Source organism: Saprospiraceae bacterium (assembly GCA_016714025.1).
In the GTDB taxonomy this organism is placed as follows: Bacteria; Bacteroidota; Bacteroidia; order Chitinophagales; family Saprospiraceae; genus Vicinibacter.
In genome coordinates, this window is the sequence record JADJOB010000002.1 from 1,498,358 (window position 1) to 1,613,700 (window position 115,343).

A 115,343-nucleotide genomic window follows, 5' to 3' on the forward strand; every position below is an offset into this window, starting at 1 on the left:
ATTCTCCAATTCAATTTATTGTTGTTCTATGGAGGCTTTTTATACTATTGATTGGCAAACAGGGCAAACGGTTAAAAATTTTCATTTAAAGTCGCAACGTGATCTTTTTGGTAATGTTTATGGAGGGTATGTATTTGATAATATGGCTTTCCCAATAGGAAGATTTACAGATCCTGGTGAGACAAGAATTTACAACTCCCAAATTTATTCTTTAAATTTAGAAAATCTATCCCTGTTTCCGATCATTAAATTTCAGGTAGATAGTTTTGGGGACCCTTTATTGATAGCACCTGAAATTTACAAAAATAGGGATGGGCATATTTTATTAATTGGCAGATGCTGGCGACGTGAAACCAAAAGTTATTGGATTAGCAGAATAAATATCTTCTGTTATAACTACACTCTTAATAAGTATGAGTGGCAACTGGATTCAATCGAAGATGTAAAGCACGATCGTACGACCAAAACAATAGACGACAGAATTTATTACCAGGTTGCGTATGGGGTTTATTGTCTGGATTTGAAGACTGGAGCGATAATTTGGAAGTATCTTTTTAATGACAAGGCATTTGTTAGATCAGATCTATTAATAGCTGATTCAAAAATATTTTTAAGTTCTTCAAGTTCTGGTCATGTATTTGCATTGGATCAATATACTGGAAAGTTAATTTGGTCCAATACCAAGAATGAAGAAACCGGTGCGGGATCAAATGGAAAATTGACCTATTATAAAAACAGGTTATATTATTCAGATGGAAGGATCTTTATTTTAGATGCATCAACCGGAAAACTGTTACATAAGTACAGTTCACCAAATTATAATAAATTGTATGACGATCCGCTGATATCAGATATCACAATTGATGAGCAGACGGATTTGATGTATTTTGCAGATGGTTACTTTATGATGTGCGCAGAGTTGCCAAAGTAAGAATAATCCAAGCCAAGTACAATTTAATTATTCCTTATAAAACAGTGATTTTGTTCCGTTGCTACTGGTAATCAGCATTGCGCCATTTTCTATATAATATTTTCCGAGATGGACAGTATTGGTTTTGCCATCTTCGATAGAAACCAGATACAGTTGATTGGAAACATTGTACCAAAATACATTGGGCAATGCCTGAAATCCACCTTCACTTTGTCCTAAATAATTGGATCCACTCAAATTTGTTTGCGATCCTCCATCGGCTACTGCGCCGTTGCTGTAAAGGATTAATTTTTGACTTGAACTTGCACCCATATAAGTATCTCCAAATCCGGAATTGTATTGTTCTTCTTTTCTCCAAATTCCGCTTAGTTCAGGATGATGTTGAGCATCTTTTGGAAATTTAAAATTTATGGACTGGTTGCCTTGGCTTGAATTTGAATGAGCAGGTGGCTTAGCATCAGATGCTTGTTGATCTCGTATCAAGTTAAATACCAGAGGTTCTGTCATTCCAATTTCTGCTAAAAATAAAGAGACGATTAATTGATGTGATTCCAACTTTGCGCTAAATTGAAAATCAAGTCCCATGGATACCTCAGTTGCGAATCCTACTAATTGAGATTCTTTTAATTCAGCTTTGATGTTGAATTTTTGTTGGCTGTCTTCCATAGCTCCTTGATACTGATTGGCAGAAACAAGTTGCAAATTGAGCTTAACCTGATCTCCATTGACCTGTCCTGAATACATTCCATTATAGGATGTTTGAGAAAAAACATTCACAAAATAGCAGGTGGTTAATAGTAAAAAGCAAGTTGTTTTTTTCATGTGAACGAAGTACTTAATCAAAGTTAAACAATTAAATCTGAATTAAGAATTTGAGCAATTGTAAATGCTAGGGTATTGTATTATTATAACTTCAAGGGGTTTTAGGTCCGGATTTTATAAATGATCCATTCATTGATTACTTTTGAATAAAATTGATGGCATGAATTCAAAATCCAGAGTAACGGAAATTGTGGATCAGATGTATTTTAATGATCCTTTTAGTTTGTGGTTGGGGATTGAGCGAATTGAAGAGGGCTTGGGGTATGCAAAAGTTCGGATGAAGGTTCGCAAAGAAATGTTGAACGGATTTGGGGTCGCACACGGCGGGATTAGTTTTTCATTAGCAGACAGTGCTTTTGCATTTGCCTGCAACAGCCATGGTAAGCATGCGGTATCGATAGAGTGTTCGGTAAATCATGTTCGGCCTATTTTTGAAGGAGACGAATTAACTGCAGAAGCCAAGGAAGTATCGAGAACCAAAACTTTGGGAAATTACGATGTAGTAGTTCGCAATCAAAAGGAGGTCATAGTGGCTTTATTTAAAGGACTAGTTTTTGTAAAGGATACCGAATGGAAATAAAAAAACCGTTGAAGCGAACTCCAACGGTTTATAAAAAATGTGATTATTCAATTAAGATCTTCCCAACCACCAGCCGACAAGTCCGGCAGAAATGGCCCACATGATGGTAGAAATCATGACATCTAAAAGGGCTCCGCTCATTTGCATGCAATTGGTTGTACCGTACATCAGCATGTCCCAACCAAATGAAAAAAGAAAGCCAATAATAGCTCCCGCTTTAGCTCCTCCCATAAAGGTGGTGATGCCTGCCCAACTGCTCCACATAAAAGCAACCAGGTAGCCAATGACTAGATTACCTACAATCAATGCCCACCAAACCATTTCACTGTCTGCTCGCATTACATTGGTTGCTGAACCAGCCATTCCAGCCAAGGCTTCTTTAAATAGGATTCCATAAAATAGCCATCCTAAAAGGAAAGACGATAAACCGCCAATAACTGCGGCAATTATAATTTTTGAATTCATAATCGTTTGTTTGTAATTAAAAAATTAAGAAATTAAGATCTGCCAAGCCACCAACCAATTACAGCACCGGCAGACGCAGACATAAAAATTGAAATTGGAACATCCATAAAGATGCCATTGAGCTCCATCATATTGCTGGTTGCATACATAATCAGGTCGTATCCAATTGCAAACAAAGCTCCAACCGTAGCTGCAGCTTTGGCACCACCTGCCCAGCTGGTTACACCTGCCCAGTTACCAAGAATGTAAGCCATTCCTAAACCCGTTGCAATATTGCCTAAGGCAATTGCCCAAAGAAGCATATCATCATGCCCTCTCATGACACCGGTGGCGGAACCCATAGAGCTGTTCATAGCATCTTTCAGTAAGACCCCATAAATCAACCATCCCAGGAGGAAATAACATACCCCGCCCAGTAGGCCAGAAATCAATGTTTTTGTGTTCATAAATTTTTTGTTTTGTTTGAAAAAAACGTTTTGTCATTTCAAATATACGAAATGTTTGATATGAAGGTCAAGTATGAACATAAAAAAACCGCTGCAAATAATTGCAGCGGTTTATATATTATAAAATAATTTAATTTGTTATTTCTTGGTAACAAGCTTTACATTGATATCAAATTCATCAAAAATGGTTTTGTCCCCCAGGTTTTCAAAAAAGGATCCTGAACCATATTTTACGTTGTAATCAGCACGGTCAATTTTTATTTCTGCATTCGCAATTTTGCTGCCATTTTCTTCTTTAACTGTTGCAGAAAATTTAATAGGTTTTGCAGTTCCTTTAATGGTTAAATCACCAGATATTTTATAAAGATCTTTCCCTTGGTGAATTGCTTGAGTAATTACAAATTTTGCAGTTGGATGATTCGCAGTACCAAAAAAGTCATCGCTTTTTAAATGTCCGACTAATTTATCTGCATATTCTCCAGTTAAATCCGAACAGGTAATACTGGTCATGTCAATTTCAAAATTTCCACCAACAAGTTTGGTATTATCAAATTTCAATTCACCAGATTTCATTTGAATGGATCCCTGGTGTTTTCCTGAAACTTTATAACCTGTCCAGGATACAGAAGATTGTTGTAAATCCACTTTATGTGATACAACGGCCGGTTTAAAACCAGATTGAACCAAAAATAGGGTTCCTAAAAAGCATAGTAAAGTCATTTGTTTCATTGCAATTAATTTAAGTTTTTTATTTAATGTAAGTAAATGTATTTTTCATTCAAATTGTTTCAACGATTTAATAAGCTAATTTCATTTTAACACCATTTTAACTAGTACACAATTAACATGATCTGCATGCTAACTCAGCTATAATGGGTATGCAATTAAAATGTTCTATGTATTATGTTAAAAGCTTCATTGTCCTGCTTGAAACAGGAATTTTAAAGGATGAATTGGTTAGTTTAATTTTTATTTTGGATCCTTGTATGAGATCTCAATTTTTAAAATGGTAACGATTCCAGTACAACATCCGGCAGGTTTTATTAATTTAACTAAGTCGATTGATTTTAAAGGCTGTATTCATTAATTGTTCCCTTATAAATATAGTGCAGGATTCAATTATATTTGCAGCAAATTAATTAAAATGAGCAATCACTATTACAACGCAGCTGATTTATCCAAATTTGGAAATATAGGAGAATTTAAAAAGGATCTTGCTGACAAATTTTTTTCCTGGTATGGAGATGTATTTAATGAAGGGGCTTTAACGGTTCGTGAAAAATCATTGATTGCATTGGCAGTAGCTCATGCGGTCCAATGTCCGTATTGTATCGATGCATATAGTACAGATGCCTATGAAAAAGGATATAGTGAAGCACAAATGATGGAGGCCGTGCATGTTGCAGCCGCTATCCGTGGAGGTGCTTCTTTGGTTCACGGAGTTCAGATGATGAATAAAGTGAAAGAAATCAGTATGTAATTAGTAGGGCATTCAAAGTATGAAAAGTTTAAAAGCAATGCATCATGCATTGGCAGATTCAGGGTATCAGATTAATTTATTAGAACATGAAGCGAATTTAATTCCCTTCACTCAAAAATTGATTGAGTCTAATCTCTATCCATTGCGTCCAAAAAATCTGGAAATCTTTCAGATTAATATTGGTAAAATGTGTAATCAAACCTGTAAACATTGTCACGTAGATGCAGGTCCGGATCGTAAGGAGATCATGACGCAGAGCACCATGGAAGCTTGTTTGAAAATTTTGCAAGCAAATAAGCTGTTTACTACAGTTGATTTAACCGGTGGGGCTCCGGAAATGAATCCGCACTTCCGTTGGTTTGTAGAACAAATCAAAGCACTTGGGATTCATGTGATGGTTCGATGTAATTTAACCATTCTTCGCGCCAATAAGAAGTATCATGATTTACCTGATTTTTATAAATCAAATCAGGTGGAAGTGATTTCTTCATTGCCTTTTTATTCTAAGGATCGTACCGACAAACAACGGGGAGATGGAGTTTTTGAAGATTCCATTGCAGCTTTACAAATGTTAAATAATGTTGGTTATGGACTGCCAGACAGTGGACTGATTTTAAATTTAGTTTATAATCCTTCCGGAGCATTTTTACCAGCTGATCAATCCATTCTTGAAAAAGAATTTAAACAAAGTTTACAACGGGATTTTAATATAGTTTTCAATCAGTTGTATACAATTACCAACATGCCTATCAGCAGGTATCTGGATTATTTATTGGTAAGTGGAAATTATGAAAACTATATGAATAAACTCATTCAATCATACAATCCGGTTGCAGCATCAAATGTCATGTGCAGAAATACCTTGAGTATTGGATGGGATGGATACATTTATGATTGTGATTTTAACCAAATGCTGGATTTGAAAGTACTGGGAACTTCTCAACACATCAATGATTTTAATGCTGAAGAGCTGTTGCACCGTGAGATTGTAGTCAACCAACATTGTTTTGGATGCACTGCAGGTTCCGGCAGCAGCTGTGGCGGAACCCTTGCTTAATCTAAGCTGGGATTTGACCTGCATAAACCTTCTCACGAGCATATTGTTTTGCTGTCTGTATGGACAATCCGGTTAGTATAAATTCGCTAATTTTGTCTAACAATTGCTCCGATTTTTTATAATATATTATATAATTATTTAATATGAACGAATGTTACCTTGTCAATGGCATCCGCACACCCATTGGTAAATTTGGCGGAAGTTTGGCAAACATTCGTACAGATGATTTAGCAGCACTTCCCCTTAAATGGTTGCTAGAATTGAATCCAACTTTGGATCCAATGCTCGTTGATGATGTATTAATGGGTTGCGCCAACCAGGCGGGTGAAGATAACCGCAACATTGCCCGGATGGCCTTATTACTGGCTGGTTTACCCTGGAGCGTTCCTGGAGAAACTGTCAATCGATTGTGTGCTTCAGGTTTGGCAGCTGCGGTTAATGGCTTTCATGCAATACGGTCTCATGAAGCAGAGTTGATTATTGCCGGGGGAGTCGAAAACATGACACGGGGTCCATGGGTTATTTCAAAAACATCCACTCCTTTTGGAAGAGATGCTGAAATGGCAGACAGCAGCTTTGGGTGGCGGTTTATTAATTCCAAAATGAAAGCCCTTTATGGTACAGAAGCGATGGGGGAAACTGCAGAAAATCTGGCAAAAAAGTATTTAATATCGAGAGAGGCTCAAGATACGTTTGCATTTCACAGTCAGCAAAAAGCGTTTGCGTCACAACAGTCCGGTCGTTTAGAAAAAGAAATTCATCCAATTGAGTTGCATTCCAAAAATGGTAATGTTTCGATATTCGACAAAGATGAATTTATAAAAGGATCAACAAGTATAGAAACACTCTCTAATTTAAAACCTGCATTCGATAAATTGAATGGAACGGTAACTGCCGGTAATGCATCCGGCTTGAATGATGGTGCAGCAGCCATCTTGCTGGCATCCGAAAAAGCAATACAACAAAATCAACTGAAACCATTAGCTCGCATTGTTTCTTCTGGTGTCAGCGGAGTCGAACCATCTATTATGGGCATCGGACCGGTACCTGCAAGTGCAATCGCACTAAAAAGGGCAGGATTAAGATTGGATGACATGGATCTTATTGAATTAAATGAAGCCTTTGCAGCACAAGTTTTATCTTGTCTAAAAGAATGGAACATGGAATGGAATGATCCTCGCTTAAATCCGAATGGGGGCGCAATAGCCCTTGGACATCCTTTGGGTATGTCGGGTGCGCGTTTGTTGTATTCAGCAGCCATTGAATTGCATGTGCAGCAAAAGAAATTTGCATTGGTTACCATGTGTATTGGAGTTGGACAGGGATATGCTTGTGTGTTGGAAAGAGTTTGATCAATTACGAATTGCGAATTACGAATTATGAATTACGAATTACAAATTACGAATTGCGAATTTTTAGTTCAGTGTATAATGATTTGTTTATGAAATTCTAATTTTTTTTTTTTTTTAATACTTAGTTTTTGTTTTAAGACTTGACATGAAAGAAAATTTTCTTAAAAATGAATACCTTCCTTTGATCCGGAGTTTAAATCCAAACAGCAATCGGAAATGGGGAAAAATGAATGTGCATCAAATGATCGAACATATGACCCAGGCATTTCGAATGGGAAATGGAAGGGATATTTATACCAGCATACTTACTCCGGATGAACGAATTTTAAAAGCGCAGGCTTTTGTTATTTCGGATCTGCCTTTTAAAGAAAATACAAAAAACATTTTACTTCCAGATGAACCACTCCCAGTTGAAAAGCAAGTATTGGAGGAAAGTATTGCTGAACTAGAAACAGAAGTAAATCATTTTTTTGAAACCTGGTCAAAGAATCCTCAAGGTATTATTAGAAATCCATTTTTTGGAGATCTTGATTACGAACATTGGGTAGGACTACTTTACAAACATGCTTGGCATCACTTAAATCAATTTGGCATTACACAATAACTAAATAATCTATGAGTAAACTACAAAGTTTTGCATTAGGATCCTGGATTGAAGGCGATGGAGATGGTCAAATTTTATTAAATGCAATCAATGGCGAACCCATTGCATCGGTATCGAGTAAAGGACTTGATTTTTCAGCCATGCTTCATTATGCCAGATCTCAAGGCGGTCCAGCATTGCGAGCCATGAGCTTTCAGGAAAGAGGCAGAATGTTAAAGGCATTGGCTTTATATCTTTCTGAACGGAAATTAAATTATTATCCGCTTAGTTATAAAACAGGTGCAACCAAAACAGATAGTTGGATAGATATCGATGGAGGAATCGGTACTTTATTTGCATATTCAAGTCTTCGAAGAAAATTTCCCAACCAATCTTTTTATGTAGATGGTGAAATGGCTGGTTTATCTAAAAACGGCAGCTTTATTGGGCAACACATTATGGTACCCAAGGAAGGGGTTGCAATTCATATCAATGCATTCAACTTTCCTGTCTGGGGTATGCTGGAAAAAATTTCTGTCAATTTGTTAGCAGGAGTTCCGGCAGTTGTAAAACCAGCAACCATCACAACATTTTTAGCAGAAGCAGTTGTTAAAGATATCATAGCATCCGGCATCTTACCTGCTGGTGCTTTGCAATTGATTTGTGGATCCGCGCATTCAATTTTAGATTCAGTTTCCAATCAGGATGTAGTAACCTTTACAGGTTCGGCGAGTACAGGACGTATGCTTAAATCGCATCCACAAATTCTAAATGAATCGGTCCCTTTTAATATGGAAGCGGATTCATTGAATGCGTGTGTTTTAGGTTTGGATGCAGCACCTGGTTCCGCAAATTTTGATTTATTTATCAAGGAAGTCCATCGGGAAATGACTGCAAAGTGTGGTCAGAAATGTACCGCCATTCGACGAATTATTGTACCTCAACAATGGATTGCGGAAGTTCAAACTGCCTTGTCACAACGATTGCAAAAAACCATCATTGGAAATCCGGAATCAGAAGAAGTACGCATGGGTTCATTGGCAGGAATTGCCCAATTGAATGAAGTAAAAGAACGGGTAGCTCAGTTAAGTGAATTTTCTAAAATAGTATACGGAACTTTAGATTTTCCAGAAATTATTGGAACAGATTCTAAAGCCGGTGCATTTATGTCTCCCATCCTTTTATTAAATGAATATCCATTTAAAAATTTAATATCTCATGAACTGGAAGCATTTGGACCAGTGAGTACGATATTAGGATATAATACAACAGAAGAGGCAGTAGCAATTTCTAAGTTGGGTAAGGGTTCATTAGTTTCATCCATTGTTACAAACGATCCTAAAATTGCAAGTGAATATGCACTTCATGCAGGAAGCCATCATGGCAGGATTTTAATTCTTAACGAACGATGTGCAAAAGAGAGTACAGGTCACGGTTCCCCAATGCCTTTGTTAATGCATGGCGGACCGGGCCGCGCTGGAGGTGGTGAAGAAATGGGTGGTATTCGCGGAGTAAAGCATTACATGCAACGTGTGGCTTTGCAAGGTTCACCAGAAATGTTGACAGCGATTACTCAAGTATATCAACAAGGTGCCATTGCAAATCAAACTCCAATCCATCTTTTTAGAAAATATTTTGAAGAATTGCAAGTTGGAGATCAACTGATTACTGCAAATCATACCGTTTCGGAAGCTGATATTACCAATTTCGCAAACGTTAGTGGGGATAACTTTTATGCACACATGGATGCAACTTCTTTGGAAGGAACTTTATTTACGGGCAGAGTAGCACACGGGTATTTTATTTTATCCAAAGCAGCTGGTTTGTTTGTCGATGCAAAAAAAGGTCCGGTATTATTGAATTACGGAATTGATGAATGTCGATTTACAAAACCGGTTTATCCGGGCATGACCATCGGTGTAAAGTTGACCGTAAAAGAAAAAGTAGATCAGGATAATACAATTAAAATTCCTGCGAAAAACGAATCAGATATTCAGGAAGAAGTGAAGTGCGGAATTGTCCGTTGGTTAGTTGAAGTGATCGATCAGTCAAATGAAACGGTAGCGATTGCTACTATTTTAACAATGGTTAAGAAACAACAACAAGGAATTTAGATTTCAGGAATTACTGCTTAGCTTTTTTGGTGTCACTCCAAATTGTTTTTTAAATGCTTCTATAAAATGGCTGGTATTGCTATACCCAATTTCAAAAGCTGCTTCTTGAACCTGGTAATTGCCGGAGCTTAATAATTGTTTAGCTAATTCTAATTTATGAGCCATCAGAAAATGATAGGGACCTTGTCCATAAATTTCTTTAAATCCGGTTTTTAATTGAAATTCATTTAGCTGAACTTGCTTAGCAAGTTCAGGAATTGTAGGTGGTTTACGATAATTTTTTATTAAAATTTCTTTCGCAGCTTTAATTTTTCGCACAGTGGTCTCATTTTTTAGAAACGGACAATTTTCAGTAGTTTGTGTTTTTTCAGAATAGAGTAAACTGAATATTTCCAGTATTTTAGCTTGAAAAAATAAGCGACTGTAATTTTGCAACTTACTTTTTTGTAACACCTGGTTAAGTACAACCATTAATTCTGCCGGTGCGTCTTTTTCTTCATAGGATTTAGAATGAGTAAAGGAAGGATTAAAAATAGGGGCTGCCTGAGTTTCCGGACTGTAGAGCTGGTGTAACTTTTGAAGGCTTAAATGCAACCAAATGATTGATGAAGGGGATAAACATTCAAAACTGCATTCTAATTCTTTATCAGGATTGTAAATGATAAATATCTTTTCTGGCTCAAGTTTGCGGCTATAAAATGGACTAAATCTAAAATTAATCGGAATATTCAAGCTGAAAAAAAAATGAACCCGGAGTTTACTTAATTGATGCGATTCAATTTGAAATTCAGGACTTAAATCTATTACGGCTAGTTGCAAATCGGGTTCGTCAAAACAAGGTTGTGTATTTCCGATCTGGGTATTTTTTTTATGGGGCATGACAGGATATTTAACAAGCAAATCGTTAAAATAAAGCTGTTTGGCCATATTTTAGGTTCAAATTGACAAAATAATGACCGAATTAATGCTCTAAGATATAACGTTTTGGGGTAGGCTTTATTCTGAAAGGGGTATTTTTAATTTCGTTCCTGTATGACTTTTGTGGTCCGAATGAGATTCTTGACCATTTTAAGCCTGATTTTCCTATTACATAAGCTAAGCGCACAATCGGATAGCATTCAGCTCAATGAGGTGATAATTACGGCTACCAAAACCGAGCGGAGCATTGGTACAGTCCCGATGCCGGTTTCTGTTATTAAAGCAAAATCGATCAGCTTGAGTGGATCAAGCCGCCTGCAAGATATTCTCAACGAGCAAAGTGGATTAAATGTAGTTGCTCAAATCAATGGTTTTGGGAATGGCATTCAAATGCAAGGTCTGAATCCTGATTACACCATGATTTTGTTGGATGGTGAACCGATTATCGGCAGACTTACTGGTAATCTTGAATTAAATCGGATCACTTTGGCCAATGTAAAAAAAATTGAAATTATCAAGGGTCCAAGCTCAAGCTTATATGGCTCAGAAGCCTTGGGAGGTGTTATCAATATTATTACTAAATCACCCTTGCAGAGTCAATTGGAATTGGGTTTGAAGTATGCCACAAACAATACGATCGATGCATCAATAAATACCAATTGGAATCATTCCAATTTAAATGTCAGTTTATTTGGAAACCATTATCGAACTGCTGGATTTGATTTTCACCCTGATATATATGGACAAACTGTGTCGCCTTATTCTAATTCCACCTTACAGTTTCAGATTAAACAGGACTGGAATGGGAAACATCTTTTATTGCTGAATACAAAAGCTTTTAGAGAAAATCAGGAAAACAACTACCAGGTTGTCAATGCTTCAGATTCAATCCGGGTCTTTGGGAAAACGCAAATCAATGACTACAGCATTTCACCACAATACAAATTGAAAATTGGAGAACGTGCATTTGTAAACCTTACAAGCTATGGTAGCATTTATCAAGCATACACTTATTTAAATCAAAATGTTAGTGGACTTGCATACTACACAGATAGTTTTGAACAACGATTGTTTAAACCGGAAATTCAGGCAAGTTGTTTTTTTAATGCTGCTCATAAATATACCATAGGCGCTGGTCTAGCTTATGAAGGAGTAAAAACCAACCGATATGATGACGATAAATTCCGGACTCAATTAACCAATTATTTATACATACAGCATGAATTCAGTTGGCGAAATAAAGTCGAATGGGTAAATGGAATTCGTTATGATATGAATCCTGTTTATGGGAATCAATGGAGTCCGAAAACAGCCATTCAATGGACAGTGTTTCCGGAATTAAAACTTAAAACTTCTTTTGGAACCGGATTTAAATCACCTGATTTTAGATATTTATATCTGAACTTCAGAAATGCTGCTGCAGGATATTTTGTATACGGCACCAGTGAGTTAAAATCTGAATTGGAATTATTAGACCAAAAAGGTGAAATTCAACAATACCTCTATGATGTCAATTTAATAGGTAAGCTCTTTCCTGAAAAATCAATTGCAGTTAATCTGGGAGCACAATATGATTTTCATTCTAAAGCTCAATTTGAAATAAATTTATTCAGAAATGATTTAAAGAATTTGATTGAAACACAAGCAGTGGCGATAACAAAAGATCTTAAGACAATTTACTCGTACTCAAACATTAAAAAAGCATATACGCAAGGAATTGAAGCCAGTATTCGATTTAAACTTAAAGATTGTATCCAGACTGAAGTAAATTCTCAGATTTTATTTGCGAAAGACAAAGAAGTTTTAAAAGCGATTGAGGACGGTCTTGTTTTTGGTAGGGATCCTGTAACAAAAGTAAGTTATCTAATTTCAAAATCTGATTATTTCGGTTTGTATAATCGATCCAGACATACAGAGTCGATTAAATTATTTTACGAAAATTCTAAATCAAACTGGAATGCTTCATTTAGGCTTATTTATAAAAGTAAATTTGGAATTTCAAATACCGCTGGGAGCGTTCAGGGAAATGTAAGACCTTCTTCAGATGCAAATTCAAATGCGATATTAGATCGCTTCGACCATTTTGTTTCTGGTTATTTTCTCTGCAATATTTCCATTTCAAAACTTCTTTATTCTAAATTGAAATTCCAGCTTGGTGCTGACAATTTATTTAATTATAAAGATCCAGACCGAATTCCAAATTTATTTGGACGCAATTTGTATATCACTATTAATTATAAACTTATAAAAAAATGAAATTATGAAAACATGGTATTTATTACTAGGAATTGGAATCATAAGCAGCCTGCTTTCATGCAGTGATGATGATCCAATTACAGGAGTTAACATTAAAACTGTAAATATTAACAATCTGGCTGCAGATCCGGTAATCTATGATCCAATTACCGGCAAAACATCCCCTGGAACGGATCAATTTACCTTATTTCGATTTTCTGATAGTTCGATAGTGTCTCATGCTGATAGTGCCACTACGAAATGGGATATTGGTTTTAAATCTACTACGATTATTGTCAATAGTAAAATAAGTGGACCAGGATCTGCAAGTGCTTTTATTGCAAATGGACTATTTAATGAATTAAAAGAAGTACCAAAGGACAGTATTTTTAAGGAGGATGTATCAGCAACTGAATTAGCAATTGGAAAAGCCTGGCAAAGCTATGATCCCATCAATTTTATAGTCTCTCCGATTCCAGGTAAAATTATAGTAATTAAAACCAATGATAATAAATTTGTAAAGATGGAAATATTGAGTTTCTATAAAGATGCACCAGCTGTACCAAATTATCAAAGAGACCCGGCTCGTTATTATTCCTTTAGGTATGTCATACAAAAGGATGGCAGTAAAAAATTTGAATAGATCGAAATCTGGTTATATAGAAAGCCCGAAACTAGTTTTCGGGCTTTTTTATTTAATTACCTGTTTTAATAAATTTGAGAATTTGAATGAAAGGTCCGCCAGCTATGCCAAAATTCCTGGTATGCAGGCAAGGATATTAGATTTTTGAAGGTATCAGTTTCCGGACAATCGATGCAATTTCCATTTAAACTATAGCGAAACTGATCCAGAAAGATGGTGTCTTGTTTAAGGCTGATATTTTTAAATTCGAACGGGACTTCAAAAGCAAAATAATCTGTATTTGATGTTGTCAATGTGATAAAGCAATTTTGCCCACCTAAATTAAACACAATTTGTTTTTCGTGTTGCAGGCGATTCCAATCAATTGCCAGGTGTTCATTATTTTTTGAGATACCAATGACCCAGGATTTTTCTCCCCAGGAGCTTGTATCCGTCTTGGTTAAAGAACCTTTTGACTTTCCTTGTTCAAATAAAGCCAGACTATCATAGCTTGAATTAAAAGCAGGATCCGCTTGCATGATTTTACTGTCAGGATATAATGTCAACCATTGAGCTAAACTGAGTTGGGTACTCGGAAAAAGATCCAGCATTTGTCCTTTCAATGGCCCGGTAATTGCTTCGCCATTTTCTTGTCGCCACCAGCTGCCGGTTTTTGAATCTTCAAACATTGCATTAAACTGATCCATTCCAACCAGCCGAAAGGTTTCCGTTTGCCCATTAACTTTTGGTATAAAAACTCTCCCGGAGCGACATACGGAACAATAACTAATTAATACATCCTGTCCATTAATTTGATCACGAACCTGATGATGATATGCTAAAAATGAAATCGGATATGCTTTAGCTTCTTGACCTTGTTGGATTCCAATAATTTGACGAGTTAATGGAATTTTATTTTCTGAAGAATTTTTTAAGATGAGTTGATTTGGTTGGTAAAACATGGTATCAGCCATCATTTGTGTTTGTATGAAAGCGATTGAAAAAATCACCAACATAAGAAATAGCATGCTTTTTATTTTGGCCTGTTGATATGCATAATGCAGATTTAGTAAAATTAACAAGCAACAAATACTTCGAATTAGCCATCTATTTTGATGTAATCCATAAGCAATATCAACGGTTTGAAATTTCTGACTACCAGGAAGTGGCATTATAAAATAGACTCGCAAGAATTCAAACAGAAGGAGGGCTAGCAAACTAAAGTAATACCACTTTAACGATTTCATATTGAATTGAAGCACTGGAAATTTTTAAAATAGATATTGGTTTCCATCTGGAAGCTCAAATCCTAGGAGTCCCTGAGCTGAATAAAAGATTTTGTATTTTTCATTGATCTCATAATTTGAATAAACATGTTGTAAATTTTTACCTGCAACGATCAATTCAGTATCAAATGCAAAATTCGATTTAAATAAATTGGAAATTCCCCGGTCTAAAACTGGAAACTTTAAAGTATGCACATTTTCTCCAGGCAGCGTGCCATTATTTATTACCAGACTAATTTCTAAAATGTCGGCCATTTTGAGTTGCTCTAATTGGCTGTTTTTTTCATCTAAGAAGACATATAATGTAATGTGTATTTCACGAATCGCTAACCATGCTGTCTGGTTGATTAATTTGCATTGATATACCTTGCTTGAATAAAATACCTGGTTGGTTTTTAAAGAATCTTCGTAACAAGGGATTTCAAAGAATGAGCGTTCACTTTTGGAAATTATTGGGAAACTATCTACTTTAAAAGTACAGCTTGGTCCGGTTTGGGAACTGGCAAGCAAAATTTGACCGGTATGATAAGGGATCCATTGGGTGCTAACTTCTGCTGGTTCCAGCGACTCCAATTCATAATGCCGGGAGCAGGGTTCAAATTCAGTTTCTGGAGCATTGCAGTTTGTTATAATCAATATGCTAAGGCCAAGAAAAAGCAAATTGATCAGGCCTATTGAACAATCCAGTCTGTAGAATTGAATTTTCAAAAAATAAAATTTATTTAAATGGTTGATTTACATTGAATTAGAATATAAAAACGGGTTTTGTTAACGGCTCTCAAAGAAAAGAATGAAATTAATAAAACTTAGGAATTTTGTGATCTTAAATAAAAGTCTAATGAAATTCAATACAGTTTTAGTTTTAATGGTATTTGGAAGTCTGTTTTATTTACTGGGTTGTAAATCTGAACCGAAAGCATTGCCAGAGCAAGCACAAGCAGCCCAGGCTATTCCAGACGAAAATCTTTCCGGATCAACCTATGCAGTAACCCTGGATGGAAAACCTTTAAAGGAATTGCCGGAACCAGATTCTATTAAAGCACAGAACAAAGCGAAATTGGATGCAAGCCGAAATTTTTATCTGGGCCATTTGGATGATGTGAAGTCTTATGTTTCTTATGGCGCCCAAAATTTAAAATGCGGTTATGTTGAAAATGCCATTCAGGTTTTGAGTAAAGGCATCGAACAGTTTTCAAATACAGCGGATCTGTATTTATATCGAGGCATTGCTTTTGTTCAAGGAAGGCAATTTGGTTCTGCTGTAAATGATTTTTGGAAAGCAGGAAAAGCGGTTGAAGGACAAAAAGATGTGAAAGGGATGCTCGAAAAAACTGAGATTGAGAAAAAAATTAATGCAGGCATGCATTATGAAATATATAAGTGGATGGGATTGGCATTTCAATGCCAAAATGATTTTCCAAATGCTGAAAAAATGTTTGAAGTCTGTGGCGATTTTTCAAATAATTCGGATTTGTATTGCATGGCTTATTACTGGCAATATCAGGCCTATAGCCGATCTGGCAGAGCACAGGATGCAAAAAATATATTGGAATCAGCAGATCCAAAGATGTTTATTATGCCTGTTACCAAGCCCTATTTAGATGCATTGTTATATCTTAAAGGAAGCATCAAAGAGTCGGAATTAGTAAATCTTGACCAACTTCCAACAACTTCTGAAGAAGCAATGGCCTGGACTGTTAAAGCCTATGCAATCGCACTTAAAGCGGAATTGGCAGGAACTCAGGATAAACAAATTCGCGTCCTTGAAAAAATTGAAAGCAGTCCGTTTTGGAATCAAATGGCTTACATAGCGGCAGAAGCCGATTTACATCGTTTAAAAGGCTTTAAATATGAAGAAATGAAAGCCAAAGAACTTAAATCAAACGGTAAAAGGAACCAATAATTCTATTGGTGTGTTAAATAATATACTGGCCAACATGCCAGAATGTATTTGTTTAACTATTTATTGACCGTTTAATACAAAAACACATGGATGAAAAAGTGTTTAAACCAATTTCAGGTTGGTTTATATTAATGTTATCATTGGTAATTGTAATATTAATTGTTCTGGTAGAAGATCCGATTTTTAAAATTATTTCAGGATTTGTCCTTGCTCTGGTTTTACTTGGTTTTATTATAGTAAATCCAAACAATTCCAAAGTGATGACCCTTTTTGGAAAATATGTTGGTTCTATCAAGCAAGATGGATTTTATTGGGCCAATCCGTTTTTTCTAAAAAGAAATCTATCACTTCGCGCACGAAATTTTGAAAGTGATCGCTTAAAAGTGAATGATAAACGCGGGAATCCCATTCAAATTGGGGTTATCTTGGTTTGGAAAGTAAGGAATACATTTAAAGCGCAATTTGAAGTTGAAGATTATCTGCATTTCGTAAAAGTGCAAACAGATGCAGCGGTTCGGAAACTTGCAGGAAGTTTTTCCTACGATCATGTGGATGACCATAAGGAAATTACCCTGCGATCAGAAGAAAGTGAAGTAAATAGAGTTTTGGAAAAAGAACTTCATGAAAGGCTGGAAATAGCTGGCATTGAAGTTTTGGAAGCTAGAATTGGCTATCTGGCTTATGCTCCGGAAATTGCAGCCGCAATGCTTAAAAGACAACAAGCAGAGGCAATCGTATCAGCCCGATACAAAATAGTTGAAGGTGCTATTGGGATGGTAGATGGAGCTTTAAAGCAATTGTCGGATAAAGGAATTGTCAAAATGGACGACCATGAAAAAGTGAAACTGGTCAGTAATCTCATGGTGGTGTTGTGCTCAGATAAAGAAACCGTTCCGATCGTTGAGGCAACTGCCTAATTAAGTTATTAAGGATCAAGATATTCAAAGCTTCTAAAGCCTGCAGTTTTGGATTATTTTTGCATTCGTGACTTTAGATGACTTTAAATTGATTCTTGATATCATTCCCAAAGATCCCGGGGTTTATCGCTTTATGGGAGCTAAAGAGGAAATCCTTTATGTAGGGAAAGCAAAGAATCTAAGAAATCGTCTCAATTCCTATTTTGGCGAAAAGAAATACATACTGGCAAAAACCAAGGCATTGGTTCGCAAAGCCAAATCAATTGAATTTACAATTACAGACTCAGAACAAGATGCTCTATTATTAGAAAATTCTTTAATCAAAACCCACCAGCCCCGGTATAACGTAATGCTGAAGGATGGGAAAACCTACACCTACATTTGTATAAAAAAGGAAGATTTTCCAAGAGTATTTTTTACACGAAGATTGATAAAAGATGGTTCGGTTTATTTTGGACCCTATGCGTCTAAATATAAAGCTGAGATTATTTTGGATTTGATCAAAACGCTTTTTCCACTTAGAACCTGTAATTTAAATTTAAGTCCTGTTGCCTTATCCAAAAATCAATATAAAGTTTGTTTGGAATACCATATTAAAAACTGCCTTGGCCCTTGCCAACATTTTGAATCTGTTGAGGATTACAAGCTTAAAATTGACCAGATTAAAAATATACTCAAGGGACACTTGAAAAAAGTTAAAGAATTTTTACTCTCCCAGATGAATGGATTTGCAGAGAATATGGAATTTGAAAAAGCACATCAATGTAAAATTAAATTAAATGCATTTGAAGATTATCAGGGAAAGTCAACCGTTGTAAGTACTTCCATTAAAGATGTAGATGTGTTTTCTATTGCATATGATGATCAGGAGGCTTATATCCATTTTTTAAAAGTAATTGATGGTGCAGTAATCCATACGTATACACTTGAGGCAACTAAAAATTGTGATGAGGACCCTGCTCAGATTTTAGCCTTGGCTATACCGGAGCTGCGGGATAAATTTGATAGCCAGGCTCCGGAAATTATTGTTCCGTTTCATGTATACATCCCTGATGACAAAACTGAAATTACTGTACCTAAATCAGGTGATAAGAAAAAATTATTGGAATTATCGATTAGTAATATTCAATATTACCAACTTCAAAAGAAAAAGGAACGGATGAACCATGGAACCAAAATGCTACCTCATGAGCGCATTTTGAAGACCTTGCAGGAAGAATTGCAATTAAAAGAACTTCCGATCCATATAGAATGTTTTGATAATTCCAATATTCAGGGATCAAATCCTGTGGCTGCATGTGTTGTGTTTAGAAATGCCAAACCTCACAAAAAGGATTACAGGCATTTTAATATCAAAAGTGTCGTTGGACCAAATGATTTTGCATCCATGGAGGAGGTTGTTTACCGTCGGTACAAACGATTGCAGGATGAAGGACAAAGTTTTCCGCAGTTAATCATTATTGATGGTGGGAAAGGTCAGTTATCTTCAGCTATGAAATCCATTGAGGCATTGGGATTGCAAAAACAACTGGCCATTATCGGTATTGCAAAAAAATTGGAAGAGATTTATTTCCCAAATGACCCAATACCATTGCACATCAATAAAAAAAGTGAATCACTCAAGTTAATCCAGCAATTGCGAAATGAAGCGCATCGTTTTGGTTTGAATTTCCATAGAAATCAACGATCAAAGAATTTTATAAAAACTGAGTTGCTAAATATTAAAGGGGTTGGGACCAAAACAGCGCAAAAGATATTGACAAAGTTTGGCTCGATTCAAGGTTTGAAGGATGCAGAGAAAGATGAATTACTTAATTTGGTTGGCCCCGAGATCACAAAGAAAGTTTTAGATTATTTTGATCAGTCTGTTTTGGAATTTAAAAATGAGGAATGAGCACTAAAGTAAAAATAGCAGTTACGGGTGGATGTGGGTATATCGGAAGTCATGCAATCATTGATCTGTTGAATTCCGGATATGATGTAATTTCAGTTGACTCATTGTTAAATAGTTCGGAATCTGTTTTGGATGGAATTCAAAAAATTACAGGTAAACGTATTATTAATTACAGAATAGACCTGTCTGTTGAAGATTCCTGGCTCGAGTTAGCTTCTAAAGAGAAAAACATTCAGGGAATTATTCATTTTGCTGCATTAAAGGCAGTGGGTGAATCGGTTCAACATCCATTGACTTATTATAAAAACAATGTAGGTGGATTGATAGAAGTTTTAAAATGGATGAAATTTGCAGGCATCCCATATCTAATTTATTCGTCATCATGCACGGTGTACGGTCAAACAAACGATTTACCTGTTACTGAATCAACTGTTTTCGGTGAAGCAACTTCACCTTATGGAAGGACTAAACAAATTGGTGAATGGATGTTACAGGATTTGTTTACTGGTCCTGATCAAAAAGCGATTTCACTTAGGTATTTCAATCCAGCTGGGGCACATGAATCCGCTTTAATTGGAGAAGCACCTACAAATCCGGCATTAAATCTGGTTCCGGTAATTACAGAAACCGCTATTGGAAAGCGTGATCAATTAATAGTTCATGGAACAAATTATGATACACCGGATGGAACTTGTATCCGGGATTATATTCATGTAATGGATTTGGCAAATGCACATACTAAAGCGTTAAATTATTTAATGAATCATTCAGATAGTTTGCCTTTTAATGCATTTAATCTTGGGATTGGGAAAGGTCATAGCGTGCTGGAAATGATCCATTCCTTTGAATTGTTGAGTGGTGTTAAATTAAATTATAAGATTGGCCCAAGAAGACCTGGGGATGCTGAAAGTATTTATGCAGATAACACAAAAGCAATTCAGTTATTGGATTGGAAACCTACAAGAAACCTTGAAATGATTCTTGAATCTGCCTGGAATTGGGAAAAAAACAGAATATCCTGATATTATTTATTATAAAAGTATTTCCTCCAATAGTATCCGGAAAGTAAAACCAATCCTGAAACGAAGCCTATAAATTTCATTTCTTGCTTAAAAATGGAAAATCCAAAACTCGTAAAAAATGTTTCAATATGCATGGATGAAACGGGTATTGGTCTAATTGGAAAGAAAAATCGTTCGTTGTTTACTGGAATAAAAAAACCTAATCCCAATCCTCCATCTGTCATCGCATCTAATAGACCATGACTTAAGGTAATTATAAAAAAGAAAAAACTAATTAAAAAGCGGTCGGTTTTAGTTTCACACTCCTCGTTAAAAAATAGATAACTGACTGCTATTCCCGTGATAAGTGAAAAGAGAATAGAATGTGAAAATCCCCGGTGACCCCACACCGAACCATAACGAATGCCAGCTTCAAACCCAATTACATCCAGATCCGGTATTGTCGAACAAACCATGGCTAAAATTAGACTGAGTAATAATTTGTTATTATAAGGCCTGAATGGGCTCAAACTAAGTGCGAAAATAGCATGTCCGATTGCTGATGGCATTTAATTTTAATTACGAATTTATAATTACGAATTACGAAATAGTACTTTGTGAATAAGACCTACATAAAGTTACATAATAAAATTATAGTAATTATTTATCTCTAACTACAAACAAATCTGAACTTACAGAATCTGCAATCGTTTTTCCTTGACGGGTTAATTGATACCGACCATTAAGGAATTGGATATTTTTTAATTTAAGCTGCTTTTGCAATGCGGATTCCGCATATGTTAAAAACTGAGGAAAATGATCTGCTATATATTCTAAATTAAGCCCTTCTATTCGGCGGAGTTGCAACATGATATACTCGTTATAAAGTTCATTTACATTTAATTTTTCTTGCAAAGAAAAGGATTCATCATTCGCCAGTGCTTTGATGTAAGCATTATTATTTGATACATTCCAGCTTCGATGAGGATGTATATAGGAATGAGCCGAAGGTCCAAATCCTATATAAGAGATCCCTTCCCAATAGGAACTATTGTGTTTTGAGCGAAACCCTGATTTGCTAAAATTTGAAATTTCATAAGCTTCATACTGATTTAATTCACAAAAGTCTAATAAATAATTCATCTGTCGAATCGTTTCTTCATCGGGTGGAATTACTAATTTTTTTTCCTTAACTAAATGAAGCAGTGATGTGCGTTCTTCTAAGGTCAATGAATAGGCTGAAAAATGGGGTATATTATAATTTATAAGTTCATTCAAATTATCTTTCCAACTATTTTGGTCTGTACTTGGCAGCCCATACATAAGATCAATACTTAGATTTTTAAATCCAGCATTCTTAACAATTTCAATAGCATCCCGCGATTGCTCTGATGTATGCGATCTGTTCATCCACTTCAGGTCCTCATCAAAAAACGATTGTATGCCGATGCTTATTCTATTAAAGCCCAGGTTTAATAGACCTGTGGAATAAGCACTTGTAATATCTTCTGGATTAGCTTCTATGCTTATTTCTGCTTCGGGTAATAACTGGTAATTTCCATTTATTGTGTTTAATATTTCATACAGCTCGGATTCAGTAAATAGGGAGGGGGTGCCTCCACCAAAATATAAGGTATTAATTGTATGATTAGGGAGTTCAGAGGCTCTTATTTTTATTTCTTTAAGCAATGCTTGAACTAATTCGTTTCGTGTAGTTAAATTCGTGGAGAAATGAAAACAACAATAGCTGCATTTTCGTTTACAATAAGGAATGTGTATGTATAATCCGGCAGGATTGAGATATGGTTTTTTGGTTACATCCATCCAGATACTAATTTGGTTAATGGTTATCTGTGCTGGTATTGCCATTGGTTTCTCTCAAACAGATCCTATTAACTTGTCGAATCTGAAAGAACCAGATAGCAATACGTTTATTATTGCAAATGTAAAGGATACTCATGAACTTAAATTGAAAATTGAGCATTGGTTATTCAAGCAATTGCAAGATGGTCACTGGCTTGCAAGTCAAGATTCAGTTTTTTTAAACCCTCCAATTCATGCTAAACTTTATAAAGGCTCGCAATATAAAATTACTCTAAATGAATTGGATAGCTTAGAATCGATTGTTGGTTATATTTCAAGCAGTCGTTTTAATCAGATTCAGCCAGCAGATCTTGGAAATTTGATGAATTCATGGGTTCGAAACCAGGCAAAATCAGGTTACCCATTTTGTAAGATAGAGTTGCTGGGAGTAAGTGTTTTGCATGATACCCTCCAGTATCAAATCAATAAAATCCTTGGCCCGAGAATCCAATTTAGGCAAACAGAGCAAAGAAACAAAAAGCCTTTGAGAGATTTTGTTTTAAATCGGTTGACCAGAATTTTTCCAACTTCAATTTATAATCAGGAATTGGTTGAAAACATTCCATTTGTATTTAAGAATATTCCTGCAGTGCATTTGAGTAGTGAGCCACGGGTTTTGTTTTTAGGTGATGAAGGAATCGTATGGCTCTATCTCGATAAGAACAAATTAAATCGATTTGATTTTATATTGGGATTTAGTCCGGAAACAGGTTTGAGCTCCAGGAAATTCAGACTCACCGGGGAAGGAGGTTTTGAATTGCAAAATGCGTTTCGCCTGACAGAACGTATTTTTATGAAGTATGAAAATTTGAATGATCAATCTCCAAGGCTTAATTTGGGATTTGAATTTCCATATTTAAACTATTTGCCCATTGGAGTAAACCAGTTGCTTAATTTATATAAGTATAAAGAGGAGTACTTTGATTTATATAATCAATCAGGAATTAGCTATCCTATTGCATTCAATCAAGGAATCAAAGCAACATTCAATTATCGTACTTCTAGTTTATTAAATCCGGATACTTTGAGTTTACTTAGTACCAAACGCTTGCCGGACCAGTTAGATTACCGGTATTTTTCGGGAGGCTTTGGATATCATTGGATCAGCCTGGATAATATAAACCTTCCGGTTAAGGGATTTCGAATTGGAATGAATCTGCAATATGGTAAAAAGAAGGTTAAGGAAAACAATATTTTATTGACTTATAATTCAGATGCTTTGAATGTGAAGCAGCAATATGATAGTTTAAATATTAATCAGGATCAGGCTATAGTTCAATTAAATTTGGATTACTATTTGAAATTGAGCAGAAGACATACTTTCAAGTTGAGCACAAATCTGCACAGTATTTTAACATCTGGAAATTTGGTGTCGAATGAACTTTTTAGAATTGGAGGCTTTAAAGATTTGCGCGGTTTTGATGAGGATTTTTTTAAATGTTCTGATGATTTAATTCAAACACTTGAATACCGTTTTTTCCTTGATCGGGCAAGTTTTATCAATTTGTTTGTTGATATGGCTTATTTGAATCAATCCATAGGAACTACTTTTGAGTGGACCTACAATATGGGCTTTGGGACGGGTATTCAATTTCAAACTAAAATTGGTAATTTCAGTTTACAATATGCATTGGGACAATCCAGAGATCAGACACTTAGCTTTTCAAATGGAAAAATTCATTTTGGATATTCTAATTTCTTCTAAGTTGACTTATCCAATTTCTAAAAACTTGTTTGATTTTACAGCTCCAATGAGTATTCCAGCTATATAAGTAATAGTGTTCTTCAGTAGCTCCAAAGCTTTGCATAAATTTAGCAATTCCTGGAACCATACTTCCTTCAAAATCAAGGTATAAATCTTTTCCGGAATATGCATGTATCGTATGGTCCAAAATTGCATGCATAGCATCTACAGATCGCCCCTCCGATGTTGAACAAGAATATAAATAGACGATCCGATTATTATATTGAGTAAAAAAGGCCATTGCAATTGGATTTTTATTAATATCCATAACATATTTAATAAATCCATATTGTTTATCAAGGCAAGTTGAAATGATGCTTGATAGTAATTGCGAGTTTTTATAAGCTTTCGGGATTATTTTATTGCTGTTTTTCAGGTAAAATTCTGCAAATTGGAATGCATCAATACTGAAATGGACACTGTGCTTGTTTTTATTCAAACTGTTTTTTAATCCAGAGGTATAATTTTGACGAAGTTGTCTGTATTCAGGGAGTAAGTGAAGTATATAATTGTTTCGTTGTACTTTATAAAATCCAGCCGGTAATAAATTAATGTTTTGAGACCATGATAGAATTCCACATGGAATTTTAGATGCAATTATTTCTAATAATTTATTTTCAAAATTAATTTCATGATTTGTATTAATCGGATCCAATCGTTGAACTCCCGGGGGTAAAAATGCATTGATGCCAATGATACTCTGTTTTACAGGAACCAGAACAATACAGCCATTTTGTTCAAATAAATAGCAATATCTAAGTAAGAGTTTTAAATACCAGGCTTGGTGAACCAGATTTCCATTTTTACTAATTTTCATTGAAACCTGTTCTGGGTACAATTCACTATTTAAAAGATATTGAGAGCTCACCCTGATTGTTTTATCGAAATACTTAATCCGTCACGTAATGCTAAAATTTGTGTTTCCCAAAGTGGAGATTGACGCAAGCGTTTATTAAAAAGATCCAGAATGTTTGTTTCTTCATCTTTTTCCGATTCCAGTACTTTTCCGTACCAAAGTACATTGTCTGCTATTAAAATGGCTCCTGGTTTTAGGGTTTCTTCTAAAATATCAAGAAATTCTAAGTATTTGTTTTTTGCAGCATCCAGGAATACAAGATCCCAGGAATAATTTAAATTTGGAATAAGCTTCAAGGCATCACCATAATGAAAATGAATTTTTGAAAAATACATTGATTTTGAAGCATATGAATTGACGATATGTTTGTAATCTTCAGTGATTTCAATCGTATGCAATTCACCATCTGGTTTTAAACCTTCCGCCAAACACAAAGCGCTGTAGGATGTAAATGTACCAATTTCAAGTATGTATTGAGGGTTACTTAGTTTAGAAATCAAACTGAGTAATCGACCTTGCATTTTTCCGGAAACCATTTGTGGAGCAATGGTTTGTAAATAGGTTTGGCGTTCTAATTCATTCAGAACAGCATCTGGCTGTTGGGTATGACTTTCACAATAAAGCTCAAGATCCCTTTGTTTCATAAATGCAAATTATAAGACAAATAAGGCTATTAACAGGCTTACTATTGGATTAAGCTGATATCACCTGTATAAATTTTAGGCCCATCCACATCTTGAATTTCAATCATATAAATAAAAACACCTGGATTTAATTTTTCCTGTGATCCACTTGTCGTTCCACCCCAGCCATCTTTTTCTGAATTTAACACAAAATTCTCTTTGGAAAATACAAGATTACCCCAGCGATCGTAAATATTAAAAATATTAATTGGGGCATCAGATGGTAATCCTATTGGATAAAAATAATCATTGATATTATCACCATTAGGAGAAAAAGCATTTGGAAAATATACTTTGCTCTCTTTTTTTACTACTAACTGGATAGTTGCAGTTGCAGAACATCCATTTTTATCAGTGACCGTAACTGTGATTATATCGTCATGATCTGCTGTGATCTCCGGATCCGGACAATTCGAACAAGATAATTGATCTGAAGGCGTCCATAGGATGCTGCTAATATCATTAGGATTTGAGAGGATCGTTAAATTCAATGTTTGTTTAGATCCGAAGAGTAATTCAATTTTTGGTGAAACTAATATTCTAACATCCCCTGTTTCAATAATATTAAATGCTACACTGTATTGACAGCCATTAGCATCTTCTACAATTAAATTATAATTTCCTGGGGCAAAGTCAATTGAAGCGATGTCATTAATAAAATTAGCTCCATTGTCAAGAGAATATTTATAAGGTGCTTTTCCACCTATAATTTGGTTTATAATTAATTTCCCATTATTTCGATTGCAACTTGATGAAACACTTTGGGTTGAAATGTTTCGAATTCTATTGGTATCCTCCAGAATATCTATAAAGCTGGAATTGCTGCATCCGCTTCGAGGATTGGTTATCGTACAGAAATAGCGACCTGGAATTTTTGTTGCAAATTGAGGAAGTGTATAATTGAAACCATTTGGTCCTGTCCATTTCATAGTAAAACCTTGCAAACTTGAAGAAGCTTTAACCGGTGCGCTGTTTCTAAGGCAAGTTATTGTATCGGCCGATAGACTTAAATCAGGTGTAATCGTATCAATACTGATTTGTACCATTTGAATTAATTTGCAATCTGCAGAATTGGTCACTGTGACAAAATAAGTACCTCCCATCTGAATCGTGGGATTTTTAAGTATACTACTAAAATTATTTGGACCACTCCAATTAAAGTTCAAATCGGTATCATTGCTATTTAGTGTTAAATTGATGGAGCTGCGTTTGCAATTTAAACTATCATCAGCTACTGTAAAAGTTGGAAGTTTTCGAATATCTTGAATCGAAACACTGTCGGAAGCAACACAACCGAAATCACTGGTAAGAACTACCCTGTAGGTACCTGGTTCGATTGCCACAATTGAGTCTGTATTTGCTGAAAAACCATTTGGTCCAATCCAAATAATTGTTTTAGGTTGATTGGTAGTTTGGATTTTTAAATTGACCGTACTGTCTTTACAACTAATAAAATTATTACTGGCGATCAAGTTTAACGCAGGGATATCTGCAAATTTTGAAATGAATATTTGCTTTATCGATTCGCAACCATTTGGATCGGTTACTTTTAAAGTGTACAATCCAGAATCTTGTATTTCTGGACGGGCCATGTTTGAAGTAAACCCATTCGGTCCTGTCCATTCAAAAATTACACCTTGTGTTGCAGATCCAGCCCGAATCATTAATTTTTGTTTAATACAAGTTAAGGTATCATCACTTGCAAATATGTCAGGGAGCTGATCTTTTTGAAATACAAAAATTGAATCTGTAAAGACACAGCCATTTGTTCCGATAATTGTCAAAACATAAAATCCACTTTTTGTGATGGTGGGATTTGCAAGATTTGAAACAAAATTATTTGGACCTGTCCATTGGATTGGAAGTCCAGCTGGACTGTTTAGTGCTCTGATAGATGCAGTGCTTTTGCATTGAATGGTGTCAGCTTCCAGTTGTGCGCTTGGTTTTACAAAATCTTCAACAATATTTAAAGTTTGAGTTTGAGTGCATCCATTTGATCCAGTAATCTGGAGCGTGTAATTACCCCCTGTAGTTAACATAGGATATTTTAGTGAACTAGTAAAGTTTGAGGGTCCAGACCAATTGAATTTGGTAATAGTGGAATCTACTGTAACTCCCGGAATAACAGCCGTCCGTATGCAATTTAATGTATCCCCTGAAATTTGAAGTGAAGGCACAGCCTTGTCTTCTGCAATAGCGATGTCGATTGTATTCGTACATCCATTAAATCCAGTCACAGTTAATTTATATGTTCCTTTTTCAGTTACCACTGGATTTAATTGTTGACTGACAAATCCATTTGGTCCAGTCCAGGAAATCGTTTCAACCGTGGAACTTGTAAGTTTTAATATCAGGCTATCTTTAGTGCAGGTTAAGGTATCAGGAAATCCGGATAAACTTGGGATTGAAACATCTTTAAATATGTTGATGCTTTTATTGACACTGCAACCGTTGGGTCCTGTAACAATTAAGGTATAGCTTCCAGAATCCGAAGCGATGATATTCGATTGGTTAAAAATGGTATCAACAGGTGTAATCCATTTAAATTGAGCTCCCATGGTATTGCTTCCACCATTAATTTGGATGCTTGGCTTGCTACAGGTAATGGTGTCATTAGTTGAAATATAAAGATCCGGAACATCAGAAGATTTGACAACAAAAATAGAATCTAATCCCATGCAGCCAGTTCCTGTTGTGACTTGGACCACATACCATCCTTGATCTACCACAAATGGTTGTCTTGAATTTGAGTTAAATCCATTTGGACCGGTCCAAAAAATCGTAGCACTGGTATCGGTCACCAATTTTAATTGTACTGATTGAATTGCACATGTTAAAGTGTCAGCACGAATGGCTATCGCTAGTGAAGTTTGTAAATCTTTCACGTAGAATGAGTCGATTTCCTGGCACCCAAAACTATCAAGTGTAGTTAAATAATACCAACCAGTATCTCTAACAATTGCTTTTATAGAAGAATCTTTCTTAAATCCTAAGGGTCCTTTCCAGGAATAAATTGGTTTTAATCCAATTGATTCTGCCTTTAAAATGGCTGAATCTTTATTACACGTAATGCTGTCTCCAATAATTTCAGCCTCAATAAAACTTCGATTGTCTTTAAGATCTACTTTTGCAGTGGATTCGCATCCATAGGAATCTGTAACTTTTACTGTGTATTCGCCTGCTTCAGTTAAATTATAAATATTGGCACGTGTATTATAGTAACCATTAGGTCCATTCCATTCAAATTGAGGTGAACTGGATTTGCTGCTGGCTTCCAAACTTCCGGTTGGGTTTTTGCAATCGATATTGACAGCTTTTATTTTAATATCAGGGGGTGTGGTGCTGCCATTTACCATAACCATAACTTCCTTTTCACACCCATACAATCCGGTTATTTTTAAAGTATATGTACCGGGAGTATCAATTACCGGCGTGAGGGTTTTAGCTCCACTTACGATGTGACCATTTTTTGTTGACCAATCATAACTAATTCCTGGACCGGTAGAAGATCCTGAAGCATCTATAGTTAAGGGTCTATTCGTACAATTGATATCATCAACAGGATTCACATCTGCAATCAAATCATAAACTGTTACAGTAACTTCATCTTTTTCTTCACAACATTCTTTTGCAGTAATGTCGTCAATAGCGCACATGCTGGCAGCTCCCGTTCCACCATAATTAGCTAAACAGATATTTGCAGAAGTAGCATTCCCTGAGTTCCATATGAAACTAGCATCCGCTTCAACACAAGTACCGCTAATAGCATCTATGCTTCCTACAAAACTTCCGTTTACTAATAATCCGATAGTGGGAGGTGGGCCAAAAATATAAGGGATTCCAAATACTTTATATTCAATTTTATAATCTGTATTTTTACTAACATTAATTTGTTGACACCAAATCATGACATTTGATGAAGTTGGAGTAATCGCCATTGTAAAGCTTCCAATATTCGGATTACATCCAAATGCTTGTGCAATTTGTGGAACTGACATGATCATATAGCCACCAGTAGATCCGATCAAATTTGGTATGGTGTTATACTGAGTATATTGACTGGTTGATGGATTTATAGAACCTGTTTCAAATCCACCATTTGCAATTAAATTTCCAGACATGGCTCTTGCTGTCAAAGTATACGTTGTAGTCATGCTGGGGTTTGCAACAGGATTAAGTGCATTTGGATTACTCAATCCATCCGGAGGTTCCCAACTGTAATTTGTTGAATTACTAACCATTCCAGATAAATTTTTTCCTTGACCTACACAAATCGTGATATCGGGACCAGCATTCACGGTAATCCCACAGGAATTGGGCATTGCATAGTGATGCTGAGAATTGTTTTGGGCCTGACTACTGATCATGCACGGAATAAGCAAGCACAATAAATTAATAATTCCTCTTGTTTCTTTCATCTAATTAATGTTACATCTCCTTTTACGACCCATTTTAGTCCGTTTATTAATTCTACTTCTCCCCAATAAACATATACACCGGGGTTGCATTTTTCACCCTGATAATTTCCGTTCCAACCATGAATTAAATCATTTGGTTGGAATTCTTTTGATTCAAAAACCCGATTGCCCCAACGATCGAATACCTGGAATATATTTATTTTAGTTACTTCTGCTTTTGATCCAAATATGGTCAACCAATCATTGATATTATCTCCATTTGGACTAAATACATTTGGCACCCAAACTTTTGGTATTTCCACTAAAATGTGGATTCGTTGAGTGGACTCACAACCATTGGTATCTATGACTGTAACAGTATAAAAACGGCTAACCCATGGACTGGCAAACGGATCTTCGCAATTAGAGCAGCTTAAATCATCCGTTGGGTTCCAGCTAATTGAATTTATTAATCCTCTGTCTGATAGGATGTCCAAATCCAGTTTTGTTGAATCTCCTAAGCTAATTGTAATTTCAGGTTGTAGATTTGTTTCAATGTAAGGTAACTCAATAATATCAAAATCTTTTTGAAATTCACAGTTTTGATTATCAAGTACAAATAATGTATAATGCCCAGCGGTCAATTGATTCAAATTGGGATTACCGGAATAAGTTTTTTTGAAATCAATTGAATATCTCAGACCTGAATGTCCGCCAATTACTTTGGCAATTTGTGCTGAGCCAATTTTATTGCCACAAGTGGGGTTAGTAGCTTGGATGAGCACATCAGTGATTATTAAACTATCAGCAAGAACGGTTTGTGTTTTTTGTGTACGACATCCATTTAAAGGATTTACAATTTCTGAATGGTAGTCCCCGGGTTTTTTAGTTTTATAGACTAACTGATTCGTTAATAAATTGCCTTGAGAATCTTTCCAACTGAAAATGCCAGAATTTACATTGGTAGTTGCAATCAAATTAGCTTCTGTATGAATACAATCAATTGTATCCGATTGTGTTATTAATTCAGGATGGATGGTATCTATGGATACAGATACTTGAGCAGTTTGAGTGCAAAAGTTTTTCCCTGTTATATTGATTGTGTATTTTCCAGGAATCGCAATATTTATTTGACTGGAATTTGATTTAAAATTTCCAGGACCCGTCCAATCATACAATAATCCAGTTGTTTGAGACATTGCCTGGATTTGTGCAAGTTGTTTAATACAATTCAGGGTATCATCTTGTACTTTAAGATCTGGAGCAATCGTATCAACAGGTATAAAAATGGTTTGAGAATTTGTACAATAATTAGGTGCTGTTACATTAAAACTATAAGTACCTCCTTCCCTTGTTTTAATAGAATTTAAGTTTACAGTTTGATTGTTGCTCAGTGTCCAGGATCCAACCAATTGATTTGGTAAAACTAAAGCAATCAAATCAACTTCTCGTTTCAAACAATTTATTGAATCAAATTGTAATTGTAGTCTGGGTTTAATAGTGTCCATTAAAATACTCAAGCTATCAAGCGCAGTGCAATAATTTGTCCCTGTAAGTTTGAGTGTATAATTTCCGGCAGAGTTAATAACGGGATTTTGCAAAGATGATGTAAATCCACCAGGTCCACTCCAAGCATAAGATTGTACTGAATCTTTTGTGCTAAATCGAAGGCTGGTTTGCGTTTTTAAGCAATTTAATGTATCTGAATAAACAACAAATTGAGGTGAAAGGGTATCCTGTGGCACAATGACTTGCAAAATAGTGAAGCAATTTTCCGGTGTGGATACCTTAATTGAATAAATACCTCCTTTTGTTACAGAGATATTTGTTGAAGATGAAATAAAACTTCCAAATTCATCGGTCCAGCTATAGTTTAGGCTATCCCTTGTGGAGCTGGCTGATAAATTGCCAATACGTTTTAAGCAATTGAGTGTATCCGTAGTTGTCTGGAGATCTGGTTTGCGAATGTCTTGTAAAATTGTCAGGATTGCACTGTCGCTACAACCATTTTTACTTTGAGATTTTAATATATAACTTCCCGGCTCTTTTATATAAGGATTTAATTGGTTAGATAAAAATCCATTCGGACCAATCCATTGAATAGATGCATTTGGATCAGAACTACTTGCTTTTAATTTGATGCTATCCTTACTGCAAGTAAGGGTATCATTAGTTAATAGTAAAACCGGTTTTGTAATATCTTCAAAAATTTGAAGCAGTAAACTTGATTGGCACCCATTGGATTTCCTGGCGGTCACTTGATAATCACCCGGAGAATTGATTAACGGGCTTTTTAATGTACTCGTAAATCCTGTGGGTCCAAGCCAGCTATATTGAGAAGTACCATTGTCAGAAATGATTAAATTAAGTTGAGTTTTAATACAAGTCAATGTATCATTCATTCCAGTAAGCAATGGCCTTAAGGTATCAATAGAAATTAAAACATTTGCAGAATCCTGACAGCCATTTTCTGCGATAGCATTTAAAAAATAGTTGCCGGGAACATTCACCCAAACGGTATCTGCTTGTGACTTAAAATTGTTTGGACCGCTCCAGTTTAATAGCAATTTTGAAGTACTTTTTTGTGGAAATAAAGCGAGGGTTGATTTGCTGCAATTTAAAGTGTCTGGGTTTAGCAGAATATCAGGTGTTGCAGTGTCTATGGGTATGTCTAAATTTAAAATTGAAACGCAACCGTTGTCGGATTCCACTTGAAGTGAATGCCGACCGGCAGTTGCGGTCCGAATCGATAACGAATCAAGCCACCTGTAGTTTCCCAAATTTTGCCAGGAGGCTGATTTTACAATTCGATTGCCGGTAACTAAAATATCAATAGAGTCTTTCAAACAACTGAGTGTATCAAAACTGTATTTGAGAATCTGAGCTTGTTTGTCTTTTAAAATTCGTATGGAATCAAATTTAATGCAACCAGATGGAGAAGTTACTTTTAAATAATACCAACCACTATCAACGACATTCCATTGAGATTTTGATGAAGTATCTTTCGATGGACCTAACCATTCAAATAAAGAGCCTGGAACTGTCGAACTTCCAATTAAGTAAGCAGTATCAGTTAAACAATTTATATGATTTGATTGAATTTGAATTTTAGGATTGTCGCTTCGCTCGAAAATAGTAACGGAGTCAATTGTTTTGCAATTATAATCATCCGTAATTGTTATGGTATATTTCCCAGCTTCTGTCACCACAATAAATGGGTCTAATGAATTAAATCCATTGGGACCACCCCATTTATAATCTAATGGAAAGACAGTACTTCTAGTATTTACAGTTACACTCAGTCGATTACATCCCAAGGTATCTTTCGTTATAATTTGAAGATCTGGAGGAGTTATATTTCCACTTACAAGGATAGATTCTGTTTTACAACAATTTGGAATTGGAGAGCATACGGTTAGAAAATAAGTTCCGGGACCTTTAATTACAGGTTCAAGTGTATTTCCACCTGAAATAATTTTTCCATCTGCAGTGGTCCATTGATAGGTCCAACCAGTTCCGGTAGAGGAGGCTTTTGCATTTAAACGAATACTGGGTTTATCACAGGTAACTATTTCAGGATCTTCAATAGAAATAATAATTTCCTCCACCTCAATTTTCATGGTGTCTTTGACTTCACAAATTTTTCTAAAACCAAGATCATCAATGGCAAAATCATTGCCACCCGTTGCTGTATTTTCATTTAAAATACATATTTCAGCATTGGTATTGGATCCTGAATTCCAGATTACCTCATATTTTTCCCATTGGCAAACCGTTCCACTGGATGAAAAATTTGGACCAATCGGGCTTCCATTTATTGAAAACTGCAATACAGGAGGAGAAGCAGCCACAACCGAAGTGATCCATGCCGTAAAGACATAATCCATATCCGGCATGACAACGATGTCTTCACACCAAACATTTTGAAAAGCGGCGGATCCATTCAATACCATCATCATCCCACTGCCGGAAGTATGGTCCTTGCAAGGTGCAAATCCAGTATGTCCCAATTGTGGGTCATTTATTACGTCGTAGGTCCCTTCACAATCTAAATATCCAAAGCCATAACAGGATGTGGTTCCAACCATATAATCTGTTGTAAAACCAGATCTTCCGGCTTCAAAGTTTCCGTTTATGATCAGATTTTGACTACTCAAGCCCCGTGCTGTTAAAATATACTCTTGTGGACCAGAGACGGTCGCTTTTGTTATTGGAGATTTAGGATTGCTTAGCCCGGACGGCGGTTCCCAAAAAACTTCTTGAATACTTCCGGTTACCTTGCCATTAATCATTACCATGTCGCCAGGCCTACAAACCTTTAAATCAGGTCCGGCATCAACGCTGATGTTACACTGTGCCAATAGCTTGGACCCATATAGCATGGAGAGGAATAACAGGATTGGTAGGAATCTTTTCATATTAAGTTGAACTTCAAATTTAGTACCTTAATTTATCAAATACAAATTGCTTTAGAACCATTTGTTGACAAAGCTTATACATATTAATGTAAAGTAAATACAATTATAAAATACCGTGCTTCCCAGTCAAATATCCCTCACTCAATAAAAATATGACCGATTTGGCGTTACGGTGTTTTTAGCTTTCAAAATTGTATATTAACTTGCATGACTATGCATCGACGATCAGCACTGCAGTGGTTTGGCTCCTTAACAGCCGGAACCCTAATACAACCTTCGGTAACCTTAAAGGCACTGGGTAATTCTTATGATAAGTCCAAATTTCAAATGGAGCAATTGATTAAACCATGTGAAAACGAGGAAGATTTTTGGCATCAGATCCGGCAGGCCTATTCAGTGTCGTCAAATATAATAAATTTAAATAATGGGGGAGTAGCTCCTCAACCCAGGGTCGTGCAGGAAGCCGTTGAATTTTACAACCGATTAAGCAACGAAGCTCCATCTTATTATATGTGGAGAATTTTAGACCAGGGGAGAGAACCCCTCCGTGAGAAAATGGCCAAAATTGCAGGATGCCATGCAGATGAATTGGCTTTCAACCGCAATAGTTCGGAAGCTCTTGAGACTATTATTTTTGGATTGCGATTGAAGGCAGGAGACGAAGTCGTCCTCACAAAACAAGACTACCCTAACATGATCAATGCCTGGAAACAACGAGCGCATCGGGATGGAATTGTTTTAAAGTGGGTTAATTTTAATTTTCCAATTCAGGAGGATGACGAAATTGTAAATGCATTCGCCAGGGAGTTTAATTCAAAGACTAAAATTGTACATATAACCCATATGATAAATTGGAATGGTCAGCTATTGCCTTCCAAAAAGATTGCGGATAAAGCGCATGCAATGGGTATTGAAGTTTTAGTGGATGGAGCTCATAGTTTTGCTCATATTCCTTTTGCAATTCCAGATTTAGGGGCCGATTATTTTGGAGCCTCACTTCATAAATGGTTGAGTGCTCCATTTGGTAGTGGATTACTTTATGTTAATAAGTCAAAAATAGGTCAACTGTATCCTCTTTTTGCAGGAGGTGATCCGGAAAGTGCAGACATCCGTAAGTTTGAAAACCTTGGGACACGGTCATTTGCAATCGAGCAAGCTATTGGAAATGCAATTGATTTTTATGAAATGATTGGAGCTGAACGAAAATTTAACAGGTTGTATGAATTACAACATTATTGGACTGTACGTGTAAAAGATCATCCGAATGTACAGATCAATCATCCGATGGATAAGCATTACAGCGGGGCATTGGGCAATGTTGGCATAAAAAATAAAAAACCCGAGGAATTAGCTTCATTCTTGTTTGAAGCATACAAGATTCATTGTGTTGCTATTAACTGGGAAAATATTCATGGAGTGCGTATTACTCCAAATGTTTATACTACAAAAGCTGAATTGGATAAATTAGTCAAAGGCATTTTGGAATTCGCTGATTCAAAATAGTAAGAACTAAACAAATAACTAATAAGCTACACGTGTTTAAGTAGAAATTTCTTATCTCAAATTTGAAATAGAATTCGTTCGGGTAATGATATTTTCAAATTCGAAATGCTTTTCGAAATTCATGTCAATTAAAATTCGCACTTCAACTTCTTAAGGATTTTTTAGGAGGCGTATTTTTCTTTTTTTTGACTCACAAGCTAATGCTTAAGTAAATGCTGTGCTTATTCTGTTTTTAAATCCTTAAGTAGTATTCCAATTAAATTATTGGATCTGAATCCAGACAAATTGAGATTCTAAAAATTATAGGCAAAAATACTCGGGGAGCTATTGGATAAAAAAGCTTCCTTAATCGGTGAATGAAGGGTGTTTCCAAAAAAATGTGCCGAAAGTGGGACTCGAACCCACACGACTTTTAGGGTCACTGGATTTTGAGTCCAGCGCGTCTACCAGTTCCGCCATTTCGGCATTTAATTGGCCTGCAAAGCTAAAAACGATTTGATTATATCAACAAGTAAATTCAATAAAAAAGAATTTTATTATATTATAATAAAATATAATATGAATATAGGTTTGCGAACCTTTTCGTCTTAGGCGAGTGCTTTGACTGTTTTTTTGCCTTCTGGTTCCTTTTGATTGCTAATCCAGGTACGGCAATTTGGACTTCCGCAAGTGCAAACAAACGCTTCCATCTGGTCATCCAGGAATGATGCGTAATCAAGTGTCAACTCTTCATTTTTTTCAATATCCCTGGAGGCGACTACATTTAGACCAGAATATTGAGTATTTGGGTTACAACTATGATTTTGGGGAGCCCATTCTTCAGGACGGGTATCCCATAAAATATAAACATCTGTACCAACAGGATAGGCGTATTTTCTAAATAATTCCTTTTCAGCTGCATTCCAGTTTTTATCTACAAAGGCTTTGGTCACAATCCGCTGGCTTCGTTCTTCTCCTCTAAATACGACCTCGCCTTTTCTGATTTTTACATTTGCATAAATTCCATAGCCTGAGATGGAATTCTTTTTGAGGTAGAATTTCTTTTGTTTGCGTTTATGACGATTGATGCCTTCACGAATAATATGTTGCAAAAAGCCGGCCTGACCAATCCCATCAAGATTTAAAATATGATCTGCGGAACCTTCAAACCCAATTGGGTAAAATACGGAACAGGTAAAGTTGACTTCTAAAAAATATAACTTACCTTTTGGATTCATACGAAAATCCAATCGGGCATATCCTTTTCCTCCAAATTCACGGAATATTGCAGAAGCAGCTTTTCTAAGTTTGCGCTCAATAGTTTCTTCGCGACAAGCAATATTGCTTTCTGGATGCAATTCAGAAGTTTTTAAAGCATACGTTTTAAATGAAAATCCAGGAGGAAACAGATATTCAACGGGTTTAAAACTGATACATTTTTTATCATCTTTAAGATCTGCTGCTACCAATATGGTGAATTCCCTGCCTTCGATAAACTCTTCCACCATAACCTCACCATACTCTTCTAATAAATCTCTTACTTTAATAAAAAGCGATTTTTCATCCTGAACATAAGAATGATCATCTACTCCCAGACTATCTCCGGCTTTGGATGGTTTTATAAATAACGGAAACTTTAATTGCGTTGTAAGATCATTTAGGTCATCTAAATTTGACACCACCCTAAAATTTGGCACTTCGACTCCGGCAACATGCGCAACATATTTCATCAATTCTTTTGATGGGTCATAAAGTTCTTGTGTTGGTCCTGTATAAGGTAGATTTAATAGATCTAGGGTATAGATTACATCAATTGAAGGTACGTCCCATTCTAAGTATGCCTCACACAGGTTTATAAATATGTCATAATCTTGATTGGCCAGAGCTTTTAATTGCTTATACGTAGTAAGTTTATTAAGGAAAACATGATCTACTTCGTCATTTGGTAATAATGAACTGAGATTTCTTGGTGGATCATATTTTTTATAATCTACATTTGATGGACTGTAATCGGGTTGAAGTACACAAACTTTCATGGATGGATTCTAAAATAAAGCACTAAAATAAGAAGCTTTATTATAATAAACTTGATATATGATACTTTTCTTTAACTTATTTAATTGAGACTTTATATCAAAATTACTCATTGATTCCTATGGATTGATTTTTCAGAATGTCTTAAATAAGCATCAAATAAAACTTCCTTAATCAAAAAGCTGAATTTAGTATTATCAAATCTCAATATTGCACCAATGCTTGTATAATTTTCATCTTCTGATAGACCACATTGAGCGTTTACTTCCAGAACCTGAATTGACCCGGTCACTTTGTTTCTTCTTAAATCTACTCGACCGTATCCGGTTCCATTTAATGCACAATACGCATTCCAACTGATCTCTTTAATTTCAGAAATTAATGAAGGATCCGGCATGTGATAATGCCAAAGCGCTTTTTCATCTTGCAAAGGGGCTTCGTGTTCATATATTTCCCATAAGCGATCAAAGGATAAAAATTTTTCATTAGCAGGTAAACTCGCGTCAAAGAGTCTTTCAACAGGAGTATAGATTTTTGATTCCCCAATGTGTCCTTTGCTCCCAACAATTAAAGTGGTGTATTCTTCTCCATCTATAAACTCCTCAACAAACAAGCCTCCCTTAATAAAATCCCATCCATTATAACCTTTTTGTATTGTATCAATATACGTTTTAAATGATTCCGGATTGTTTACAACCGCATTTAAACCAAGGCCCAGACTCCCTGCGGATATTGCAGGCTTTATAATAACCGGGGGCTTAAGTTTATTAAACACCTGTTCAATTTCAGGATTTTCAGGATTAATGATCAACCAATTGGGCGTTGGAACAGCATGTTGATCAAATAATGTCTTCATCGGAATCTTAGAAGTGGTGATTTCATAAAAATATGAATCGGATCCTGTATAAATCAGATCTAAAGACTCTAGTAATTTTACAACTGATATTCCGGGAACTCCATTTTCTTCATCCCCATCACACAGGTTTAAAATTAGGGGCACTTTGGGAGAGGACTCAGCTTGAATATTCCGAATAATAGCATCATAATTTTCCAATGAAACAGATTGCCATTTCCAATCCAAGCCTAACTCGGCAAATACAAGGGTGTATTCCTGGATACTTTGACTAAAATCATAATAATATTGAAGATTTGGATCTTCCGTTTTCAAGTATGGGGCTAAAACCCAAACAATCCAATTTGTATCGTTTAAAAAGTGATTGAAATCACAATTCAAAGACATGTTTATGGATCTTCTTTAATTTGCCTTGAATGAAATCTGTAAAGCGATAATTGCGAATGGTATCTTCATTGAGGTAGCGGGCTCCTTTGATTTCACCTAAACAATGGGGGCTCATGCATTGACAATCAAAGGACTCTTCCATGTCCCATTCAGTGGAAGGATAAAAAAATGTAAATTCTTCACCTCGTTCTATGTTTCTTATACATTTGAATTTAAATTCATTTGTATCGAAGAAACTATTTGGATCGCAACTATGATTAACGTACTCCAAATAGAGTGGTGAAAGAATAATATGTTTGTCTTCTCCGGTTTGCACCGTATACCGGCTTGGAATGGATAAAATTTCAGCATAACTGAAATGACAAATTATAGATCCTTTTTTAAAATCTTTGAGGGCTATCAGTCGGTTTTGTTGAAGTTTTGGGTCAAAATCAATTTTAGCAAAGCTGGATTTGGTTTGCTGTCTGTTGGCTATTTCCATCAGGACTGGTTCTTGTTTGTAATTGACTGCAAAGTAATGCAGATTATTCATTCATTAATTTATTCCAATCCAAAATTTATTTAATTTTTTTTCAACTAACATATAAAATGTTGAAAACTAGCGAATCCCTAATAATTTATGGGATTGTAGGCTTAGTTTCCATTGTGGATTTTCCAAACAATAGTTCACGGCTAATTTGATATTTTGTTGAATTTGACTTCCATCCATTGGCTGGATGTAAAAATGTTTGAAATCCATCCACTCAAAATCTTTGGGATTTAAATCATCCTGAGGATAAACAAATTTAAGTTCATCACCCTGTTTAACTTTAATTTGGGAGGCAGGTTTCGGACTCATGCATACCCAATCAATAGATTCCGGCAGTTCAATGGTTCCATTTGTTTCGATACCTATTTCGAAACCATTCATATGGAGTGCTTCGATTAGTGATTTATCCAATTGCAATAGCGGTTCTCCGCCTGTACATACCACATACCGCTTAGATTTCGAACCGGAATGCTTGGGCCATAAGTTTAAAATTTCATTAGAAAGTGCATCGGCAGTGGTGTATTTACCGCCAAAGCTTCCATCGGTACCCACAAAATCAGTATCGCAAAATTTACATATAGAAGTTAAACGATCAGCTTCTCGGCCATTCCATAAATTACATCCACTAAAACGCAAGAAAATTGTTGGCCTTCCGGTTTGAGCTCCTTCCCCTTGTAAAGAATAAAAAATTTCTTTTACGGCATACATGATAGCTGTTCAGTTTAGTTATTTAATATAGCCGGCAACACTTCAGTTCGCAGTTGTGCCAATGATTCAATGATATAATCGGGATTTATGTCTTGAAATCGATTGTCATTCTTATATTTAATCATCCCTACAGATATCAATCCGGCCGATTTTGCTGCTTCTATATCTCCCGGACTGTCTCCAATCATAATAAGGATGTCTTGTTTTAATTTGGGAAAATCTTTAAATGCCTGTTCAATCATACCGGTTTTTGGTTTCCTGCAATTGCAATTTTGATCTATTAAATGCGGACAATGATAAACAGCATCAATTCGACCTCCAACTGCAATGGTCTCAGACACCATATAGTCATGAATCTTTTGAAGAGCTTCCTGGGTCATTCGCTTTTTGCCAATTCCTTGTTGATTGGTAACGACAATAATAAAGTTGCTGGAATTTGCGAGGTATTGAATTTCACTTAAAAAATCGGGTCGAAATACAAATTCAGGAATGGATTTTACATAATCATTCTCTATTTGTTGATTTATTATTCCATCACGATCCAGAAAGATACTGATTTGTTTTTTCATTTAGTTTTTATCTACCAGTAAGCTTTGAGATCTCCTAAAATCTTCAGGTACACCAATATCAATAAACAATTTTTGCATAGGTGCTGCATAGATTTTCCAATCGTTGATTTTTTTCTCAAGGATTTCTGTTTCAAATGAAAACACAGCCTTAAGCTTACAATTTAAAAAAGCTTGTTTAGATATTAAATAAAATCCGGCATTGATATAGGCCTTGGAAATTGGTTTTTTTTCGTGAAAATGCCTGATTCGCCCTTCTTCATCGAAATCCAAACTTCCAAATCGATCTGGATTTTCAATTTCTGTCGTTGCCAGAATTAAATCAGCATTTTTTTGGTGGAATAGTCTTTCCATTAGCTCCAAATCTGCAGGAAAATAAGTATCCCCATTGGTTATAAATACATGAGAAGATTTAGCTGCCTGAATTGCTTTCGCGATGGCACCTCCCGTTCCCAATGCTTGTTCTTCAATAATAAGGGTCTTATTCAAAGTAGGAAAATGCGAATTCAAATACTCAATGACTTGTTCGCTTAAATACCCTAATGAAAAAATGAAGTGCTCAATTCCGGATTGCAATAAGTAATTGATCTGGTATTGAAGAAATGCTTTTCCATTAACTGGAGCAAGACATTTCGGCAGGTTAGGGAGAATGTGTTGGATTCGACTTCCTTTGCCACCAGCCAAAATGATTATTTCTTTCAAAATCAAGAATTAAAGATTCGTTCTTCGACCATTTGACAAATAATATGTCCCAAAAGTATGTGTGACTCCTGGATCCTGGGGGTATCATCTGAAGGAACTCCGATCCAAAATTGGCAGATTTCTTTCAAGTGGCCTCCTTTAGAGCCTGTAAGACCAATAGTAATCATGTTTTTAGCATTGGCTGATTCAATTGCCCGAATAATATTTTTTGAATTTCCAGATGTACTAAGTCCAATTAAAATATCTTCTTCTTGCCCAATTCCTTCAATCAGTCTTTGATAAACAACTTCATAACTATAATCATTGGCTACAGCCGTGAGATAAGAGGTGTTGCAATGCAAGGCTTCCGCGGGCAATGCAGGCCGGTCAGTATAAAATCTACCGGATAATTCTGCCGCAAGATGTTGCGCATCGGCAGCACTCCCTCCGTTTCCACAAAAATAGATTCGTTTTCCTTTCTGTAAAGAGGTGATAATCTTCAAGCTAACTTGTTCAAGTTGATCTATTATCAACTCATTGCTGAGTAATTTTAATTTTACTTGAATAGATTCTTGTATAATTTCTCGAATGATTTCTTTCATAAATTTAATTTATACGCCAACTCTGTACGCCATGCTTTGTAAATTGAAAATTCAGGAAGTAGCCTTTATACTTTTGTAATGCTTCAATGACTGCATACCGTTTGTTTTCAGGGCAATAGAAAAACATAAAGCCTCCACCACCTGCTCCGGATATTTTACCTCCTGCCGCACCTGCCGAACGTGCAGATTCATAAATTTCATCAATATATGGATTGCTAATCAAGCTGGCCATTTTTCGTTTTTGATGAAAGCCAAAATCCAATATTTCACCAATTACTCCTAATTTGCCTTGGAGTAATGCATCTTTCATCCGTTTGCTTTGTTCTTTTAATTGATGCATGGCTTCAATAGAATCTTCTTTGTTATTGATTACATTTTTTTGTTGCTCTTTAATGATGTCAGAAGATTCTCTGTTTGTTAATGTAAAATAAAGCAAGAGGTTGTTCTCAAGTTCATGCAAATATTCAGATTTAATTCTAAGTGGATTTACAATGACATTATTATCTTCGTAAAATTCCATGTAGTTAAATCCACCAAACGTTGCGGCATATTGATCTTGCTTCCCACCAGCAAGTTTTAGTTCGTTTCGTTCAATATCATATGCTAAATGTGCCAGGTCGTAATCACCATACGGAATATTTAGCAGTTCTGAAAATACCTTTAGGATAGCAACAACCAGCGTTGAAGAGGTTCCTAAACCACTGCCAGCCGGAACATCCATTGAAGTTGTGAGTTTAAAACCACATTCAGGAAGCAAATGTTCTCTAAACAATCGATTGTAAATTCCAACTTGTAGATTAAATCCTTTTACTGAATCAAGAACTCCTCCAATAGGAAATGTCGCCTCAAGTTTTTGATCGATCGAGTGAAAAATAATTTGTTTTTCAGGAATTAATTCAATGGTTGCATGAGCAAATTGTGAAATCGTTGCATTCAATACAGCACCACCAAATAGCTCACTGTACGGACTTACATCCGTGCCACCACCAGCAAGGCCTAATCGAAAAGGTGCTTTGCTACGAAATATCATGATATAAGTTTACAAGCTGATTAACAAAATGATGCCAGCTTAGTTTAGCCCGTATCGTTTGAATTCCCTCATTAAAATAGGATGGATCCAATTTAAAGTACTGAAGTACGGCTTGACTTAATGCCAGAGGTGTTGGTTCGCATACAATCCCGGCAACCATGTGGGGGACCATAGCTGGCAATCCTCCAACATTACTGACAATCATTGGTTTTTCAAAATGGTATGCCAGTGGACTCACACCACTTTGGGTTGCATGCCGATAGGGTTGAACCACGACGTCTGCGGCAGAAAAATAATATCTGATTTCACTGTCAGGAATAAAATGGGTGTGTAATATCACCTTGTCCGACAGATTTAAATTTTCAATAATTGTCAGATACGGTTTTGAATCTTCGTAAAATTCACCTGCAATTAAGAGTTTGATTTTTGAATTAATTATTTCCGCATGGGAAAAGGCTTCCAGTATTAAGTCAAGTCCTTTGTAATTCCGAATAAATCCAAAGAACAAAACGATTTTATCCTCTTGAGAAATATTTAATTTTTCCCGTGCAGTTTTAATATCCAGTTTTGCGCCGAAATTATCGTAGAGTGGATGCTCTAAGGTCATATTGGGTACACTTGGTCTAAGCGATAGCAAGTCCTTGTGTACTTTTTCACTCATTGTAATAAATCCTTGTGGACTGCTAATAAAATACTTTGTAAACCAGTTATCACCAGGCCTTCGTTCATGAGGGATTACATTGTCAGCAATGCATATGATTTTAATCGATTTATCCATTTTAACCAATCGCAGGATTGTACCCAAACAAGGTCCCATAAATGGGAGCCAATAGCGAACAATGATTAAATTGGGTTTATGTTTTCGAATTCGTCTTCCAATTTTAATCCAATTAAATGGGTTTATGGAGTTAATGCAAACACGAATGTCTAAATCTACTGGAGGTTTTTCATCAGAGAATTGGCTCGTTCCAGGAAATAAAAAGGAAGGGTATTGGAGTGAAAAAGTATAAATCGAAGCTTCCCAGCCTGCTTCTTTAAATGCTCTGCAAAGTCTTTCGTCAAATGAAGCTAATCCACCCCGAAGCGGGTATGCTGGGCCTATAATAGCCAATTTTAACATGGATATTAATTAAGGCTTTTATCGATGAGATAGGTATTTCGTTCCGAAGCATTTCTAGTAACCAATTCTGCTAAAAAGCCTGTAAGAAATAGTTGTGATCCTATAATCATAGACACTAAGGATAGAAAAAATGCCGGACGTTGAGTAATTCCCATTTGTCCGTAGGCATATTTTGTAAAAGCTAAATAAGCTACAAAACACAAGCCTAAAAAAAAGACTAACAAACCAAACGAACCAAAAAAATGCATCGGCCTTTTACCAAATCTCCCAATAAACATGATGGTTGAAAGGTCTAAAAATCCGTTAATGAAACGGCTCATTCCAAATTTGGAATATCCGTATTTTCTGGCACGATGCTGTACAATTTTTTCTCCAATTTTCCGAAAACCAGCCCATTTTGCTATTACCGGAATGTATCGATGCATTTCACCATATACTTCTATGGATTTAACAACTTCTGAACGGTATGCTTTTAAACCACAATTCATATCGTGAAGTTTCACGCCGCTCATCCAACTGGTCACTCCATTATAAATTTTGGATGGAAGGTTTTTCGTGAGGGCATTGTCGTATCTTTTTTTCTTCCAACCTGAAACGACATCATAGCCAGCTTCTTTAATCATTCGGTATAATTCAGGAATTTCTTCCGGGCTATCTTGTAAATCAGCATCCATGGTAATTACAACCTCGGCCTGACATGAATGAAATCCAGTATTCAATGCAGCCGATTTGCCATAATTTCTTCGAAATTTAACACCTTTAATTTGAGGATGTTTGAGGTGCAATTGTTCAATGACAGACCAGGTTTGATCTGTACTTCCATCATCAATAAACCAGATTTCATAGGTAAGACCGCTGGGATCTAACACTTTTTGGATCCATGCAACCAATTCAGGAAGTGATTCTTCTTCGTTATATGCGGGTATAATTAATGCGAGATCCATTAGGCAATTGTATTGTAAAAATAGGAAGGTTCTGCCATTCTTTTAGATATATATAAATTAATTGTATATATGTGCCGATTATCTCTATAGAACGGGCATTCAGTTTCAATATTTTGAGAACAGTTCTTTAGGATCATTCTTTTTTACTACAGCTGCAATAATGCAAGCTATTAAAAAATAAATGATCGTTGCCCAAAAGAACATCATGATATAATTACTGAATAAAGCAAAATTTTGAGTTTCAATTTGCTCCAATTGTTCTTCAGCTGCAGCATCTCCCATCCAGGACCGCATACTTTCGATCATTTTTATTGCTTGTTCTCTTTGTTTTTCTTGTAATCCAGGGTCTATAAATTTTACAAGGATCCAACTAAAAAGGCTTGTAAAAAAACTAGAAACTACAGCGCACAACCAAATAGGAGTTAATGCTAATTTCCAGCTGATAAAACCTCCCAATTCTTCTCTTTTTTCAATTCCTGCGCGGTACATAATATATATACCAAAACAAAAGACAAGGATAGCAGCCATTACATTTTCCATCATGCCCAATAAATAAAGGAGTAATGTGGTTACAATGGAAATTCCAGCCCAAATGAGTCCAAGTTTTATTGTTGATTGATATGATTTCATAATTCCTTAAATATAGTGCTTACAAATTTACCAAGTATATCGTATTATTTAAAATTATCATCCAATTCAAGGTATTCTAGTTTATTAATTTGAATAAAAACTGGATTTACTATAACAGCCTAAAACTTTTCCCTTAAATGTTTTACCAATAAAAGGACTGTTTTTTGAAAGCGAAGCACTGTCTTCCAGCTTATATGTCCATTCTTTATTTGGGTCAAACCAGGTAAAATCACCTGTAGAACCAACTTGTATGGTGCTAATTGGTATTTGGAGGATTTTAGCAGGGTTGATACTAACTGCCTGAACCCATTGATCAATGGAAAGTTCTTTGCTCAATAATGTTGAATAGGCAGCAAATGCTGTTTCTAAATTAATTGCACCAAAAGCAGCTGATTGAAATTCCAGGTCTTTCATTTCGGTATCCCATGGAGTATGATCAGAACAAATAATATCAATGGTACCATCTTGCACTCCTTTAACAAGTGCTTTCCGATCCCGTTCTGACCGTAATGGCGGTTCCAGCTTAAGATTTGTATTAAAATCTTCAAGCTGTGTATCATTGTACAATAAATTAAACACAGATACCGAACAATATAAATTTTTAACTTTCGACCTGTCAAGTTTCAGTTGACTGACTGCTTCCGCAGTAGATAGTTTATGAATTAATAATCTGGATTGTGTATATTTTAGAATTTCAATATCCCGGTAGAGATGGATTGTTTCTGACAAAGAAGGAATTCCTTTGAGTCCTAAAGAAGTGCTCGTAAAAGCTTCATGCATTTGTCCGGATCCAGCAATTCCTTTGTCTACACTTGAATTAATAATCAATCCATTTGGAATAAGCCTCACATATTCCAACGCACGCATCAATAGACCACTTTTTTGAATGGGTTTTTTCCCATCTGAAAATGCAATAGCACCGGCTTCATCCATTTGAAGTATTTCAGCGAGTTCTTCTGATTTGCATTCTTTGCTCAAAGCACCAATTGGGTAAATATGAACTGGTAAATTCTCCGATTTGGTTTTTATGAAATTTACTTCAGATTTAGAATGTATAACCGGATGTGTATTTGGAAAACAACATATTGAAGTATAACCTCCTTTACATGCGGCATTTGCAATTGATTCTAAGGTTTCTCTGTGTTCAAATCCAGGTTCGCCATGCAAACATCCCAAGTCAATCCAACCAGGAGACAAACACGTATCTTTTCCTTGAATTTCTTTAACTTTCTTAGTAAGATTGATTTTTGCTTTAATTTCAACAATCGTTCCATCTTTAATCCAGACATCACGTACCTGTTGATGATTTGGACTATTGGGATCAATGATCCGGATGTTTCTAAAAATACATTCCATATTTTAATGATTTTTCCAAAACCGGATTAATAAGGATTCAATAATCAGAAATATAAAAGATGCAATTAATAAATACCACCAAAGAAAGGGTCCTGATCGCTCAGATTTAATTACACTCGTAAAATCGGAATTGTTATTGTCATTTATTAATTTGCAAAAACCTCCATAAGATAATGATAATTCTTCCGGTCTGATAACAGATAAATTGGATTCTCTCCTGCTATCATTAAAGGTAGAATATGCTAATAGTTCTTCTTTATTATTGATTGTATAAATTCCAGCGGTTTTAAGTTGATCGTATAAGTCTATTATTAAATTTTTACCAGAAATTCTGAATGAAGGAATAAATGTTTCAGGACCAACCAAACTGACTATAAAATCTTGTTCATTGATATTTTCCTGGAGGGTCAAATTAATTTGTGGGTTATTACTTAAATCAAAAGTATAATTCTGGTTTCTTTCTGATGCAATAGCTGCTTTAAATAACAAGGGTAAAAATATTTCAGCATTTTTTGATAAGTCATTAAACTTTTGATCTAGAGGACTTGCTGAAATAAAAACCGACGCATTACCGGCTTTAATCCGACTAATCATGGGCAATCCATCTCGAAACGTTACAATCTTTTCAAAAGGTGCCCCACCACTTAACGTATAATGTCCAAAACTAGTTGGTAATTTAATTTGATCTCTTGTTGGATTAAAAACATCTTTAAAGATATCAGAATCCAGATTGGCATGGGTTGCAAGTTTTCTTGCTGTATCGAAATTTGTAAATTGTGGAATATTTAATATCGGAACTAAATTAATATTATCATTTAATGCAGTCACAGGTCTAGGAAATATAAATAAATTGCAAGCTTGTTGAGTCGCTTTTTGCAATTCAGTTGCCATTCCCGTGCTAATATCTGCTAATTCATTTAAAATAATCAATCGAAAATTTCCAAGTTTACTATAGTCAATTTGATTTTGTTGCTGACTTTTAACTTTAAAAAAAGGGATTGATTCCAATGCTTTTAATAAAATTACCGGAATTTCTTTTGAATAAAGTACCAACACATCTATTTGTTGGTCAGTCTTATAAGACATATAATAGGAATCATCAAATTGGACTGGGAAATCTTTTATTTTGATTATAATTTTTTGCCAGGACTGATCAGGGACTTTTATATAAAAAGTATCTGTTTTAGATTTTCCAGTTTGGATAAAGATAGGTTTTCCAGGATATTCTTGTCCGTTTATAGAATACGAAGTACTTAAATTATCTACCGGACTGTTTCCAAAATTACTTACTTTATAAATTAATGCGTGTGTTTGGCCTGGGAGTAATACCGGGGAATCAAAATAAGCGGTATCAATGCTGACATTATTTTCTTCTACACTTTGTATAGGCACTAAATTGATTGCAAGGCTTGAATCCACTAAATTTGAATCCAGGTCACATATGGACCTTTGAAAGTCGGATAATAAATAGGCGATACCGTGCCCGACCCCTGCATTTTTAAAACATTGACTTTGCTTAGCAATAATTTTCGATAAGGGTTGAACTGCGGGTCCACTTTTAATTTCTTCCAGAAAAATCAAAGCATCATCTTTTGAAACAAGTCGTTGATGTTTCCCTTCAAAATCATTGGTAAGCAATTGAAAACGATCATTATCTGAAGAAGCAAGGATAATATCCCTGGTTCTTCTTTTTGCTTTTTGCAATAAGCTACCATCCTCAGAATTTGCATTCATAGACCAACTATTGTCAATGTATATGCTGATAGATTGCGTTTGTTTTATTGCACTTTGACCGTTGTTTGAAAATGGTTGTGCAAATGCAAGTATCAAAGCTGCCAGCGCACAAAGTCGCGCTAATAAGATCAATAAATTTTTAATGCGATTTCTGGTTGCTGTTTCTTCAACCAATTCTTTAAGAAAGCGAACGTTGGTAAATTCAATTTTTTTATACCTTCTGAAATAAAAAAGGTGAATTAAAACAGGTATTGCTAAAATGAATAGAGTCCAAAGAAAAGTAGGAAAAACAAATTGCATGTTTCCGAGTAGGTGCCTGCAAAGTTATATAAAATCCAGTAAATTCCTTATAAATTCAGGCTTAAAGCCTCTTTTTTATTTCAATTCGATCCGAATGACTGCTTTTTTCATTAAAAACCTGAATCGTGTAGAATCCAGGTTCTAAACCATTGAAATCCATTTCAAAGGCATTTTCTTCATTTTTAGCTTCACGAATCACATTGCCTTGAAAATCATATACTTTTACATAAAATGGCATGTTTTCTTCGTTCCAAACCGTATATACCTTTTGGTCTTTTGTATACAAACTGCTCCAGTAGGATTTAATCCCAGTAGATGGAATTTCTGTTTTGAAATTTTTTAAAGAAGGTAGAATTCGATTTGTAAATTCAATGGCCCCCAGATCCACATGGAGGTCAACCTTTCTTTTGTTGCCTTCATAATCTGTATCTGATATCAAACTATCAAGTCCGGCATTGATTGCAGGACTATTCCCTTTTAAGCGAAAATTATATTGATCTTGTCCTGGTTTAGCATATTCAAACAAAGGATCAGATTTAATCGCCCCTATTCCATATTCGCTGCTGTTGCAGTTGAATTGCAAATTATTTTTTATAAGAATTTCTCTGCTTACTAAGGATGAAATTCCGGATTTTCCATCCGAGGCATAAATGATATTATTTAATACATTAATATATTCACTTCCAATCAGTTGGATCTCCGGGTGCTTGCAAATGCGATTTTCCGAATTTCTATAAAAGCTGTTATTTATCAGATCGATTCCAAGCGCATTTTCCATCCAGACAGCCCCGGAACCATTGGTATATATGATATTATTATAGATTAAAACTTTGGACTTATATCGACTTTCAGCTTTTTCTGCCATGTGTACCCGCATAACCGGACTGCAGGAACTTACCAGACTGGAATCATTGACACTGTTTTTTTCAAAGGTATTCGATTGAATAAAACTATGAAGTCTATTAATGTCATCCGTAAAAACGCCGTTTATTAATTCCAAAGTCGCTTGTCCTCCTGCTTGGGTGGCATTTTTAAAAAATTTATTATAGCTTAAAGTAAGATAATCGTAATACTTTGCCATTACTGCACTTCCCCGGTGGTCTTTGATAAAATTATTGTATAATTTAATATGGTTGCAGGGGGCTTCATAGGTGCCGTCTAAATAAATTCCTGTTGTAATGGAATCTGATAGCTGCGTTTGCGTCCCAAAAATTTTCTGTGTTTGTATAGTTAGTCCTTCGATACTTACATAATTGCATGAGTTCAAATGGATTCCGTATTTGGTTTTTACCTGCAATACAGGTTGGTGATTTCTGTAATTTTTAAATACGATCCATGCATTCTCGGTGCCGCTTTTATCAAAATCAATCAATGCCTCGGCATCTGAATAATAATCTCCTTTCATGATATAAACCGTATCACCTACAACTGCCATGTTTGCAGCTTTCTGTAAAGTTCTGAAAGGAAGAAACCAATGAGTCCCTTTATTAAGGTCATTTCCTGTGACTGAAACATAGATTCCTCTGCCGGAAGCAGAAACAAATAAACATCCAAACAGGATTATTGAAATAAACCGCATATCGAATTATCTAATCAGGCAAATTTAGTCTAAAGAAGACCTAACTGGGTCAAACGCTGCTTTTAATTTATATAAATCACAAGATTAAAGGAAATGTTTCAAATGTAGCTCAGTTTTTAAGTTAAAAATCAATTATAAAACAAGCTTAATATATTAATAAATTGGTGAAAAAATGATTTCCAATATCAATAAGATAACAATTTTTGAAATTGAATCCCAGGCATGGAAAACCAAATGATTTTTTTGATAAAACCCGTAATTTTTTATTCGTTTGATAGATTTATTGATTCCCGGAATTATATGAAATTCATAAAGCCCGGAAGTATGTTTTATCATACTTTAACTTTATAATAGGATTCAATTAAATTTTTATAAATGCTGGAAGTGTTTAAAATATCTTCATTCCCAATCAAAATGATTTGATCTCTTGCTCTGGTAAGCGCTACATTAAGTTTTCTGTCAACCCCATCAGCATTTACAGAACTGATTTGGATCATTTGAGAGGGGTCTGAGATAACCGTTGAAAGTATAATTATATCTCTTGATCCCCCCTGATATCGCTCAGCTGTATCTACTGTAATCAGATTTTCATCCAGAGCAAGTAATTGAAGTTGCTGTTTTATTAATGCGATTTGTGCCCTGAATGGAGTAATGACACCAAGAGTTAAATTGGTCCAGTTTATTTGTTGTTCTTGGTACATTTTAAAGAGGGACTGAACGATTTGAGCAACCAAAATAGCTTCAGGTAAATTTATTTTTGCTTGCATCGAATCCGTTTCATTTTTACAATCAATAAATACAATGCGTTCAGTACATAGCCAGGAAGAAATTGATTTAGTTTTATTGAATTTTTCAGAATAATTTTCAAGCTGTCTAAAACCAAATTCATCCGGCAGCGTTTGAAGTTTTTCCTGATAAAAAAACCTCGACGGAAATTGCATTAAATGTCGATGCATTCGACCCTGAAAATGAAGCATATCATAACAGTGTATCCAGTTTTTTTGTTGAACAGTATTTAACATGCGTTCAAAATAAGATGTACTTAAGCTTTTAAATCCTTGCTGGACGAGCAAATCAGATTGAATTTTTGATTCTTCCTCAGTTTGGGCCGTTACAGCGGGTAATTGCATATGGTCTCCAATCAAGATAAATCGTTTGAATCTTGGCAGTATTCCAATTAATTGTGATTCTAATATTTGACTAGCTTCGTCTATGATAACCGTATCAAAATTCTTAAGTTGGAATAATTCACGTTTTCCTTGGATGGAAGCTAGAGTAGCGGTAACAATCCGGGTGCTGTTGATCAATTTTTGCAATTCTTTCCTGGTTTTAAAACCACTTATTTTTTCTTCCAGTAAGTTTTTTCTGAATTTTGGATGCACGGCATAGCGCGAACCGATTCGTATAAAATCAAGATCACTAGATAGATTGATGGATTCAATGGCTTCACAGATTTCATCTACCGCCCGGTTGGTGTATGCAAGTAATAAAATAGATTCCTTACTATTCAGATAGAGCGATGCGGTAAGATATTTTATAACCATACTCGTTTTCCCACTCCCAGGAGGACCCCATAAAAGAAAATAATCTTTTGACTTGAGTATTTTTTGTAAGACTGATTGAATTAGTAAGGGTGTATTTTCAATTAATGGAATTCCTGTATTTAAAATTCCAGGTTCTTGCAATCCTAATAACAAGTTCCTTTTGGTTTCGTCCGACTGACAAAATTCTGTAAGTCCTTGAAATTGTGTTGTAAAATTGCGATCCATGGAATCATGTTCTAAATTCCATTTTTTGCTTTGAGCAATTGTAAGATTTGGAAATTGCCTGGTTCTTAATCGGATGTGGTATTCTGACGGGAATTGTTCTATCAAGGTACATTTATAAACTTGTACTTGCAATATATCTGGTTGTTCATACAACACCAGGGTATCTCCAACTCGAAAATTTGATAAGATTGAAACGTCCTGAGGAAATTTAAGAATAAGAATAGGGTAGTCATCCCTGGGTGTAAGCATCGAACTAATTTCTAAACCAGGCAAAATCATAAAAAATTCAATTTTTTCTGATTCTGATAACAGCCACAACGATGCAAGACCTTCCGTATACTGAATATTTGCCCTGCCTAATTTAGCAATAAATTGTTCACGTGCAATAAATCCTGAAAACACTTTAAAGTATTCTTTTTCAAATGAATTTAAGCTTTTATATATGTTTAGTAAAAATCCTGCATCTCTTTTTGTGTAAGATTCGGAACTACTAAAATGCTTATCATTCAAACTGTCAAAAATAAAGGCATCTTGCTTTTTCCTGAAGGCGAGATGTAAATGCATGAGAATAATAGAATTCCTTATTTGAATTAACTCGTGTATGATGTCTTCAAGGGTAGGAGCAAAGCGGAGTGAATTTTCAGTCTGACTGGAATATAATACGTGGCATTTTATGTGTGAATCAGCGCCATAAACGGATTGAATTAATAAATAATACAACATGATTTGTGCATGATGATCTGTATTAATTCCATATTTGTTTGGTAAATAGGGTTTGCCACTTTTTAGTTCGAGAATCCAGTAAAAAGCCTTTTCAGAATTTTCATACAAGACATCCAGTCTTCCCTGGATTCCATATTGAACAGAGTAGAAACTAGGCTCTAAGAGACAATCTTTTAATTGGATTTCTTCTACATTGAAGCGACTATCAATTAAGGTTTTTATGTTGTAAAAATGTTGGCGTACCGTGTCATAAAATTTTTCAACCTGCACGTCATCAAATAAGGAAAACGCCAATGGATTGTGTTTAAACAATTGATGGATTAGATCTTCAAGTTTTAAATTTGGGTTTAGTATCAATTCATCCAAAAATAAATTGACTGAGGTTCCGATTAGTGTTGAAAATCCGGGTGGATTGTACCAAAAATTTGAAACCAATTGTTTTAAAACCTGGCTGCCCTGATGGTTAAAACAAGAAGCAACTGATGTTACATCGATCAAATAATCAGGTAACAACACAATTGCATCTGCCTCCCAAACAGAATCTTTTTGTGTGAATCCATGAACATATAAATCAATCGGCCCCTGGAGATAATTAAATATTTGGGAGAGTTGTTTTTGAGTTTTATCAGAAAGCTTTTCTGTTGTTAAAAGCTGTTCGTCCTGCTGATTTTCAAGAAGATAAAACCTGAGCATTTTATCTTCCGGAGCAAAGTGAATTGCATGAATTCTAGCGGATTTTAAAGATTTTGATTTTGGTGGTTCCTGCACATTTTTACCTGAAAGGGTAGATTCCAAAGGGTTCATTTTATTTTAAGGATGGTGTTCGTCCAAATGTATGAAAATTTTATTGTACTGTCTAAAATGTTAATTATCAACAATTTAAAAACACTGTGCGTCACGGAATTCATTTTTTATCGTTGTATTTATTATGGCTGAATGAATTCCTTCAGGCGGTTTCATGCTTACCTTCCCGGGTAGACGCTAAATTTAATTTGGCAAATAATTATTTGTTTTTTTGTGTCTTATATGCTTTAAATTTTAAATAAATGTTAATAGTCCCTTCCTGAGGAAACATTATTTTGTTATCTTCGTTTTCTTAATGTTGGTTTATTAGCATTAAAATTCAAAATATCAACTAAATATTCATCAAAACGAACCATGAAAATTTCAATTAAGCCAATACTGTATCAGAACAAGCGACAAGAAATTGTATTAATGATTGCATTTATGCAAATGCTGCTTTTGCTCATGGCTTTTTTATTTATGCAATGTAAAAAAGCTGAAAAGCTGCCATCTGGCAATTCGCCTGTGGAATCGACGGCAGCAATCGACACTTCAAAAAAAGCAATTAATTTAGTTGATACAAATTATGTTCCGATAGCATATCATCATCCGGAAACTGTAAAGCAAACGTTAAAAAATCTGGAAGCCCTCCATTTTACAGAAGGTGGTATTGCTGCACAGGTATTAGATTATCTAAAGCGAGGTGATAATGATTTTGGAGAAGATTTTAAATTTATCTATTTGCAATTTAAAGGGCGAACTGCCGAAATAATCGAAAAATTTAATAAAGAAATTCCAGAGTTGGCCAACATCATGAATAGTTTTCCCAATTTAAAAGTTAGGTTAATGGCTTACACAGATGATATTGGGGATGAAAAGGCAAATGAAATCCTGGCAGAAAAGCGAGCAAAAGCGATTCAAAGTCAATTGGTAGCTGCTGGAATTGCAGCCGATAGAATTCAAATTAAATCCTTTGGTGAAAAATATCCGGTTGCAAACAATAAGACCTATGATGGACAAATGCTTAACAATCGTATTGAGATGTTGATCATTAGTAAATTTTAAATACTTAGAAACACATAAGAATTTTACCTACTACTTAAAAACCGGTGTTTAAATGTAAACACCGGTTTTTTTATTTTTTTTTTGAACCCTGTCGTGTGCTTAAAGAGCTTATTCTTGCCAGTAAAAAAATAGGGTATTGCTAATGATCTTGGTAGAAGTTTTGATACTATTTTGATAAATTCAGAAAAATTTGAAATTGAGATTTACTAGACCGAATCCGATTCAAAATAGAATTTATTTATTGGGGTCAATTGAGACGACTTTTTCTCATTCCATAATAAAAATAGATAATCAAGCCGATCAATAGCCAACTAATAAACCAAGCCCAGTTATTTGCCGTCATTCCGGTTAATAAATACGAACAACTGGAAACGCCAAGTAATGGGATCAAGGATAAATTTTTTACATATGCTAATCCTGAAAGAACTAAAAGAAAACACCAAAAAATTAAACTTGAAATTTTTAAGGTTTCTTCGTTACCATCCAAAACAAAAAGGTTCTTAAAATAATCTGGAAATAGAAAATTAATGATAAAAAATGTGAATAGAACCATCACAGGAAATACAAATTTGCCATTGATGTATTTTAATTGAAACCTGCCTGCAATTTTTTCTTTTCTTGGAATGAGTAAAATTCCACCACAAACAAGTGCAAATGCAAATAAAGTTGCAATGCTTGTAAAATCCAATACAAACGTTTTATCAGTAAAAAGTATCGGAATACCTACAACCAAACCAGTAACGACCGTTGAAAACGAAGGGGTAAGATAACGTGGATGAATTTTTTTGAACGCAGGAGGCAACAACCCGTCACGACTCATACTCATCCAGATCCGTGGTTGACCCATTTGAAAAACCAATAAAACACTGGTCATTGCTATTACAGCTATAAATGAGACAATTAATTGCATCCATGCATTGTGTTTCATTTCAAAAATAAATGCCAATGGATCCCCAACGCCATCAAATTGTCTGAAATCTAAAACACCGGTCAATACCAGTGCAAGTAAGATATAAATGACCGTGCAAATGACCAGCGAGTAAATCATTCCTTTTGGTAAGTCCCGTTGGGGATTTTTACTTTCCTCTGCAAAAACACTGATCGCATCAAATCCAATATAAGCAAAAAATACCCCACTGACCGCGCCCATTACGCCACTAAAGCCATTGGGTAAAAATGAAGGCTGACCTTGTGAATTTAAGGGCATCCAGTTTCCTGCCTGGATGTACAAGGCACCTACAGCAATCACTAAAAAGATTACCAATAATTTTAGTGCTACCATGACGTTGCTAAAATTTCTGGATTCTTTTACACCTATATATACGAGTATCGTAATCAACACATTAATAATAAGGGCAGGTAGGTCTAAAATAATTCGAAGAGAGCCAAACATAGGTGCATTATTCCATGCAGCGATCAATTCATCATTAGTTGATTGGTTGGCAAATGCTTTTTTAGCTTCGAGGTAACTACAGGTCAGATATTCTGGAATATGGATGTGCAATCGTTGCAACAAGGAGGTGAAATAATCGCTCCAGGAAAAAGCAACGTATATGTTACCTATTGAATATTCCATTAAAAGTGCCCAACCAATTATCCAGGCAGCTAATTCACCAAAGGAAACATAGGCATACGTGTAGGCAGATCCGGCAACTGGTAATCTACTGGCAAATTCTGCATAACACAAGGCAGTAAAACCACAGGCAATGCCTGTAATAATAAATAACAAGACAACTCCGGGTCCCCCTTTAAAACATGCTTCACCCAGGCTGCTAAAGCTTCCGGCCCCTATAATTGCGGCAATTCCTAAAGCTGTTAAATCCTGTACGGTTAATACTTTATGAAGGCTATTGGTATGAGAGGCTTCAAGAAATGAAGCCATTGATTTTTTACGGAATAATTTTTCAAACATATATTAAAAATATTTAATATGATTTTTAGATTGCTCGGTAAACATAGTCAATTTTATGCTGAAATAGCCTCCGATCATGGCAGCTTTTACCAGATAAATAGGCGCCAAGGCTTGCTTTTATTCAGCAAATGAACCATTCGGGTCTTTATACTGATTCTTTGACAATCGACTTCTGATATCTTTTAGCCATTTCACAGGTCCATTTACTATTTTAAAGCTTCAATCTACCCATTTTCCAATATATTTGTGCCCTTATAGAAAAACGATTATGCCGAAATGGTAAATAAATATTTTGACCTCATTGACCAGTCTTATTACTTTCCACAGGAAAGTTTTGATCTGGAAAAAGACGAACTCATTTTCAACGGAATTCCGGTCATGAATCTGATTGAAAAATATGGCACACCTTTTAAAATGACCTACCTCCCCCGCATTGGAGATCAAATTAAAAAAGCAAAAAACCAATTCAATAAAGCCATGAAGTCATTGGACTATGATGGCAAATATTTTTATTGTTATTGCACAAAATGTTGCCACTTTTCATATGTTTTAAAAGAAGTATTGCAGCACGATGTTCATTTGGAAACTTCATCCGCTTTTGATATCGATTTGATTGAAAATCTTTATAAAAATGAGTTGATTGACAAAGATCAAATCATAGTAAATAATGGATATAAGCCCAGACAATATTTACAGAATATTGCAAATTTGATTAATTCAGGATTTAAAAATGTCATCCCGGTTTGTGATAATATTTATGAAGTAGATCGCTTTGATGAATTGATTCATAAAAAATGCAAAATTGGACTTCGTGTCGCAACGGAAGAGGAACCCAGCTTTGAATTTTATACTTCTCGACTGGGTATCCGATCTTCACAAATCGTTCAATTCGCAAAAGAAAAATTTAAAAAGCATAAAAAATTTGAATTGTATATGATTCATTTTTTTGTGGATACCGGCATTAAGGATACCGCGTATTATTGGGGTGAATTGAAAAAAGGAATTAGTACTTATACCGAATTAAAGAAGCATTTTCCATCAATAAAAGCCATAAATATCGGTGGTGGCTTGCCAATCCGGAATTCACTTGGTTTTGAATATGACTATAAGTATATGATCAATCAAATAGTGAAAATGATCCGGGACAGCTGCGATGAAGCAGGTGTAGATCATCCGGATATTTTTACAGAATTTGGAAAATATACCGTAGGAGAAAGCGGAGCTACCATTTTCTCTGTACTTGAACAAAAGCAACAAAATGATTCTGAAATCTGGTATATGGTCGACAATTCTTTGATGAATACCTTACCGGATAGTTGGGGCATCGCTGAACGATTTATTCTGCTTCCAATCAATAAATGGCACAATGATTATTCTAGAATCAATATTGGTGGATTGAGTTGTGATAATTCAGATTATTACAATACAGAGGCATTAAATCAACAGTTGTTTTTGCCCAGATACAGCAGAGAAGATAAGGAGCCATTGTTTCTTGGGTTTTTTCATACCGGAGCTTACCAGGATGCTTTGTCAGGGTATGGAGGCATAAAACATTGTTTGTTGCCATCTCCAAAACATATCCTAGTGGATCGGGATGAAAACGGAAATCTTGTTGACTGGATTTATAGCGAAGAACAGACTTCAAAAGATATGTTGAAAATTTTGGGCTATAATTAATTAAGGAATTTTAATTAATTTTATTCCGAACCCTGAAATCGGTTTTACCTCATTTGAATAAGAACATTATGAAAGAAAAAATTCAAACCTATGCCGGCATTCCTGCTAAATATTCAAACTATGATTCAGCAAGTGTATTGTTGACATCTATTCCTTTTGATGGAACGAGTACCTGGGGGAAAGGTGCGGATGAAGGATTTAAGGCATTTATGGATGCTTCCGCCAATATGGAACTTTATGATATCGAAACGCAATCAGAACCCTATAAAAGAGGTGTTTTTTTGGAAAAACCTTTAAAAGTTAAAAAATCCACACCGGAAGAAATGGTTGAGCTTGTCTATAAAACAGCCGTCCAACAAATTAAATCTGGAAAACTTCCAACCTATTTTGGAGGGGAACACAGTGTCAGCATTGGAGTTTTAAGAGCGTTTGCTCAGAAATATAAAAACTTAACAGTTGTCCAGTTAGATGCACATACCGATTTGCGTCAAGAGTATATGGGTACAAAATTCAATCACGCATGTGCTTTGGCAGAAGCACAGAAATATACCAATTTGATCCAGGTTGGTATCAGGAGTATGGATATCAGTGAAAAAAAATACCTCCAAAAGGAAAAGGTCTATTTTGCTCATCATATTATGGACAATGATTATTGGATGGAGGAATCTTTAAAAAAGATGACTGATAAGGTGTATATCACGCTCGATTTGGATGTTTTTGATTCTTCCTTGATGCCTAGTACAGGTACTCCTGAACCTGGAGGCATGCAATGGTATCAAGTGTTGCAATATTTGCGAATGATATTTTTAAGAAAAAAAGTAGTAGGGTTCGATATTGTCGAATTAGCACCCAATCCACACAATCAGGCGCCAGATTTTTTAGCTGCCAAACTCTATTATAAGATGTTGGCTTACTATTTTGAACGTTCTGCAAAATAACTTTCTAACTGATTATAATAAATTTATGAATAAAGGTCCGGTATCCCAATTTATAGCACATCATTACAGACACTTTAACGCTGCTGCTCTTGTAGATGCAGCAAAAGGGTATGAATTACATCTCACCGAAGGAGGTAAAATGATGCTCACCCTGGCAGGCGCAATGAGTACTGCCGAACTGGGTGTTTCACTGGCTGAAATGATCAGGCAAAATAAAGTCGATATTATTTCATGTACGGGAGCTAATTTAGAAGAAGACCTTATGAATCTGGTTGCTCATTCACATTATAAACGAATTCCGCATTATCGGGATTTAACACCACAACAGGAATGGGAACTTTTAGAACAAGGGCTCAATCGGGTGACTGATACCTGTATTCCGGAAGAAGAGGCTTTCAGGAGATTGCAAAAACATATTTATGAATTATGGAAAGATGCTGATAATAGCGGGAAACGTTATTTCCCTCATGAATATATGTATCAAATGCTGTTAAGTGGAGTACTCGAACAGTACTATGAAATTGACCCCAAAAATTCCTGGATGTTGGCCGCAGCTCAAAAAAATTTACCAATAGTTTGTCCGGGCTGGGAAGACAGTACCATGGGAAATATTTTTTCATCTTATATTATTAAGGGAGATTTAAAAGCCTCCACAATGAAGAGTGGCATCGAATACATGGTGTTTTTAGCTGATTGGTATCGAAAGAATTCAAGTGGTAAAGGGGTTGGATTTTTTCAAATTGGAGGTGGTATTGCAGGCGATTTTCCAATTTGCGTTGTGCCCATGATGTATCAGGATTTGGAATGGCATGACGTACCATTTTGGTCTTATTTCTGCCAAATATCAGATTCGACAACTTCCTTTGGATCCTATTCAGGTGCTGTGCCCAATGAAAAAATTACCTGGGGCAAACTGGACATCCATACCCCGAAGTACATTATAGAAAGCGATGCAACAATAGTTGCTCCTTTGATTTTTGCCTGGATTCTTGGCTGGTAAAGCCCGAATTTATTCTAATGGTGGATTGTCTTCCTCTTCTTCCTCTGAATACATGGTTGAATCATTCCGCACTTCCGCAGGTGGAGCAGATGGAAGCTCACTTTCTTTAGCTTTTACACTTTTTGTAGCATGAGGAACTAATAACAAGCGCTGTTTTTCGATGAGTTCACCTGTTACAGTACAAATACCGTAGGATTTATTTTTGATTCGAACCAAAGCCATTTCAAGGTTTTGAATAAACTGCTTTTGTCGTTCCGCCATTTTTGTAAGAAACTCTATTTCAGTATGAATAGAACTATCATCAAACCAGTCTCCACCTTGTTCGTCAGCCATATTATCTCGCAACTCCATCATTTGCTGCTCAATATCTTCCAACTCTCTTTTAGTGCTTTCCAGCTTATCATCAATGACTTTTTTAAATTCAATCAATTCCTCATCTGAATACCGGGTCTTCATATGTCCTAAAATTTGGGCAAAATTAGATATATATATTTTCTTGATGTGAAAAATTTATAATTTGCAAAGACAATAATGTAATATACAGATAATCAACATATTAAAAATTTAAAAATAATATAATATATAAGAAAATTGCAATACACGTGGATTTCGATTGTTGGGATGGATTCGCTTTGTTGAATCGAAAGCAACTTAATACCTTTCAAAATTTAAGCTGCGATCTAATGGGACGCTCGATTTAAAGTAAAAAAAATTATCTTTTTTTTGAAAATTAAATAATTTAACACAGGACTGTCAAAGCTTTGTTATACCTTTGATCTATCCATGAAGGATGCTGTAAACAGGAGTTTTAAACAACATTTAGGAGTTTTGATTATTGTACCTTCATCTTCAAACAACAAAAATCTTCTTTATTTTTTTATTTAAAGCGCTTTAGCTGATAAGCTTTTAGTGTTTTTGGTAATTACTAACTACAAGTGGTTGTTGAATGGTGATTTGCTTCAATTTTTTAAAAGGATTCAAATTGCATCAATCACCTGATAAATTATAAAAATTACATATATTATTATTTTATATTTGTACGATTATTAATCCATGAACTTTAAATCCAATTATTAATGAAAAACCTGTTCAAAAAGAAAACTTCCAAAACGGAAGCAAAAACAGAAGAACGGAGGGGTTTTTTGAATTCTAAAAAAGAAAATCCTGACACCGATTTAGTTTTAGAAAGTTTACCAAAAGGTGATTTTCTTGAAACCGATGAAGATTTGGGGTATTGTTAATCAAATCATCTTCTTTCGTTTAAGAAAACCAATCATTGTAAATACGACCACACTGATTCCGATCCACCAAATTAAGTAGCCGTATTTCCATTTTAATTCTGGCATGAACTCAAAATTCATTCCGTAGACACCCGTAAAAAATAAAATTGGAATCGACACCGTCGAAACCATTGCAAGCCATTTCATATCCTTATTCATTTGGAGGTTCGTACGACTCATTAATAATTCACGAATACCATTTAGCAATTCTCGCTGATTGTCTAGGGTTTCTATTAAATGTTGAATATTGTCTTGCAAATCTCTTAAAAATAAAAAAGTAGAACCGTCTACCAGATTGGTTTCCAGATTTTTCAATTGATTGATTTCTTCCCTCAACGGAAAAACTAGCCTTTTCATAGCCACGATGTTGTTTCTTAAAACATGTAAATCTTCAATGCTCAATACGAAATGTTCTTGTAAAATCTTTTCTTCAAAACCTTCAATTTCATCATGAAATGCTTCTACGGTTAGATAATACCGGTCAACCAGGTAATCAATAATTGCATAAAATAAATAATCCGAACCTCTGGTACGTATTCGTGATAATGGCATTTGCATGCGATTTCGTAAAATTGCAAAACTATCATCCGGATCTTCTTGAAAACTTATCAATACGCTTTTATTAAGGTATACCGAAATCTGTTCTTTTTTTAATTGTTTTGTTACTTTATCATATTCTACATTGTAAATGATACCAAATAGAGCAGCATCATAATCTTCAATTTTAATCCGATGCCCCGGATCCAATATATCTTCCAATATAAGACGGTGAATATTGAATTTCTCACCGATCTTACTTACTAAATCTACATCATGAATGCCTTTAAGATCTAACCAATATTGAAATCCATGTTTCAAATTTAGATTTAAGCATTCTTTTTCTGAAAGTTCGGTATAATCGTTGGGGTTGTATTGAATTCCTTTAACAACAGGTTTGACATCCAGTATATTGCCAGTGTATACCAAGCTGCCTGGAGAAAGTCCAATTTTCTTTTTATTGCTCATGTTGTTTCTGAATGTTGATTAAAATAGGCAATTAATTCATCAAATACCTGATCCCAGCCTTTCCACTCTCCTTTAAAATCAAAACTGCTGTTATGCCAAATCAAATGAAAATGACCTCCATACTTTTTTACCACTTCAAATAAGTGGATTATAGATTCTTTTGCTTGTTCCGGACTGTATTTTAAGTAATCCAGGTAGGTCCGATCCATACAGCTTATCGGTATTAATTTTAAATTACTTTGCTCTTCCTTTTTTAAATCATACCAATAATAAGGTCTGCAAGTTCCTGCTCTAAACCCAGGTTGATCTGCAAAACCTAAACTATAATCTGTGAATATATTATTTTCGATTAATGCTGGATAGGTTTTATCAACTTGTAACCGAAGAAAATGCTGTCGGGAAGAATTGACTGGGATGCCGCAAGCGGTTTCTAAGCTAAGTTTTTCAGCTTTTATTTTTAATGATGCATCCATGGTATTATAAGATGGATGCAAACCTATTGTTCCGATCGTTTTTAGAAAATCTAATGTTTGAAGGACTGGTTTCAATTTCAGGGAATGATTTTTATCATAGCTACTGTTTCCACCGCTTAAAATAAAAAATGTCAATTGTTCTTTAGCAATTGGAGTATGAAGGAAATGGATCGTACTGTCATATGGATCCTTTATCAGTCCGCAATAAATTTGAATTCGTTCAAGATAGGCATCGTATTTTCCATAGGCAAAATCTCGTAGGGTTCCTGCAAATTTTAAACCAGTGGATTTATGTTTATGTTTATAAAATTGGTCAATGTCAATGCCTATAGACCATAATGGTTTATATTTTCTAATTGGCAAGCTTATATTAAATGTAATTTCCAGGGCTTTTAGAAAATGAAAAATCCATTCATCAACTACTGCTTGTTGAAGCACACCGTGTTTTGCCAAAATACTTGATGTAACATTAAACCGATGGTGTTTATCTACTTCATACAATTGGTACTCTTCCACTCGGGCTAATAAATAAAAGACGGCAGCAAATAAATCAAACCGATCATTTGCCTGGTCTGGAAAAAGTTGGAAATTCTGCTCCGATTTCCTGTATGTAGGATCGACAAACTGCTCAATTTTATGATATAAATTACCACTTTCATTGATAAAATATTCATTGGCTTTGATGGGCGTTCTGCTGTAATTGATGGAGGGTCCCGGATATCCGGTAAATTCTTCAATTGAATTTGAAATTCTGAAGCTGCTGGCTGATGTGTAAGTTTGGATTACAGATATTACATACTGTAAGCGTGGATGGATCGTTTCATTAAATAGAAGAATTTGATTCAAAGGGCTATTTTTGTTACTCCAATTTAAAAATATTGTACTTTTAGGATGTGAAAATAATACAGTTCATTCTCTGCTTGGGTCTTTGGATTGAATTATCCGCACAATCCAGGCAATTGGTCGATATTCCTGCTTCCGTTAGGAAAGGAATTATTTATAAATCGGAATGGTCTATGGACATTGCTTTGCATACAAATGGCTTTTTTCTGGGCTATAACAAAGCAAAAATTAAAAACTACCACACAAGTACATACATTCATGGCGATTTGGGTTTTTTATATCATCCGAAAGAAACCCGCTCCACGAAGCCAAATAACAGTGGATTTAAGAGTTTTAATGCCTATAAATTTGGAAAGCAAAACCAGCTGATCAATCTACGGATTGGTCGTGGTATGATTAAAACACTCAGCGAGAAAGCCCGAAATAAGGGAATCGCATTGGGTTTAAGACTAGAAGGGGGTGTAACCCTGGGCTTATTAAAACCAAATTATTTAAAAATTTCAGACGAACAAGACGGTCGTTTTGCAATAAAAGACATTAAATATTCTGACAATCCGGCAGATTTTCTTGATCCTAACCATATTTTAGGTGCTTCAAGTTTTTTTAAGGGAATTGGAGAAATTAGTCTGGTTCCAGGTATGTTTGCCAGAGCAGCCATACGCCTGGATCCGGGAGCTTTTGAAAAAATGGTTCGCTGTTTAGAAGCTGGGATCCAATTAGACCTTTACACCAAAAGACCTGCAATTCTTGCCAATCATAGCAATCCGCTCAGCTATATAAACCTTTACCTAAATTTGCAGTTAGGTAAACGGAAGAATTAATTTTAAATAATTTACATATTGTAAAATTATATAATATAAATGATTGAGTTGGATATCGTTCAGGATTCTTCGTCAAGAGCCAGACGTCCTGAATGGCTTAGGGTTAAATTGCCAATTGGAGAGGATTACCGGCGGGTTCGTGAACTAGTAGATCACTATAAATTACACACCATTTGCCAAAGTGGTAATTGTCCTAATATGGGTGAATGTTGGGGTGCCGGCACTGCGACTTTTATGATATTGGGTAATGTCTGCACGCGTTCTTGTAGTTTTTGTGCAGTTAAAACCGGTCGTCCACCAGAATATGATGAAGATGAACCCCAGCGGGTTGCTGAAGCAATCCAGCTCATGAAAGTTAAGCATGCAGTCATTACTTCAGTTAATAGAGATGAACTTCCGGACCGGGGGGCTGAAATTTGGTACCAGACGATTCATTTGGTAAAACAACGATGTCCGGAAACGACGATAGAAAGCCTCATTCCGGATGTTAAATCCAATTGGGATGCACTGATTCGAATGATTAGTGCTGGCCAGGAGGTCGTATCTCACAATATGGAAACGGTAGAACGACTTTATAGATTGGTCAGACCCCAAGCTAAATACAGCAGGAGCCTTGAGCAAATTAAACGCACAAAGGAATACGGAAAACGGACTAAAACAGGGATCATGCTTGGTCTGGGAGAGCACAAACCGGAAGTGTTAAAAGCTATGGATGATTTGCTGGATAATGGTTGTGATGTATTAACTTTGGGGCAATATCTCCAACCCACTAAAATGCATCTGGAAGTGGATCGTTATGTACACCCGGATGAATTTGCGGAATATAAAGAGATAGGACTTTTAAAAGGTTTTGCTTTTGTAGAAAGCGGTCCGATGGTTCGTAGCAGTTACCACGCCGAACGCCATCTTGGATAATTTTGAAGAAGCAGGCTTTACCATTTTTCAAAGCTTCAAATTTCAATCCCTGGATTATTATTGTACAAAACTCATTACTAGATAAACTAGTTACAACATGCATCGTAGATTTATTTTATTGATTTTATTAAGTTCCTGGATATTTGAAAGTCAGGCTCAAAATTATGTCGTCAACTCATCAAATGATGTGGATGATGGAATGTGTGATGGGGTGCATTGCAGTTTGCGTGAGGCAATAAAGGCTGCTGAAGCTGATGGAACTCCTTCCACCATTACATTCAATATTCCTTTAGCAGGTCCACATCTTATTAATCCGACAGGCCCTTTTCCAAATATTACACAGCCCGATTTAACGATTGTTGGTGAAACACAACCGGGTGGTCCGGGGGCTTTGGTCTTAGAATTTAATTACAGGCAGTTTTTTGGACTTCCGTTTTGGCAAATCCTCGCTTCGAGATTTTCTATCAGTGGATTTGAAATTCGTAAATTTTTATTTGAAAATCCTGGAGAAACGATTATGCAATTTGGGAATGCTGCTAACCCGGCAGCTGACTGCCAAATTCGCAACTGCGCAATTTATGAAGACAATTCATTCGTGCCTGGCCTTAGTAAACAACTTATTACTGTCAGCAATGCACCGGATCTGGTTATATCTAATAATAAATTTGGAATTGACTTTGCAGTTTCAAATATTTTTAAAATGGAAGGTTTTCTTGCTATTGAAGCCACACAAGCTGGCGCTTTAGTCACCATTGATTCAAATATTTTTGTCAATAAAGTAAAAATGATTGACGTAAAAGGTGGAGATGTTTTTATTTCAAAAAATATTTTTGGAGCGGTTGATACCAATAAAGCTAATAATTTATTACTTCCAAGTTTTGCGATCGTGTCGAGTAACAATTCCAAATTGGATGTGATAGATAATTTCTTTTTTGGAATAACAAATGCTGCAATCTCATTGGCTAATTCAGGAGGGATTCAATTTATATCGAAAAACAGATTTTATAATAACTCGATCGATTTGATCACAGCAGGTGGAAACGGACTCCCAGTGCTTGTTTCAGATAATACAGCTCGCGATGGTAAATATTTTGTTTATTCTCAAGACAATCAAGAGTTGTATGTTGAACGAAATAATATTAATAATTACGATACCGTAATTTACAACTTAAACGAACCTCTTTCTAAAAAAATACGCTACATTGATAATCGGATGACTTGTATTAATGATAAAGTAGTCGTTATGGATCCATCAAAGTTTCCAGCACATCCGGTTCCTATCATCCTGACGGTCAATCGCAATCAGATTACAGGCGCAGGTTTTCCAAATGACAGTGTAATCGTTTATTCCAATAACAGAATATTATGCCCTAATGCAGTATGTCAAGGAGGAGTAGAACTTGGAAGAACGCGTTGCGATGCAACAGGAAACTGGATTTTAAATGCAGCATATCCAAATAGAACCAGTATTTCAGCATATCAATTTGAAAGCAATCCAGCTACACAACCAAGTATTTATTCTGAATTTTCAAACTGTTATCAATGTCCGGGTCAAGTAAAAATAAACTTTACACCTAGCTTGTGTTCAGGTCAAACGGTTACTTACAGGGGAAAAGTTTATTCAGAGGCAAACCCAAAAGATTCCACTTTTATTCGTGGGGATGGTGTAAGTGTTTGTGATTCTGTCGTTATAGTCAGTGTTGGTTTTACACCCAATTACAGAATCAATTTAAGACCTAATTTATGCGTTGGAGATACCCTTCGCTTTGGACTTGTTGAAATTCATAAATTTCATTTAGCAGATTCCATTGTTACCAAAACGGCTTCAGGTTGTGACAGCGTTGTTACGATTGTAGCAACTGAAGTAGGAGCTGGAACTTTTACACAAACAATTTGCGATAATGCCTCTGTAACAATCGGAGGAACCCTATTTGATAAAAACAATCCTTCAGGTGTTGCGGTAATTAGTGGTGCTGCTTTAGGGGGTTGTGATAGTGTGGTGACAGTAAATTTAACCATCAATAATTTTACAGAGTCTTTTATAAAATTAAATATGTGCCCGGGTCGGGATACCTTGGTTGCAGGAACTTTATTTAATCTGGCAAATCCAGTTGGAGATGTAACTATAAAAAACGGCTCCAGCACAGGTTGTGACAGTTTGATTCATGTAAATCTAAATTATCCAGACAACACCGGAAGATTTTCAGCAACGATTTGCAGAGGAGATAGCATATTAGTTATTAATGAATATTTTTCTGAAACAAAAACCAATGGTCAAATCATAATTCCTAATGGTTCCAGTTTTGGTTGTGATAGTATTTTAGATGTCAGCATTAATTTAATACCTAATTCACAAGGGAGCTATACCAATACCATTTGTCGGGGTGATACACTGAATTTACACGGGGAGCAATTTTTTAGTGGAAAAACTACAGGAACTATTTTGTTGGCAAATCAGGCAGCAAATGGATGTGATAGTATGATTCAGGTGGCGATATCTATTTTGCCTGATGCAATTGGAAGTTTTGATACCACGCTTTGTGAAAATCAAACCATTACCTTGTATGGACAGGTATTTTCATTGGCACGGCCGAGAGGCAATTTAAAAATCGATAATGCCTCCTCCAGAATGTGTGACAGCTTTGTTATGGTCAATGTCAATTTTGTGAATGAAGCAATGGGTAATTTTACACCTGCTATTTGTCGTAAAGGACAAGTTCAGGTAGGCAATCAAGTCTTTACTGCCAGCAACCCAACAGGTCAAGTGCGTTTGCCCGGAGCTTCAGTTGCAGGTTGTGACAGTTTAGTGAATGTTGCAGTTTCAATTATCCCTTCGATTGGAATCAACTTCACAGAAAATGCTTTAAAATGCAATGTTGCCAATTCAGGTTCACTTACATTAAACAGTATAAATGGTGGAACAGGCAATTACCAAATTTCAATTGATAATGGTGGATTGATCAATTACACCCCGGGCCAAACAATTCCAAATTTAGCTCAGGGAAATCACAGCATTCGAATTGTTGATCAAACGGCTTGTGATACGATTTATAATTTTAATATAGCTAACTCACAAAATCTATTTTTGCAACTACCAAACGATACGGTAATTAAATTAGGAAATGTTGTAAATATTACAACACAGCTAAATTTTAATCCAACCAGCATTCTTTGGGATCCGGATCTTTATTTAAGTTGTAATAATTGTTTAAATCCGCAATCCATTCCGGATCAAACGATTACTTATATGCTCACTGCACAGGATTCAAACGGCTGTGTTATTAAAGATGAAATCACAATTACAGTCTTAATTGACGAAGCAGATATATTTGTTCCTACTGCATTCTCTCCAAATGGCGATAATATCAATGATTTCTTCCATCCGGTCTTCAAGTTTCCTGAGAAAACATCCATTTTGATATTTAGAATATTCGATCGCTGGGGAAATATGGTTTACGAACGTACCAACGGCTTACCCGGAGACCCTTTTGGTTGGGATGGCACCTTTAATAAAGACAAAATGAATCCCGGCGTTTATACATTTGCTATTCAATATGCCGGTGAAGACAAATTGGGTAAATGGAAAACGGGTGATGTGACTCTGATTAGGTAAATCAGCAATAAAGACACGCAATAAACCTTATGATTGCGTTTGCATTTATTTTATTTTGATTTACGTTCGTAAATTAAGAGTTAAAAAAATGTAGAACTAATTAATAGGAATTTTCAGAATGATCACTCAATAATACAGTAGAGGAACTTTTAGAATATATTCTCGGTAATACAGTAGGGGAGCTTTAAAAGTTTCTTAGACGAGGCTTGCATTTTTTTTTAATTTGGATTTTACTTCTGTAAATGAGAATTTAAAAAAAATGCGTAACGAAGTATAAGGAACTTTTAAAATAGATATTCAGTAATACAGTAGGGGAGCTTTAAAAGTTTCTTAGACGAGGCTTGCATTTTTTTTTAATTTGGATTTTACTTCTGTAAATGAGAATATAAAAAAAAATGTGTAACGAAGTATAAGGAACTTTTAAAGCTTCCCTATACAATTTACTTTGCTTGGTAAGCCTCATTCAATTCATAATCCATACCACAAGCAGGACAAATTCCGGTTGTATCACTTCCACTGCCTTTGCAATGCATTGGACAAATGTATTTTGAGGTGTATTCCGGCCCTGTGTTGTCAACTTTTTCCATTACAGGTTTTTCTGTTGAATTGGTTTCAGCTGATTTGTTTTTGCATTGAAAATTGATGCTTAAACTAAGCATTAAAATACTTGAAAGAATTAGATTTTTCATGTTAGGAATTTATAGATTCTAGAATTTGTTGATGGTGAATAGCGGAATCAACAGGATATATAATCTTATGAATTTTATGCTGTTTGTTTAAAATATACGTTGTGCGATGGATCCCATCGTAAACAATTCCCATAAATTTTTTAGTTCCCCAAACATCATAGGCACTTGCAATCCGATGATCTGCGTCAACAATAAGATCGTAGGGTAAATCAAACTTTGAAATAAATTTTTGATGTTTGGTTTCAGAGTCGGGGCTTATTCCAAATAATGCAGCACCTGCTGATTTTATTTCTTCAAAGTTATCTCGTAGGTTACAAGCTTCTTTGGTACAGGTAGGTGTATTGTCCTGAGGGTAGAAAAATAATACAATCCAATCTGATTTAATATGCTTTAATTGGATGGTACTCCCATTCTGTATTTTGGATTTAAAATCAGGAGCATCATCCCCAATTTGCAATTTAAAATGAGGTTTGTAATCTGATTGATTCATTCAACCAAAGGTATAAATTAACTTCGAACAAAAGTACCTGTGTAGGTTTTTGCATTCCCAAGGTAATCACTGACACTAATTTCGTAAGCGTGCTTGCCTTTTCCCAACCAGTTTTCAAAATTGTGACGGATGGAATTTGATTTTTTGTCATATTCCATCAATACCCATTGGCCATCAATTTTTAAATCGTAGCGAATTGCTGGGACTTCGCGACTGGTTGGAATGTTGTCAAACATTCGAAATGCCAATTGATTTTTTAAAACTCCTTTTCGCTTTTTACTGACCAATAAACTTAATTTAGGGGGAGTAGTATCCACCATGATCGAAAAGGGTCCTAAGGATCGTGCACGACTAACCAGAAGATCGCCTTCCCAGCTTCCACCTATTGATTGAACAGATTTACCTTTTTGAATTGCAATAAAACATTTGTTTCGCAAATGAAAAGGAATCTCTTTTGTAGCTTTTAAACGAATTTCAGCTGGAAGATGAACGGGAGCATTTGCCGGACGCAATCCGGTCCATTCAGTAAAAGATAAACGCGATGGATTTGCATTCGTACATAATTTGCAATTTAAATCTTCGTAAACAGATCCGGCTGGATATGAAATTCTGGCAAAATCATTTTGAAACAATTTAGACTGATCATGATAAAGCCAATCAGCCAGTACCATTTTTTTTATGGGTGTTTTAAATGGACGTTTTACAATTTTAAATTCAATTTCACTTTCATTTCCCTGTGCATCTCCTGTTACCAATCTAACCTCATGTTGTAAACTATCAGCCATATAAAAGAAGCCATCATTTTGAACGGTGAGATAGGTATTCATTTTATTTCCAGACAATAAAAAACAGCGATGAAATTGTCCTCTGGCCTTTGCTTTAGCATTAAAATCTATATGCGCATTGATATATTTGGTATCATCACGCTTCCACTTGTCTGCGCTAAAATGATAAAAAAGTCCGCCGTCAATATATAACTGAATGGATTTGATTCCTGTGGTATTCCAGGATTTATTAGATCGGTCAAACGCATCCATGCTAACTGAAAACACATCACCTGCAACTTCTATTGCTTTTTTCGCATTAGTTAATTGGGCTTTAGTTAAAACTTTTGACGATGTTTCCTGACCGGCATCATCATAACCATAAATTTTTACGCGTCTAATTACCGGAGCAATATTGTCTTCAAGCGGTAATCCAAAATGTAAAGGGTCCCAAACCTCATCACCCGTTGCATTTCGTACCTCAAAGTGTAAATGTTTTCCTCGGCTGGCTCCTGTATTTCCCATATAAGCAACTAAATCACCTGCTTTTACTGGAAAATCATCCGGATCAAAATGGAGATCTTGCTGATAGGATTTGAGCTCATATTGTTTAGACTTTACAAAGTCACTCAAGTCTTTTCTGAAATCATTTAAATGAGCATAAACTGTCATTAATCCATTGGGATGCGAGATGTACAGGCTTTTACCAAGGTTGTCAGGTTCAATCATTATTTTGGAAACATACCCATCTGCAGCAGCCAGGATATCATCACCTTGTGGACCATGGGTAGATCTAATATCGATGCCTCCATGAAAGTGATTGTTTCGTAGTTCACCAAAACTACCGGTTATTGAAAGCTGATGACGTACAGGAGCGACTAATTTAAAAACGGAAGGAATGGTGTTAATATCTGGATAGCTGGCATAATCAATTTTAAAGGAAAAGCAAAGCCATATGAAAACCCAAATACCTTTTTTCATTTCTACTACTTCTTATTAAAGAGCGCAAAAATAAACGCTAAGCTGATATCTGTTGCCTCTTCCGGACTAATTTCTCGATGAAGGATGCTTTTTTTAGTTTGAATTAGAAATGCACTTAGTTCCGGATTTTGTTCAAGGGTTTCCCAGAATTTCTCTTTGAGATTTTGATTGAAATAATCAACCATTTGCTGCTGCCTGATAGTCTTAATAGCCTGATTTTCTTTAATATAGAGTTTAAACTTTTCTATTTCCTGTACCAGGCTGTCTATTCCTTTATTATACAGCGCACTGATTTTCAATATTTTTCGATCCCATCCGGGATATCTGCTTTGTGTAAATTGGGATGCCACCAATAAATCTTTATAACTGGCAATCAGACGATTGTCTTTATCATCGTCTGCCTTGTTTATTACAATGATATCGGCCCATTCTAAAATTCCCTTTTTAATTCCTTGCAAATCATCTCCGGAACCTGGTAAACTAATTAATATGGTCAGATCCGTCATAGTGGAAACCAGGTATTCTGATTGGCCAATTCCGGCGGTTTCTACAAGGATGTAATCAAATCCGGCTGCTTCGCAAAGCCATATACTTTCGCGTGTATGACGGGCTACACCTCCAAATTGATTTCCTGTCGGACTGGGACGGATGAATGCATTGGGCTCAATTGCAAGGTTTTGCATTCGAGTCTTGTCACCCAGGATACTCCCTTTAGTAAGGGCTGAACTCGGGTCAATGCTTAAAACCGCAACTTTATAATTTTGTCGAATTAAATGCAGCCCAAGTGTTTCAATTAAGCTTGATTTTCCGGCACCGGGAGGACCAGTAATTCCAATTCGAAATGAATTCGAATTTAATGAACCCATTTGATGAATCAATTGAGTTGCAATGATTCGATCTTCCGGAAGCTGACTTTCAATAAGTGTTATGGCTCTTGAAAGGGCATTTCGGTCACCAGATCGAATCGAAGCCATCCAGGTTGAAAGAGTTTCCGGAGTATACAATATAATTAAATTTAATGTATAAAATACTATAATTCAGCAACAAAATTAAATATTTTGCCTGATTTATCCAAAGCTATTTATTGAATTGAGGTCTCGTTTTTTATTTAAAATGGATAATTACAGGGATTGCGAAAAGCAATTTTTAGCAAGTAAGTCCATTTCGCATGGTCCAAACTTTTTCAGATTTGATTTTTTAAAATAATTGCTGAAAAATGAAGGCCTGGATTTTTATTAAACGGAATCTTTTGGATGTAAGGAACATTAAACCAATCCGCATTCACTGTGTTATCTTTGTATCTCAATAAAATGCTATAAATCAAAAGCTTAATGTCTTTACACAAAGTTTATCTGGACAATAATGCAACCACTCCTTGTGACCCAAGGGTTGTAGATGCGATGTTGCCCTATTTCTATGAACATCCAGGAAATGCAGCCAGCAGGAGTCATCCCTTTGGATGGGAGGCTGAAGCAGCTGTTGACATCGCCCGTCAACAAATTGCTGATTTAATTGGTGCTGATGAGAAAGAAATCATATTTACTTCCGGAGCCACTGAGGCTGATAATCTGGCAATCAAAGGAGTCTTTGAAATGTACGCCCGCAAAGGCAAACATATTATAACTTGTAAAACAGAACATAAAGCGGTCTTAGATACCTGCAAAGCCCTTGAAAAAAGAGGTGCTGAAATCAGTTATTTAGAGGTAGCCTCTGACGGTTTAATTAATTTACAGAAACTGGAATCATTGATTCGTCCCGACACAATTTTGGTTTCTATTATGTGGGCAAACAATGAAACCGGTGTCATACAACCTATGCGCGAAATCGGTGAAATCTGTGCCCGAAAAGGGGTGTTATTTATGTCAGATGCCACCCAGGCCGTTGGTAAGATTCCTGTAAACCCTCGGGAAAATGGAGTTCATCTAATGGCTTTCACTGCCCATAAAATGTATGGTCCAAAAGGAGTTGGCGCTTTGTATGTGAGTCGAAAAGATCCTCGTGTAAAAGTTACCGCCCAAATGGATGGTGGAGGTCATGAAAGAGGGATGAGAAGCGGAACTTTAAATGTACCTGGCATTGTTGGATTTGGTAAGGCAGCAGCTATTGCCAAACTAGAAATGCAACAAGATGCGGAACGCCTGTCTAAATTACGGGATAAATTGGAAAGTCGGTTAAAATCTGAAATGGAGGAAGTCTATATCAATGGAAATGTACTTCATCGCATGCCGCATGTCACCAATATGTCTTTTAAACACGTTGAAGGAGAAGGATTAATGATGACCTTTAATCAGGATATTGCATTGTCTTCAGGCTCAGCCTGTACTTCTGCTTCTTTAGAGCCTAGTTATGTTTTGGTGGCTTTAGGATTGGGAGACGATTTAGCACATTCTTCACTTCGGTTTTCCTTAGGTCGTTTTACCACTGAAGCAGATATTGACTTTGCCATTGAAGCAATTAAAAAAGGAGTAAATCACATGCGCGATCTATCTCCTATTTGGGAAATGTATAAAGAAGGAATTGATTTAACAAAAATTGAATGGAGCGCGCATTGATTAATTAAGAATTATGAATTAATAATTAAGAATATTTACACCTAACAACTAACAACTAACAACTATCAACTATCAACTATCAACTATCACCTAACAACTATCACCTAACAACTAATATTATGGCTTACTCAGAAAAAGTGCTTGATCATTTTAAAAATCCAAAAAATGTTGGAACTTTAGATAAAGCAGATCTAAATGTTGGAACAGGATTGGTTGGCGCACCAGAATGTGGTGATGTCATGCGTTTGCAAATTAAAGTAAATCCTGAATCAGGACTTATTGAAGATGCAAAATTTAAAACCTTTGGTTGTGGTTCTGCAATTGCTTCCTCTTCGTTGGCAACGGAATGGCTTAAAGGAAAATCTTTAAATGAAGCCATGGAAATAGACAATATGGCCATTGTAGAAGAACTTGCTTTACCTCCGGTTAAAATCCATTGTTCGGTATTGGCTGAAGATGCAATCAAAAGTGCTATTAAAGATTACAAAGAAAAAAATTCCGTGCCTGTTGTATGATTTATCTTGGAGCATCTGCTAAAGAAAAAATTGAACAATTACGCAAAGAAGCGGGAATTGGTTTAGATCATTTCATACGTGTTTCGGTCACAAGTGGTGGTTGTAGCGGATTAAGCTATAATATGGATTTTGATAATGTCGCCCAACCAAATGACCAGGTTTTTGAAGACAATGGTGAAAAAATTGTGACCGATCTGAAATCATTCTTGTATTTATTTAACTCTACATTGGAATTTTCAGGAGGGCTTCAGGGAAAAGGCTTTTATTTCGAAAATCCAAATGCATCACGTACCTGTGGATGTGGTGAAAGTTTTGCTGTCTAATAGCGTATTCCAATTAAATACTTTTTCTATTGCAATAGTTAGGAGTTAAACTATGCAACCCACTGAATATCGAATTTCTTTTCTTGAATTCAGTTTATACATTTACGTTTTACTTTGTGGATTCCAAAATATCTTGCATCTTCCAGTATTTGAAGAAAAATTGCAAGTTTCAGATTTGTGGTTTTTAGTTATTCTGTTTCAACTTGCACATTCCTGGAAAAAATTTCAATTGGGTTTTGCCAAATTAATTTCATTTAAATTTATTAGGGTTTATGGCATGCTGTTAATAGCTTTTCTCAGTATTAACTTCATTGCTTGTTTGATAAATTATTCTGTAGCAGGCATATTGGATAGTGTTGGAAAACTGTATCTGGTATCAATGCATGTTGTATTCATTGCTTGCTTTGAGATTTGCAATGCTTCAAATCCGCAAATCAGAATGGTCCGGGCTTTTATTCATTTGGCTGTACTTGTTTCTGTTATCGGACTCATAGGTTGGATTCTAAGTGTTTGCGGAATCGAAAATATAACTACAGAAATTTTCAAGGGATATCCTTATTTCGGAGATACCCATCGGATTAGAGCCTTCAGCCCGACAGCTTCATTTTACATCTCAATGGTAGCCATTGGCATTGCCTCTGCACTTTATGAATTTATATTTTTGTCAAAAAGAGCAGTATTTGGATACCTGGCATTGCTGATGAGCTTAGTAGCCGTATTGTGCTTTGCAAAATCCTTTTTGTTTATTCTTTTGGTTTGGATCCTTTTCTTATTGTTTAAAATGCAAGCCAATTTTAAATTCATGGTCTTCTATATAATTGTGATTTTAGCTGCGCACCTAGTCACTACTCATTTTTTATTCATTACAAAAAGTCAATTAAACAATTCAAACCTTCTCAATGGACCTTTTACTTCAGGAGAAATATTGTATCAATCCAATAATTTTGCCATTGCTGCAAGTTCATATTATCAATTAAAAAAAACAAGCTGGCAAATTTTCACAACAAATCCATGGTGGGGTATTGGCCCTGGAAACTTCAATCATGAAATAACCAAGTTAAAAATGCAAGGAAATTTTCCGGCTCAACTATCAAATTACGATCCGCATTCTACGATATTGGGTGCTCTGGCAGAGACTGGTTTGTTTGGATTTTTGGTTTTGATAGGACTTGTTGTTTTTTATGTATGCAGTTTTAGTCTGTACCAATCCCGAATAGATCCTATTTCTTTTTTATTAGGAATGCTTTTATTGATCATGTGCGCAGAGGGACTCTCTATGGATGTGTTAAACTTTAGGCACTATTGGCTTGTATTATCCCTGGTAATTTGGAATCGTATAAAATTGACAAATTGACTGGTCAAATTTCGTTTTCAGAATTTGATAGATGTTCGCGTAAACGAATAAAGTACTTTAATTTAAAATAATAGAATTTCATTTGATTTAATATTTCTGAATTTCGATTCCCTCGGTCAAAGTCAATAAATATTGGATGAATTGTTTTTTGAGCATTGGATTCGGCTAAACTTAGTTCATCCATTAAGCGATTAAGTTGTCCAGTATCCTGCGATTCTTTTGCTTCGAAGATAGCTTCGTGTAATTCCATCATTTGCATGAGAAATTCTTGTGGCAATGCCTGCGTATTTTCCTGAATCGGACCCTCGGTCAATTCAATGATATATTTTAACCTGCTGAGTGGATTTAAAAGGATTTTATATGCTTGGTTATTATACGCTGTGTGAAAATCTTGGTCGGGTTTATTTGAATTAATATCTGGATGAAACTCGCGACTTTTTTCATAGTACTTTTTACGCAGTAGATTGAGATCAATTTCAAAAGCTATTGGTATGCCAAAGTGTTCAAAGTAATTTTGCATATAGGTAAACAATTAAAACCACAGATTTGAAATTCAGTGGATTAGCAAAACAGATAGCTGATCAATTTATTTACTAAACCCTCTGACTACATCCAATCCGTTGGCATACAACATCAAAGCCATTAATAGGAAGAAGCCAATCATCGTTGCTTTTTCTACAATTTTATCAGGTACTTTTTTGCCAGTAACCACTTCGATTAATAGGAATACAACATAGCCGCCATCCAATGCTGGAATTGGCAACAAATTCATAAATGCTAAAATAATTGACAATACAGCTGTCATAGCCCAAAATGCATTCCAGTCCCAGGTTGCCGGAAACATTTTTGTAATGGATGCAAATCCTCCTAAAGAGTCTTTTGCTTTTATAGTTCCTGCAAACATTTGTTTGAATGCTTTCAACTGGGTAGTCAATATATCAACCCCTCTTGTAACTCCTGCAGGAAGCGAAGCAAGGAAACTATAATGTTCAGTTTCTACTTTAATAAATTTATCCATGGGCTCCCACTGTACACCTAACATTCCTTTGTCATTGGTAACAATGTTAATAGCCACTGTATCCATTCCACGTTTTAATTGAATATCAAATGGCGTGTTTATTTTTCCTTTTATCCGTTTAGTAACATCCTGGATGTACAGAGTAGATTCATTATTAATTGAAATAATTTCATCACCTGGTAAAATTCCTTGTTGTTTAGCCGGGCTGCCGTCAGCGACGCTTGCAATCTGGGCCGGTAAACGAATTGACCATAAATCCAGACTTTTAAAATCAGGCTTAGTCAATAAGCTGATGTATTTTGGATCAACTGAAATATTTTGAGATTGTCCATCCCGAATGATTTCAACTTGGTGGGATTCTTCAAAAACAAGCGTTTTCAGAAGGGTGCCTCGATCAAACCGATCGATTGTAACGGATCCAATTTTTGTTATTTGATCACCGTCTCTGAATCCCATGGTATAGGCCAAACTATCCACAGCAATGCCATATTTCATTTCTTTAGTTGGCACGTATTGAATGCCATCTTTCCAAATTAAAATTGCAAATACTAAAAAACCAAATATAAAATTAACTGTGACACCTCCAATCATTATAATCAGACGTTGCCAGGCTGGTTTTGAACGGAACTCCCATTCTTTAGGTTCAGACTGTAATTGTTCGAGGTCAAAACTTTCATCGACCATCCCTGCTATTTTAACATAACCACCTAAAGGCAGCCAACCGATTCCGTATTCTGTTTCACCAATTTTTTTCTTAAAGAGAGAAAACCAGGGGTTAAAGAAAAGGTAAAATTTCTCCACCCGTGTTTTAAACCATCTGGCTGGAAAGAAGTGACCGCATTCATGGATAACTACCAGAATGGTTAAGCTAAGTATAAGCTGACTAATTTTAATTAAGATGTCCATTGTTATTCAATAATACGTTTAACAGCGTTAAATTAAAATTGTTTTTTGAAATTTAGCTTGATTAACAGGTTTTAAACGTTAATCGGGTTTTTTAATTTGAATTTCCCGGCCTTTGTACTTTAAATTTTTACAATGCAATAATTTTGAGGAAGATTCAGGATCGGTCATAAAATAGGAATAGGTATTTTTCATATCAATATCCCTGATTGCGCGTCCACTGATTTTCGTTAATTTAAATATCTCCTCACGAATTTCATCGTATTTTAAATTGTCTTTGCGACCGAGATTAATATGCAATCGCACATTATTTGATTTTTTAGAAGGGGATGAAGATTCACTTCGTCTTCTGGAACCACTGCTTCCACCCCGACCCCGGTTATCACCTGAACGGTCATGGTAACTGCCACCACCACCTGAACTTAATTTTTCTTCCACATTAATATCTGGCATTGAAAGATAATTGGAATTGAATTTTTTCATTTCAGAATGTAAAATGATTTCAACCAATTTTTCTTTATCCATTTGCATTAAAGGCCAAACCCATTCATTCTTAAAAGGAATTAATTTAGTTTCATCAACATCGTTTGTGATTTGTTCGATAAAATTCACAATTCTTGCCTGATATACTTCTTCTGCGCGAGGTATGGTATAGCGCTCAAATTTTAAATTGGCCATCCGTTCAATCCGGTGTAATTTATATGCTTCTTTAATATGCAACAATACAATTGAAAAGCCTTTCTGGCCAGCACGAGCCGTACGACCGCTTCGATGCGTATAGTTTTCAATATCATCCGGAAGATGAAAGTGAATAATGTGTGTTAAATTTTTAACATCGATACCTCGGGCAGCCACATCAGTTGCAAATAAAACTTTTACTGATTTATGTCTGAATTTACTCATGACTTTATCCCGCTGGCGCTGTTCAAGATCGCCATGAAGACAATCAGCAGCATATCCATCTTTCAACAGGATGTCACTGATTTGTTGCGTTTCAATTTTTGTATTGCAAAATACGATACCGTAAAAGTCAGGATGAAAATCTACAATTCGTTTGAGTGCAATGACTTTATCTTTTGCTTGTACAACTGCGTATTGATGTGTAATATTTGGCTGCATCAGGTTTTTCTTTCCAGCAACCAATTCTTTTGGGTGATGTAAAAACCGACCTGCTATTTCTCGAATTTCTGGTGACATGGTTGCAGAAAACAAGGCAGTTTTCTTTTCAGCCGGAGTGTGTGCTAAAATGGATTCCATGTCTTCACGAAAACCCATATTAAGCATTTCGTCGGCTTCATCAAGAATGACAATTTTTACCTGATTAATTTTAACACTTTGACGATCCATTAAGTCCATAAGTCGACCTGGTGTTGCAACCACGATATGAACCGTTTGACGTAATTCTTTGATTTGAGCAGAAATACTGCTTCCACCATAGACAGCAAGAATGCGAACACCTCTTAAATGGCGTGCAAACTTGTTGAGGTCTGATGTAATTTGTAGACACAACTCCCTGGTTGGTGCAATGACCAAGGCCTGGGTATAGGGTTTATCCAGGTTTATATTTTGTAAAATAGGGAGTCCAAAAGCGGCAGTTTTGCCGGTACCGGTTTGCGCTAATGCAATTAAATCATGTTCTTGATCTAATAAAACCGGGATCGCTTTTTCCTGGATTTCGGTTGGAGTTGTATACTCTAAATCTGTAATGGCTTGAAGCAACTGCGCCTCAATACCTAATTGCTGAAATGCTGACATTGAAATGTGAAATGGAGAATGGAAAATACGGTTAAAAAAATACCTGCCACGGTTGGGCAGGTATTTTTTTTGTTCTGTTTATATCATTTAATTTCAACAACAAACTTGTTGAAGAAACGACATATTCTGCGTTAAAGACCAGAATTAAAATCTTCTGCGAAAATCACGGTTGTTTCCACCACCGTTGCCGCCACTACCACCACCTGGGCGGAATGGACGTCTTTCTTTTTCTTGTGGTGGTCTAGCTTCAGATACGGAGATCTGACGCTCTTTAATGGTTTTTTGATCGAGATTTGAAATCGCTTCTCGACCTTCATCATCGTTAGGCATCTCAACAAAAGCAAATCCTTTGCTTTTGCCAGACATCTTGTCGGTAATGATTTTAACTGAAGTAACTTCGCCAAATTCTGAAAACATGGCTTGAAGTTGGGCTTCCTTGACGCCATAGTCAAGGTTTCCTACATAAAGATTCATTGAAAAAAATATTTAAAAATTAAGAAAAATTTAGACGGGTATGATAAAATAGATTGATAGGCAATAATATATATAATGCAAAGGTATTACAAATAAATTGAAATAAATTATAATTTTTTTGAAAAAAAAGATTTTAAGCCCTCTGCGGACCATTTAATAAGAGCAAACGGATCCCAAAATGCTTAAAATTGCCGGATTGAATGGCGTTTGATCCATTCAGTGCTTGCTCCAAGGGGCTTAAATCAAATCGCTCCCAGGGTAAAAAATAATAGGGTTGCAATGCAATTCTACATACAGAACCATTTGATAATCCGATATTTATATGAAATTGGGAACCCCAGGCAGTTTGTCGGGAAACTTGAGTTTTGTTTGTGTTTGGGGTGAACTTATCCTTAATGCTCAAAGAATTGAGATTAATTGAAGTCCCGATCTGGATCCACTGACCTCCTGTTTCCAATAAAAAATTATAGGACTCTAATTTATAGTATACCGTTCGATTGTATTCCAGATTGTCAGCAGGATTGAGGCCTTCAGCCTTGGTATTGACTTGACCGTAGGTCCAATTAAATCCACATGAGCCAATCCTCCCTGTATATCGAAGTCCAATTTGCAAGCCATTTAATACCTTAATCGGACTAAAACCGGAGCTTAACCAGGCATTTGAAGCATTGTATTTTTGTAAAATTTGGGTATTTTCGGCTAAATCCATAAAAGACAAACCGTATCCAACCTGAATATTAACCTGGGCAATTAAGCTAACCGAAAATAGAAAGCTAACTAGGAGACTTAAAAAACGGGGGGTATAAGCTTTCAATATTTGAGAAAAACCTTTGAACCACAAACATATTAATTATTTATTTAATATTAAAATTTTTTTTGCTTTTCAATATCTTGCAGCACGGATTAAAAAAATAATATGTCAAAATCATTCACATTCAGCAGTTTGTCTTCTAAAAACTTGCGTAATTATTTTGTCTACCTGATCTTATTCGGATTGTCATTTGCCTTATATAGAGAATCTATCGGGTTTGGATATGTATTGGATGACGTGATCGTATTATCTGAAAATAGCTTTGTCCAAAAGGGTTTTAAGGGAATTAAAGACATTCTGAGCAAAGAGAGCTTCACAGGATACTTTGGTACACAAAAAGACTTGGTTGCCGGATCAAGATACCGTCCATTATCTATTGTGAGTTTTGCAATCGAACACGAATTTTTGGGAAATTATCCAGCAGCAAGCCACCTGATTAATATCCTGTTGTATGCATTCACGGCCTGTCTGATATTTCGTTTGTTTCAATTGTTCAACATTTCAAAACCGGATTCGCCTTGGTATCTTGCTTTGCCCTTTATCGGAGCTTTGTTGTTTGTTGCACATCCCATACATTCTGAAGCAATCGCTAATATCAAAGGCAGGGATGAAATCCTTTGTTTGTTATTTGCAATTGCCGCATTGATTTCCTGGATTCGCTATTATGATACCAAATCCAAAGTGCATGCCGGTGCATCGATGGTGTGGTTTTGTTTGGCTTTGTTTTCAAAAGAAAATGCAGTTACGTTTGTATTAATTATTCCTTTGACAATTTATTTTTTTAGATCATCATCTTTAAAGTTGAGTTTATTAAGTGCCTGGCCTTTATATCTCTGTTTTGTTTTTTTTATTCTCGTTCGTTGGAAAGTAATTGGTTATTTTTTAAGTAATGGAGTTGTAATAACCGATTTAATGAATAACCCGTTTGTAGGGATGCGTTTGGATGAAAAGATTGCAACTATCTTTTATACGATATTGTGGTATTTTAAATTGCTGATTTTTCCTCATCCCTTAACGCACGATTATTATCCTTACCATGTGCCTAAAGTAGGATTTACACATTTTATTCCGATCGTATCTGTTTTGGTTTGTGGCATTTTGTGTTGGCTGGCCTATCATTTTCGTTCTAAAAACAAAACCATCAGTTATTCGATTTGCTATTATTTTATCACGTTTTCAATTGTATCCAATTTTGTCTTTCCTGTAGGAACATTTATGAATGAACGCTTTTTGTATATGCCATCGCTTGCATTCAGCTTGGTTTCTGCATTCGCAATCAGTCAACTGGTCGAACTTCAAAAATATAAATGGCCCACATTGCTGTTTACCCTGTTGTTACTTATTGCCTATAGCTACAGAACGTTAACGCGTGTACCAGATTGGAAAGATGGATTTACTTTAAATTTATCTGCGGTAAATGTTTCAAAAAACAGTGCCCGGATCAATTTATTTACAGGAGTATCTTATTATCAAAAATCGCAAACGGAAGATAACGAGGCAAAGAAAATGGAGTATTTAAAAACTGCTGAAATTTATATTGACCGTTCATTGGCAATTTTTCCTGAATACGGACAAGGCTTAAATATGAAGGCTGGAATTTTGGCAGAATATCTTAAAAAAGACAATGATATCCATAGCTTTCTTAAAAAACTCGAACCGGTCATTAAAGCCAAACCTGATTTGGATTTTGTGACAAAGTATATGGAGTTTTTGACCAAAGACCCTGAAAATAATGGAATTATGTTGCCTTACTTAAAACATGTAGGATACGACTTGTTGTATAAAGAAAAACGCAATTACCAATTCGCATTACACTTTTTAGGCATGGCATATAAAATCAATGATCATGATCCGGAAATCTGTTATTATATTGGGCTTTGTTATAAGGAAATGGCACGATTTGGGAAAGCAAGCAGTGCCAAAATCCAGGAATTTGAGAACAATGCTAAAGCCTTTTTTAACCAGGCTGCATCACTAGACCCTAAATATGCACAATGACGAATTGCTCTATGCAGTAGCACTGACAAAAATTGATAAAGTTGGAGCGGTAACCGCAAAAAATCTGATCAGTTATTGCGGCAGCCCGCAAGCTGTTTTAAAAGAAAAGAAACAACATCTTTTGCGGATCCCGCAAATAGGAGAGGGCATTGCTCAGGCAATTCAGGATCCTACTATTTTTTCTAAAGCAGAAGAGGAGTTGCGTTTTACTGAGCAAGAACAGATTCAGGTAATTTATTATCAGGATGGGCTGTATCCTGCGCGTTTGAAAAATTATCAGGATAGTCCCTTGATCTTATATTATAAGGGAACCTCGGATTTAAATCAGGAAAAAATAATAGCGGTCGTTGGAACCCGGAAGGTTACGGAGTATGGAAAAAAGTTGATTCAACAATTGATTGAAGGCATCCGCGATTTAAACATATTGGTTGTAAGCGGATTGGCTTATGGGGTCGATAGCCTGGCACATAAAAAATGTGTAGAAGAGCATATAGAAACCATTGGCATCCTTGGTCATGGATTGGATCGAATGTATCCGGAAGTGAATACCCAATTAGCCAAACAGATGCAAAGGCATGGCGGTGTTTTGACAGAGTTTGGAATGAACACCAAACCGGATCGGGAAAATTTTCCAAAAAGAAACCGAATCGTTGCCGGTATGAGTGATGCTGTTTTAGTAATTGAAACCTTGCGGGAGGGAGGAAGCATGATTACAGCATCGTATGCCAATCAATACAATAAAGATGTATTTGCATTCCCCGGTAAAACTTCGGATGTCTACAGCAGTGGATGTAATTTTTTAATTAAAAATCATCAGGCCCAACTGATTGAATCCGCTGAAGATTTGATTCTTAACATGCGTTGGGATGTGGCTGCTAAATCACCAAAAGGCATTCAGCAATCCTTGTTTGTTGAATTGGATGCCTCCGAAAAACAATTAATAGAAATTTTACAGAATAATAGTGCAGTTTCTATCGATTATTTTTATCAAAATACGGAATTTAGCCCCAGCCAATTGGCAAGTGTATTGCTGAACCTGGAGTTTAAAGGATTAGTACAACTTGAACCTGGAAAAAAATATTCACTCGTTAATTAATTAAAATGAAACTCACACAAATCTTATTGTTGCTTGTTTTTTTAACATGTTTTAATTCCTGTGGAATTCATGATTCACAGAAACACCTGGTTGCAACAAATTCGGATATAAAAATTCAAAGTAAAAAAACAGTTCCTAGAAATATAATTTTCATGATTGGAGATGGCATGGGATTGAGTCAGATTACAGCTGGTTTGTATTCAAACAACAATTTCCTCGAGCTCGAACGCTGCACCCACATTGGATTGCATAAAAGTCATTCTGCGGATGATTTAATTACCGATTCTGCAGCTGGAGCGACCGCATTTTCAATTGGTATGAAATCAAATAATAAGTATTTGGGATTGGACTCCTTGGGAATTCCTCACCAAACAATTTTAGAATATTTATCCAAGAAGAACTATAAAACCGGATTGTTGGTAACTTCAACCATTGTGCATGCAACTCCAGCTGCATTTTATGCCCACCAAAAATCACGAAATGACTACGAAAAAATTGCAGTTGATTTAATGGCAACGGATGTTGATTTATTGATTGGTGGTGGTAAGAAGTATTTTAACCGTCGTACAACGGACAGTATAAATTTAATTGAAGTATTAAAAAACCGGGACTATCTGGTTCAGGATTATTTTGATCAGGATTTAAATACCTGGCAATTTCCTTTAGGACAAAAATTGGCATTTTTTACAGCGGATGGCGATCCGGAAAAACAATCTAAAGGCCGAAACTATTTGCCTCAGGCAACCGCAAAGTCAATTGCATTTTTAAATCAACCATCAAGCAAAGGATTTTTTCTGATGGTGGAAGGTTCGCAAATAGATTGGGGAGGACATGACAACGATGCAAATTATATCATATCGGAAATGCTTGACTTTGACAAAGCCGTTAAAGAAGCATTGGATTTTGCAGCAGCAGACCAAAATACCCTGGTGGTTATAACCGCTGATCATGAGACAGGTGGATTTGCAATTATTGGTGGTGAAAAATTTGGAGCACTAAAAACTGGTTTTACAACCGAACATCATACGCCAGATTTGATTCCGGTTTTTGCCTTTGGACCCGGAGCAGAATTGTTTTCAGGAATTTATGAGAATACCGAGATCTATAAAAAAATGATGCGATTGATGGGGAAGGAATAGCAAGAAGTCTTAAGCTGTAAAGCTAATAAGCTGGCAAGCTATATGTGGATTCCAACATAATTTTTAAATTGCCTAAAGTCATTCCACATCCTTAAAGCGTACAAAGGCTTCACAACATATCAGTTTATCAGCTTATCAGCTTGATAGCTTAACAGCTTCATTCACCAATCCAATTTATACTCAGATCTTAAATATCAGCACTTTATAAATATTATAAAAAAATATATAAAAAAATATCATATATAATTTGCTTTGTATTAAAACAACTACATATATTTGTCCCATATATAAATAATATTTATATATATACCTACCTAACCTGAGCAATCCACCATTGGTGGATGATGTTTTCATCTGATAATAAGCCTTCAAAAGAAATACCTTCTATTTCAGGAAACTGAAGCTCTTGAAATCGTCGGTTACACTGTAAAATGATTTTGTTGCGCCCGGTATTCTTCGATCAAAGAAACCGGTATGCAGATTACTTAAACCTTGAAGCTTATGCAACCGATAACTACATTTGGTTTCGGATTAAGAAAACTACGCCCTTCGGGGTACCTCCTTCCTATTCATTGGATGTCACTTTGTTTCATCCTATTGTTAGGAAATGCTACGAACTTTCTCTCAGCACAATGTCAATTGGCTTGCAAGGGAAAAGTCAATGTTTCGATTGGCTTTGGTTGCGAGGCTGAAATCACTCCTCAAATGTTATTGACAGGTGGAGTCGATGGCTGTCCGAATGCCCGTTTTAGGGTAGATGTATTGGGTTATGACCGCAAACCCATACCGACAAGTCCGTATGTAACCGGTGATTATCTAAAACAAGAACTCATCGCAATGGTATATGATTCCAACAGTAAAAATTCGTGTTGGAGTAAAATTTATGTTGAAGATAAATTCGGTCCTTACATCGAATGTAGAATGGACACCGTTTATTGCAACGATACCCTTGCATTTTCAACACCGGTATATTATGATAATTGCGATCCTTATCCAACGATTAGTTTATTAACCGAAGAAGTTGAAAATATTGATTGTGATCCTTACCTGTTAAAAAAATTAACCCGCTATTGGCAAGGGGTAGACAATCTTGGTAATAAAGGAAAAATTTGTACTTCCATGTTTTGGTTGAAACGAATACCCATTGATTCAGTTTCCTATCCAAAAAATTTTAACAAAGCAACGGATTGCATTTTAGAGTGCAACGGTGTTTATGAAAAAGATGCCAATGGCCATCCGCATCCTAATGTAACTGGTGTACCCAATGTACACGGACTTTCTCTGTGGCCATCTTATTTGTTTTTTTGTAACCTCTCTACGAATTATGAGGATCAAGTTATAGTGGATCTTCCTTGTAAAAGGAAAATACTGAGATTGTGGAAAGTTGTGGAATGGTGGTGTGGCACGGCTGTCGTACACACCCATCCACAAACCATTGAAATTTTAGATACCAAACCTCCGGTATTGCATTGTCCTTATGATTTTACTGTAACCACTGCCGGTGGTTATACTTGTGAAGCCAATGTGTGGATGCCTGAAATTGCTGTACACGATAGTTGTCAAAATCATGTCACTGTAGATATCTATTATCCTGGTGGAATTTTACATAATTCCAATGGGGGTTATATTAAATTATTACCTGGAATCAACAAAGTGGTCTATGTAGCCAGCGACAGTTGTTATAATTCGGACAGCTGCGAAGTCTATGTAACCGTTTATGATAAAACACCTCCTGTGGCTGTTTGTCAGCAAAACACCGTAGTTACATTGACCCGGGATGATATTGTTGCAGTTCCGGCTAGCGTTTTTGATGATGGTTCGTATGACGATTGTCATATCGACAGTTTATTAGCCAGAAGAATGGATAATGGAGATGCTTGTAATATTAGGGATACATTTTTCAGACCCTATGTAGAGTTTTGTTGTGAAGATGCGGGTAAAGAAGTCATGGTCATATTCCGTGTTGTTGATAAATCCGGTAATCACAATGATTGTATGGTGCGCGTTGAAATACAAGATAAAACACCACCTGTCATTAAATGTCCGCATGATTACAGTGTGACGTGTTCAAAACACAATGATACCATTAATTTAAAACGTTTTGGTGAAGCAACTTACTATGATAATTGTGTAGTCCACATGCATGAATACGTAGATTCATTTTTAAATCAATGCGGTTTGGGCTATATCGAACGGGTATTCGTGGTTCGCGATAATATGAATCGCTACGATAGTTGCCGTCAGCGTATCACAGTCTATGATGATGATCCTTTCGATGGAGGCGATATTATCTGGCCTTATGATTACCATGTAAATTCATGTGGTGGTGATTTGGATCCAAAAAATTTACCGGACACCTTTGGTTATCCTATTTTCATCGACAATGATTGTTCTTTAATTGGAACAAGTTATGAAGATCACCAATTTAATTATGTACAGGATACCGCAGTTTGTTTTAAAATTTTAAGAAAATGGAAAGTCATTGACTGGTGTCAATGCTATTATGATACCCAATTAGGTCAAACAGTTTGTCCGAGTTGGCATCATGAACAAATTATCAAAGTGAGTAACAAGAATCCACCAAAAATATTGGATGACTGCGATACCGTTCGGGTGTGTATAACAAATCAAAATTGTTTGAAAGAGCGTGTTACTCTGAGTCATGAAGCGAAGGATGAGTGTACTCCGGATGATCGATTGTTCAGTTCATTTAAATTGGATTTATACAACAATGGTTTGTTTGACAGTACCTATGCCGTTATAGGAAATAAAATTTCATTTGATGGAGAGTTACCTATTGGGGAACATCGCTTCTTGTGGATTTTTGATGATCTGTGTGGCAATCGTGAAATTTGTACACAAATTGTTCAGGTTAGAAATTGTAAACCTCCTACCGCGTATTGCTTAATTGGTATTAATATCAATATCATGGCAATTGATACCAACGGTGACGGTCGGTTGGAAGGCATGATTGATGTTTGGGCCAATGATGTTGATAAAGGAAGTTACCAGTATTGCGGGAATCCGGTGACGCTGTCATTTTTTCCTGATACGACTATTAAGTCGATCCGATATACTTGCGACAGTCTGGGAATGCATAAAGTAAATTTATGGGTAACTGATCAAATAACTGGTTTGCAGGATTATTGTACGACTACGATTACAATACAAGATAATAATAAAGTGTGCGGAAACAGACCCACATTAAATGCAAACCTTGCAGGATTAATTGTTACTCCTTTTGATCAACCGGTCAGTGAAGTAACCCTCAAGGTAGATGGTCCACAGGGTATCTTGCAAAAAGAATTTAATGGAAGTTTTGAATTTACGAATCTCCGGATTGGAGATGATTATAGAGTGACAGCATTGGTTGATAAAAATTACCTCGATGGGGTAAGTACGATGGATATTGTAAAAATTCAACGACATATATTGGGCACCGAAATATTTCCATCACCCTGGCATTTATTGGCAGCAGATGTCAATGGAGACCATAGAGTAACTGCGGCAGATATTGCTGCTGTAAGAAAATTAATCTTGGGTGTCGATGGAAAATACAAGAGCAATTTATCCTGGATGTTTTTAGACGCAAACTATCAGTTTCCTGATCCTAATGATCCATGGATAGAGAATCTGCCGGCTGAATATAATATAATCAGTTTAGCAGGACCGATGATGTATGCTGATTTCAGAGGAATCAAAGTAGGGGACGTGAGTCAAACAACCTGGAATGGTTTACACCATGCAGAGACCCGCAGTTTGAAAAATTTGGAATTGGAACTGGGCGAACCGGTCAACAAGCATCTTGTGCCAATATTTGCCAAAGAGGCTATGCGATTAAGTGGCATGCAGTTTACCTTGAAATTTAATTCAAGTCAATTAAACATTACAGGAATTAAACCCGGTAAAATTGCAATCATGGATCCAAATATCGGCTGGGCATACATTGACAAATCGTATATTCTCGTTTCATGGAATGCAGATCAGGATGTTGAAATTAGCAAAGGGGATCTGTTATTTTATATAGAAACGGATCAGGATCTTACCGAACAAATTGTTTCGTCTATTGAATTTAATTCTGATGTAATCAATGCAGAAGCATATACAGATCAGGATGAAATTTTGGGTATCCAAATAAGCAAGAACGAATTCAATCCAGATGAAGACATTATAATTGGCGAACCAGTGCCCAATCCATTTGCACAACTCACGACGCTCAAATTTTATTTGAAAGAGCGTACAGATATTCAATACAGTATTTCGGATTTAAACGGAAAATTAATCTATCGTAAAAAAGAAAGCTACCAAGAGGGACAGAATACTTTGACTATTAAAAAAGAAGTCTTGTCCGGACCTGGAGTTTATTTACTGAAGATGGAAGCTGGGGAATACACTAAAAGTATCAAACTCGTGCTGTTTGACAACTAGGCTTCAGGTTTAAATATCATATTACAGTGAACCCTTCTCGTTGCAAAACGGGAAGGGCTTTTTTGTAAAGGGAATAGGCTGATGGACTATTAGACTATTAGACTGTTAGACTGCTAGTCAGATAGGTTGATGGGCTGATGGGCTGTTAGCCTAATAGGCTATTAGACTGCTGGTTAATTATTTTATTATTTATTTACCTACAGACTGTATTTTTGAAGAATAAACACCTAAAATATTTTGACTATGAGAGATTACACTAAGTTGCGTGCATTTATTTTATCAGATGATCTTGTAAGGGAAGTTTATACCCTAACCAAGAGGTTTCCAAAAGAGGAAATTTTTGGTCTTACTTCGCAAATTCGAAGATCTGTAATAGCAGTTCCATCTAATATTGTTGAAGGGAGTTATCGTGACAGCCAGAAAGAATATAACCGCTTTTTGGAAATAGCTTTTTCTTCTCTTAAAGAAGCTCACTATCAAATAGGGCTAGCGGTAAAATTGAATTTCTTAACAAAAAAGGAGCTGGATTTATGTGAATCGAAATTTATTGAAACTGAAAAAGTTTTAGCGGGCTTAATACGAAAACTTAAAACACTCTAGAGGAAAATCAGGTAATGAAATTGAACTTGCCCAACAGCCCAAGAGTCTAACAGTCTAATAGTCTGATAGACTGTTAGGCTATTAGACTGCTGGTTAATTATTTTATTATTTATTTACCTACAGAGTGACAGCCAGAAAGAATATAACCGCTTTTTGGAAATAGCTTTTTCTTCTCTTAAAGAAGTCCACTATCAAATAGGGCTAGTGGTAAAATTGTATTTCTTAACAAAAAAGGAGTTGGATTTATGTGAATCGAAATTTATTGAAACTGAAAAAGTTTTAGCGGGCTTAATACGAAAACTTAAAACACTCTAGAGGAAAATAAGGTAATGAAATTGAACTTGCCCAACAGCCCAACAGCCCAACAGTCTAACAGTCTAATAGTCTGATAGACTGTTAGACTTTTAGACTGCTGGTTAATTATTTTGTTATTTATTTACCTACAGAGTGACAGCCAGAAAGAATATAACCGCTTTTTGGAAATAGCTTTTTCTTCTCTTAAAGAAGCCCACTATCAAATAGGGCTAGCGGTAAAATTGAATTTCTTAACAAAAAAGGAGCTGGATTTATGTGAATCGAAATTTATTGAAACTGAAAAAGTTTTAGCGGGCTTAATACGAAAACTTAAAACCTCTAGAGGAAAATCAGGTAATGAAATTGAACTTGCCCAACAGCCCAATAGCCCAACAGTCTAACAGTCTATCAGTCTAACAGCCTAACAGTCTAACAGCCCAACAGTCTAACAGCCCAACAGTCTAACAGCCTATCAGTCTAACAGCCCAACAGTCTAACAGTCTAACAGCCTATCAGCCTAATAGTCTTTCAGATTTTCTTATCTTTACCCAAAATCAAAACTATGAGTTTTCAAATAAGTGGCAAACTGGTTAAGAAAATGGACGCTGAAAGCAAAACAGCAAGTTTTACGACCAGAGAGTTTGTAATAGTAACCCAGGAGCAATACCCACAGTATGTAAAATTTCAATTGGTACAGGATCGATGCGGTGTAATTGACCGTTTTAATGAAAATGATGAGATCACAGTCCATTTTGATTTACGCGGTAGAGAATGGCAGGGTAAATATTTTACCAATTTAAATGCCTGGAAAGTAGATGCAGCGCAAGCTTCCGGAAATTTGGCCGGACAGGAATTGGTTGCAGATAAAGATGGACCGGATCCTTTTGCAAATACCTCTGAAAATTTTGACGACCTGCCTTTTTAATGAGCGCTTTTTTTAGAGCGGTCTATATAGCTACATTGGTCTTGTGTACTGCGGTAGGATTTTCACAGGACATACATTTTATGCGGAGTTATTACGCAGATGATTTTCGTGATTGGATTTTTTTCGATGCAGAAGATCAGGAAGTTGGAAGTTTGCGTGCCCGTTTTCAATTAAAAGAAGATTACAGTCAATGGGATTTTAGGGTCGGCGAATTGTCTGGATTTATATTACAAAGATGGAATGGTCGTGCCAACGAATGGGAAATTCGATCAGGAAATACCTTCATAACTGTTACAGCAACCTGGCCGGGCCAATTTGATTCCTGGAGAATCACTGCCAAGGATACGGTGTATTATTTAACTCGTGATCGCGATCCGCAGGATTTTAATTGGGAACTGAGCTATGATCAAAAAACGCTTTGTCGGATATACAATATTTATTTTCGCGATCCCCGTGATTGGGAAATCGAAAAATTTGTTGAAATACTTGATCCAACAATAGAAATGACGGTCTTGTTTTTAGTTGGTTTTTATTCTGTGAAAAAGTAAAAAACAACCATGTTTTAAATCTACCTAAAAGCAATCAATACGCTTTCGCAAACAGCACCCTTCTTTTAGATTCTTTTCCAGTTAAAATACATTTTCCGGTTTCTTCTTTTGCATCCAATGGAATGCAACGAATCGTAGCTTTGGTTAATTCCTTGATTTTATTTTCGGTTTCATCGGTACCGTCCCAGTGTGCATAAATGAAACCCGGACGCTCTTCCAGAATTTTTACAAATTCATCCCAGCTATCTACTTTATGAGAATTTTCATTCCTAAAAGCTAAAGCTTTTTGAAACATATTGTTTTGGATCTCATTCAACAAATCTGCAACGTGACTTACGACTTGATTCGTTGGAATGCTTTGTTTTTCTTTGGTATCTCTTCGGGCAACTTCCATGACTCCTTGTTCAAGATCACGGGTACCAATTCCAATCCGCACTGGAACTCCTTTCAATTCATGTTGTGCAAATTTAAATCCCGGACGATTTTTATCATCCTTATCATAAAAACAGCGGATGCCTTGTGCGCGAAAAGCTTCCATCAATAAATTTGCTTGCGCTTCAATTTCTTCACTGGGTTTTGGTATAGGTACGATTACTACTTGTTGCGGCGCAAGCTTTGGTGGAAGAATCAATCCATCATCATCTGAATGAGCCATCACCAATGCACCAATTAAGCGCGTACTGACACCCCAGGAAGTAGCCCACACATATTCTTCTTTATTTTGATCAGTCAGGTATTTCACTTGGAATGCTTTTGCAAAATTCTGACCGAGAAAATGAGAAGTCCCTGCTTGTAAGGCTTTACCATCTTGCATCATGGCTTCAATGGTGTAGGTTTCATCTGCACCGGCAAATCGTTCATTGGCAGTTTTATATCCCTTGATTACCGGAATGGCCATATAATCTTCAGCAAACCGCGTATAAATTTCGTGCATTTGTTCAGCTTCCTGAATGGCTTCTGCTGCAGTGGCGTGTGCAGTATGACCTTCCTGCCATAAAAATTCGGTGGTCCGCAGAAATGGACGGGTTCGCATTTCCCAACGCACCACATTGGCCCATTGATTGATTAAGATGGGTAAATCGCGATAGGATTGGATCCAATCCCGATAGGTATTCCAGATAATTGCTTCAGAAGTAGGTCGCACTACCAATTCTTCATCCAGCTTGGCATCCGGATCCACCATTAATTTTCCTTTTTGATTTGGATCTGCTTTTAATCGGTAATGGGTCACGATGGCACATTCTTTTGCAAATCCTTCTGCATTTTTTTCTTCTGCTTCAAACAGACTTTTAGGAACGAATAAGGGAAAATAAGCGTTTACATGTCCGGTGTCTTTAAACATCCGGTCGAGAATATCGCGCATGTTTTCCCAAAGGGCGTACCCATGCGGTTTTATTACCATGCAACCCCGGACGGCTGATTGGTCTGCCAATCCGGATTTGTAAACGATGTCGTTGTACCACTGCGAATAATCCGCGCTTCTTGTACTGATTTCTTTTGCCATATTAAAAAGTCTTCTGATTAAACTTTTATGCTAAATATCCTGTCTTAACTATGTGGAGGGGCATGTTAAAAAAATTAACCCATTACACAAGAAATCTTAAATGGATTTTAACTAAGCCCGGACACAAAAGTAATAAATTGCAGACGTTATCTATATATTAGACCATAAATAAGAGAAAACCATGAAAAACACGTATCAACAGCTCGTTTTCGCAAGTTTCCTAGTTTTAATTTCACAAGGAATAAAAGCACAATTTGATGATGTGTATTACGATCCTAGTAAGGTTCGTAAAGAAGACAACTATTACAAGGAAACCATCAAGCCGAATGAGAAAGAAATTCGTCCGGAGGATGACTTAAAATCAAAACAGCAAGAAGAAGCTTACAAAGATTCCGGGGGCTACGATGATGAATACAGTGAATATGATGATCAGGATTATTATTATGCATCCCGTATCAAACGCTTTCACAGACCCTATAGAGGATTCTCCTATTATGATCCTTGTTATGTAGATTATTACTTTTACGATCCTTTTAGTTATGATCCATGGTTTTTTGAACGGGATATTTACTCTGCATCCTGGTATTATTCTCCCTATTACAGTTATACCCGTTATCATTACCGTCCATGGAGATATAATTATTGGAATTATTGGGATGGATATTATGGATGGGGATGCAATCCTTACAGCTATTCGTATTGGCCGGGAAGTTATTACTCCTATAATTATTACTATGGCGGAAATTATTACCATAACAATCATCATGGAAACGGCTATAGTGACAATCCAAAAGGGACGTATAAAGGAAGTCGCGGATTTGGTTTAACCAATACCTCTAAAAGGGGACCTGTTCGTGTGTACAATCCGTCTCCAAAAATATTTACGGATTTACCAGGCGATCATGTTAAGCCTTCACCTGAAAAACGGGTGGTGCGTTCAGCCGATGGAGATAACTATACGCCAAGACCAGAATACAAACCAGAACGCAATTCAGTTAGAAAAGAATTGCCTGGAAATAATAACGAAACCCCCAAACCAGAACGGGGTGGAGGAAGAGATACTTATAAACCGAAAGAAACTCCTGGTGAACGGACTGCACCGGACAGACAAACGAATCCACCTAAACGTGAGTATCGTCCGGAGCGGGTTGAACCCAAACCAAGTGATCGCCAAGCCCCGCCTAAACGTCAGGAACGTGAAGAAGGGGACCGCTTTAAACCGCATCGCGAGTTTCAATCGGAGTCACCTTCCATGCCACGTCCGGAATCTAAACCAAGAGAACGGTCGGAATTTTCACAACCTAAAATGGAACGGACTGAATCAAGAACCTCTAATAATTCGAATTCCAATTCAGGATCCAATTCGAATAAAGAGTCATCTTCGGGAGGAAACCGTCGCTCACCAAGATAGGATGAATGAAATTCCTTCAAACTGAATTCTGATTAATTAATATTCAACATAAGTTAAATGGCTAAATTTAAAATTGGCACCTTGTTGTTGCTGTTCATTTGGAGTGAACTGATAGTCGCACAAACTGCTTCAGAAGCACTGCAATACAGTTTAACCCGTTCAGTAGCAACTGCACGATTCAATGGAATTGGAGGTGCTATGGGAGCATTGGGAGCTGATTTTGGGGCAATAGGGATTAATCCGGCCGGATTAGGATTATTTAGAAAATCAGATTTTTATATTTCTATGGGCCCTGCTTATTTACAAAACAATTCCATTCTGAAGGGCACTGGAAATGATCGCTATGATGAGGGTAAAACGTCATTTAATTTTAATGGCCTGGGCTTCATGATTACTAATGAACCGATAGGAAGCAATTGGAAGAATTTAAATTTTTCATTACAAATTGCGAAAGTGGCGGATTTTAATCAAACCATCTATTTCAAAGGAAAAAGTGCGGGTTCAATAACAGATCGATTTTTAGAATTGTCATTGGATCCAAATCAAAGTGGATTGATCGGATTGGACCCGGATGATCTGGACGATTTTGAAGCAGGGCTTGCATACGAAACCGGTGCCTTGTTTGATCCGGTTGGAAATCCAAATCAGACAGTATATTCAACAGATTTATTAGCCTATGCAGGTGCTGCAATTCCAAAAGAACAATTGCTAAAAACAAGAGGCAGCTTACATGATTTTTCAATTGGATTTGGTGGTAATTACCAGGAAAAATTAGCGCTTGGTGCCAGTATCAATATTCCGAGTGGAAATTTTAAACGCAGCAATACTTATAAAGAATACGAATCAACGAAAGATGAATTTCTTCCGTTTATCAGTCTGGAATTTAAGGACAAACTGGAAACAGAAATTTCCGGCGTGAATGCCAGATTGGGATTAATCTATAAACCCATCCAGGCTTTGCGGTTTGGTGTTGCCTGGCAATCACCCGGTGTTTTGAGTTTAAAAGATAAATTCAATACAGAATTAAGTTATACTTATTATGATGGAATGAAAGAAACCAGTTTAACTGCCTATTCGCCAGACGGTGAGTTTAATTATCGATTAAGAACCCCTATGCAATGGGTTTTGAGTGTTGCAGCCATTGGAACTTACGGTTTCCTTTCAGCCGATATTGATTTTGTAGATCCTTCATCAGCTAAATACAATCTAACATCGGATAGTGATAATCCCTCTGATTATGAATATGAAAAACAATTGAATTCAGAAATTAAAAAGCAATACAAGTCAAGCATTCAATATCGTTTTGGAGGTGAATTGGCTTTAAGTAAATATCGATTCAGAGCAGGTTATGAATTAATTCAACAGGCTTATAAAAATGTGGATGAATACAATCCGGGATACAGTCTGGGACTTGGCTATCGGGGCAATCGGACTTATCTGGATTTTTCATTTCGGCATACAAAAATTAATCAATCGTACGCACCATACAGCACTGGAAACTCAGATTTTGATGGCAACGGCACCATTGATGCGCCAACACCCTTGGTAAATCAGGAGTCATTTTATCAAGCATTTACCATTACTTTTGGATTTAAATTTGGAACCATTCGATCGTATTCGTATGAGTAATCAATTCACGTGCTATATCAATCCATTCATCTGGCATTAATATACAAAGTCAATTAGGAGTTAGTTTACATTTCATAACAGTCGATTTTCATGGAACTCTAAAACGCCCTCCAGCGAGGTTTATAAATAATTTTTATTTTATTGATTTCAATTAGTTGATTTAAAAATTTTATAAAGGACCAAAAGGGTTGAAACAGCAAGCGATAAACCATCAAAAATCAGGGTTTACCCTGAGTGGGAATCAGGGTAAACCCTGATTTTTGACTTAATTTATTTAAATTTAAACTGAGACACTATTGAATTACGAGATGAATTCGATCACCTGCTTGACGTAAACAAAATTAAATTGCATTTATTAACTTGTGTCGGCAATTTGCCGACCTTTTTTTTATTTTTATTTTATGAAACTAATATATTTTATTTTTATTTATGTGCATTGCCAATCACTGATTGCACAATATAAACATGATTATACATGGACTATGGGATATATAGGAAGTCCTAATGATCCAAAAAATTTTGTACTTGATTTTAACAATGGTAAACTGCAAACATATAAATACCCATTAAACACAATGTTTGGTACTGTAAACGCAAATATTTCAGACGAAAATGGAAGTTTATTGGCATATACTAATGGGTGTATTATAGTTGATAAGAAAGGAAATTTAATGGAGAATGGAGATAATCTAAATCCCGGTTACATACAACAAGGCACTTGGTGCGAACAAGGATATCCGGGTGGTAATCAATCGCATTTTTATTTGCCACAACCTGGTAATGAAAATTATATTTGGTTGTTTCACAATAGTTATTCCGAATCAATTCAATATCCAACTTCTACTTTTTTAAGGTTTTCAAAGATTGATTTATCTAAAAATAATGGATTAGGAAAGGTTTTTGAAAAAAATGTCAAAATAGTGATTGATTCCATGATCACTTATGGAGAGCTTAGCGCTACACGGCATGCGAATAATGTAGATTGGTGGATTGTTTCTCCCACTGCAAGACCGGATACTTTATTTAGAACTTTTTTATTAACGGAAAGAGGACTTCAGGGGCCATTTGAGCAACGCATAGGTAAACAATTGGATTATATTTATTCTGGAGGAGGAGCATTCAAATTTAATCCACAGGGTACAAAAATGGCACGATATGGAGATGGTGGACAGGGTGTTTTTTTATATGATTTTGACAGACAAACAGGATTGCTGAGCCATTTTATAGAATTAGATACACCAAAATATGCATCGCTAGGTGGAGCCGAATTTTCAGCTTCCGGCAGGTATCTATACATAAGTACACGGAGGGAATTATTCCAATACGATATGGAAGCATCAGATATTGGAAAGTCTGTAATCAGAATAGATAGCCTGGATGGATTTAAAACCTGGACTACTGTTACCTTTGGCAATTTGCAATTAGGTCCGGATTGCAGAATATATGTAGTTCCTACCACCAGTGTAGAATATTTTGGAGTAATCCATCATCCGGACAACAGAGGGAAAGACTGTGATTTTAAACCTCATAGTCTCCTATTGCCTTCTTATGGAAGATTAACAAGAATATACTATCCAAACTACCGCACCGGCGTAGCTCCGATCTGTGATAGTACGATACGATTTGTCACAAACAATACGGACATTAAAAATTATCTGAAGACTATTTCTGTATTTCCGAATCCGGCTCATGGAGAACTTCAGATTTTACTTTCAGGGACTTTAAATATTAAAAGTCAATTGGAATTTATAAATCATTTAGGTCAAACAGTTATAAAGAAGAATTTAGAGCCAAGCATGGGATCATTTTCTTTGGATATTTTAAATGTTGATCCAGGAATATATCTTTTAAAATTAGAAGATTCACATGGGCTAATTGGATTTGAAAAAGTAATTATATGGTAAATCAAAAATGTACACTAATATATTTTAGGTTTAATATTTTCCGAAATAATTTTGTATCTATGTACCAGAATTATCGGTATGCTTGCAATTGTATCCCCCTCCAAGGATCTGAATTATAAATCTCCTGTTCCCGTTTCATCTATCGAACTGCCACGCATGGTGGATCGTTCGTTGGAATTAATAGCAACGCTCCGAAAAAAATCAGTCAAATCATTGATGAATCTTATGGATATCAGTGAAAAACTGGCACTTGAAAATGTTGAGCGTTATAAAAATTTTACAGAAGAATTTACTTTGGAAAATTCAAGACCTGCCATGTTTGCATTTGCAGGCGATGTATATCGTGGATTAGATGCCTACACACTGGATAAAAAACAAATTGAATTTGCTGCGGATCATTTTCGCATCTTATCAGGTTTGTATGGCCTGTTGCGACCATTGGACCTGATTCAAGCTTACCGACTTGAAATGGGCATTGCATTGAAGGTTCAACGAAAAAAAAACTTGTATGCATTTTGGGGTGATACCATAACCAGCTGTTTGCAAGATGATTTAAATCGTACGAAAAGTCAGGCCTTGATCAATTTAGCATCTCAGGAATATTTCGATGTATTGAATTTAAATAAAATAGAACAACCGGTAATCCACATTCATTTCAGAGAATATAAAAATGATACCTTGCGCTTTGTAAGTTATACAGCAAAACGCGCCAGAGGACTTATGTTACGCTATATGATCCTAAATAAACTGAAACACGCTGACGCATTAAAATTATTTAATTTAGAGAATTATTCATTCGATCCGGAATTATCCAGTCCGACTGAATGGTTTTTTATCCGATAAACTTCAATATGAAACGATTAAAAATACTTGTACAGGTTATCTGTTCGATTGCCTGGTATCTGTTATTAAGCCGTTCTTTTACTATTGGTGATTCCAGTTTGCCACCCATTGGATTTTTTTTTAGTCCGGCTACTGGTTTTTGGAAGAATGTCATGCAACCAGATCCATCTTTTCCAAAAACGATGCATGGAATGGCAGATAGTTCGCAAGTGGTTTTTGATGAACGATGGGTGCCACATATTTTTGCCCGATCTGCCAAAGATGCTTATTACATACAAGGCTATGTCCATGGAATGATGCGTTTGTGGCAAATGGATTTTGCAAGTCGCGCTGCTGAAGGAAGGATCAGCGAACTTATCGGACCCAAAGCACTTGAGTTTGATAAAAATAAAAGACGCAAAGGATTGAAGGAGTCTGCACTAAAAAGTGTTGAAGCCTGGCGTTGTTGTCCGGAAGCCTATGAATTGGTTCAAGCTTATTCTGATGGATTTAATGCCTATCTCAAAACGGTAGGGGATGCAGATTTACCCATTGAATTTAAATTAATGAATTACAAACCGGAGCCCTGGAGTCCGTACCGATCTTCCTTGTTTCATAAAAGCATGTCTGAGGTTTTATGCGGTCGGGATATGGATGTTGAATTGACCAATGCGCGAAATTATTTTGGAGCTGATTTTAATTTTCTTTTTGAAGAAATGGATTCTTTGACAGATCCGGTTATTCCAAAAGGAACGAGTTGGGATTACATTAAATCCATTGCGAAAGACACCAGCAATAGTTTGGGCTTGTTTGAAAATTTTGACTGGCAAGCTGAAAAAGGAAGTTCAGGACTTGGTAGCAATAATTGGGCGGTGGGTCCGACGAAATCAAGTACCGGCAATCCAATACTCTGCAACGATCCGCACTTATCATTGACCTTGCCATCCATTTGGTTTGAACAACAAATTCAAACTCCTGACATCAATGTGTATGGAGTTACTTTTCCTGGAATTCCCGGAGTTGTCATCGGATTTAATAAACACATTGCCTGGGGTGTCACAAATGCCGGTTGGGATGTAATGGACTGGTATAAAATTAAATGGAAAGATGAAAGTCGAACTGAATATGAGTTGGATGGACAATGGCATAAAACAGAAACACGCATTGAAACCATTAAAATAAAAGGACAACCGGATGTTATGGATACGGTCCTTTTGACCAAATGGGGTCCTGTTGTATATACAGATGCTGGATCAAAAAAATATGATTTAGCTATGCATTGGATAATCCAGGATCCATCTGATAAATTTGAGATGAATACGTTTTTTGATTTGAATAAAGCAAAAAATTATTCAGAATACCGATCTGCAATTACACAGTTTCCATATCCTGCTCAGAATTTTGCATTTGCATCCACCAATGGAGATGTAGCAATCTCAGTACAAGGGCGTATGCCAATTAAAAAGAATCAACAAGGCCGTTTTGTATTGGATGGATCAGATAGTAAAAATGCCTGGAAGGGTTTTCTTGAAATGGATGAAATACCAAAAATTTTAAATCCATCCAGAGGATTTATTTCATCTGCTAATCAGCGTTCAACCGATTTGTCATTTCCAAATTATTACAACAATGGAGACTTCAGAGATTATCGGGGTACTTTAATCAATCGCTTATTAACAAATAAGGAGCGTTGGAGTATTGATGATATGAAAGCCTTGCAATACAACAGTTACAGTTTGCGGGCGGAGACGGCATTGCCATCTATGTTGATGCAAATTGATTCTTCAAAATTACCACCACAAGCTCAAGGTATTTATACCAAATTAAAAAACTGGAATTACAATTACGATTCAACCGCTGTGGAACCTGTTTATTTTGATGTTTGGTTTACTTGTTTTCATAAAATGGTTTGGGATGAACTCTTACTCGACAGTACTAAAAAATATGTTGCGATTCCATCCGATGAATCTACTATCAATTGTTTGCGATTAAAACCACAGAGTAGTTATTTTGATTTAGTTGGAACGCCAGCCATTGAAACTGCACGGGATATCGTTCAAATTGCTTTTGATAGTTTGATCTATTATGCAAACAATCAGCTAAAAGTAAAAGATTGGGCTGCATATAAAGATGCAAGCATTTCACATTTGGCAAAGATTCCTTCTTTTGGTGTTTCTGTAAGAACCTCCGGAGCAGCAGACATTATCAATGCCCATGCAAAAACTTTTGGTCCATCCTGGCGCATGATCGTTGAATTGGGAAAGACAAAAATGAATGCTTATGGAATTTATCCGGGAGGACAATCCGGGAATCCCGGTAGCCCGCATTATCAGGAAATGATTGACACCTGGTCAGCCGGCAAATACTACGAACTCAAATTTTTAGATACCATTCCGGATGCAAGTTCCGGCTATAATTCAATTCAATTTAAATGCAATGAATCAAAATAAATCACTCTTTATTTTTTTAACCATTCTGTTGGCAACAGCATCCTTATTCATTCCATATTGGATTAATGTATATTTTTTAGCCTTGATCTGTTGTGTGGTATTTGATATTTCCTCGAAATTAAAACTCATCATTCATTTTACCAGCTATTATGTTGTGAGTGTGACTTATTGTATTTATGCTGTAATGAATGGAAGCAGTTCACTGGTTCAAATGATTTCAGGTGTTTTCCAGGGAGTAGCACCTTCTGTTTTAGTGATTCTGACAGGATTCCTTTATGCGATCACTGCATTATTGGGAGCCTGGACTGGAAACAATCTTAGAAAAGCAATGCAGCATGTTGCTGCCAATTAATTAGTTCTGGAGTTGGAACGACCTTCCATACAGAAAAGAATCATTTGCAAGAATTCGGATAAAGTAATTTTCTGGAATTTGATTGCTAAAGTCAATGGATATTTGCTGATGTTCAATCGATGTGATGTTTTTAAAATAACAAGTTTTACCATGGACATCCTGAATCCAAATCGTTGCTTTTTTTATAGGAACCGGAGCATCAAAAGAAACTATAAATTTCTCGGTCACTGGATTGGGAATTAATTGAAAAGAAAATTCTTTTTCAGTTAATTTGATTTGATTCACCCGGTTTGGAATTGCAGCTTTATAATAAATTTTTATCAGGTACGGATTACTGACCGTATGTTTTGCCAGATCTTTTTCCCAGGGATTTCGTTCGTTTGTTGGATTGTATATACCGCCAAAAAGAGTTCCGATGAAAATGGAATCTTTAGGAAGTTTGTTTAAATCAACTATATCCTGAAAAAACAAGGGTAGGTCCGGACTTAAAAGTATTTCAGAATTGGTTCCAAAATAACCAGGCAATTCCTCTTTCAACAAGGATTCTTCAAAACTCCCGTTTTGTTTGCGCGTAAGACAACTGACAGATTTTACAAAGGGAACGAGCGGATCACGTACAATTTGATTGGAAGAGTCTTTGAAATATTCAGCCATCCCTCCGAAAAAAATCTGGTGAAATTCATTCTTAATGGAGTCATAAATGCCCAGCCTCGAACACGTATAGGATGCCAGTTTATGTTCGAAATCAAAACGCTCTTCGTAATTTGTACGATCAATGGTGGCTGTATTTAAAAAGGGTCGATTGATATTGTATTGGAATACCCCTGAATAAACCATCAGTTTTTTATTCCCTTGTTCATCGATGATGGGATTTAAATTAAAATCCCGCCGATGAAAATTAAAGTCATTATGAATTTCTGCAAGCGTATTGACATAAAATGTATCGGGCGTATTTTGAATTCTAAACATTCGATAGGCATCCGTATAGCGTTGTACTGTTTTGCTGGCATCGTCATTGTACTTTCCGGAAAAATAATGACCCCCAACGAGATAAAATATGGAGTCCAGAATGCGAAGCTGACCCCCTGCGATTGCGAAGGTATCATCGACTGTGTATTTAATTGAATTACTGATATCTTGTTTTGTGAGAATGCTTGAAATGATATTTTTTAAATCAATTCGTGCAAAGACAGGATAGGTTTTGAATTCACCCAGCACCGATTGTGCATAACCTCCCATCAGGTAGAGGTAAGAACTGTCTTGTACAAATTGAGCATTGGAAGCAGAAAGAAAATCAAACAATTCTATAGGTAACCCATCTAAATTTTGTTCTGTGATTTGATTGGTTTGAGTATTCCATAAATACATGGATGAATTGTTGGAAGTAATTTCAAAGCCCGTTTTTTTATCGTGTATACCATCTTTTCGTCCTCCAATCATTAATACATGGGGAGGCATAACCCCATAGACAAACGAATGGATTGCAGGCCAATCCGGAATTTTTACAGTATCGAAACGGAAGTTACCTAACGATTGGGCAGATGCGGAGAGCGTTGCAACAATACCAAAAATAAAAACCAAACATCGGAACCAAGCTTTCGGAAGCTGTTGAATAGCTCTGAAATAAAAACGAATCACCATTTCTCTTTTGGTAATTTGGTTACGCCAAAAAAGCGACGCACGCTGTATTTACCGGTGCCATAAACTAAGACGTGGATCATTCCACCAATAAATGCAATATTTTTCATAAAGTGGATCGCTTGTACGTTGCGAATGTGACGTGGATCATCCCAAAATGAATAGACAATAAAGGTAACCGGGACCCAATAGAGTAGTAATAAAGTCACCGCTAAAGCAGGACGGTATCCGATCAACAGGAAAATGCCTCCAATGGCTAAGGCCAGCGCAGTGCTGTAAATCAGCAAGTCAGGATTCCAGGTAAGTCCGTATTCCAACATGGTTTCTTTGGTACGATGCATAAACCATACGGAAGTAAAAGCTTCAAAAAGGGAAATCGTTGCGATCATCGCCCTTGCTAATAAATCAAATAAATCTTTCATTTGGGATTTGGATCGGCTTAGGCTGAAAAGGATTGCCCACAGCCACAGGTATCTTTTGCATTTGGATTAACAAATGTAAATCCACGGTTATTTAGGCCTTCAACCCAGTCAATTTGCATTCCGACCAAATAAAGGGAATGTGCTTTATCCATTAAAACTTTAAATCCACCTATTTCAAAAATCTGATCTTTTTCCTGAGCCAGGTCAAATCCCATAACATAACTAAAGCCGGAGCAGCCTCCGCCTTTTACACCTACTCTAAGTCCATGACTATCAGGTATTTGTTGCTCATTTTTGATGCGCTCCAATTGTTTGATAGCGGTATCTGATATGGATATAGGTGCTTCAAGCATGGTTTCTGTCTGCATAAACAAGTATTTAATATTTAAACACAAAGTTAAGGCTTTTGGTTCTTTGCAAACGGATTAAAGCCAGCTCTTGTAATTGATTAAATTTGCAGCCAATTTGATAGGAATGAATGATTTTTTTGAAGTTTTGAAGTACACCCTCCCATCAACCGTAGTTTTTCTGACGGTCTATTTTTTACTTAAACAGTATTTTGAGCAGGAGCGCATCAAACTATACTCCCTTCAAAATAAAGAGCGGTATCAAACCAGCTTGCCATTAAAATTACAGGCTTATGAACGCATTACCCTATTTCTTGAGCGTTTAAAAATCACAAACCTGGTACTTCGATTTCCAATTTCCGGATCAAAACCGGCTGAATATTGTGAATTGCTTTCTATGGGGATTCAACAAGAGTTTGAACACAATTTGGTGCAACAATTATACGTAAGTGAAAAACTTTGGGAAATAGTAGTTTGGACCAAAGAAGAAATTTTAAATGAAATTGATCGGACAGGTCATGATTTAGCATCAACAGATTTAAATACTTCTAAAGATGTTTTAATCGCGCATTTGCATCAAAAAACAACACCAATTTTAGATAAAGCACTTTCCGCAGTTAAAAAGGAAATTCAATTGTTAGTGTAAATTATTTTTTAATCCATTTTATTTTTTAAAAGAAAATTAATATTTCAGCAAAATGATCAGCACTACGAATGTTAGCCTGGCTTATGGAAAACGAATTTTATTTGATGAAGTCAGTATCAGTTTTACCAAAGGCAATTGTTATGGCATTATCGGAGCCAACGGAGCAGGTAAAAGTACTTTTCTTAAAATATTAAGTGGAGAATTATTTCCCAATAAAGGAAGTGTCGATATATCTCCCGGCGAACGACTGGCGGTATTAAAACAAAATCAATTTGAGTTTGATAATCATTCGGTGTTAAACACCGTGTTTATGGGCCATAAAAAATTATGGAATTTAATTCTAGAACGTGAGGCTTTGTATGCAAAACCAGATTTTAGTGAAGAAGATGGAAACAAGGCAGCTCATCTAGAAGAGGAGTTTGGTGAAATCGGGGGGTATGAAGCAGAAAGTGAAGCTGCAACTTTATTGAGTTCGCTTGGAGTTCCGGAAACAATGCATTACAACTCCATGAGTGAAGTTGCATCCAATCTGAAAGTGCGGGTATTGTTGGCACAAGCATTGTTTGGAAACCCAGATATTTTGTTGTTGGATGAGCCTACCAATGGATTGGACGTAGATACCATTAAGTGGTTAGAAAACTTTTTGGCAGATTATGAAAACATTGTGGTGGTAGTGAGTCACGACCGTCACTTTTTAGATGCAGTATGCACCCACGTTGCAGATGTTGACCGTCAAAAAATTACCGTGTATACCGGGAATTACAGTTTTTGGTATGAGTCGAGCCAATTGGCTGCAAGACAGTTGTCAGATAAAAATAAGAAAGTCGAAGATCGCAGAAAAGAGTTGATGGATTTTATCGCGCGGTTTTCTGCGAATGCATCAAAAAGTAAACAAGCAACTTCCCGGAAGAAAGCATTGGAAAAATTGAACATCGAGCAAATTCATCCATCTTCCAGAAAATATCCGGGCATAGTATTTAAACCCGAACGGGAAGTAGGAGATCAGATTCTGAATGTGCAACATCTTGGCGCAACAGTCGATGGGCAGGTATACTACAGGGATATTTCTTTTGTGTTAAACAAGGGTGATAAAGTGGCTATTATCAGTAAGAACCAAAATGCCATTCATCACTTTTTTGATGTGTTGTCAGGAACCAAGGAAGCTCCGGAAGGAAGCTACAGTTGGGGAACCACGATATCTAAGGCTTATCTTCCATTGGATATCAGCGAGCATTTTCAAAACGAATTGAATTTGATGGATTGGTTACGGCAATATGTTCCGGCTAGCTACACCGATGTTGATGAAGTGTTTTTAAGAGGCTATTTGGGCAGAATGCTTTTTAGTGGAGATGAAGTCATGAAGAAATGCAAAGTTTTGAGTGGTGGTGAGAAAGTGCGTTCTATGCTCAGCATGATGATGTTGCAAAATCCCAATGTCTTGTTATTGGATGAACCCACCAATCACCTGGATTTGGAAAGCATCCAGGCATTCAACGAAAATATGATTGCGTTTAATGGCATTGTGTTGATCAATTCACACGATCATACTTTTTTGCAAACGGTGTGTAACCGGATTATTGAAATTACACCCAATGGTTGTATTGATAAACTGATGAATTTTGATGAGTACCTGGAAAATGAAGCAGTCCTGGAGCAACGCAATAAGATGTATTAGTTTTTTAATTCCAATTCTCAAAATTATTGATCGATTCAATTGTTGGTTTAAAAACTTTAGAACGGCACTGCTGTTTAGATTACAAGGGTTCTGATTTACAAATTATAATGTTTTTACAAAATGAAACGCATTTTACTTTTTGCATGTGGTTTTTTATTTTTTAACCAATCCTATTCCCAACAAATGAATCTAAAAACACTGTATGATTTTAAAGCGCTTACTATTGACGGCCAGGAATTTGATTTTAATTCACTAAAAGGTAAAAAAGTATTAATTGTAAATACTGCTTCCTTGTGCGGCTATACCCATCAATACAAAGAACTTGAAGAACTGTATACAATGTATGGCGGTGAACAATTTGCGATTATCGGCTTTCCTTCTAATGATTTTGGAGAACAGGAGCCCGGCAGTAATACGGAGATCAAAGAATTTTGCAGTAAAAACTATGGAGTATCTTTTCAAATGATGTCCAAAATTTCAGTAAGTGGGGAGCATATTGACCCTTTGTATAAATGGTTGACCACAAAAGAAGAAAATGGAGTACAAGATGCGCCGGTCAAGTGGAATTTTCAAAAATTCTTAATCGATAAAAACGGACAATGGGCTGGAATGATTGCCCACCGTGAAAGTCCATTGTGTGATCCGATAGTCAATTGGATTAAAGAGTAAATTAACTTAGTCATCTTCACAAAGTATTTTTTCAGTTTAATTTATAACAATTAGCTGAATAAATGTTTTGTGGTTCCCTCAAATAATTACTGCATCAGCTTAACCTAAATATATTGTAGTTAAAACATGTATGTATTGATGGGGCCTTCTTTTGGATTTTTATTATATAAAGGGGTTTAGACAATGTTATCGACCCAAGACAAAAGGTGTAATTTTTCAACTGTTATCATATTTGATTAAATCGTAATATTACAAACATATAATTGGATATTAATATAAATAAAAAATAAATATATCAAAAAATTTAAAAAAAGCAGTATAAAATTTGTTAAATAAGTAACAATAGTTTTCCTTTGCATCGAAGCTGGGACCTGTAACCCAAAACCAGGCTCAAAAACTGATGAAGCAAAGAAATTGTTCAACATTTCTTTTAGATGGGCATTTTATGCGCTCACTAAACCTAGCTGCTCTGAATACAGAGCAACTTGAAATTTCGATTTTAAATTCAAAAATTATTATTTCAGTTCATGGGTTGCTGAAAAGCTTTCGGCTATCCTATTCTCAATTAGCTAAAACAATGCAATGGATACATTGCATTCTGGCTAAATCAATTCATTCAAATAAGTCAAACATTCATTTCAAAAAATTATATGTATGAAAAAACTACTAACCAACTTTTATTTTTACTTACTATGCTTCTTATTCTTGAATTCAGAAGTGAAAGCAACTGAATTTGGTTCAGGTGACTGGGATGTATCCTACAATACTTGCGATGGATACATGGAAGTAAATATACTTTATTACAATAAGGATGGCGTAAATGATTGGATGGAATGGATGTATTTATATTATAAAAAATCCAATGGCGATTTCGAACAAGTACTAGCATGGGCGAATGATGATAATTATAATATTGATGGTCATTGTTGTTCTGACAATACGGACGGCACCCCTTTCATTTATCATATAAATAGTCCAACGACCTGGACGTATTTCTATGTTGAGTTTAGTAATAACGATCTGGTTAAAATGAAGATCCGGATTTACAATTTGCCTGCGGATTTAATGGGAACCAATGTTACTATGCGGATCAATGGTCTTTGGCATGGTGGAGGTGGTGATAATGATGTAAGTATTTCAAATTGGGAAAAAACTGCTGCAACCACTTCGATCAATGCACCGACTGCACTGTCTGCATCTTTTGATGATTATTGCGAGAAGGTCAGGGTAGCTTGGACAAATCCTGCAAGTAATCCTTGCCCAAGTGGAGATTGGAGAGTTTATGTTTATAGGAATAATAACTTTTTAGGAGATGGTGGAAAAAATGGATACTATGATGATTTTACTGCGGTTAAAGGAGTGACCTATTCTTATAAAGTAAGAGCGCTGTTTCAACCAAATAATTATATAGATAATTACTCTGGATATACCGATCCGCCAGTTGACGGAAGGGTGATAGGACCATTAGCTCCTCCAACAAATGTTTCAGCCTCAACTGACCGATGCGATGGAAAAATTTTAGTGCAATGGCAATGGCCCGGATCGAATCCTGTTAATTTTCAATTAGAACGAAGTACTGCGCCAAATTCCGGATTCAGTATATTATCCAGTACAATTGATGGAGGAAGCAGATCCTATTTAGATGCTGCGGTAACTGCTAATCAAAATTATTACTATAGACTGATAGCAAAAAATACCTGTGGTGATTGGTCTACTACCTATTCAGGAACAATCAGTCCGCCAGGTAATGCCGCTGGGATTCCTAATGAACCAACCGGAGTAACCGCAATGGCAGACACAAACAAAATAAAAGTCAATTGGGTTGATAATTCGACTAATGAATCTGGATTTATTTTGGAGCGAACCTTTACCGGCGGAGGTGCTGCATTGTTGATAGAAGTCCCGGCCAATACCACCATGTACACAGATTTAGATGTCAACTTGTGTGTAACTTATAAATATAAAATTAAGGCAAAATCAGCTTGCTACCCAAGTGGCAATGGAACTAAGTTTGCATCTGCTATGTTAACCCCAATGCTTGAGCAAACTTATGGGGCTAACGCGTTGCAAGCTTCCAAAGGATATTTTACAGATAAAATTCAATTGGAATGGACGAATGGAAATGAAAATATTATTAATAAGCATAAAATTTATAGAAGAATTCTGGGAAGCCTGGATTCGTTTTCGTTATTGGCATCTGAAAATAGTGGTTCAAACATTTATGTAGATCAATTTTCAGAAGCAGGTGTATTGTATGAATACCGCATTCAAGCTGAAGGTTTGTGTGAAGCAACCACAGTGTATTCCAATACTTCTGAATCCATTGGATTTCGTACTAAAACAGGAACTGTTACCGGGCAAGTCACGTACTCGGGTGGCATTGCTGTAAAAGACGTTAAAATTTCTTCTGAAAATACATCTGGTAATAACGGGAAGAGTCTATTATTTTCAGGTGGTAATTTAGTAATACAGAATAGTCCAACACTTAATCTTGGATCTGATTTAATTTTGGAAACCTGGATCAGGCCCACATCTTATGCAGCGAATTTTACAGTTTTTGAAAAAGTAAATTGCTTCAGTTTAAAATTTATTCAAGCATCCAATCAATATCGATTGGTAATTTATGAAAGTCCAGCAACCAGTTCAACTTTAAATATTCCAAGTTCAAATATTCCAATAAATAATTACAGCCATATTTTAGCTCAGGTGACCAATGATAGCCTGCAAATATTTGTCAATGGGGTTCGTAAGGCATCTCAAGCCGTTCCTGCTAGTTTTTTACCAACTGTTGATATCAATGAAACCAGTAACAACCTAACCATTGGGAATGGTTTGATGGGGAATTTGGATGAACTCCGAATCTGGAATATGTCAAAGACAAAGCAAAAGATAGCACAGGATTTTGCCCGAATCATTTCAGGAGGTGAGCCCGGACTTGCACTTTATTTAAGAATGAATGAAGGCATTGGAACCTGGGCATATGATGGATCAAAAAATGGAAATTTATTTAATAAAAACCATGCTATTTTTTCTGGTTCTGTTTCCTGGTCAAATACAGTTCCGACAACATCACAATTAAGCTCTGCAGGATATACAGATGCATCGGGTAATTATGCCATCGTGATCCCTTACAATAATGCCGGTGAAGTATTTGTATTAACTCCCAGTTATCTAACGCATGAATTTAATCCTTCCACTACGGCATTATTTATAGGAGATGGCGCTTCAGTGCACAACAATATAAACTTTACAGATAAATCTTCATTTAGAGTTCAAGGAACTTTAAATTATCTAAATACAACTTGTGGGGTAGGAGATGCATTCATTAAAATAGATGGGGATTTACTCATTGTAAATGGAACCGCAGCAAAAACAGATCCAACCGGAGCATTTGATGTTCAGGTACCTATTGGTGAACATTTTATTCAGGCGGAACAACCGGGACATGTTTATTCCATTAATAGATTTCCAGCAACTGGAAAATATAATTTTCAGGATGATCTGGCAGGTATCAGTTTCGTGGATTCAACTTTAATAAAAGTGGTAGGCCGTGTAGTTGGGGGATTGCGTGAAGCGTCCAAAATTCCAGGACTTGGAAAATCAAAAAACAACATTGGAATTGCAAAAATAATTTTAACTTCTCAGCAAGGAGGTGGATGCTCAAAGGATACCATAATTACAGACCCACTTACGGGTGAGTTTGTAACATTTATTCCTCCATTAAAATATATACCCAGTGTTCAAATTATCAATAACCCTTCTATAAATTTTGGTGTATTAAGTTTATTGGATCTTTCGGGTACACCCATACTTACCACAAAGTATGATACCGTGTTTAATACACAAGGTGGGGTAGTAAGTGTTGATTCGATTCAATTTCACAAGCAGCTTGATTATATCTATCGGGTGAATCCGGAAATTGCAGTGTATGATAAGGACGGTTTAAGTCCATTTATTGGGGATTCAGTATATACGCACACCAACAATGTAACCATGGTTACTACGACCCGCAATTTGCGTACAGATCCATTTCGTTGGCCTGTTTTTCATCAGGGAGATGAAAATTTCCAATACAGATGTTTGATCAAAGTGTACGAATCTTATACCAACTTTGATATGTTACCAAATAAAATTGACAGTGTGCCAACCACGGACGGAACACTTAAATTTGATAATGAATTGTCTCATCTACCTAAAGTTGAATTGGATTTATCTGAAGTGAATACTTTAGATAGTTTAAAAACTTTGATCTATTCTTTTAAACCAGGCATACCCAATTTTATTGAAAATTTATCCATTCCTGAATACAGTTATACGCGAAAATTTGAAATAAATTTAATTACCAGTGGGGGTACTTCAATTCCATGGTTACCGGTTCCAGTTGGAATGATTCCTACAGGTGGAGATGCAACGTTTCATGGTTATTTATTAGGAACACAATCGAATGGTGCTCAGTTTGTGACCTTTGGGCCTCAAGTTCCTGAATACATTTTGAGAGATCCTCCAGGGTCTGCAAGTACAGCAACACGATCTATTGGAACAACTAAATCTGAAATGACCTCCTGGAAATGGAATTTAGGTGCAGCGGTTCATACTAAAGATTATATCTATGTTGGAGCAAAATTTACTGCAGGATTTGGAGTATTGTTGGAAACAGATGTTGAATCCAATGTATCTGCAGGATTTAAAGCAGAAATTGGAGGAGGAAATAATGGTACACAATCTGTGGTTACGACGAATACCCGTGAATGGTCAACCTATGGAGGAACTGTAATTTCACCTGGAGCTAATAGTGATTTGTATATAGGCAAATCAAAAAATCTGCAATTTGGAGTTGCAGAAGAATTGGCAATTATTCCGGACGGACTTTGCACAGATGTACAATGTATTGGTGGTGGTTCTTCTCAACCTGGTGGTGCATTTTCTTTTGCTAAAAAATACGGATTGTCTGTAGTCCCAGGCGGTTACCAGACACAATTTATTTTTAATGAATACGATATTAAAAATTTCACCATTCCAAATTTGCAAGTCTTGCGCAATTTAATGCTGCAAACCAATCCTAAATATTTAAGTAAATTACCAATTGGTGATGCGAATTATGGAAAAAATAATGATGACAAATCATTTGGAGTAATGGCTTCTACCCAAACTCCTTTTACTGGAGATTTTGCAGATTTGGATGGTCCAAGTTACAAGTACAATGCGATCAATATGATTGATAGTTTGGGTGGAGATTCTGTGAGATTGATCAATAATCAAATACGTTTATGGACTGAAGCCATTCGATTGAATGAATGGGAGAAAGTCAATATAAAAAACCAAACTGCAATTGACAGTTTAAAACAAATTGAACTAGATAATCTGGATGAAGAATACAAAGATGTTAAGGCAGCCTATTATTCATTGATCGTTGCAAATGGATTAGGAGGCATTGTGATCGCATATGGATTGATTGCCATTCCGGTTCCAGGAACCGCATTTGCAGGATATGCAACCTTTGCGATCACTACGGGTACAGGAATAGCGCTGGCAGAAATTTTTGAGGAATTTGAAACATATCTGGCATTAAAACAACGGATAGAAGATAAGTTTGCAAGTTTAGGTTCTCCTACTAATTATACTTTAACTGGGGGTACATCCATCACATCATCCATGAGTCACCAAACAGCAAGTTCATACACTCAATCTGTTGAATATGCTACAACAGCCAATTTATTGTTGGAAGTAAAAGGAAAAATCAGCAACAACGGAGTTGGTTTTGAAAAAGGTATTGAAATGAAATTTACAAGTGGCAGAGACTGGACACATGATGAAGATAGTTCAGAAACTGTAACTTATAAATTGGATGATCCGGATATCGGAGATTATTATTCTGTAGATGTATTTCCATCTATTTTAGGATGGGGTCCTATTTTCAAAAATAAAGCTGGAGGTGCCACTTCTTGTCCGCATGAGCCTGAAACAAAAACAATTTATTACAATCCAGGGACCATCATAAGTGAAAGAACTTTACAGATTGACAAGCCCTCCATCAGTGCCAGTCCAACCATTCAAACCAATATTCCGGTGGATGAACCAGCCGTATTTAATCTTACATTAGGCAATGAATCAGAGATTGGTTTTATAAATGGATTTACGGTGGACGTGGTAGGAGCTACCAATCCATTTGGTGCCATCGTAGCCATTGAAGGATTTCCTTCTCAAAATGTGATTATCCCAGGCGGTACTTCAATAAACAAAGTTCTTACTATTAGAAAAGGACCTGGAGCAGTTTATGACTATGACAATATTTTAGTTA

The 115,343-nt window shown here is 36.0% G+C and carries 91 protein-coding genes and 1 tRNA gene (2 of these 92 running past the window's edge); 46 read left to right on the plus strand and 46 right to left on the minus strand.

The features are described 5' to 3' along the window. Window positions 1–931 carry the 3' portion of a PQQ-binding-like beta-propeller repeat protein gene (locus IPJ80_09195; protein ID MBK7913659.1) on the plus strand. 320 nt of this gene lie to the left of the window's left edge, so 931 of the gene's 1,251 nt are visible here — the last part of the coding sequence; the start codon falls outside the window, past its left edge; the stop codon is at window positions 929–931. Window positions 932–958: 27 nt separating this feature from the next. Here the strand turns inward: IPJ80_09195 and IPJ80_09200 are convergent, their stop codons facing one another. Continuing rightward, window positions 959–1,753 carry a hypothetical protein gene (locus tag IPJ80_09200; protein ID MBK7913660.1) on the minus strand — a complete coding sequence of 265 codons (795 nt, stop codon included), beginning with the start codon at window positions 1,751–1,753 and terminating at the stop codon, window positions 959–961. Window positions 1,754–1,913: 160 nt separating this feature from the next. Here IPJ80_09200 and paaI point away from each other — a divergent pair, with 160 nt between their 5' ends. After that, on the plus strand, window positions 1,914–2,333 hold the full coding sequence (gene paaI / locus IPJ80_09205) for a hydroxyphenylacetyl-CoA thioesterase PaaI (GenBank protein MBK7913661.1): 420 nt from the start codon (window positions 1,914–1,916) through the stop codon (window positions 2,331–2,333). 51 nt (window positions 2,334–2,384) lie between these two features. Here the strand turns inward: paaI and IPJ80_09210 are convergent, their stop codons facing one another. From IPJ80_09210 to IPJ80_09220, 3 genes are all read right to left on the minus strand, one after another. Beyond that, window positions 2,385–2,798 carry a DUF1761 domain-containing protein gene (locus IPJ80_09210; GenBank protein ID MBK7913662.1) on the minus strand — a complete coding sequence of 138 codons (414 nt, stop codon included), beginning with the start codon at window positions 2,796–2,798 and terminating at the stop codon, window positions 2,385–2,387. Between the two features lie 32 nt (window positions 2,799–2,830). Then, a complete protein-coding gene (locus IPJ80_09215; GenBank protein ID MBK7913663.1) occupies window positions 2,831–3,244 on the minus strand; it encodes a hypothetical protein in 414 nt (137 codons plus the stop codon). A gap of 138 nt (window positions 3,245–3,382) precedes the next feature. After that, entirely contained in the window at window positions 3,383–3,973 is a 591-nt protein-coding gene (locus IPJ80_09220; protein ID MBK7913664.1) for a YceI family protein, read from the minus strand. A 415-nt stretch (window positions 3,974–4,388) separates the two neighbouring features. Between IPJ80_09220 and IPJ80_09225 the strand changes: the two genes are divergently transcribed. The 5 genes from IPJ80_09225 (at window position 4,389) to paaZ (ending at window position 9,830) form a co-directional block, all read left to right on the plus strand. Continuing rightward, a complete protein-coding gene (locus tag IPJ80_09225; protein ID MBK7913665.1) occupies window positions 4,389–4,724 on the plus strand; it encodes a carboxymuconolactone decarboxylase family protein in 336 nt (111 codons plus the stop codon). Between the two features lie 19 nt (window positions 4,725–4,743). After that, complete coding sequence (gene arsS, locus IPJ80_09230) at window positions 4,744–5,781, plus strand: arsenosugar biosynthesis radical SAM protein ArsS (GenBank protein ID MBK7913666.1); 1,038 nt, start codon at window positions 4,744–4,746, stop codon at window positions 5,779–5,781. 143 nt (window positions 5,782–5,924) lie between these two features. Further along, entirely contained in the window at window positions 5,925–7,133 is a 1,209-nt protein-coding gene (locus IPJ80_09235) for an acetyl-CoA C-acyltransferase (GenBank protein MBK7913667.1), read from the plus strand. A gap of 145 nt (window positions 7,134–7,278) precedes the next feature. Then, window positions 7,279–7,737: a hypothetical protein gene (locus tag IPJ80_09240; protein ID MBK7913668.1), complete on the plus strand. Its 459-nt coding sequence runs from the start codon at window positions 7,279–7,281 to the stop codon at window positions 7,735–7,737. 11 nt (window positions 7,738–7,748) lie between these two features. After that, window positions 7,749–9,830, plus strand: a complete 2,082-nt coding sequence (gene paaZ, locus IPJ80_09245; GenBank protein ID MBK7913669.1) for a phenylacetic acid degradation bifunctional protein PaaZ — start codon at window positions 7,749–7,751, stop codon at window positions 9,828–9,830. Window positions 9,831–9,833: 3 nt separating this feature from the next. Here paaZ and IPJ80_09250 read toward each other — a convergent pair whose 3' ends face one another. Then, window positions 9,834–10,709, minus strand: coding sequence for a helix-turn-helix transcriptional regulator (locus IPJ80_09250; GenBank protein MBK7913670.1), 876 nt, complete (start codon window positions 10,707–10,709; stop codon window positions 9,834–9,836). Between the two features lie 153 nt (window positions 10,710–10,862). On the opposite strand from IPJ80_09250, the gene IPJ80_09255 reads away from it, so the two are divergent. Continuing rightward, window positions 10,863–13,004 (plus strand): TonB-dependent receptor, encoded by a 2,142-nt coding sequence (locus IPJ80_09255; GenBank protein MBK7913671.1) that lies wholly within the window; start codon window positions 10,863–10,865, stop codon window positions 13,002–13,004. A gap of 4 nt (window positions 13,005–13,008) precedes the next feature. Next, on the plus strand, window positions 13,009–13,626 hold the full coding sequence (locus IPJ80_09260) for an HmuY family protein (protein MBK7913672.1): 618 nt from the start codon (window positions 13,009–13,011) through the stop codon (window positions 13,624–13,626). Window positions 13,627–13,691: 65 nt separating this feature from the next. Here IPJ80_09260 and IPJ80_09265 read toward each other — a convergent pair whose 3' ends face one another. Next, the gene (locus tag IPJ80_09265; protein ID MBK7913673.1) at window positions 13,692–14,633 is read right to left on the minus strand and encodes a DUF3179 domain-containing protein; all 942 of its coding nucleotides are present in this window, start codon (window positions 14,631–14,633) and stop codon (window positions 13,692–13,694) included. A gap of 243 nt (window positions 14,634–14,876) precedes the next feature. Continuing rightward, on the minus strand, window positions 14,877–15,599 hold the full coding sequence (locus IPJ80_09270) for a hypothetical protein (GenBank protein MBK7913674.1): 723 nt from the start codon (window positions 15,597–15,599) through the stop codon (window positions 14,877–14,879). A 130-nt stretch (window positions 15,600–15,729) separates the two neighbouring features. Between IPJ80_09270 and IPJ80_09275 the strand changes: the two genes are divergently transcribed. The 4 genes from IPJ80_09275 (at window position 15,730) to galE (ending at window position 20,627) form a co-directional block, all read left to right on the plus strand. Continuing rightward, window positions 15,730–16,794, plus strand: a complete 1,065-nt coding sequence (locus IPJ80_09275) for a hypothetical protein (GenBank protein MBK7913675.1) — start codon at window positions 15,730–15,732, stop codon at window positions 16,792–16,794. A gap of 86 nt (window positions 16,795–16,880) precedes the next feature. Then, window positions 16,881–17,711, plus strand: a complete 831-nt coding sequence (locus IPJ80_09280) for an SPFH domain-containing protein (GenBank protein MBK7913676.1) — start codon at window positions 16,881–16,883, stop codon at window positions 17,709–17,711. A 67-nt stretch (window positions 17,712–17,778) separates the two neighbouring features. Then, on the plus strand, window positions 17,779–19,605 hold the full coding sequence (locus IPJ80_09285) for an excinuclease ABC subunit C (GenBank protein ID MBK7913677.1): 1,827 nt from the start codon (window positions 17,779–17,781) through the stop codon (window positions 19,603–19,605). Continuing rightward, window positions 19,602–20,627 (plus strand): UDP-glucose 4-epimerase GalE, encoded by a 1,026-nt coding sequence (gene galE / locus IPJ80_09290; protein ID MBK7913678.1) that lies wholly within the window; start codon window positions 19,602–19,604, stop codon window positions 20,625–20,627. The genes IPJ80_09285 and galE overlap by 4 nt, the downstream gene beginning before the upstream one ends. A 2-nt stretch (window positions 20,628–20,629) precedes the next feature. On the opposite strand, the gene IPJ80_09295 is transcribed toward galE, so the two are convergent. After that, entirely contained in the window at window positions 20,630–21,175 is a 546-nt protein-coding gene (locus IPJ80_09295; protein ID MBK7913679.1) for a metal-dependent hydrolase, read from the minus strand. Between the two features lie 91 nt (window positions 21,176–21,266). Then, entirely contained in the window at window positions 21,267–22,430 is a 1,164-nt protein-coding gene (hemW, locus tag IPJ80_09300) for a radical SAM family heme chaperone HemW (GenBank protein ID MBK7913680.1), read from the minus strand. Between hemW and IPJ80_09305 the strand changes: the two genes are divergently transcribed. Next, complete coding sequence (locus IPJ80_09305; GenBank protein ID MBK7913681.1) at window positions 22,384–24,174, plus strand: hypothetical protein; 1,791 nt, start codon at window positions 22,384–22,386, stop codon at window positions 24,172–24,174. The two genes, hemW and IPJ80_09305, sit on opposite strands and share 47 nt — an antisense overlap. On the opposite strand, the gene IPJ80_09310 is transcribed toward IPJ80_09305, so the two are convergent. The 4 genes from IPJ80_09310 to IPJ80_09325 are packed head-to-tail and all read right to left on the minus strand — an operon-like array spanning window position 24,161 to window position 34,567. Next, window positions 24,161–25,030, minus strand: coding sequence for a hypothetical protein (locus tag IPJ80_09310; protein ID MBK7913682.1), 870 nt, complete (start codon window positions 25,028–25,030; stop codon window positions 24,161–24,163). The two genes, IPJ80_09305 and IPJ80_09310, sit on opposite strands and share 14 nt — an antisense overlap. A 47-nt stretch (window positions 25,031–25,077) precedes the next feature. Then, on the minus strand, window positions 25,078–25,713 hold the full coding sequence (locus tag IPJ80_09315) for an O-methyltransferase (protein ID MBK7913683.1): 636 nt from the start codon (window positions 25,711–25,713) through the stop codon (window positions 25,078–25,080). Between the two features lie 41 nt (window positions 25,714–25,754). Further along, window positions 25,755–30,170: a gliding motility-associated C-terminal domain-containing protein gene (locus tag IPJ80_09320; GenBank protein MBK7913684.1), complete on the minus strand. Its 4,416-nt coding sequence runs from the start codon at window positions 30,168–30,170 to the stop codon at window positions 25,755–25,757. Further along, entirely contained in the window at window positions 30,167–34,567 is a 4,401-nt protein-coding gene (locus tag IPJ80_09325) for a gliding motility-associated C-terminal domain-containing protein (protein MBK7913685.1), read from the minus strand. Before IPJ80_09325 ends, IPJ80_09320 begins: the two co-directional genes overlap by 4 nt. 207 nt (window positions 34,568–34,774) lie before the next feature. On the opposite strand from IPJ80_09325, the gene IPJ80_09330 reads away from it, so the two are divergent. Beyond that, the gene (locus IPJ80_09330) at window positions 34,775–36,070 is read left to right on the plus strand and encodes an aminotransferase class V-fold PLP-dependent enzyme (protein MBK7913686.1); all 1,296 of its coding nucleotides are present in this window, start codon (window positions 34,775–34,777) and stop codon (window positions 36,068–36,070) included. Window positions 36,071–36,450: 380 nt separating this feature from the next. Here IPJ80_09330 and IPJ80_09335 read toward each other — a convergent pair. The 16 genes from IPJ80_09335 to IPJ80_09410 form a co-directional block, all read right to left on the minus strand. Continuing rightward, a tRNA-Leu gene (locus IPJ80_09335) sits at window positions 36,451–36,535 on the minus strand. A 122-nt stretch (window positions 36,536–36,657) separates the two neighbouring features. Beyond that, entirely contained in the window at window positions 36,658–38,085 is a 1,428-nt protein-coding gene (locus tag IPJ80_09340) for an SET domain-containing protein-lysine N-methyltransferase (protein ID MBK7913687.1), read from the minus strand. 107 nt (window positions 38,086–38,192) lie between these two features. Next, window positions 38,193–39,323, minus strand: a complete 1,131-nt coding sequence (locus IPJ80_09345) for a hypothetical protein (GenBank protein ID MBK7913688.1) — start codon at window positions 39,321–39,323, stop codon at window positions 38,193–38,195. Beyond that, the gene (locus IPJ80_09350) at window positions 39,307–39,855 is read right to left on the minus strand and encodes an SET domain-containing protein (GenBank protein MBK7913689.1); all 549 of its coding nucleotides are present in this window, start codon (window positions 39,853–39,855) and stop codon (window positions 39,307–39,309) included. The genes IPJ80_09345 and IPJ80_09350 overlap by 17 nt, the downstream gene beginning before the upstream one ends. 66 nt (window positions 39,856–39,921) lie before the next feature. Beyond that, complete coding sequence (gene queE, locus IPJ80_09355) at window positions 39,922–40,563, minus strand: 7-carboxy-7-deazaguanine synthase (protein ID MBK7913690.1); 642 nt, start codon at window positions 40,561–40,563, stop codon at window positions 39,922–39,924. 11 nt (window positions 40,564–40,574) lie between these two features. Next, window positions 40,575–41,129: an HAD-IIIA family hydrolase gene (locus IPJ80_09360; protein MBK7913691.1), complete on the minus strand. Its 555-nt coding sequence runs from the start codon at window positions 41,127–41,129 to the stop codon at window positions 40,575–40,577. Then, entirely contained in the window at window positions 41,130–41,828 is a 699-nt protein-coding gene (locus IPJ80_09365) for an NTP transferase domain-containing protein (GenBank protein MBK7913692.1), read from the minus strand. A 2-nt stretch (window positions 41,829–41,830) separates the two neighbouring features. Beyond that, the gene (locus tag IPJ80_09370; protein ID MBK7913693.1) at window positions 41,831–42,409 is read right to left on the minus strand and encodes a D-sedoheptulose 7-phosphate isomerase; all 579 of its coding nucleotides are present in this window, start codon (window positions 42,407–42,409) and stop codon (window positions 41,831–41,833) included. Between the two features lie 4 nt (window positions 42,410–42,413). Beyond that, window positions 42,414–43,439: a dehydrogenase gene (locus IPJ80_09375; GenBank protein ID MBK7913694.1), complete on the minus strand. Its 1,026-nt coding sequence runs from the start codon at window positions 43,437–43,439 to the stop codon at window positions 42,414–42,416. After that, window positions 43,426–44,559, minus strand: a complete 1,134-nt coding sequence (locus IPJ80_09380; protein ID MBK7913695.1) for a glycosyltransferase — start codon at window positions 44,557–44,559, stop codon at window positions 43,426–43,428. The genes IPJ80_09375 and IPJ80_09380 overlap by 14 nt, the downstream gene beginning before the upstream one ends. A 5-nt stretch (window positions 44,560–44,564) precedes the next feature. Further along, complete coding sequence (locus IPJ80_09385; GenBank protein ID MBK7913696.1) at window positions 44,565–45,503, minus strand: glycosyltransferase family 2 protein; 939 nt, start codon at window positions 45,501–45,503, stop codon at window positions 44,565–44,567. A gap of 105 nt (window positions 45,504–45,608) precedes the next feature. Next, window positions 45,609–46,133, minus strand: a complete 525-nt coding sequence (locus IPJ80_09390) for a DUF4199 domain-containing protein (GenBank protein MBK7913697.1) — start codon at window positions 46,131–46,133, stop codon at window positions 45,609–45,611. A gap of 84 nt (window positions 46,134–46,217) precedes the next feature. Next, window positions 46,218–47,489: an amidohydrolase family protein gene (locus tag IPJ80_09395; GenBank protein MBK7913698.1), complete on the minus strand. Its 1,272-nt coding sequence runs from the start codon at window positions 47,487–47,489 to the stop codon at window positions 46,218–46,220. 3 nt (window positions 47,490–47,492) lie between these two features. Beyond that, a complete protein-coding gene (locus tag IPJ80_09400; protein ID MBK7913699.1) occupies window positions 47,493–49,523 on the minus strand; it encodes a BatA domain-containing protein in 2,031 nt (676 codons plus the stop codon). 61 nt (window positions 49,524–49,584) lie between these two features. Further along, a complete protein-coding gene (locus tag IPJ80_09405; GenBank protein MBK7913700.1) occupies window positions 49,585–51,102 on the minus strand; it encodes a right-handed parallel beta-helix repeat-containing protein in 1,518 nt (505 codons plus the stop codon). 332 nt (window positions 51,103–51,434) lie between these two features. Beyond that, window positions 51,435–54,398 carry an AAA family ATPase gene (locus IPJ80_09410; GenBank protein ID MBK7913701.1) on the minus strand — a complete coding sequence of 988 codons (2,964 nt, stop codon included), beginning with the start codon at window positions 54,396–54,398 and terminating at the stop codon, window positions 51,435–51,437. 354 nt (window positions 54,399–54,752) lie between these two features. Between IPJ80_09410 and IPJ80_09415 the strand changes: the two genes are divergently transcribed. Then, entirely contained in the window at window positions 54,753–55,442 is a 690-nt protein-coding gene (locus IPJ80_09415; protein MBK7913702.1) for an OmpA family protein, read from the plus strand. 247 nt (window positions 55,443–55,689) lie between these two features. Here the strand turns inward: IPJ80_09415 and IPJ80_09420 are convergent, their stop codons facing one another. Continuing rightward, a complete protein-coding gene (locus tag IPJ80_09420) occupies window positions 55,690–57,354 on the minus strand; it encodes an amino acid permease (protein ID MBK7913703.1) in 1,665 nt (554 codons plus the stop codon). A gap of 276 nt (window positions 57,355–57,630) precedes the next feature. Between IPJ80_09420 and IPJ80_09425 the strand changes: the two genes are divergently transcribed. The 3 genes from IPJ80_09425 to IPJ80_09435 all read left to right on the plus strand — a co-directional run bounded on the left by IPJ80_09425 (window position 57,631) and on the right by IPJ80_09435 (window position 60,969). Then, window positions 57,631–59,031: an arginine decarboxylase gene (locus IPJ80_09425; GenBank protein MBK7913704.1), complete on the plus strand. Its 1,401-nt coding sequence runs from the start codon at window positions 57,631–57,633 to the stop codon at window positions 59,029–59,031. 68 nt (window positions 59,032–59,099) lie between these two features. Further along, window positions 59,100–59,969, plus strand: coding sequence for an agmatinase (gene speB / locus IPJ80_09430; protein ID MBK7913705.1), 870 nt, complete (start codon window positions 59,100–59,102; stop codon window positions 59,967–59,969). Between the two features lie 25 nt (window positions 59,970–59,994). Continuing rightward, on the plus strand, window positions 59,995–60,969 hold the full coding sequence (locus IPJ80_09435; GenBank protein ID MBK7913706.1) for a deoxyhypusine synthase family protein: 975 nt from the start codon (window positions 59,995–59,997) through the stop codon (window positions 60,967–60,969). A 9-nt stretch (window positions 60,970–60,978) separates the two neighbouring features. On the opposite strand, the gene IPJ80_09440 is transcribed toward IPJ80_09435, so the two are convergent. Continuing rightward, window positions 60,979–61,425, minus strand: coding sequence for a TraR/DksA family transcriptional regulator (locus IPJ80_09440; protein MBK7913707.1), 447 nt, complete (start codon window positions 61,423–61,425; stop codon window positions 60,979–60,981). Window positions 61,426–62,045: 620 nt separating this feature from the next. Here IPJ80_09440 and IPJ80_09445 point away from each other — a divergent pair. After that, on the plus strand, window positions 62,046–62,210 hold the full coding sequence (locus tag IPJ80_09445; protein ID MBK7913708.1) for a hypothetical protein: 165 nt from the start codon (window positions 62,046–62,048) through the stop codon (window positions 62,208–62,210). Here IPJ80_09445 and corA read toward each other — a convergent pair whose 3' ends face one another. Both corA and IPJ80_09455 read right to left on the minus strand, forming a co-directional pair. Next, window positions 62,211–63,254, minus strand: coding sequence for a magnesium/cobalt transporter CorA (corA, locus tag IPJ80_09450; protein MBK7913709.1), 1,044 nt, complete (start codon window positions 63,252–63,254; stop codon window positions 62,211–62,213). Beyond that, window positions 63,251–64,573, minus strand: coding sequence for a polysaccharide deacetylase family protein (locus tag IPJ80_09455; GenBank protein MBK7913710.1), 1,323 nt, complete (start codon window positions 64,571–64,573; stop codon window positions 63,251–63,253). The genes corA and IPJ80_09455 overlap by 4 nt, the downstream gene beginning before the upstream one ends. Window positions 64,574–64,620: 47 nt before the next feature. Here IPJ80_09455 and IPJ80_09460 point away from each other — a divergent pair, with 47 nt between their 5' ends. The 3 genes from IPJ80_09460 to IPJ80_09470 all read left to right on the plus strand — a co-directional run bounded on the left by IPJ80_09460 (window position 64,621) and on the right by IPJ80_09470 (window position 69,919). Next, window positions 64,621–65,391 (plus strand): hypothetical protein, encoded by a 771-nt coding sequence (locus IPJ80_09460; GenBank protein MBK7913711.1) that lies wholly within the window; start codon window positions 64,621–64,623, stop codon window positions 65,389–65,391. A 39-nt stretch (window positions 65,392–65,430) separates the two neighbouring features. Then, entirely contained in the window at window positions 65,431–66,306 is an 876-nt protein-coding gene (gene lipA / locus IPJ80_09465; GenBank protein MBK7913712.1) for a lipoyl synthase, read from the plus strand. A gap of 97 nt (window positions 66,307–66,403) precedes the next feature. Then, window positions 66,404–69,919 carry a gliding motility-associated C-terminal domain-containing protein gene (locus IPJ80_09470; protein ID MBK7913713.1) on the plus strand — a complete coding sequence of 1,172 codons (3,516 nt, stop codon included), beginning with the start codon at window positions 66,404–66,406 and terminating at the stop codon, window positions 69,917–69,919. 440 nt (window positions 69,920–70,359) lie between these two features. On the opposite strand, the gene IPJ80_09475 is transcribed toward IPJ80_09470, so the two are convergent. Genes IPJ80_09475 through meaB form a run of 4 tightly spaced genes read right to left on the minus strand, consistent with a single transcriptional unit; the run spans window position 70,360 to window position 73,847 of the window. Beyond that, the gene (locus tag IPJ80_09475; GenBank protein ID MBK7913714.1) at window positions 70,360–70,608 is read right to left on the minus strand and encodes a hypothetical protein; all 249 of its coding nucleotides are present in this window, start codon (window positions 70,606–70,608) and stop codon (window positions 70,360–70,362) included. A 1-nt stretch (window position 70,609) separates the two neighbouring features. Beyond that, window positions 70,610–71,098 (minus strand): thioredoxin-dependent thiol peroxidase, encoded by a 489-nt coding sequence (gene bcp / locus IPJ80_09480; protein MBK7913715.1) that lies wholly within the window; start codon window positions 71,096–71,098, stop codon window positions 70,610–70,612. Between the two features lie 17 nt (window positions 71,099–71,115). After that, window positions 71,116–72,843 carry a M23 family metallopeptidase gene (locus tag IPJ80_09485; protein ID MBK7913716.1) on the minus strand — a complete coding sequence of 576 codons (1,728 nt, stop codon included), beginning with the start codon at window positions 72,841–72,843 and terminating at the stop codon, window positions 71,116–71,118. A 5-nt stretch (window positions 72,844–72,848) separates the two neighbouring features. After that, window positions 72,849–73,847 (minus strand): methylmalonyl Co-A mutase-associated GTPase MeaB, encoded by a 999-nt coding sequence (gene meaB, locus IPJ80_09490; protein MBK7913717.1) that lies wholly within the window; start codon window positions 73,845–73,847, stop codon window positions 72,849–72,851. Window positions 73,848–74,174: 327 nt separating this feature from the next. Here meaB and IPJ80_09495 point away from each other — a divergent pair, with 327 nt between their 5' ends. The 4 genes from IPJ80_09495 (at window position 74,175) to IPJ80_09510 (ending at window position 77,587) form a co-directional block, all read left to right on the plus strand. Further along, a complete protein-coding gene (locus IPJ80_09495; GenBank protein MBK7913718.1) occupies window positions 74,175–75,395 on the plus strand; it encodes an IscS subfamily cysteine desulfurase in 1,221 nt (406 codons plus the stop codon). 119 nt (window positions 75,396–75,514) lie between these two features. Beyond that, window positions 75,515–75,910, plus strand: a complete 396-nt coding sequence (gene iscU, locus IPJ80_09500; protein MBK7913719.1) for a Fe-S cluster assembly scaffold IscU — start codon at window positions 75,515–75,517, stop codon at window positions 75,908–75,910. After that, complete coding sequence (locus IPJ80_09505) at window positions 75,907–76,233, plus strand: iron-sulfur cluster assembly accessory protein (protein ID MBK7913720.1); 327 nt, start codon at window positions 75,907–75,909, stop codon at window positions 76,231–76,233. The genes iscU and IPJ80_09505 overlap by 4 nt, the downstream gene beginning before the upstream one ends. Window positions 76,234–76,285: 52 nt before the next feature. Next, on the plus strand, window positions 76,286–77,587 hold the full coding sequence (locus IPJ80_09510; GenBank protein ID MBK7913721.1) for an O-antigen ligase family protein: 1,302 nt from the start codon (window positions 76,286–76,288) through the stop codon (window positions 77,585–77,587). A gap of 4 nt (window positions 77,588–77,591) precedes the next feature. Here the strand turns inward: IPJ80_09510 and IPJ80_09515 are convergent, their stop codons facing one another. From IPJ80_09515 to IPJ80_09535, 5 genes are all read right to left on the minus strand, one after another. Then, on the minus strand, window positions 77,592–78,107 hold the full coding sequence (locus tag IPJ80_09515) for a hypothetical protein (protein ID MBK7913722.1): 516 nt from the start codon (window positions 78,105–78,107) through the stop codon (window positions 77,592–77,594). A gap of 66 nt (window positions 78,108–78,173) precedes the next feature. Further along, the gene (gene rseP / locus IPJ80_09520; protein ID MBK7913723.1) at window positions 78,174–79,511 is read right to left on the minus strand and encodes an RIP metalloprotease RseP; all 1,338 of its coding nucleotides are present in this window, start codon (window positions 79,509–79,511) and stop codon (window positions 78,174–78,176) included. A 78-nt stretch (window positions 79,512–79,589) separates the two neighbouring features. Further along, a complete protein-coding gene (locus IPJ80_09525) occupies window positions 79,590–81,263 on the minus strand; it encodes a DEAD/DEAH box helicase (protein MBK7913724.1) in 1,674 nt (557 codons plus the stop codon). Window positions 81,264–81,407: 144 nt separating this feature from the next. Next, entirely contained in the window at window positions 81,408–81,737 is a 330-nt protein-coding gene (locus IPJ80_09530) for an RNA-binding protein (GenBank protein MBK7913725.1), read from the minus strand. Window positions 81,738–81,870: 133 nt separating this feature from the next. Then, a complete protein-coding gene (locus tag IPJ80_09535) occupies window positions 81,871–82,446 on the minus strand; it encodes a hypothetical protein (GenBank protein MBK7913726.1) in 576 nt (191 codons plus the stop codon). 207 nt (window positions 82,447–82,653) lie between these two features. Here IPJ80_09535 and IPJ80_09540 point away from each other — a divergent pair, with 207 nt between their 5' ends. From IPJ80_09540 to IPJ80_09580, 9 genes are all read left to right on the plus strand, one after another. Continuing rightward, window positions 82,654–84,546, plus strand: coding sequence for a hypothetical protein (locus IPJ80_09540; GenBank protein MBK7913727.1), 1,893 nt, complete (start codon window positions 82,654–82,656; stop codon window positions 84,544–84,546). Then, on the plus strand, window positions 84,536–85,642 hold the full coding sequence (gene dprA, locus IPJ80_09545) for a DNA-protecting protein DprA (GenBank protein ID MBK7913728.1): 1,107 nt from the start codon (window positions 84,536–84,538) through the stop codon (window positions 85,640–85,642). Before IPJ80_09540 ends, dprA begins: the two co-directional genes overlap by 11 nt. 152 nt (window positions 85,643–85,794) lie before the next feature. Continuing rightward, window positions 85,795–86,781 (plus strand): alkaline phosphatase, encoded by a 987-nt coding sequence (locus IPJ80_09550; protein MBK7913729.1) that lies wholly within the window; start codon window positions 85,795–85,797, stop codon window positions 86,779–86,781. A 501-nt stretch (window positions 86,782–87,282) separates the two neighbouring features. Then, window positions 87,283–91,209, plus strand: a complete 3,927-nt coding sequence (locus IPJ80_09555) for a T9SS type A sorting domain-containing protein (protein ID MBK7913730.1) — start codon at window positions 87,283–87,285, stop codon at window positions 91,207–91,209. Between the two features lie 243 nt (window positions 91,210–91,452). Next, the gene (locus IPJ80_09560; protein MBK7913731.1) at window positions 91,453–91,809 is read left to right on the plus strand and encodes a four helix bundle protein; all 357 of its coding nucleotides are present in this window, start codon (window positions 91,453–91,455) and stop codon (window positions 91,807–91,809) included. Window positions 91,810–91,962: 153 nt separating this feature from the next. Then, window positions 91,963–92,124, plus strand: coding sequence for a four helix bundle protein (locus IPJ80_09565; GenBank protein ID MBK7913732.1), 162 nt, complete (start codon window positions 91,963–91,965; stop codon window positions 92,122–92,124). 110 nt (window positions 92,125–92,234) lie between these two features. After that, the gene (locus tag IPJ80_09570) at window positions 92,235–92,504 is read left to right on the plus strand and encodes a four helix bundle protein (GenBank protein MBK7913733.1); all 270 of its coding nucleotides are present in this window, start codon (window positions 92,235–92,237) and stop codon (window positions 92,502–92,504) included. A gap of 161 nt (window positions 92,505–92,665) precedes the next feature. After that, on the plus strand, window positions 92,666–93,028 hold the full coding sequence (locus tag IPJ80_09575; GenBank protein MBK7913734.1) for a DUF3127 domain-containing protein: 363 nt from the start codon (window positions 92,666–92,668) through the stop codon (window positions 93,026–93,028). Then, on the plus strand, window positions 93,028–93,576 hold the full coding sequence (locus IPJ80_09580) for a hypothetical protein (GenBank protein ID MBK7913735.1): 549 nt from the start codon (window positions 93,028–93,030) through the stop codon (window positions 93,574–93,576). The genes IPJ80_09575 and IPJ80_09580 overlap by 1 nt, the downstream gene beginning before the upstream one ends. A gap of 34 nt (window positions 93,577–93,610) precedes the next feature. Here IPJ80_09580 and IPJ80_09585 read toward each other — a convergent pair whose 3' ends face one another. Beyond that, the gene (locus tag IPJ80_09585; protein ID MBK7913736.1) at window positions 93,611–95,080 is read right to left on the minus strand and encodes a proline--tRNA ligase; all 1,470 of its coding nucleotides are present in this window, start codon (window positions 95,078–95,080) and stop codon (window positions 93,611–93,613) included. Between the two features lie 181 nt (window positions 95,081–95,261). On the opposite strand from IPJ80_09585, the gene IPJ80_09590 reads away from it, so the two are divergent. The 6 genes from IPJ80_09590 (at window position 95,262) to IPJ80_09615 (ending at window position 103,648) form a co-directional block, all read left to right on the plus strand. After that, a complete protein-coding gene (locus tag IPJ80_09590; protein ID MBK7913737.1) occupies window positions 95,262–96,491 on the plus strand; it encodes a hypothetical protein in 1,230 nt (409 codons plus the stop codon). Between the two features lie 57 nt (window positions 96,492–96,548). Further along, window positions 96,549–98,120, plus strand: coding sequence for a hypothetical protein (locus IPJ80_09595; GenBank protein ID MBK7913738.1), 1,572 nt, complete (start codon window positions 96,549–96,551; stop codon window positions 98,118–98,120). Between the two features lie 401 nt (window positions 98,121–98,521). After that, on the plus strand, window positions 98,522–100,024 hold the full coding sequence (locus IPJ80_09600; protein MBK7913739.1) for a T9SS type A sorting domain-containing protein: 1,503 nt from the start codon (window positions 98,522–98,524) through the stop codon (window positions 100,022–100,024). Between the two features lie 78 nt (window positions 100,025–100,102). Next, entirely contained in the window at window positions 100,103–100,867 is a 765-nt protein-coding gene (gene yaaA / locus IPJ80_09605; GenBank protein MBK7913740.1) for a peroxide stress protein YaaA, read from the plus strand. Between the two features lie 8 nt (window positions 100,868–100,875). Further along, window positions 100,876–103,296: a penicillin acylase family protein gene (locus IPJ80_09610; protein MBK7913741.1), complete on the plus strand. Its 2,421-nt coding sequence runs from the start codon at window positions 100,876–100,878 to the stop codon at window positions 103,294–103,296. Continuing rightward, the gene (locus IPJ80_09615; GenBank protein ID MBK7913742.1) at window positions 103,283–103,648 is read left to right on the plus strand and encodes a hypothetical protein; all 366 of its coding nucleotides are present in this window, start codon (window positions 103,283–103,285) and stop codon (window positions 103,646–103,648) included. The genes IPJ80_09610 and IPJ80_09615 overlap by 14 nt, the downstream gene beginning before the upstream one ends. On the opposite strand, the gene IPJ80_09620 is transcribed toward IPJ80_09615, so the two are convergent. Genes IPJ80_09620 through IPJ80_09630 form a run of 3 tightly spaced genes read right to left on the minus strand, consistent with a single transcriptional unit; the run spans window position 103,649 to window position 106,076 of the window. After that, entirely contained in the window at window positions 103,649–105,289 is a 1,641-nt protein-coding gene (locus tag IPJ80_09620) for a DUF3244 domain-containing protein (protein ID MBK7913743.1), read from the minus strand. It lies immediately after the preceding gene. Next, a complete protein-coding gene (locus tag IPJ80_09625; GenBank protein ID MBK7913744.1) occupies window positions 105,283–105,708 on the minus strand; it encodes a DoxX family protein in 426 nt (141 codons plus the stop codon). The genes IPJ80_09620 and IPJ80_09625 overlap by 7 nt, the downstream gene beginning before the upstream one ends. A gap of 17 nt (window positions 105,709–105,725) precedes the next feature. Next, on the minus strand, window positions 105,726–106,076 hold the full coding sequence (locus IPJ80_09630; GenBank protein MBK7913745.1) for an iron-sulfur cluster assembly accessory protein: 351 nt from the start codon (window positions 106,074–106,076) through the stop codon (window positions 105,726–105,728). A gap of 106 nt (window positions 106,077–106,182) precedes the next feature. Between IPJ80_09630 and IPJ80_09635 the strand changes: the two genes are divergently transcribed. The 4 genes from IPJ80_09635 to IPJ80_09650 all read left to right on the plus strand — a co-directional run. Beyond that, window positions 106,183–106,701: a hypothetical protein gene (locus tag IPJ80_09635; protein ID MBK7913746.1), complete on the plus strand. Its 519-nt coding sequence runs from the start codon at window positions 106,183–106,185 to the stop codon at window positions 106,699–106,701. 52 nt (window positions 106,702–106,753) lie between these two features. Further along, window positions 106,754–108,376 (plus strand): ATP-binding cassette domain-containing protein, encoded by a 1,623-nt coding sequence (locus IPJ80_09640; GenBank protein ID MBK7913747.1) that lies wholly within the window; start codon window positions 106,754–106,756, stop codon window positions 108,374–108,376. Window positions 108,377–108,496: 120 nt separating this feature from the next. Further along, the gene (locus IPJ80_09645) at window positions 108,497–109,045 is read left to right on the plus strand and encodes a glutathione peroxidase (protein MBK7913748.1); all 549 of its coding nucleotides are present in this window, start codon (window positions 108,497–108,499) and stop codon (window positions 109,043–109,045) included. 654 nt (window positions 109,046–109,699) lie between these two features. After that, on the plus strand, window positions 109,700–115,343 hold the 5' portion of the coding sequence (locus IPJ80_09650; protein ID MBK7913749.1) for a LamG domain-containing protein. Its footprint extends 3,980 nt past the window's final position; the window shows 5,644 of its 9,624 coding nt (coding positions 1–5,644); the start codon lies at window positions 109,700–109,702; its stop codon lies beyond the right edge, outside the window.

Excerpts from the sequence above, each read along its gene's own strand:
- IPJ80_09200 (MBK7913660.1), bottom strand. The coding sequence starts at position 1,753 with ATGAAAAAAACAACTTGCTTTTTACTATTAACCACCTGCTATTTTGTG.
- paaI (MBK7913661.1), top strand. The coding sequence starts at position 1,914 with ATGAATTCAAAATCCAGAGTAACGGAAATTGTGGATCAGATGTATTTT.
- IPJ80_09210 (MBK7913662.1), bottom strand. The coding sequence starts at position 2,798 with ATGAATTCAAAAATTATAATTGCCGCAGTTATTGGCGGTTTATCGTCT.
- IPJ80_09215 (MBK7913663.1), bottom strand. The coding sequence starts at position 3,244 with ATGAACACAAAAACATTGATTTCTGGCCTACTGGGCGGGGTATGTTAT.
- IPJ80_09220 (MBK7913664.1), bottom strand. The coding sequence starts at position 3,973 with ATGAAACAAATGACTTTACTATGCTTTTTAGGAACCCTATTTTTGGTT.
- IPJ80_09225 (MBK7913665.1), top strand. The coding sequence starts at position 4,389 with ATGAGCAATCACTATTACAACGCAGCTGATTTATCCAAATTTGGAAAT.
- arsS (MBK7913666.1), top strand. The coding sequence starts at position 4,744 with ATGAAAAGTTTAAAAGCAATGCATCATGCATTGGCAGATTCAGGGTAT.
- IPJ80_09235 (MBK7913667.1), top strand. The coding sequence starts at position 5,925 with ATGAACGAATGTTACCTTGTCAATGGCATCCGCACACCCATTGGTAAA.
- IPJ80_09240 (MBK7913668.1), top strand. The coding sequence starts at position 7,279 with ATGAAAGAAAATTTTCTTAAAAATGAATACCTTCCTTTGATCCGGAGT.
- paaZ (MBK7913669.1), top strand. The coding sequence starts at position 7,749 with ATGAGTAAACTACAAAGTTTTGCATTAGGATCCTGGATTGAAGGCGAT.
- IPJ80_09250 (MBK7913670.1), bottom strand. The coding sequence starts at position 10,709 with ATGCCCCATAAAAAAAATACCCAGATCGGAAATACACAACCTTGTTTT.
- IPJ80_09255 (MBK7913671.1), top strand. The coding sequence starts at position 10,863 with ATGACTTTTGTGGTCCGAATGAGATTCTTGACCATTTTAAGCCTGATT.
- IPJ80_09260 (MBK7913672.1), top strand. The coding sequence starts at position 13,009 with ATGAAAACATGGTATTTATTACTAGGAATTGGAATCATAAGCAGCCTG.
- IPJ80_09265 (MBK7913673.1), bottom strand. The coding sequence starts at position 14,633 with ATGCTATTTCTTATGTTGGTGATTTTTTCAATCGCTTTCATACAAACA.
- IPJ80_09275 (MBK7913675.1), top strand. The coding sequence starts at position 15,730 with ATGAAATTCAATACAGTTTTAGTTTTAATGGTATTTGGAAGTCTGTTT.
- IPJ80_09280 (MBK7913676.1), top strand. The coding sequence starts at position 16,881 with ATGGATGAAAAAGTGTTTAAACCAATTTCAGGTTGGTTTATATTAATG.
- galE (MBK7913678.1), top strand. The coding sequence starts at position 19,602 with ATGAGCACTAAAGTAAAAATAGCAGTTACGGGTGGATGTGGGTATATC.
- IPJ80_09295 (MBK7913679.1), bottom strand. The coding sequence starts at position 21,175 with ATGCCATCAGCAATCGGACATGCTATTTTCGCACTTAGTTTGAGCCCA.
- IPJ80_09305 (MBK7913681.1), top strand. The coding sequence starts at position 22,384 with ATGTATAATCCGGCAGGATTGAGATATGGTTTTTTGGTTACATCCATC.
- hemW (MBK7913680.1), bottom strand. The coding sequence starts at position 22,430 with ATGGATGTAACCAAAAAACCATATCTCAATCCTGCCGGATTATACATA.
- IPJ80_09310 (MBK7913682.1), bottom strand. The coding sequence starts at position 25,030 with ATGAAAATTAGTAAAAATGGAAATCTGGTTCACCAAGCCTGGTATTTA.
- IPJ80_09315 (MBK7913683.1), bottom strand. The coding sequence starts at position 25,713 with ATGAAACAAAGGGATCTTGAGCTTTATTGTGAAAGTCATACCCAACAG.
- IPJ80_09320 (MBK7913684.1), bottom strand. The coding sequence starts at position 30,170 with ATGAAAGAAACAAGAGGAATTATTAATTTATTGTGCTTGCTTATTCCG.
- IPJ80_09325 (MBK7913685.1), bottom strand. The coding sequence starts at position 34,567 with ATGAAAAGATTCCTACCAATCCTGTTATTCCTCTCCATGCTATATGGG.
- IPJ80_09330 (MBK7913686.1), top strand. The coding sequence starts at position 34,775 with ATGACTATGCATCGACGATCAGCACTGCAGTGGTTTGGCTCCTTAACA.
- IPJ80_09340 (MBK7913687.1), bottom strand. The coding sequence starts at position 38,085 with ATGAAAGTTTGTGTACTTCAACCCGATTACAGTCCATCAAATGTAGAT.
- IPJ80_09345 (MBK7913688.1), bottom strand. The coding sequence starts at position 39,323 with ATGTCTTTGAATTGTGATTTCAATCACTTTTTAAACGATACAAATTGG.
- IPJ80_09350 (MBK7913689.1), bottom strand. The coding sequence starts at position 39,855 with ATGAATAATCTGCATTACTTTGCAGTCAATTACAAACAAGAACCAGTC.
- IPJ80_09360 (MBK7913691.1), bottom strand. The coding sequence starts at position 41,129 with ATGAAAAAACAAATCAGTATCTTTCTGGATCGTGATGGAATAATAAAT.
- IPJ80_09370 (MBK7913693.1), bottom strand. The coding sequence starts at position 42,409 with ATGAAAGAAATCATTCGAGAAATTATACAAGAATCTATTCAAGTAAAA.
- IPJ80_09375 (MBK7913694.1), bottom strand. The coding sequence starts at position 43,439 with ATGATATTTCGTAGCAAAGCACCTTTTCGATTAGGCCTTGCTGGTGGT.
- IPJ80_09380 (MBK7913695.1), bottom strand. The coding sequence starts at position 44,559 with ATGTTAAAATTGGCTATTATAGGCCCAGCATACCCGCTTCGGGGTGGA.
- IPJ80_09385 (MBK7913696.1), bottom strand. The coding sequence starts at position 45,503 with ATGGATCTCGCATTAATTATACCCGCATATAACGAAGAAGAATCACTT.
- IPJ80_09390 (MBK7913697.1), bottom strand. The coding sequence starts at position 46,133 with ATGAAATCATATCAATCAACAATAAAACTTGGACTCATTTGGGCTGGA.
- IPJ80_09395 (MBK7913698.1), bottom strand. The coding sequence starts at position 47,489 with ATGGAATGTATTTTTAGAAACATCCGGATCATTGATCCCAATAGTCCA.
- IPJ80_09400 (MBK7913699.1), bottom strand. The coding sequence starts at position 49,523 with ATGCAATTTGTTTTTCCTACTTTTCTTTGGACTCTATTCATTTTAGCA.
- IPJ80_09405 (MBK7913700.1), bottom strand. The coding sequence starts at position 51,102 with ATGCGGTTTATTTCAATAATCCTGTTTGGATGTTTATTTGTTTCTGCT.
- IPJ80_09410 (MBK7913701.1), bottom strand. The coding sequence starts at position 54,398 with ATGAACCCTTTGGAATCTACCCTTTCAGGTAAAAATGTGCAGGAACCA.
- IPJ80_09415 (MBK7913702.1), top strand. The coding sequence starts at position 54,753 with ATGAAAATTTCAATTAAGCCAATACTGTATCAGAACAAGCGACAAGAA.
- IPJ80_09420 (MBK7913703.1), bottom strand. The coding sequence starts at position 57,354 with ATGTTTGAAAAATTATTCCGTAAAAAATCAATGGCTTCATTTCTTGAA.
- IPJ80_09425 (MBK7913704.1), top strand. The coding sequence starts at position 57,631 with ATGGTAAATAAATATTTTGACCTCATTGACCAGTCTTATTACTTTCCA.
- speB (MBK7913705.1), top strand. The coding sequence starts at position 59,100 with ATGAAAGAAAAAATTCAAACCTATGCCGGCATTCCTGCTAAATATTCA.
- IPJ80_09435 (MBK7913706.1), top strand. The coding sequence starts at position 59,995 with ATGAATAAAGGTCCGGTATCCCAATTTATAGCACATCATTACAGACAC.
- IPJ80_09440 (MBK7913707.1), bottom strand. The coding sequence starts at position 61,425 with ATGAAGACCCGGTATTCAGATGAGGAATTGATTGAATTTAAAAAAGTC.
- IPJ80_09445 (MBK7913708.1), top strand. The coding sequence starts at position 62,046 with ATGAAAAACCTGTTCAAAAAGAAAACTTCCAAAACGGAAGCAAAAACA.
- corA (MBK7913709.1), bottom strand. The coding sequence starts at position 63,254 with ATGAGCAATAAAAAGAAAATTGGACTTTCTCCAGGCAGCTTGGTATAC.
- lipA (MBK7913712.1), top strand. The coding sequence starts at position 65,431 with ATGATTGAGTTGGATATCGTTCAGGATTCTTCGTCAAGAGCCAGACGT.
- IPJ80_09470 (MBK7913713.1), top strand. The coding sequence starts at position 66,404 with ATGCATCGTAGATTTATTTTATTGATTTTATTAAGTTCCTGGATATTT.
- IPJ80_09475 (MBK7913714.1), bottom strand. The coding sequence starts at position 70,608 with ATGAAAAATCTAATTCTTTCAAGTATTTTAATGCTTAGTTTAAGCATC.
- bcp (MBK7913715.1), bottom strand. The coding sequence starts at position 71,098 with ATGAATCAATCAGATTACAAACCTCATTTTAAATTGCAAATTGGGGAT.
- IPJ80_09485 (MBK7913716.1), bottom strand. The coding sequence starts at position 72,843 with ATGAAAAAAGGTATTTGGGTTTTCATATGGCTTTGCTTTTCCTTTAAA.
- IPJ80_09495 (MBK7913718.1), top strand. The coding sequence starts at position 74,175 with ATGTCTTTACACAAAGTTTATCTGGACAATAATGCAACCACTCCTTGT.
- iscU (MBK7913719.1), top strand. The coding sequence starts at position 75,515 with ATGGCTTACTCAGAAAAAGTGCTTGATCATTTTAAAAATCCAAAAAAT.
- IPJ80_09505 (MBK7913720.1), top strand. The coding sequence starts at position 75,907 with ATGATTTATCTTGGAGCATCTGCTAAAGAAAAAATTGAACAATTACGC.
- IPJ80_09510 (MBK7913721.1), top strand. The coding sequence starts at position 76,286 with ATGCAACCCACTGAATATCGAATTTCTTTTCTTGAATTCAGTTTATAC.
- IPJ80_09515 (MBK7913722.1), bottom strand. The coding sequence starts at position 78,107 with ATGCAAAATTACTTTGAACACTTTGGCATACCAATAGCTTTTGAAATT.
- rseP (MBK7913723.1), bottom strand. The coding sequence starts at position 79,511 with ATGGACATCTTAATTAAAATTAGTCAGCTTATACTTAGCTTAACCATT.
- IPJ80_09525 (MBK7913724.1), bottom strand. The coding sequence starts at position 81,263 with ATGTCAGCATTTCAGCAATTAGGTATTGAGGCGCAGTTGCTTCAAGCC.
- IPJ80_09530 (MBK7913725.1), bottom strand. The coding sequence starts at position 81,737 with ATGAATCTTTATGTAGGAAACCTTGACTATGGCGTCAAGGAAGCCCAA.
- IPJ80_09535 (MBK7913726.1), bottom strand. The coding sequence starts at position 82,446 with ATGGATTTAGCCGAAAATACCCAAATTTTACAAAAATACAATGCTTCA.
- IPJ80_09540 (MBK7913727.1), top strand. The coding sequence starts at position 82,654 with ATGTCAAAATCATTCACATTCAGCAGTTTGTCTTCTAAAAACTTGCGT.
- dprA (MBK7913728.1), top strand. The coding sequence starts at position 84,536 with ATGCACAATGACGAATTGCTCTATGCAGTAGCACTGACAAAAATTGAT.
- IPJ80_09550 (MBK7913729.1), top strand. The coding sequence starts at position 85,795 with ATGATTGGAGATGGCATGGGATTGAGTCAGATTACAGCTGGTTTGTAT.
- IPJ80_09555 (MBK7913730.1), top strand. The coding sequence starts at position 87,283 with ATGCAACCGATAACTACATTTGGTTTCGGATTAAGAAAACTACGCCCT.
- IPJ80_09560 (MBK7913731.1), top strand. The coding sequence starts at position 91,453 with ATGAGAGATTACACTAAGTTGCGTGCATTTATTTTATCAGATGATCTT.
- IPJ80_09575 (MBK7913734.1), top strand. The coding sequence starts at position 92,666 with ATGAGTTTTCAAATAAGTGGCAAACTGGTTAAGAAAATGGACGCTGAA.
- IPJ80_09580 (MBK7913735.1), top strand. The coding sequence starts at position 93,028 with ATGAGCGCTTTTTTTAGAGCGGTCTATATAGCTACATTGGTCTTGTGT.
- IPJ80_09585 (MBK7913736.1), bottom strand. The coding sequence starts at position 95,080 with ATGGCAAAAGAAATCAGTACAAGAAGCGCGGATTATTCGCAGTGGTAC.
- IPJ80_09590 (MBK7913737.1), top strand. The coding sequence starts at position 95,262 with ATGAAAAACACGTATCAACAGCTCGTTTTCGCAAGTTTCCTAGTTTTA.
- IPJ80_09595 (MBK7913738.1), top strand. The coding sequence starts at position 96,549 with ATGGCTAAATTTAAAATTGGCACCTTGTTGTTGCTGTTCATTTGGAGT.
- IPJ80_09600 (MBK7913739.1), top strand. The coding sequence starts at position 98,522 with ATGAAACTAATATATTTTATTTTTATTTATGTGCATTGCCAATCACTG.
- yaaA (MBK7913740.1), top strand. The coding sequence starts at position 100,103 with ATGCTTGCAATTGTATCCCCCTCCAAGGATCTGAATTATAAATCTCCT.
- IPJ80_09610 (MBK7913741.1), top strand. The coding sequence starts at position 100,876 with ATGAAACGATTAAAAATACTTGTACAGGTTATCTGTTCGATTGCCTGG.
- IPJ80_09615 (MBK7913742.1), top strand. The coding sequence starts at position 103,283 with ATGAATCAAAATAAATCACTCTTTATTTTTTTAACCATTCTGTTGGCA.
- IPJ80_09620 (MBK7913743.1), bottom strand. The coding sequence starts at position 105,289 with ATGGTGATTCGTTTTTATTTCAGAGCTATTCAACAGCTTCCGAAAGCT.
- IPJ80_09625 (MBK7913744.1), bottom strand. The coding sequence starts at position 105,708 with ATGAAAGATTTATTTGATTTATTAGCAAGGGCGATGATCGCAACGATT.
- IPJ80_09630 (MBK7913745.1), bottom strand. The coding sequence starts at position 106,076 with ATGCAGACAGAAACCATGCTTGAAGCACCTATATCCATATCAGATACC.
- IPJ80_09635 (MBK7913746.1), top strand. The coding sequence starts at position 106,183 with ATGAATGATTTTTTTGAAGTTTTGAAGTACACCCTCCCATCAACCGTA.
- IPJ80_09640 (MBK7913747.1), top strand. The coding sequence starts at position 106,754 with ATGATCAGCACTACGAATGTTAGCCTGGCTTATGGAAAACGAATTTTA.
- IPJ80_09645 (MBK7913748.1), top strand. The coding sequence starts at position 108,497 with ATGAAACGCATTTTACTTTTTGCATGTGGTTTTTTATTTTTTAACCAA.